The organism is Streptomyces sp. YIM 130001, assembly GCF_003574445.1.
Taxonomy (GTDB): Bacteria; Actinomycetota; Actinomycetes; order Streptomycetales; family Streptomycetaceae; genus Streptomyces.
The window spans coordinates 115,343-229,468 of record NZ_KZ984556.1 but is presented as its reverse complement, the minus strand read 5'-3'; the positions used below and the strand labels follow the sequence as shown (position 1 = coordinate 229,468).

101 protein-coding genes and 2 pseudogenes are annotated in these 114,126 nt (G+C 70.6%); 54 read left to right on the top strand and 49 right to left on the bottom strand.

All coding sequences use genetic code 11. The features are described 5' to 3' along the window. Positions 1-235: 235 nt before the first annotated feature. The 9 genes from atpB (at position 236) to DSC45_RS18235 (ending at position 8,026) form a co-directional block, all read left to right on the top strand. Positions 236-1,006 (top strand): F0F1 ATP synthase subunit A, encoded by a 771-nt coding sequence (gene atpB / locus DSC45_RS18275; protein ID WP_119292359.1) that lies wholly within the window; start codon positions 236-238, stop codon positions 1,004-1,006. Between the two features lie 78 nt (positions 1,007-1,084). Then, the gene (gene atpE, locus DSC45_RS18270) at positions 1,085-1,324 is read left to right on the top strand and encodes an ATP synthase F0 subunit C (protein ID WP_119292236.1); all 240 of its coding nucleotides are present in this window, start codon (positions 1,085-1,087) and stop codon (positions 1,322-1,324) included. Positions 1,325-1,365: 41 nt separating this feature from the next. Continuing rightward, positions 1,366-1,914 (top strand): F0F1 ATP synthase subunit B, encoded by a 549-nt coding sequence (locus tag DSC45_RS18265; RefSeq protein ID WP_119292234.1) that lies wholly within the window; start codon positions 1,366-1,368, stop codon positions 1,912-1,914. Next, the gene (locus tag DSC45_RS18260; RefSeq protein ID WP_119292232.1) at positions 1,911-2,732 is read left to right on the top strand and encodes a F0F1 ATP synthase subunit delta; all 822 of its coding nucleotides are present in this window, start codon (positions 1,911-1,913) and stop codon (positions 2,730-2,732) included. The genes DSC45_RS18265 and DSC45_RS18260 overlap by 4 nt, the downstream gene beginning before the upstream one ends. A gap of 160 nt (positions 2,733-2,892) precedes the next feature. Further along, positions 2,893-4,497 (top strand): F0F1 ATP synthase subunit alpha, encoded by a 1,605-nt coding sequence (gene atpA / locus DSC45_RS18255; RefSeq protein ID WP_119292230.1) that lies wholly within the window; start codon positions 2,893-2,895, stop codon positions 4,495-4,497. A 20-nt stretch (positions 4,498-4,517) separates the two neighbouring features. Further along, a complete protein-coding gene (locus tag DSC45_RS18250; RefSeq protein ID WP_119292229.1) occupies positions 4,518-5,432 on the top strand; it encodes a F0F1 ATP synthase subunit gamma in 915 nt (304 codons plus the stop codon). A gap of 2 nt (positions 5,433-5,434) precedes the next feature. Continuing rightward, the gene (gene atpD, locus DSC45_RS18245; RefSeq protein WP_119292227.1) at positions 5,435-6,877 is read left to right on the top strand and encodes a F0F1 ATP synthase subunit beta; all 1,443 of its coding nucleotides are present in this window, start codon (positions 5,435-5,437) and stop codon (positions 6,875-6,877) included. 197 nt (positions 6,878-7,074) lie between these two features. Further along, positions 7,075-7,449 (top strand): F0F1 ATP synthase subunit epsilon, encoded by a 375-nt coding sequence (locus tag DSC45_RS18240; RefSeq protein ID WP_119292225.1) that lies wholly within the window; start codon positions 7,075-7,077, stop codon positions 7,447-7,449. 130 nt (positions 7,450-7,579) lie between these two features. After that, complete coding sequence (locus tag DSC45_RS18235) at positions 7,580-8,026, top strand: DUF2550 domain-containing protein (RefSeq protein WP_119292224.1); 447 nt, start codon at positions 7,580-7,582, stop codon at positions 8,024-8,026. 52 nt (positions 8,027-8,078) lie between these two features. Here the strand turns inward: DSC45_RS18235 and DSC45_RS18230 are convergent, their stop codons facing one another. Together DSC45_RS18230 and DSC45_RS18225 are read right to left on the bottom strand one after the other, a co-directional pair. Continuing rightward, positions 8,079-8,723: a response regulator gene (locus DSC45_RS18230; protein ID WP_119292222.1), complete on the bottom strand. Its 645-nt coding sequence runs from the start codon at positions 8,721-8,723 to the stop codon at positions 8,079-8,081. After that, on the bottom strand, positions 8,720-9,886 hold the full coding sequence (locus tag DSC45_RS18225; RefSeq protein WP_119292357.1) for a sensor histidine kinase: 1,167 nt from the start codon (positions 9,884-9,886) through the stop codon (positions 8,720-8,722). The genes DSC45_RS18230 and DSC45_RS18225 overlap by 4 nt, the downstream gene beginning before the upstream one ends. 193 nt (positions 9,887-10,079) lie before the next feature. On the opposite strand from DSC45_RS18225, the gene DSC45_RS18220 reads away from it, so the two are divergent. Next, on the top strand, positions 10,080-10,658 hold the full coding sequence (locus DSC45_RS18220) for a hypothetical protein (protein WP_119292220.1): 579 nt from the start codon (positions 10,080-10,082) through the stop codon (positions 10,656-10,658). Positions 10,659-10,760: 102 nt separating this feature from the next. After that, positions 10,761-11,453: an esterase/lipase family protein gene (locus DSC45_RS18215; RefSeq protein WP_240434706.1), complete on the top strand. Its 693-nt coding sequence runs from the start codon at positions 10,761-10,763 to the stop codon at positions 11,451-11,453. Positions 11,454-11,481: 28 nt separating this feature from the next. Here the strand turns inward: DSC45_RS18215 and DSC45_RS18210 are convergent, their stop codons facing one another. From DSC45_RS18210 to DSC45_RS18200, 3 genes are read right to left on the bottom strand one after another with little or no spacing between them, the layout of a single operon-like run. Then, positions 11,482-12,054 carry a cob(I)yrinic acid a,c-diamide adenosyltransferase gene (locus tag DSC45_RS18210; RefSeq protein ID WP_119292218.1) on the bottom strand — a complete coding sequence of 191 codons (573 nt, stop codon included), beginning with the start codon at positions 12,052-12,054 and terminating at the stop codon, positions 11,482-11,484. A gap of 23 nt (positions 12,055-12,077) precedes the next feature. Next, complete coding sequence (locus DSC45_RS18205) at positions 12,078-12,827, bottom strand: ABC transporter permease (RefSeq protein WP_119292216.1); 750 nt, start codon at positions 12,825-12,827, stop codon at positions 12,078-12,080. A gap of 57 nt (positions 12,828-12,884) precedes the next feature. Beyond that, positions 12,885-13,667 carry an ABC transporter ATP-binding protein gene (locus DSC45_RS18200; protein ID WP_119292214.1) on the bottom strand — a complete coding sequence of 261 codons (783 nt, stop codon included), beginning with the start codon at positions 13,665-13,667 and terminating at the stop codon, positions 12,885-12,887. Positions 13,668-13,781: 114 nt separating this feature from the next. On the opposite strand from DSC45_RS18200, the gene DSC45_RS18195 reads away from it, so the two are divergent. The 4 genes from DSC45_RS18195 (at position 13,782) to DSC45_RS18180 (ending at position 18,743) form a co-directional block, all read left to right on the top strand. After that, positions 13,782-14,459 (top strand): TetR/AcrR family transcriptional regulator, encoded by a 678-nt coding sequence (locus DSC45_RS18195; RefSeq protein WP_119292212.1) that lies wholly within the window; start codon positions 13,782-13,784, stop codon positions 14,457-14,459. Positions 14,460-14,680: 221 nt separating this feature from the next. Continuing rightward, the gene (locus DSC45_RS18190; protein ID WP_119292210.1) at positions 14,681-15,529 is read left to right on the top strand and encodes a 3-hydroxyacyl-CoA dehydrogenase family protein; all 849 of its coding nucleotides are present in this window, start codon (positions 14,681-14,683) and stop codon (positions 15,527-15,529) included. Positions 15,530-15,697: 168 nt separating this feature from the next. After that, entirely contained in the window at positions 15,698-16,012 is a 315-nt protein-coding gene (locus tag DSC45_RS18185; protein WP_119292208.1) for an STAS domain-containing protein, read from the top strand. A gap of 229 nt (positions 16,013-16,241) precedes the next feature. Then, on the top strand, positions 16,242-18,743 hold the full coding sequence (locus DSC45_RS18180) for an ATP-binding protein (protein WP_119292206.1): 2,502 nt from the start codon (positions 16,242-16,244) through the stop codon (positions 18,741-18,743). A gap of 87 nt (positions 18,744-18,830) precedes the next feature. Here DSC45_RS18180 and nucS read toward each other — a convergent pair whose 3' ends face one another. Then, positions 18,831-19,493 carry an endonuclease NucS gene (gene nucS, locus DSC45_RS18175; RefSeq protein WP_205571364.1) on the bottom strand — a complete coding sequence of 221 codons (663 nt, stop codon included), beginning with the start codon at positions 19,491-19,493 and terminating at the stop codon, positions 18,831-18,833. Between the two features lie 278 nt (positions 19,494-19,771). Between nucS and DSC45_RS18170 the strand changes: the two genes are divergently transcribed. Continuing rightward, a complete protein-coding gene (locus DSC45_RS18170) occupies positions 19,772-20,164 on the top strand; it encodes an SCO5389 family protein (protein ID WP_119292202.1) in 393 nt (130 codons plus the stop codon). A 116-nt stretch (positions 20,165-20,280) separates the two neighbouring features. Here DSC45_RS18170 and DSC45_RS18165 read toward each other — a convergent pair whose 3' ends face one another. Further along, complete coding sequence (locus tag DSC45_RS18165; protein WP_119292200.1) at positions 20,281-21,309, bottom strand: LLM class flavin-dependent oxidoreductase; 1,029 nt, start codon at positions 21,307-21,309, stop codon at positions 20,281-20,283. 305 nt (positions 21,310-21,614) lie between these two features. On the opposite strand from DSC45_RS18165, the gene DSC45_RS18160 reads away from it, so the two are divergent. Further along, positions 21,615-21,947 (top strand): ATP/GTP-binding protein, encoded by a 333-nt coding sequence (locus DSC45_RS18160; RefSeq protein WP_119292198.1) that lies wholly within the window; start codon positions 21,615-21,617, stop codon positions 21,945-21,947. Positions 21,948-21,958: 11 nt separating this feature from the next. On the opposite strand, the gene DSC45_RS35780 is transcribed toward DSC45_RS18160, so the two are convergent. The 7 genes from DSC45_RS35780 to mce form a co-directional block, all read right to left on the bottom strand. Continuing rightward, on the bottom strand, positions 21,959-22,840 hold the full coding sequence (locus DSC45_RS35780; RefSeq protein ID WP_240434705.1) for an ABC transporter permease: 882 nt from the start codon (positions 22,838-22,840) through the stop codon (positions 21,959-21,961). Continuing rightward, entirely contained in the window at positions 22,837-23,991 is a 1,155-nt protein-coding gene (locus DSC45_RS35775; RefSeq protein ID WP_240434704.1) for an ABC transporter ATP-binding protein, read from the bottom strand. Before DSC45_RS35775 ends, DSC45_RS35780 begins: the two co-directional genes overlap by 4 nt. A gap of 166 nt (positions 23,992-24,157) precedes the next feature. Beyond that, positions 24,158-24,928: an ABC transporter permease gene (locus DSC45_RS18150; protein WP_119292196.1), complete on the bottom strand. Its 771-nt coding sequence runs from the start codon at positions 24,926-24,928 to the stop codon at positions 24,158-24,160. Between the two features lie 3 nt (positions 24,929-24,931). Then, on the bottom strand, positions 24,932-25,969 hold the full coding sequence (locus DSC45_RS18145) for an ATP-binding cassette domain-containing protein (protein ID WP_240434703.1): 1,038 nt from the start codon (positions 25,967-25,969) through the stop codon (positions 24,932-24,934). Positions 25,970-26,128: 159 nt separating this feature from the next. Next, positions 26,129-27,067, bottom strand: a complete 939-nt coding sequence (locus DSC45_RS18140) for a coiled-coil domain-containing protein (RefSeq protein WP_119292194.1) — start codon at positions 27,065-27,067, stop codon at positions 26,129-26,131. A gap of 243 nt (positions 27,068-27,310) precedes the next feature. Then, positions 27,311-31,072, bottom strand: coding sequence for a polarized growth protein Scy (gene scy / locus DSC45_RS18135; RefSeq protein WP_119292192.1), 3,762 nt, complete (start codon positions 31,070-31,072; stop codon positions 27,311-27,313). Between the two features lie 299 nt (positions 31,073-31,371). Further along, complete coding sequence (gene mce / locus DSC45_RS18130) at positions 31,372-31,842, bottom strand: methylmalonyl-CoA epimerase (RefSeq protein ID WP_119292190.1); 471 nt, start codon at positions 31,840-31,842, stop codon at positions 31,372-31,374. A 135-nt stretch (positions 31,843-31,977) separates the two neighbouring features. Between mce and DSC45_RS18125 the strand changes: the two genes are divergently transcribed. After that, on the top strand, positions 31,978-33,180 hold the full coding sequence (locus DSC45_RS18125; RefSeq protein WP_119292188.1) for an acetyl-CoA C-acetyltransferase: 1,203 nt from the start codon (positions 31,978-31,980) through the stop codon (positions 33,178-33,180). A 144-nt stretch (positions 33,181-33,324) separates the two neighbouring features. Further along, the gene (gene meaB / locus DSC45_RS18120) at positions 33,325-34,305 is read left to right on the top strand and encodes a methylmalonyl Co-A mutase-associated GTPase MeaB (RefSeq protein ID WP_119292186.1); all 981 of its coding nucleotides are present in this window, start codon (positions 33,325-33,327) and stop codon (positions 34,303-34,305) included. A 120-nt stretch (positions 34,306-34,425) separates the two neighbouring features. Here meaB and DSC45_RS18115 read toward each other — a convergent pair whose 3' ends face one another. Beyond that, a complete protein-coding gene (locus DSC45_RS18115; protein WP_119292184.1) occupies positions 34,426-34,923 on the bottom strand; it encodes a PepSY domain-containing protein in 498 nt (165 codons plus the stop codon). 117 nt (positions 34,924-35,040) lie between these two features. Between DSC45_RS18115 and DSC45_RS18110 the strand changes: the two genes are divergently transcribed. Next, positions 35,041-35,724, top strand: coding sequence for a response regulator transcription factor (locus tag DSC45_RS18110; protein ID WP_119292182.1), 684 nt, complete (start codon positions 35,041-35,043; stop codon positions 35,722-35,724). Continuing rightward, positions 35,721-37,217, top strand: a complete 1,497-nt coding sequence (locus DSC45_RS18105) for a sensor histidine kinase (protein WP_119292180.1) — start codon at positions 35,721-35,723, stop codon at positions 37,215-37,217. Before DSC45_RS18110 ends, DSC45_RS18105 begins: the two co-directional genes overlap by 4 nt. A 27-nt stretch (positions 37,218-37,244) precedes the next feature. Here DSC45_RS18105 and DSC45_RS18100 read toward each other — a convergent pair whose 3' ends face one another. The 4 genes from DSC45_RS18100 to DSC45_RS18085 form a co-directional block, all read right to left on the bottom strand. Beyond that, positions 37,245-37,721, bottom strand: a complete 477-nt coding sequence (locus DSC45_RS18100) for a MarR family winged helix-turn-helix transcriptional regulator (protein WP_119292178.1) — start codon at positions 37,719-37,721, stop codon at positions 37,245-37,247. 141 nt (positions 37,722-37,862) lie between these two features. Beyond that, the gene (locus DSC45_RS18095; RefSeq protein ID WP_119292176.1) at positions 37,863-38,630 is read right to left on the bottom strand and encodes an AIM24 family protein; all 768 of its coding nucleotides are present in this window, start codon (positions 38,628-38,630) and stop codon (positions 37,863-37,865) included. Continuing rightward, a complete protein-coding gene (locus DSC45_RS18090) occupies positions 38,627-39,277 on the bottom strand; it encodes an AIM24 family protein (protein ID WP_119292174.1) in 651 nt (216 codons plus the stop codon). Before DSC45_RS18090 ends, DSC45_RS18095 begins: the two co-directional genes overlap by 4 nt. A 1-nt stretch (position 39,278) precedes the next feature. Next, the gene (locus tag DSC45_RS18085) at positions 39,279-39,917 is read right to left on the bottom strand and encodes an AIM24 family protein (RefSeq protein ID WP_119292173.1); all 639 of its coding nucleotides are present in this window, start codon (positions 39,915-39,917) and stop codon (positions 39,279-39,281) included. A gap of 98 nt (positions 39,918-40,015) precedes the next feature. On the opposite strand from DSC45_RS18085, the gene DSC45_RS18080 reads away from it, so the two are divergent. The 3 genes from DSC45_RS18080 (at position 40,016) to DSC45_RS18070 (ending at position 43,192) form a co-directional block, all read left to right on the top strand. Continuing rightward, positions 40,016-40,360: a DUF3817 domain-containing protein gene (locus tag DSC45_RS18080; RefSeq protein ID WP_119292171.1), complete on the top strand. Its 345-nt coding sequence runs from the start codon at positions 40,016-40,018 to the stop codon at positions 40,358-40,360. Between the two features lie 441 nt (positions 40,361-40,801). Next, on the top strand, positions 40,802-42,592 hold the full coding sequence (locus DSC45_RS18075; protein WP_119292169.1) for a glycosyltransferase family 2 protein: 1,791 nt from the start codon (positions 40,802-40,804) through the stop codon (positions 42,590-42,592). An 81-nt stretch (positions 42,593-42,673) separates the two neighbouring features. Beyond that, on the top strand, positions 42,674-43,192 hold the full coding sequence (locus DSC45_RS18070) for a DUF1203 domain-containing protein (protein ID WP_119292167.1): 519 nt from the start codon (positions 42,674-42,676) through the stop codon (positions 43,190-43,192). A gap of 27 nt (positions 43,193-43,219) precedes the next feature. On the opposite strand, the gene DSC45_RS18065 is transcribed toward DSC45_RS18070, so the two are convergent. Both DSC45_RS18065 and DSC45_RS18060 read right to left on the bottom strand, forming a co-directional pair. Further along, positions 43,220-44,254: a glycoside hydrolase family 6 protein gene (locus tag DSC45_RS18065; RefSeq protein ID WP_119292166.1), complete on the bottom strand. Its 1,035-nt coding sequence runs from the start codon at positions 44,252-44,254 to the stop codon at positions 43,220-43,222. 76 nt (positions 44,255-44,330) lie between these two features. Then, on the bottom strand, positions 44,331-45,356 hold the full coding sequence (locus tag DSC45_RS18060) for an ArsR/SmtB family transcription factor (RefSeq protein ID WP_119292164.1): 1,026 nt from the start codon (positions 45,354-45,356) through the stop codon (positions 44,331-44,333). A gap of 168 nt (positions 45,357-45,524) precedes the next feature. On the opposite strand from DSC45_RS18060, the gene DSC45_RS18055 reads away from it, so the two are divergent. Both DSC45_RS18055 and DSC45_RS18050 read left to right on the top strand, forming a co-directional pair. Then, entirely contained in the window at positions 45,525-46,781 is a 1,257-nt protein-coding gene (locus tag DSC45_RS18055) for an MFS transporter (protein ID WP_119292352.1), read from the top strand. Positions 46,782-46,791: 10 nt separating this feature from the next. Beyond that, positions 46,792-47,301 (top strand): MarR family winged helix-turn-helix transcriptional regulator, encoded by a 510-nt coding sequence (locus tag DSC45_RS18050; protein ID WP_119292162.1) that lies wholly within the window; start codon positions 46,792-46,794, stop codon positions 47,299-47,301. A gap of 95 nt (positions 47,302-47,396) precedes the next feature. Here DSC45_RS18050 and DSC45_RS18045 read toward each other — a convergent pair whose 3' ends face one another. Continuing rightward, positions 47,397-48,302: a LysR family transcriptional regulator gene (locus DSC45_RS18045; RefSeq protein ID WP_119292160.1), complete on the bottom strand. Its 906-nt coding sequence runs from the start codon at positions 48,300-48,302 to the stop codon at positions 47,397-47,399. Between the two features lie 70 nt (positions 48,303-48,372). Here DSC45_RS18045 and DSC45_RS18040 point away from each other — a divergent pair, with 70 nt between their 5' ends. From DSC45_RS18040 to DSC45_RS18030, 3 genes are all read left to right on the top strand, one after another. After that, positions 48,373-48,969 (top strand): short chain dehydrogenase, encoded by a 597-nt coding sequence (locus tag DSC45_RS18040; protein WP_119292157.1) that lies wholly within the window; start codon positions 48,373-48,375, stop codon positions 48,967-48,969. 131 nt (positions 48,970-49,100) lie between these two features. Continuing rightward, positions 49,101-49,439, top strand: a complete 339-nt coding sequence (locus DSC45_RS18035; protein ID WP_119292155.1) for a DUF3817 domain-containing protein — start codon at positions 49,101-49,103, stop codon at positions 49,437-49,439. A 119-nt stretch (positions 49,440-49,558) separates the two neighbouring features. Beyond that, positions 49,559-51,259 (top strand): coenzyme B12-dependent isobutyryl-CoA mutase large subunit, encoded by a 1,701-nt coding sequence (locus tag DSC45_RS18030; RefSeq protein ID WP_119292153.1) that lies wholly within the window; start codon positions 49,559-49,561, stop codon positions 51,257-51,259. 58 nt (positions 51,260-51,317) lie between these two features. On the opposite strand, the gene DSC45_RS18025 is transcribed toward DSC45_RS18030, so the two are convergent. Next, entirely contained in the window at positions 51,318-51,959 is a 642-nt protein-coding gene (locus tag DSC45_RS18025) for a TetR/AcrR family transcriptional regulator (RefSeq protein WP_119292350.1), read from the bottom strand. Positions 51,960-52,386: 427 nt separating this feature from the next. On the opposite strand from DSC45_RS18025, the gene DSC45_RS18020 reads away from it, so the two are divergent. The 4 genes from DSC45_RS18020 to DSC45_RS18005 all read left to right on the top strand — a co-directional run bounded on the left by DSC45_RS18020 (position 52,387) and on the right by DSC45_RS18005 (position 56,670). After that, positions 52,387-53,361: a tetratricopeptide repeat protein gene (locus DSC45_RS18020; RefSeq protein WP_119292151.1), complete on the top strand. Its 975-nt coding sequence runs from the start codon at positions 52,387-52,389 to the stop codon at positions 53,359-53,361. Between the two features lie 673 nt (positions 53,362-54,034). Further along, positions 54,035-54,661 (top strand): DUF6230 family protein, encoded by a 627-nt coding sequence (locus tag DSC45_RS18015; protein WP_119292149.1) that lies wholly within the window; start codon positions 54,035-54,037, stop codon positions 54,659-54,661. 133 nt (positions 54,662-54,794) lie between these two features. Next, on the top strand, positions 54,795-55,310 hold the full coding sequence (locus tag DSC45_RS18010) for a DUF6114 domain-containing protein (RefSeq protein ID WP_119292147.1): 516 nt from the start codon (positions 54,795-54,797) through the stop codon (positions 55,308-55,310). Beyond that, positions 55,300-56,670 (top strand): midas domain-containing protein, encoded by a 1,371-nt coding sequence (locus DSC45_RS18005; protein ID WP_119292146.1) that lies wholly within the window; start codon positions 55,300-55,302, stop codon positions 56,668-56,670. The genes DSC45_RS18010 and DSC45_RS18005 overlap by 11 nt, the downstream gene beginning before the upstream one ends. A gap of 119 nt (positions 56,671-56,789) precedes the next feature. Here DSC45_RS18005 and pyk read toward each other — a convergent pair whose 3' ends face one another. The 3 genes from pyk to pta all read right to left on the bottom strand — a co-directional run bounded on the left by pyk (position 56,790) and on the right by pta (position 61,670). Next, positions 56,790-58,220 carry a pyruvate kinase gene (pyk, locus tag DSC45_RS18000; protein ID WP_119292144.1) on the bottom strand — a complete coding sequence of 477 codons (1,431 nt, stop codon included), beginning with the start codon at positions 58,218-58,220 and terminating at the stop codon, positions 56,790-56,792. 89 nt (positions 58,221-58,309) lie between these two features. Next, positions 58,310-59,524, bottom strand: coding sequence for an acetate kinase (locus DSC45_RS17995; protein WP_119292142.1), 1,215 nt, complete (start codon positions 59,522-59,524; stop codon positions 58,310-58,312). A 67-nt stretch (positions 59,525-59,591) separates the two neighbouring features. Continuing rightward, entirely contained in the window at positions 59,592-61,670 is a 2,079-nt protein-coding gene (gene pta / locus DSC45_RS17990; protein ID WP_119292141.1) for a phosphate acetyltransferase, read from the bottom strand. A 275-nt stretch (positions 61,671-61,945) separates the two neighbouring features. Between pta and DSC45_RS17985 the strand changes: the two genes are divergently transcribed. Further along, a complete protein-coding gene (locus DSC45_RS17985; protein ID WP_119292139.1) occupies positions 61,946-62,971 on the top strand; it encodes an ATP-dependent 6-phosphofructokinase in 1,026 nt (341 codons plus the stop codon). A gap of 38 nt (positions 62,972-63,009) precedes the next feature. Here the strand turns inward: DSC45_RS17985 and DSC45_RS17980 are convergent, their stop codons facing one another. From DSC45_RS17980 to DSC45_RS17950, 7 genes are all read right to left on the bottom strand, one after another. After that, positions 63,010-63,705, bottom strand: a complete 696-nt coding sequence (locus tag DSC45_RS17980; protein WP_119292137.1) for a helix-turn-helix domain-containing protein — start codon at positions 63,703-63,705, stop codon at positions 63,010-63,012. Between the two features lie 119 nt (positions 63,706-63,824). Further along, the gene (locus tag DSC45_RS17975) at positions 63,825-64,652 is read right to left on the bottom strand and encodes a carbohydrate ABC transporter permease (protein WP_240434702.1); all 828 of its coding nucleotides are present in this window, start codon (positions 64,650-64,652) and stop codon (positions 63,825-63,827) included. 4 nt (positions 64,653-64,656) lie between these two features. Next, on the bottom strand, positions 64,657-65,472 hold the full coding sequence (locus DSC45_RS17970) for a carbohydrate ABC transporter permease (protein ID WP_240434716.1): 816 nt from the start codon (positions 65,470-65,472) through the stop codon (positions 64,657-64,659). A gap of 98 nt (positions 65,473-65,570) precedes the next feature. After that, a complete protein-coding gene (locus DSC45_RS17965; protein ID WP_119292131.1) occupies positions 65,571-66,926 on the bottom strand; it encodes an ABC transporter substrate-binding protein in 1,356 nt (451 codons plus the stop codon). A gap of 181 nt (positions 66,927-67,107) precedes the next feature. Beyond that, a complete protein-coding gene (locus DSC45_RS17960) occupies positions 67,108-67,353 on the bottom strand; it encodes a hypothetical protein (RefSeq protein WP_119292130.1) in 246 nt (81 codons plus the stop codon). Positions 67,354-67,577: 224 nt separating this feature from the next. Continuing rightward, positions 67,578-68,270 carry a response regulator gene (locus tag DSC45_RS17955; RefSeq protein ID WP_119292128.1) on the bottom strand — a complete coding sequence of 231 codons (693 nt, stop codon included), beginning with the start codon at positions 68,268-68,270 and terminating at the stop codon, positions 67,578-67,580. Further along, on the bottom strand, positions 68,267-69,979 hold the full coding sequence (locus tag DSC45_RS17950; RefSeq protein WP_119292126.1) for a sensor histidine kinase: 1,713 nt from the start codon (positions 69,977-69,979) through the stop codon (positions 68,267-68,269). Before DSC45_RS17950 ends, DSC45_RS17955 begins: the two co-directional genes overlap by 4 nt. Before the next feature lie 173 nt (positions 69,980-70,152). On the opposite strand from DSC45_RS17950, the gene DSC45_RS17945 reads away from it, so the two are divergent. After that, positions 70,153-71,523, top strand: a complete 1,371-nt coding sequence (locus DSC45_RS17945; RefSeq protein WP_119292124.1) for a cation:dicarboxylate symporter family transporter — start codon at positions 70,153-70,155, stop codon at positions 71,521-71,523. Positions 71,524-71,606: 83 nt separating this feature from the next. Here the strand turns inward: DSC45_RS17945 and DSC45_RS17940 are convergent. Both DSC45_RS17940 and DSC45_RS17930 read right to left on the bottom strand, forming a co-directional pair. Then, positions 71,607-72,050 (bottom strand): annotated as a pseudogene (locus DSC45_RS17940) (GH36 C-terminal domain-containing protein); the annotation flags it as partial. A 318-nt stretch (positions 72,051-72,368) separates the two neighbouring features. Beyond that, positions 72,369-73,274: pseudogene (locus DSC45_RS17930) on the bottom strand (glycoside hydrolase family 16 protein); the annotation flags it as partial. Between the two features lie 407 nt (positions 73,275-73,681). Between DSC45_RS17930 and DSC45_RS17925 the strand changes: the two are divergent. From DSC45_RS17925 to DSC45_RS17910, 4 genes are all read left to right on the top strand, one after another. After that, the gene (locus DSC45_RS17925; RefSeq protein WP_119292120.1) at positions 73,682-74,101 is read left to right on the top strand and encodes a MerR family transcriptional regulator; all 420 of its coding nucleotides are present in this window, start codon (positions 73,682-73,684) and stop codon (positions 74,099-74,101) included. 1 nt (position 74,102) lies between these two features. Continuing rightward, a complete protein-coding gene (gene trxA / locus DSC45_RS17920) occupies positions 74,103-74,450 on the top strand; it encodes a thioredoxin (RefSeq protein WP_119292115.1) in 348 nt (115 codons plus the stop codon). A 178-nt stretch (positions 74,451-74,628) separates the two neighbouring features. Beyond that, a complete protein-coding gene (locus tag DSC45_RS17915) occupies positions 74,629-76,890 on the top strand; it encodes a HelD family protein (protein WP_240434701.1) in 2,262 nt (753 codons plus the stop codon). Between the two features lie 179 nt (positions 76,891-77,069). Next, complete coding sequence (locus DSC45_RS17910; protein ID WP_119292111.1) at positions 77,070-77,531, top strand: hypothetical protein; 462 nt, start codon at positions 77,070-77,072, stop codon at positions 77,529-77,531. An 89-nt stretch (positions 77,532-77,620) separates the two neighbouring features. Here DSC45_RS17910 and glgB read toward each other — a convergent pair whose 3' ends face one another. The 4 genes from glgB to DSC45_RS17890 all read right to left on the bottom strand — a co-directional run bounded on the left by glgB (position 77,621) and on the right by DSC45_RS17890 (position 85,229). Beyond that, the gene (glgB, locus tag DSC45_RS17905) at positions 77,621-79,918 is read right to left on the bottom strand and encodes a 1,4-alpha-glucan branching enzyme (RefSeq protein WP_119292109.1); all 2,298 of its coding nucleotides are present in this window, start codon (positions 79,916-79,918) and stop codon (positions 77,621-77,623) included. A 91-nt stretch (positions 79,919-80,009) separates the two neighbouring features. Then, positions 80,010-81,416 carry a maltokinase N-terminal cap-like domain-containing protein gene (locus DSC45_RS17900; RefSeq protein ID WP_119292099.1) on the bottom strand — a complete coding sequence of 469 codons (1,407 nt, stop codon included), beginning with the start codon at positions 81,414-81,416 and terminating at the stop codon, positions 80,010-80,012. A gap of 88 nt (positions 81,417-81,504) precedes the next feature. Beyond that, positions 81,505-83,223: a maltose alpha-D-glucosyltransferase gene (gene treS / locus DSC45_RS17895; protein WP_119292097.1), complete on the bottom strand. Its 1,719-nt coding sequence runs from the start codon at positions 83,221-83,223 to the stop codon at positions 81,505-81,507. Next, on the bottom strand, positions 83,220-85,229 hold the full coding sequence (locus tag DSC45_RS17890; RefSeq protein ID WP_240434700.1) for an alpha-1,4-glucan--maltose-1-phosphate maltosyltransferase: 2,010 nt from the start codon (positions 85,227-85,229) through the stop codon (positions 83,220-83,222). Before DSC45_RS17890 ends, treS begins: the two co-directional genes overlap by 4 nt. A 381-nt stretch (positions 85,230-85,610) precedes the next feature. Between DSC45_RS17890 and ggt the strand changes: the two genes are divergently transcribed. Beyond that, positions 85,611-87,446 carry a gamma-glutamyltransferase gene (ggt, locus tag DSC45_RS17885; RefSeq protein WP_119292093.1) on the top strand — a complete coding sequence of 612 codons (1,836 nt, stop codon included), beginning with the start codon at positions 85,611-85,613 and terminating at the stop codon, positions 87,444-87,446. A gap of 84 nt (positions 87,447-87,530) precedes the next feature. Here the strand turns inward: ggt and DSC45_RS17880 are convergent, their stop codons facing one another. The 3 genes from DSC45_RS17880 to DSC45_RS35770 all read right to left on the bottom strand — a co-directional run bounded on the left by DSC45_RS17880 (position 87,531) and on the right by DSC45_RS35770 (position 90,514). Next, positions 87,531-89,090 carry a M4 family metallopeptidase gene (locus tag DSC45_RS17880; protein ID WP_119292091.1) on the bottom strand — a complete coding sequence of 520 codons (1,560 nt, stop codon included), beginning with the start codon at positions 89,088-89,090 and terminating at the stop codon, positions 87,531-87,533. A 338-nt stretch (positions 89,091-89,428) separates the two neighbouring features. After that, positions 89,429-90,040, bottom strand: coding sequence for a hypothetical protein (locus DSC45_RS17875; protein WP_162929265.1), 612 nt, complete (start codon positions 90,038-90,040; stop codon positions 89,429-89,431). Positions 90,041-90,142: 102 nt separating this feature from the next. Then, positions 90,143-90,514 carry a hypothetical protein gene (locus tag DSC45_RS35770; protein WP_162929264.1) on the bottom strand — a complete coding sequence of 124 codons (372 nt, stop codon included), beginning with the start codon at positions 90,512-90,514 and terminating at the stop codon, positions 90,143-90,145. A gap of 356 nt (positions 90,515-90,870) precedes the next feature. On the opposite strand from DSC45_RS35770, the gene DSC45_RS17865 reads away from it, so the two are divergent. Next, positions 90,871-91,443, top strand: coding sequence for a dihydrofolate reductase family protein (locus tag DSC45_RS17865; protein WP_119292085.1), 573 nt, complete (start codon positions 90,871-90,873; stop codon positions 91,441-91,443). A 4-nt stretch (positions 91,444-91,447) separates the two neighbouring features. Here DSC45_RS17865 and DSC45_RS17860 read toward each other — a convergent pair whose 3' ends face one another. After that, positions 91,448-93,352 carry an ABC transporter ATP-binding protein gene (locus DSC45_RS17860; RefSeq protein ID WP_119292083.1) on the bottom strand — a complete coding sequence of 635 codons (1,905 nt, stop codon included), beginning with the start codon at positions 93,350-93,352 and terminating at the stop codon, positions 91,448-91,450. Further along, entirely contained in the window at positions 93,349-95,262 is a 1,914-nt protein-coding gene (locus tag DSC45_RS17855) for an ABC transporter ATP-binding protein (protein ID WP_119292081.1), read from the bottom strand. Before DSC45_RS17855 ends, DSC45_RS17860 begins: the two co-directional genes overlap by 4 nt. 178 nt (positions 95,263-95,440) lie before the next feature. Between DSC45_RS17855 and DSC45_RS17850 the strand changes: the two genes are divergently transcribed. From DSC45_RS17850 to DSC45_RS17835, 4 genes are all read left to right on the top strand, one after another. After that, on the top strand, positions 95,441-96,427 hold the full coding sequence (locus tag DSC45_RS17850; protein WP_240434699.1) for an ABC transporter ATP-binding protein: 987 nt from the start codon (positions 95,441-95,443) through the stop codon (positions 96,425-96,427). A gap of 100 nt (positions 96,428-96,527) precedes the next feature. After that, positions 96,528-97,334 (top strand): ABC transporter permease, encoded by an 807-nt coding sequence (locus DSC45_RS17845; protein WP_119292077.1) that lies wholly within the window; start codon positions 96,528-96,530, stop codon positions 97,332-97,334. 245 nt (positions 97,335-97,579) lie between these two features. Further along, positions 97,580-98,875: a sensor histidine kinase gene (locus DSC45_RS17840; RefSeq protein WP_240434698.1), complete on the top strand. Its 1,296-nt coding sequence runs from the start codon at positions 97,580-97,582 to the stop codon at positions 98,873-98,875. Continuing rightward, complete coding sequence (locus tag DSC45_RS17835) at positions 98,868-99,539, top strand: response regulator (RefSeq protein WP_119292073.1); 672 nt, start codon at positions 98,868-98,870, stop codon at positions 99,537-99,539. Before DSC45_RS17840 ends, DSC45_RS17835 begins: the two co-directional genes overlap by 8 nt. A gap of 21 nt (positions 99,540-99,560) precedes the next feature. Here DSC45_RS17835 and DSC45_RS17830 read toward each other — a convergent pair whose 3' ends face one another. Both DSC45_RS17830 and glgX read right to left on the bottom strand, forming a co-directional pair. Continuing rightward, entirely contained in the window at positions 99,561-99,968 is a 408-nt protein-coding gene (locus tag DSC45_RS17830) for an SRPBCC family protein (protein ID WP_119292071.1), read from the bottom strand. A 38-nt stretch (positions 99,969-100,006) separates the two neighbouring features. After that, the gene (gene glgX / locus DSC45_RS17825; protein WP_205571368.1) at positions 100,007-102,157 is read right to left on the bottom strand and encodes a glycogen debranching protein GlgX; all 2,151 of its coding nucleotides are present in this window, start codon (positions 102,155-102,157) and stop codon (positions 100,007-100,009) included. A 350-nt stretch (positions 102,158-102,507) separates the two neighbouring features. On the opposite strand from glgX, the gene DSC45_RS17820 reads away from it, so the two are divergent. The 4 genes from DSC45_RS17820 (at position 102,508) to DSC45_RS17805 (ending at position 106,813) form a co-directional block, all read left to right on the top strand. After that, a complete protein-coding gene (locus DSC45_RS17820) occupies positions 102,508-103,689 on the top strand; it encodes a L,D-transpeptidase (RefSeq protein WP_240434697.1) in 1,182 nt (393 codons plus the stop codon). 180 nt (positions 103,690-103,869) lie between these two features. After that, entirely contained in the window at positions 103,870-105,123 is a 1,254-nt protein-coding gene (locus tag DSC45_RS17815; protein ID WP_119292066.1) for a L,D-transpeptidase, read from the top strand. Positions 105,124-105,219: 96 nt separating this feature from the next. Beyond that, positions 105,220-105,987, top strand: coding sequence for an enoyl-CoA hydratase/isomerase family protein (locus DSC45_RS17810; protein ID WP_119292064.1), 768 nt, complete (start codon positions 105,220-105,222; stop codon positions 105,985-105,987). 211 nt (positions 105,988-106,198) lie between these two features. Then, positions 106,199-106,813 (top strand): ATP-binding protein, encoded by a 615-nt coding sequence (locus DSC45_RS17805; RefSeq protein ID WP_119292063.1) that lies wholly within the window; start codon positions 106,199-106,201, stop codon positions 106,811-106,813. Positions 106,814-107,192: 379 nt separating this feature from the next. Here DSC45_RS17805 and DSC45_RS17800 read toward each other — a convergent pair whose 3' ends face one another. Continuing rightward, positions 107,193-107,831: a GNAT family N-acetyltransferase gene (locus DSC45_RS17800; protein ID WP_119292061.1), complete on the bottom strand. Its 639-nt coding sequence runs from the start codon at positions 107,829-107,831 to the stop codon at positions 107,193-107,195. A 136-nt stretch (positions 107,832-107,967) separates the two neighbouring features. Between DSC45_RS17800 and DSC45_RS17795 the strand changes: the two genes are divergently transcribed. Further along, a complete protein-coding gene (locus tag DSC45_RS17795; RefSeq protein ID WP_119292059.1) occupies positions 107,968-108,186 on the top strand; it encodes an EF-hand domain-containing protein in 219 nt (72 codons plus the stop codon). 63 nt (positions 108,187-108,249) lie between these two features. Here DSC45_RS17795 and DSC45_RS17790 read toward each other — a convergent pair whose 3' ends face one another. Next, positions 108,250-108,804 (bottom strand): glycoside hydrolase family 25 protein, encoded by a 555-nt coding sequence (locus tag DSC45_RS17790; protein ID WP_119292057.1) that lies wholly within the window; start codon positions 108,802-108,804, stop codon positions 108,250-108,252. A 537-nt stretch (positions 108,805-109,341) separates the two neighbouring features. On the opposite strand from DSC45_RS17790, the gene DSC45_RS17785 reads away from it, so the two are divergent. After that, positions 109,342-110,724 (top strand): hemolysin family protein, encoded by a 1,383-nt coding sequence (locus DSC45_RS17785; protein ID WP_119292055.1) that lies wholly within the window; start codon positions 109,342-109,344, stop codon positions 110,722-110,724. After that, positions 110,721-111,743, top strand: coding sequence for a hemolysin family protein (locus tag DSC45_RS17780; RefSeq protein ID WP_119292053.1), 1,023 nt, complete (start codon positions 110,721-110,723; stop codon positions 111,741-111,743). Before DSC45_RS17785 ends, DSC45_RS17780 begins: the two co-directional genes overlap by 4 nt. Positions 111,744-111,806: 63 nt before the next feature. On the opposite strand, the gene DSC45_RS17775 is transcribed toward DSC45_RS17780, so the two are convergent. Continuing rightward, a complete protein-coding gene (locus tag DSC45_RS17775; protein ID WP_119292051.1) occupies positions 111,807-112,034 on the bottom strand; it encodes a twin-arginine translocase TatA/TatE family subunit in 228 nt (75 codons plus the stop codon). A gap of 389 nt (positions 112,035-112,423) precedes the next feature. On the opposite strand from DSC45_RS17775, the gene DSC45_RS17770 reads away from it, so the two are divergent. Then, positions 112,424-113,668, top strand: a complete 1,245-nt coding sequence (locus DSC45_RS17770) for an acyltransferase family protein (protein WP_240434696.1) — start codon at positions 112,424-112,426, stop codon at positions 113,666-113,668. A 2-nt stretch (positions 113,669-113,670) separates the two neighbouring features. Then, positions 113,671-114,054, top strand: a complete 384-nt coding sequence (locus tag DSC45_RS17765; protein ID WP_119292049.1) for an N-acetyltransferase — start codon at positions 113,671-113,673, stop codon at positions 114,052-114,054. Positions 114,055-114,126 lie beyond the last annotated feature (72 nt).

Sequence of the window (114,126 nt, the reverse complement as noted above, 5' to 3'; positions counted from 1 at the left end):
TATCGTCCGGTGCCAACTGCGGCACTGCGGGCGCGGGCACTTGAGCTGACGCCTGTTCGATCGCGAGGCTCCATGCCTGCTTGCCGCCCCCACATCCGAAACACCAGTCCGGTGCCGACTCGCGGCTGCGCGCCGCGCCGACACAACGAGGTTGCCGTACCTATGCGTCACGCCGAAGGAGCCCGCGGTGAGCACTGATCAGACCCAGCTCGCCTTTGACTGGAGCTGCCGCATCCTGGCCGACAACGGTTGTGGCTTTCCGGCACCTGGCTTGCACTCGTTCCTCTTCAAGCCGATCTTCACGGTCGGTGGGTTCGAGTTCAACAAGGTGATCCTGCTCGCGCTGCTCACCACCCTGGTGATCGTCACCTTCTTCACCCTTGCCTTCGGCAAGGCCAAGGTGATGCCGGGCAAGCTGCAGCTGATCGGCGAGGCAGGTTACGACTTCGTCCGCCGCGGGATCGTCTACGAGACCATGGGCAAGAAGGAGGGCGAGAAGTACGTCCCCCTGATGGTCTCGTTGTTCTTCTTCATCTGGATCATGAACATCTGGTCCGTGATCCCCCTGGCCCAGTTCCCTGTCGCCTCGGTCATCGCCTACCCGTACGTACTCGCCATCCTGGTGTATGTGATCTGGGTGTCGGTCACCTTCAAGCGCCATGGTTTCGCGGGCGGTTGGAAGAACATCACCGGTTACGACAACTCGCTCGGTCCGATCAAGTGGCTCGTCTCGTTCATCGAGCTCTTCTCGAACCTGCTTGTGCGTCCCTTCACGCACGCCGTCCGGCTCTTCGCCAACATGTTCGCCGGTCACCTGATGCTGGTGATGTTCACCGTCGCCTCCTGGTACCTGCTGAACGCCTGGCTCATCCCGGCCGCCGGCGTCTCCTTCGTCATGACGATGGTCATGATCCTCTTCGAGCTCTTCGTGCAGGCGGTCCAGGCGTACGTCTTCGTTCTCCTGGCCTGCTCGTACCTTCAGGGCGCGGTCGCCAAGCACCACTGAGCAGCCGCCTACCGCACCACCCCCAGATCGCCCGGTGGCCAACCCCCACCGGTCCATGAAAGAGAAGGAAGTAACGGCATGTCCGCGTCCATCGAACTCGCCGCTGGCGTCTCCGGCTCCCTCGGTTCCATCGGTTACGGTCTCGCCGCGATCGGCCCCGGCATCGGCGTCGGCATCGTCTTCGGTAACGGCACCCAGGCCCTCGCCCGCCAGCCCGAGGCGGCCGGCCTGATCCGCGCCAACCAGATCCTGGGCTTCGCCTTCTGTGAGGCGCTCGCCCTCATCGGCATTGTTCTCCCGTTCGTCTACGGCACGTGATCTAGACCTTCACTGACCGTATTTCGACGAAAGGCATTGATGTGATCGCCAACCTGGTGCAGCTGGCGGCCGAGGAAGAGCAGAACCCGCTCGTTCCTCCGGGCCCCGAGCTGCTCGTAGGCGCCATTGCCTTCGCCATCGTCTTCTTCGTTTTCTGGAAGAAGCTCGTCCCGAACATCAACAAGGTTCTTGACGAGCGCCGGAACGCGATCGAAGGCGGTATCGAGAAGGCCGAGGCGGCCCAGACCGAGGCCCAGAGCGTGCTCGAGCAGTACAAGGCTCAGCTCGCCGAGGCTCGGCACGAGGCCGCGCGACTGCGCCAGGAGGCGCAGGAGCAGGGCGCACAGCTCATCGCTGAGATGCGCGCCGAGGGTCAGCGGCAGCGTGAGGAGATCATCGCTGCCGGTCACACCCAGATCGCGGCCGACAAGAAGCAGGCCTCGCAGGCCCTGCGTCAGGACGTCGGCAAGCTGGCGACCGACCTGGCCGGCAAGCTCGTCGGCGAGTCCCTCGAGGACCACGCCCGCCAGAGCCGCACGATCGACCGGTTCCTCGACGACCTCGAGGAGAAGGCCGAGGCGACGCGATGACCGCCCACGGTGCGAGCCGCGGGGCTCTGGCCGCGGCCAAGGAGCGTCTCGACGCGCTGACCGACAGCACGTCGGCCGACGCGACGAAGCTCGCGGACGAACTGGCCGCTGTCACCGCGCTTCTCGGCCGTGAGGTCTCGCTGCGTCGGGTCTTCACCGACCCGGCGCAGGACGGCGAGGCCAAGGCCGCGCTCGCGAACCGGGTGCTCGCCGGCCAGATCGGCGGCGAGGCGCTCGACCTCGTATCGGGTCTCGTCCGCTCCCGCTGGTCGCGTTCGCGCGACCTGGTGGATGCGCTGGAGGAGCTGGCGAACATCGCCGACTTCACCGCAGCGCAGAAGCGGGGCAGGCTCGACAACGTGGAGGACGAGCTGTTCCGGTTCGGCCGGATCGTCGCCTCGAACTCCGAGCTGCGCGCCGCACTCACCAGCCGTACGGCCGAGACGTCCGCGAAGGGCGAGCTGCTGAGCAGCCTGCTCGGCGGCCGGGCCGAGAAGACGACCGAGCGGGTCGTCGACCGTCTGGTGACCCAGCCGCGTGGACGTAGCCTGGAAGCGGGACTCGAGTCCCTGTCCAAGCTCGCCGCCGAGCGCCGGGAGCGGATGGTCGCCGTGGTGGCCTCCGCGGTGCCGCTGTCCGACGGGCAGAAGCAGCGTCTGGCCGGTGCACTGGCCAAGCTCTACGGCCGCGAGATGCACCTCAACCTCGACGTGGACCCCGAGGTCCTCGGCGGGATCAGGGTGCAGGTCGGCGACGAGGTCATCAACGGCTCCATCGCGGACCGTCTCGAGGACGCGAGTCGCCGGATGGCCGGCTGACGGCCGAGCGCCGTCACCACCAACTCAACAAGCATTGCTAGCGGCCCGAGTTGGGCCGTGCAGAGGATTCCTGGGGGCCCGCGGCGCAAGCCGCTAAGGGAAACAGCCCCAGACCCCCAAGAAAACTTCGGGCCCAATTCAAGGAGAGCAGGGAACCCAGATGGCGGAGCTCACGATCCGGCCGGAGGAGATCCGGGACGCGCTGGAGAACTTTGTCCAGGCGTACAAGCCGGACGCGGCCTCGCGCGAGGAGGTCGGCACGGTCACCGTCGCCGGCGACGGCGTCGCGAAGGTCGAGGGCCTGCCCTCGGCCATGGCGAACGAGCTGCTGAAGTTCGAGGACGGCACCCTCGGTCTCGCCCTCAACCTTGAGGAGCGCGAGATCGGTGCCATCGTCCTCGGCGAGTTCAGCGGCATCGAAGAGGGCCAGCCGGTGCAGCGCACCGGTGAGGTTCTCTCCGTCCCGGTGGGCGAGGGGTACCTGGGTCGTGTCGTCGACCCGCTCGGCGCCCCGATCGACGGACTCGGCGAGATCGAGACGTCCGGACGCCGCGCCCTCGAGCTGCAGGCCCCGACGGTCATGGACCGCAAGTCGGTGCACGAGCCGATGGAGACGGGCTACAAGGCCGTCGACGCGATGACCCCGGTCGGCCGCGGCCAGCGCCAGCTGATCATCGGCGACCGCCAGACCGGCAAGACCGCCCTGGCCGTCGACACGATCATCAACCAGCGCGACAACTGGCGCTCGGGCGACGTGAACAAGCAGGTGCGCTGCATCTACGTCGCCGTCGGTCAGAAGGGCTCCACCATCGCCTCGGTGCGCGGTGCCCTCGAAGAGGCCGGCGCGCTCGAGTACACGACGATCGTCGCCGCCCCGGCGTCCGACCCCGCGGGCTTCAAGTACCTGGCGCCCTACACCGGTTCGGCCATCGGCCAGCAGTGGATGTACGAGGGCAAGCACGTCCTCATCGTCTTCGACGACCTCTCGAAGCAGGCCGATGCCTACCGCGCCGTGTCCCTGCTGCTCCGTCGTCCGCCGGGCCGTGAGGCCTACCCGGGTGACGTCTTCTACCTGCACTCCCGTCTGCTCGAGCGCTGCGCCAAGCTCTCCGACGCGATGGGTGCCGGCTCGATGACCGGTCTGCCGATCGTCGAGACCAAGGCGAACGACGTCTCGGCGTTCATTCCGACCAACGTCATCTCCATCACCGACGGCCAGTGCTTCCTGGAGTCGGACCTGTTCAACGCCGGTGTGCGCCCCGCGCTCAACGTCGGTATCTCCGTCTCCCGAGTCGGTGGTTCCGCGCAGCACCGCGCGATCCGTCAGGTGTCCGGCCGCCTTCGCGTGGACCTCGCCCAGTTCCGTGAGCTCGAGGCGTTCGCCGCCTTCGGCTCCGACCTGGACGCGGCCTCGAAGCAGCAGCTGGAGCGCGGTCAGCGCATGGTCGAGCTGCTCAAGCAGGAGCAGTACGAGCCGATGCGTACCGAGGACCAGGTCGTTTCCGTCTGGGCCGGCACCACCGGCAAGATGGACGACGTACCGGTCAACGACATCCGCCGCTTCGAGAGCGAGCTTCTGGAGTTCATGCACCGCAAGGAGCAGGGCCTTCTGACCTCCATCAAGGAGGGCGGCAAGATGAACGACGACACCGTCACGGCCATCGGCGACGCGGTCGCGGAGTTCAAGAAGCAGTTCGAGACCTCGGACGGCAAGCTGCTCGGCGAGGACGCTCCGGCTGCCGGCGCTGCTGACGGCTCGAAGTGACGACGGAAGGGACCTGACTCATGGGAGCGCAGCTCCGGGTCTACAAGCGTCGCATCCGGTCCGTCACTGCGACGAAGAAGATCACCAAGGCGATGGAGATGATCGCCGCCTCGCGTGTCGTCAAGGCACAGCGCAAGGTGGCGGCCTCCACGCCGTACGCGACCGAGCTCACTCGCGCCGTGACCGCGGTGGCGACGGGTGCGAACGACAAGCACCCGCTGACCACCGAGGCCGAGAGCCCGGCTCGGGCCGCGGTGCTGCTGCTCACCAGCGACCGTGGTCTGGCCGGTGCGTTCAACGCCAACGCCATCAAGGGCGCCGAGAAGCTCACCGCGAAGTTGCGCAGCGAGGGCAAGGAGGTCGACTCGTACGTCGTCGGCCGCCGTGGCATCGCGCACTACAACTTCCGTGAGCGGAAGATCTCGGGCGAGTGGACCGGCTTCACGGACGCGCCGGAATACTCGGACGCGAAGCGGATCGCGGGACCCCTGATCGAGGCCATCGAGAAGGACACGGCCGAGGGCGGCGTGGACGAACTCCACATCGTCTACACCGAGTTCGTCTCGATGATGACGCAGGAGGCGGTCGAGTCCCGGCTGCTTCCGCTGAGCCTCGACGAGGTCGCCGAAGAGGCGGGTACCAAGGACGAGATCCGCCCGCTGTACGACTTCGAGCCGTCGGCGGAGGACGTCCTCGACGCCCTCCTTCCGCGGTACGTCGAGAGCCGTATCTACAACGCGCTGCTGCAGTCGGCTGCCTCCAAGCACGCCGCCACACGCCGCGCGATGAAGTCGGCGACCGACAACGCGGGTGACCTGATCACTTCACTCACCCGACTTGCCAACGCGGCCCGCCAGGCCGAAATCACCCAGGAAATCAGCGAGATCGTCGGTGGCTCCGCAGCCCTGGCCGACGCCAACGCGGGGAGTGACTAGTAATGACCACCACAGTTGAGACGGCCGTTGCCACGGGCCGCGTCGCCCGGGTGATCGGCCCGGTCGTCGACGTGGAGTTCCCCGTCGACGCCATGCCGGAGATCTACAACGCGCTGACCGCCCAGGTCGCCGACCCGGCGAAGGACGGCGAGCTCAAGACGCTGACCCTCGAGGTCGCCCAGCACCTGGGTGACGGCCTGGTCCGCGCCATCTCCATGCAGCCCACCGACGGTCTGGTCCGCCAGGCCGCGGTGACCGACTCCGGCAAGGGCATCACGGTGCCGGTCGGTGACTTCACCAAGGGCAAGGTGTTCAACACCCTCGGCGAGGTGCTGAACCACCCGGAGGAGAACGGCAAGGAGTCCGAGCGCTGGTCCATCCACCGCAAGGCCCCCGCCTTCGACCAGCTCGAGTCCAAGACCGAGATGTTCGAGACCGGCCTGAAGGTCGTCGACCTGCTGACCCCGTACGTCAAGGGCGGCAAGATCGGCCTGTTCGGCGGCGCCGGCGTCGGCAAGACGGTCCTCATCCAGGAAATGATCATGCGTGTGGCGAAGCTGCACGACGGTGTTTCCGTGTTCGCCGGTGTCGGCGAGCGCACCCGTGAGGGCAACGACCTCATCGACGAGATGGAGGAGTCGGGCGTTCTCGACAAGACCGCCCTCGTCTTCGGTCAGATGGACGAGCCGCCGGGCACGCGTCTGCGCGTCGCGCTCTCCGCGCTGACCATGGCGGAGTACTTCCGTGACGTGCAGAAGCAGGACGTTCTGCTCTTCATCGACAACATCTTCCGCTTCACCCAGGCCGGCTCCGAGGTCTCCACGCTGCTCGGGCGCATGCCCTCCGCGGTGGGTTACCAGCCGACCCTGGCGGACGAGATGGGTGTGCTCCAGGAGCGCATCACCTCGACCCGTGGTCACTCGATCACCTCGATGCAGGCGATCTACGTCCCCGCGGACGACCTGACCGACCCGGCCCCGGCCACGACCTTCGCGCACCTCGACGCGACGACCGTGCTCTCCCGGCCGATCTCGGAGAAGGGCATCTACCCGGCGGTGGACCCGCTGGACTCGACGTCCCGCATCCTGGACCCGCGCTACATCGCGAAGGACCACTACGCCGCGGCCAGCCGCGTCAAGGGGATCCTGCAGAAGTACAAGGACCTGCAGGACATCATCGCGATCCTCGGTATCGACGAGCTGGGCGAAGAGGACAAGCTGGTCGTCCACCGCGCCCGTCGCGTCGAGCGCTTCCTGTCGCAGAACACCCACGCCGCCAAGCAGTTCACCGGCCTGGACGGTTCGGACGTGCCGCTCGACGAGTCGATCGCCGCGTTCAACGCGATCTGCGACGGAGAGTACGACCACTTCCCCGAGCAGGCGTTCTTCATGTGCGGTGGCATCGAGGACCTCAAGGCCAACGCCAAGGAGCTCGGCGTCTCCTGAGTCCCCGGACTCGACGCGGGGGACGGGACCAGTCCCGCCCCCCCGCGCCCACGCCTCCTGCTCGACCCCTCCGGGACCCGTCCCGGAGACGGGTCCGAAGGGCCCGGAAGGGCTCGGTGCTCCGGCACTTTCGGGCCCTACTAGACTTATGACCCAACACCCGGCGAAGCCGCCGGGTGGTGACCCGAGGAGCCACCTTGGCTGCTGAGCTGCATGTCGAGCTGGTCGCCGCCGACCGTAGTGTCTGGTCCGGCGAGGCCACCCTGGTCGTCGCGCGCACCACGTCCGGCGACATCGGCGTCATGCCCGGTCACCAGCCGCTGCTCGGTGTGCTGGAATCGGGCCCGGTGACCATTCGTACCGGCGGGGGCGACACGGTCGTCGCCGCGGTGCACGGAGGGTTCGTCTCGTTCGCGGACGACAAGCTTTCGTTGCTGGCCGAGACCGTGGAGCTGGCCGACGAGATCGACGTCCGTCGCGCGGAGCGTGCCCTCGACCGCGCGAAGTCGGACGCCGACGCGGCCGCCGAGCGGCGCGCCGATGTCCGCCTCCGAGCGGTGGCGGCGCACTGAGCGAGCGCGACGCCGAGAGATCAGGCAATCGACTCAGCCGCGGCCGGTCTGGATATTCCAGACCCGGTCGCGGCTGTGGCGATGCAGGTGAAGGTCAGTTCCGTTACTGGAAGCGAGGAGGTCGGTGCCGATGATCCTCGCTGTGCTTGTCTGTGCGCTCGTTGTCGTCCTGGTACTGGTGGGCCTGTTGGTCTTCGGAGTACGCCGGCGGTTGATCCAGCGCTCCGGGGGGACCTTCGACTGCAGCCTGAGGTGGAACGCCCCCGACAGCGGTGACACCTCGGGCAAGGGCTGGTCCTACGGGATCGCCCGCTACAACGGTGACCGGGTCGAATGGTTCCGGGTCTTCTCCTACGCCCCGCGGCCACGCCGGAATCTCGAGCGGGCCACGATCGAAGTGGTGGACCGGCGGGCTCCCGAGGGGGAGGAGGAGCTCGCGCTGCTCTCCGACGCGATTGTGCTCGGGTGTCTGCAGGACGGCACGAGGATCGAGCTGGCGATGAGTGAGGACGCGCTGACGGGGTTCCTCGCGTGGCTGGAGGCGGCGCCTCCCGGCCAGCGGGTGAATGTCGCCTAGCGCGTCTTTTGCGTCGAGCCCCGCACGGCTTTCCCCGGCCCCGCCCCCCGGCCTAGAGGCCCAACTCCTGCGCCAGCACGGCGGCTTGGACCCGGCTGCGGAGCCCCAGTTTGGCGAGCAGCCGGCTGACGTGAGTCTTGACCGTCGCCTCCGCCATGTCGAGACGCGTGGCGATCTCCGCGTTGGACAGCCCCTGCCCGAGGTGGGCCAGCACCTCTCCCTCCCGCCGCGTGAGCGACTCGAGCGCCGCGGAATCGGCCGCTCCGGCCGTCCGCACCGGTGTCGAGGCGAACTCGGCGATCAGGCGCCGCGTCACGGCGGGCGAGATCAGCCCGTCGCCCCGGGCCACCGTACGGACCGCGTCGAGCAGGTCGCCCGCCTCCGTGTTCTTCAGGAGGAAACCGGACGCACCCGCGCGCAGCGCCCCGAAGACGTATTCGTCCAGGTCGAACGTGGTGAGCACCAGCACGTCCGCGAGCTGTTCGCCGACCACCTGCCGGGTCGCGGAGACGCCGTCGAGCCGGGGCATCTGGACATCCATCAGGACCAGGTCAGGGCGTAGCTCGCGGGTCATCGTCACCGCCTGCTCGCCGTCCGCCGCCTCGCCGACGACCTCGATGTCCGGTGCGCTGCCCAGGATCAGTACGAGCCCTGCGCGTACGGCGGACTGGTCCTCGGCGACCAGGACGCGGATCATGCGGTTCCTCCTTGATGCTCCACGGGAAGCTCTGCGGTGACGCGCCAGAGCTTGACCGCGGGGTCGTCGGTGTCGACGGGCAGTGCCTCGAACGTGCCGTCGAGCAAGGTCGCACGTTCGCCCATGCCGACCAGGCCCGCACCGGATCCGGGTGCCCGCGGCCCGTCCCGGCCGCCGAAGTGGCTCGTCACCACGATGCGCAGGGCCCTGTCCGTACGGGAGAGGCGGATCGTCACCTCGCCCGGTGAGGCGTGCTTGAGGGCGTTCGTCAGGGACTCCTGGACGATGCGGTACGCCGCGAGCTCGACCGGCGCCGGCAGCTTCGTACCCCCGTCGGGGCGTTCGTCGTGGAGGGCGAAGGTGAGGCCGCCGGACGGGCCGCCGCCGGCCCTGGCCTGCTCGACGAGGGACTCGAGGCCGTCCAGGGTGGGCTGGGCGTGGGCCTCGTGGTCGCCGCCCGAGTCCCGGAGCAGTCCGATCAGGCGTCGCATTTCGGCCAGTCCGTCGACGCTGTTCTCGCGGATCACGCCGAGGGCGTTGCGGGCCGTTGCGGGGTCGTCGAGGGAGAGGGCCGCGGTGGAGTGGATGGCGATCGCCGAGAGGTGGTTGGCCACCATGTCGTGGAGCTCGCGGGCCATCCGGGAGCGCTCCGCGTTCACCGCCTGGGCGCGGTCCATGTCGGCGAGCAGCGCGGTCTGTTGGGCCCGTAGCCGCTCGGCCGCCGCCGTCTCCCGGTGATTGCGTACGAGCATGCCGGTGGCCGCGGGGCCGTAGGTCACCAGGCCCGTCAGCACGCCGATCAGGATGGCTTCCGGTTCCCGGATCCAGGCCAGCATGCCCACCAGGACACAGACGGCGGCGGCCCCGGTGATCACCGGCAGCCGGCGCGCGAGGGCGGGTGATCCGTAGAGCACCGCGGCGTAGATCAGGTCCGTGTACATCATGACGCTGGCCAGGCTGCCCTGGGTGAGCTGGTCGAGGACCAGGACCAGGGTGCCGGCAGCGGCGACGAAGGCCGGCCGGGTGCGCCGTAGGAGTTCGAGGCAGGCCATCAGGACGAGCGGGACGAGCAGCCACGATCCGTCGAAGACGCGCCCGGGGTTCATGCCGAGCCCGACGCCCCAGAGCACGAGCCCGCCGGCGAGCCCGGCGACGGCGATCATGACGTCGTCGCGGTGCGGCCGCAGTGTCGGATGGATGCTCACCCCTCCATCCAACACGGCGGTCCGGCCCGGGACCTCCCCGTGACGGCGGAAAGCGCACTACATCGAAGGATGCAGTCGCAGTTCGTCACCGCCGACGACGCCCCGCACGTGAACGGGCGACAGTCTGGTGAGTGTCGAGAGGAGACGGGCCATGATCGTCTGGCTGATCATCATCTGCGAGGTCGGCTTCTGGGTGCTGCTCGCCGCGGGGCTCGTGCTGCGCTACTGGGCCAGGATGCCCCGGGCGAGCGTGGGCGTACTGCTCTGCGAGCCGCTGCTCGAGGTGATCCTCTTCGTGGTCACCGTGATCGATCTGAAGAACGGCGCGGAACCGGACTGGAAGCACGGACTGGCCGCCGTCTACATCGGCTACTCGATCGCGCTCGGCCACTACACGATCAAGTGGGTGGACGTCCGTGTCGCCCACCGCTTCGCCGGCGGGCCACCGCCCGACACCCCGAAGTACGGTGTCCGGCGCGCGATCCACGAGTGGAAACTGGCCGCCCGCTGGACCCTCGCCTCGGCGATCGCCCTGGGCCTGCTGCAGGGGGCCGTCTGGTACGTGGGCCCGGACGGCTCGGTCGATTCGCTGCGGGCGTGGCAGGAGAAGATGCTCTTCCTGATCGCCATCAACGTGGCCATCGGGGTCTGGTACACGGTGTTCCCGAAGCGGGCGCCCGCCTCGGCACCGCAGGAGGAGCGGCCGCTCAGCAAGGCGCAGGGCCGCTGACCAGGGGGCCTGTGGGACGCCGGTGATTCAGCCGATGCCGTGGCCGTCGCACCGCACGACCCTGGACCGGTTCGAGCAACCTGTCCCCATCGGAGGGTCCCTGTGCGTCGTATCCGCAGCAGAGTTCTCGGTGTCCTCGCGGCCTTCGGCCTCGCGTTCGGCCTGATGTCGCCCGCTTCGGCGGCGCCGTCCGAGCCTGCGCCGCTCAGCACCGACACACCCGTGGTCTTCGTCCACGGCTACACCGGCAGCGCTTCCAACTGGACGGCCGCGAAGACGGTGTTCCGGGCGAACGGCTGGTCGAGCGACGACCTGTTCGCCTACGAGTACGACTCCTACGGCAACAACGTGAACAACGCCCAGGGCCTGGCGTCCTTCGTCGACAACGTGAAGTCGGGGACCGGTGCGGACCAGGTGGCGATCGTCAACCACTCGATGGGCGGCCTGGTCAGCCAGTACTACCTGAAGGTGCTCGGCGGCCACCGAGACGTCAGCCACCTCGCATCGATCGCCGGCGCCAACCACGGCACCACGTTCGCGAGCGCCTGCCTGATCTACCCGACCTGTCAGCAGATGTACCCGGGCTCGTCGTTCATCGACGAGATCACCGCGGGGGACGAGACGCCCGGCGCCACCGAGTACGCGACCTGGTACTCGGCCTGCGACGGCATCATCCTGCCGTACACCAGCACGCGCCTGGACGGCGCCGACAACAACAACGTGGCCTGCCAGACGCACCTCGGGTTCCTGGCCGACACCAGTGTCCTGCGCGAGATCGCCCGCTTCGTCGCCTGACGCGGGAGCACGCCGGGCGGTGGCGGCTTCAGCGCTCGCCGCCCGGCACCCACAGCACGTCTCCGACCTCCTTGTTGGCCGCACGGGCCAGGATGAACAGGAGGTCGGAGAGGCGGTTCAGGTACGTGGCGGTGAGCGGGTTCATCGTCTCGCCGTGCGCCTCGAACGCGGCCCAGGTGGAGCGTTCGGCACGGCGGACCACGGTGCAGGCCTGGTGCAGCAGAGCCGCTCCCGGGGTACCGCCCGGCAGGATGAACGACCGCAGTTTCTCCACCCGCTCGAGGAACGTGTCGCAGTCCGCCTCGAGCCGGTCGATGTAGAACTGCTCGACGCGCAGCGGCGGGAACTCGGGGTTCTCCGCCACCGGGGTGGACAGGTCGGCGCCCACGTCGAAGAGGTCGTTCTGGACCCGTACCAGGACCGTGGTCAGTTCCTCGTCCAGGCCGCCGAGGGCGAGTGCGGTACCGATGGCGGCGTTGGCCTCGTTGGCGTCGGCGTAGGCCGCGATCCGCAGGTCCGTCTTGGCGGTGCGGCTCATGTCGCCCAGTGCCGTGGTGCCCTTGTCGCCGGTACGGGTGTAGATGCGCGTCAGATTGACCATGCTCCGAGATTACGCGCCCGCCGTCACGCTCCGGCCTTGCGGAAGCGACGTGTGCCCACTGTCACGGACACCGCGGCGAGTGCGAGTGCCATCAGGGTGCCGTAGAGCATGTGGGAGTTCCCGTAGTCCCCGACGTAGCCCGCGCGGACCGCGTCGACGAGATACCGGAACGGCATGAAGTGCGAGAGCAGGTCGAGCCAGTCCGGCGCGAGTGCCATCGGCAGCATGAGACCGGACAGCAGCATCGCGGGCATCGTCACGCTGTTGATCACCGGTCCGAACTCCTGCGGCGTACGCACCGACATGGCGAGCCCGTAACTGAGGGACGCGAGCGACAGCGAGAGCACCGCGACGAAGGCGAAGCCGATGAGGATCCCGCCGAGCGGCGCGCGCAGTCCCATCACGACGGCGGCGAGCACCAGGAGTACGGCCTGGAAGACGAAGAGCAGCGCGTCCCGCAACACCCGGCCGAGCAGCAGGGCGAGGCGGCTGACCGGAGTGACGCGCATCCGCTCGACCACCCCGGTGTTCTTCTCGATGATCACTGAGAAGCCGGCGAACGAGGCTCCGAACAAGCCGAGTTGGAGCAGCAGCCCCGGTACCAGGATCTGCCAGGAGTCGCCCCGGGAGCCGAGTGGCAGATCGGTGAGCAGGGGACCGAAGAAGACCAGGTAGAGCAGGGGCATCAGGATGCCGAAGAGGATCTGGAACTTGGACCGGAGGGTTTGGCGGGCGTACCGGCCGAAGACGATCGAGGTGTCGTGCAGGAGCATGAGCGGTCCTAGGGCTGAGGTGGGGGACGGCGGGGCGGGTTCGTCCGCGCGGCGGCGTCAGGTGGCGACCGGGATCCGGTTCTCCGGTGCGGGACCGCGTCCGGTGATCGCGAGGAACGCGTCCTGCAGCGAGGCCTGCGGCGAGCCCGCGTGGCGCAGTTTGAGGGCGGCCGGGGTGTCGTCGGCGACGATCCTGCCGTCGTCGACCACGACGATGCGGTCGGCAAGCGCGTCGGCCTCGTCCAGATAGTGCGTGGTCAGGAACACCGTCGTGCCGTGTTCCGTGCGCAACTTCCGTACCAGGTCCCACAGTTCGGTGCGGCCGGCCGGGTCGAGGCCGGTGGTGGGCTCGTCGAGGAAGATCAGATCGGGGCGGTGGGTGAGACCCATCGCGATGTCGAGCCGCCGTCGCTGGCCGCCCGACAGGGCGCGGGTGGGGCGGTCGAGGAGGTCGTCGAGGCCGAGTTCCCGGGCCAGTTGGGTGGCGCGGGCGATGGCGTCGGGCCGCTTGAGCCGGTAGAGGCGGCCCTGGGTGACGAGCTCTTCGCGCACCGAGATGTTCGGGTCGGTGCCGCCGGACTGGGCGACGTACCCCGTGCGGGTCCGTACGCCCGCGGGGTCGGTGAGCAGGTCGTGGCCGGCCACCGTGGCGGCGCCGCTGGTGGGCGCGAGCAGTGTGGTGAGCATGCGGAGCGTGGTGGTCTTGCCGGCGCCGTTCGGCCCGAGGAGGCCGAGGATCTCGCCGGGTTCGACGGTGAGGTCGATGCTCCGTACGGCCTCGACCGGGCCCTGCTTGGTCTGGAAGGTCCGCGAGAGTCCCGCGGTGCTGAGGATCGCCATGGCTCCAGAAAAACAGAGTCGATGAAATTTTGCAATGAACTCAAAATTATGGACGACCCAGGTTTGTGTTCCGCTCAAGGTTTCAGTCACTGCACGCGCACGTACGATGGGCCGATGGCAGCGGAAACAGCGGCGGACGAGCCCGTGGAGCCGAAGAACGAAGGGCTCAGGGAGCGCAAGAAGCGCCGGACCCGGCAGCACATCTCGGACGTGGCGACCGGTCTCTTCCTCGCGCGCGGCTTCGACGCGGTGACGATCGCGGAGATCGCCGACGTCGCCGAGGTCTCGGTCAACACCGTGTACAACTACTTCCCGGCGAAGGAGGACCTGTTCCTCGACCGCAGCGCGGGGATCGTCGAACGCCTCTCCCGCTACGTGCGTGCCCGCGACGTGGGTGAGTCCGCGGCGGCGGCGGTCCTGCGCGAACTGCGCGCCGAGGTGGAGGTGGTGTCGCCGCGGGTCGGTCTCTTCGACGGATACGCCGATTTCATGCGCGTCCTGCACGATGCGCCCACGCTGCGCGCCCGCCTCTGGTACGTCCAGCAGGAGGCGCTCCAGAACGTGGTGAACACGCTCCGCGAGGAGACCGGCGCCCAGGCCGGTGATCCGCTCCCGCTTCTCATGGGGGGTCAGATCGCCTGGCTGCAGAGCACTCTGATGGCATTCATCGGCGGGCGGATGGTGAACGGCGAGAAGGCGAACGAGGTCTCGCGCGCGGCCCTCGTGCTGCTCGACGAGATCGAGGGCGTATGGGGCGATTCGGTCCTCGGCTACGCGGTGCGTGAGGGCTGATCCTGTCGGTGTGACGTCTGCCATGAGGTGTGCCGGCGGGCGCGTCGGCGAGGTGGTCATCTGGCGTGCGCCGGGGGCGCGTTGGGGGAGCGGTGATCGGGCGGCGAGTGGGCGTGACGCGCGTCTCGAAGGGCCCCACAGCAGCCTCTCGGCCGCTAGGGTCCGCTGAAGACCATTGATAAACAGCGAGTAAGTGCACCAGCGTGTAAGGGGATCGCACAGTGGCCAGGAAGCTTGCCGTCATCGGAGCCGGACTCATGGGCTCCGGAATCGCCCAGGTCTCCGCACAGGCGGGATGGGACGTCGTGCTGCGCGACGTCACCGACGCCGCGCTGACCCGCGGCACCGACGGCATCAAGGCTTCCTACGACAAGTTCGTCGCCAAGGGGAAGCTGGACGCGGCCGACGCCGAGTCCGCCCTCGGCCGGATCACCGCGACCACCGATCTGGACGCCGCCGCGGACGCCGACATCGTCGTCGAGGCCGTGTTCGAGAAGCTGGAGATCAAGCACGAGATCTTCGCCGCCCTCGACAAGCTCGTGAAGGACGACACCGTCCTCGCCTCCAACACCTCGGCCATCCCGATCACCAAGATCGCGGCGGGTACGGAGCGTCCCGAGCGCGTCGTCGGCGCGCACTTCTTCTCGCCGGTCCCGATGATGCAGCTGTGCGAACTGGTCCGCGGACACAAGACCAGCGACGAAACCCTCGCCATCACACGGGAGTTCGCCGAGTCCGTGGGCAAGACCTGCATCGTCGTCAACCGGGACGTGGCCGGCTTCGTCACCACCCGGCTGATCTCGGCGCTCGTCGTCGAGGCCGCCAAGCTCCACGAGTCGGGCGTGGCCACCGCCGAGGACATCGACACCGCCTGCAGGCTGGGCTTCGGCCACGCCATGGGGCCGCTGGCGACCGCCGACCTCACCGGCGTCGACATCCTGCTGCACGCGGCCGACAACATCTACACGGAATCCCAGGACGAGAAGTTCGCTCCGCCCGAGCTGATGCGCCGGATGGTCGACGCCGGTGACATCGGCCGCAAGAGCGGACAGGGGTTCTACAAGCACTGAATTCGCGCCGCGACTCACGCGACGTCCCCCTGGCGAGTGAATTCGGGTATCGGTTCGCTCACGGACGGCAACTTCTGCGCCCGTTCGCCAGTCAGTTCAGTGAGACCACAGTTCAGTGTGAACGAAGTGACCACAGTGACGTGAAGAAGCAGTACCCGGGGAGCGCATATGCACATCAGGGGCGACCACGCCGAGCTGACCGTCGGGGGCAGCCTCGACGTACGAAGCGCGGCGGACGCCCGGACGGTCCTGCACTCTGCCCTCGACGAGGGTGCGGGCGATCTCGTACTCGACCTCTCGGATCTCGCCGCCCTCGACGCCACCGGACTCGGCGTCATCATGGGTGCGCACCGGCAGGCCGGCCGCTGCGGACGGCGTCTGGTCCTGCGGAACGTCCCGCCGCAGATGCAGCGGCTCCTGGTCGCCACGCGATTGCACCGCATCCTGGCCATCGAGGGCGGTATCAGGGCAACTCCCCTGTAATGCCGCGTACGAGGTGGAGCGCGATGTCGGCCCACAATCCTCACGAGAATGTGACGTCCGGGGCAGGGCGGCACCCCGCCCGTTCCGTGATACTGGCCGAAGGTCTAGGGTTCGGTCGCTCGCCCTTGACGATGCCGTCGGGCAGCGGACACCGGACCAGAAGCGACAGTGGCATGTGCGAGAGGTCGGGGAGGCCATCGGCACATGACGCTTTTGGGGGGCTTTGACCATGGACCCGATAAACCGGGGACCTGAAGAGAACGGCCGTGACATCGGTGGGGCTGGTGGGCCAGGAGCGGCCGCCCCCGGTGGGGGAGCGGCGCCCGGCGGAAGTGCGCCGCGCCCGCCGCGTGATGCGCTCACGCCCGAGTTCGCAAGTTCCCTGCCCGCGCGCACGGTTCAGCTCGTCACCGGCGACTTCCTGCTCACCGTGAACCCCGTGGACGGCAGCGAGATCGAACCCTGCCCGCCCGGTGAACAGCCACCTCGCCCGCAGAAGTACTCCGCGGCCGAGCGGGCCGAGGTGCGCAGCGCCGCCCGCCCACCGGCCCCGGCGGGTCCCGCGCTGCCCCGGCTGCCGCTCCTCGAGCGCCAGGAGGAGCGCGAGCGTCTGGTGCGGCTGCTCGCCCGGGGGCGTTCCGTACGCCTCACCGGGCCCGCGGGATCCGGTCGCACCGCGCTGCTCGACGCCGTCGCGGACGACTGCGCGGAGTTCGCGCCGGACGGCGTGATCAGACTCAACGGCCACCGCAGGGGCCCCGCCGACCTGCTGCACGAGCTCTACGCGGCCGCCTTCCGCAGCCCGCAGCACCGGCCGGACCACACGGAACTGCTCGCCCTGGTCAACGGCATCGGCGCGATCGTCGTCCTCGACGACCTCGAGTTCGGCGGCGCTGCCCTCGACGAGTTGCTCGACGCGACCCCGGAGTGCGCCGTCCTGGTCGCCGCCACCCCGGACGTCGCCGCGCCGTCCGCCGACTCGCACCTCGAGGAGGTGTTCCTCGGCGGGCTCGGCCGCAGCGGCGGACTCGAACTCCTCGAGCGCGCCGTCGGCCGCCCGCTCACCGACGACGAGGCCGGCTGGGCCGCCGACCTCTGGTTCGAGTCGGAGGGCCTGCCGCTCCGCTTCGTGCAGGCGGGCGCGCTGCTGCGACAGCGCGATCTGCTGCGCGCCGACCCCACCGCCTTCGACGAGTACGGCTACTACGCCGAGGCGCCCTTCGACGCACCCTTCGACGCCGACGACATGCACGACGTACCGCTGCCGACCCTGGCCGAAGGGGCCGCGCCCGCCGCGCTGCTCGCCTCCCGGCTCAGCGCATCGGCGCGGGCCACCCTGCGCTTCGCCGTCGCGCTCGGCGGCGAGGTGCCGCACCAGGCGCATCTGCCGGCCCTGGTGGGGGACACCCACGCGGACGCCGCGCTCGGTGAACTCGCGGCCGCGGCGCTCGTCACGCCCGTCGGCGCGCGCTACCGGCTGGCGGCCGGTGTGCGGACCCAGCTGGAGACCTGCGGGTACGCGGACGACGCGGGGGAGCGTGCGCTCGCGGCGGCTCAGCACTACGCCTGGTGGGCCGGTCACCCGTCGGTGACGCCGGAGCGGGCCGCCGCCGAGGCCGACGCGGCGCTCGCCGCACTGGCCGTCCTGGTGCCCGCGCCGGCGCCCGGATACGCCAGCGCCGCGGTGCTGCTCGCGCGGACCGCCGCGCCGGCGTACGCGGCCGCCTTCGCCCTCGGAGCCTGGGAGCGGGCCCTGCGGGCCGGTCAGGAGGCCGCGCGCGGCGCCGGCGAGGTGGGCGAAGAGGCCTATTTCCACCACGAGTTGGGGATTCTCGCGCTGATCGGTGGGCAGCTCGACCGGGCCCGCGCCGAGCTCGAGGCGTCCATCGGCATGCGTGGCGCGCTCGCCGACAAGCGCGGCACGGTCGCCGGCCGGCGGGCACTCGCGCTGGTCGCGGACCGCACCGGCGGTGTCGTGCACGGTGGCGGTACGGCGGGCGAGGAAGTGCCCGGCGCGCGCCACGAGGGGCCGGCCTCGCCGCCCGTCGGGGTCCCGGCGTTCGGGGTGCCGGCCGGGGGCGCGGGTGCGGTGCAGCAGCCGGTCGAGGAACCGTCGACCGTGGTCACACGGTCCGCGTCGGACGCACCCGCGGGCGGCGCCGCGACGGGCGCCTCCGGCGGCCGCAAGCGCGTGGTTCTCGGTGCGCGGCGCAACCTCGCGGCCGCGGGGGCCGGAGTGCTGCTGGCCGCCGTCCTGGGCACGGTGGTGACGCTAGGGGCCGCCTCCGACGACGAGCCGCCGTCCAACAAGGTCAGACCCGGCCCGTCCGCCGTCGAGGACGACATGCCGCCCGCGGACCAGCCGACCGAGGACGAGACGAGCGAGGAGGCGGTCGAGCCGTCCGCGCCGCCCACCTCCGCCGGGTCCCCGACGCCGTCCGAGTCGCCCACGGACGAGGAGTCGTCTCCGGAACCCGATCCGACGTCCCCGGACCCGGACCCCTCGACACCCGACCCGGACCCGTCGTCCCCGGACCCGGACCCCTCGTCGCCCGACCCGGACCCGTCTTCTCCGGACCCGGACCCGTCATCGCCGGATCCGGACCCGTCGTCCCCGGATCCCGATCCGACCACGGAGAAGCCGCCGCCGTCGGCGCCGGAGACCTCGGAGGGCGAGTCCGAGTCGGCCTCGCGCAGCGAGCCGGCCCAGTCGTCCTCGAGCGCCGGATAGAGCCAGAACCGCAGCGGCCCCGGCGGGCACCGTCCTCGATCGGACGGGGCCCGCCGGGGCCGCTGGTCGGTCAGTCGCAGGCTGCGGTCAGAACAGTCGCAGCTTGTCGTCCTCGATGCCGCGCAGCGCGTCGTAGTCCAGGACCGCGCAGCCGATGCCGCGGTCCGTCGCGAGTACCCGTGCTTGCGGCTTGATCTCCTGCGCCGCGAACACGCCCCGTACGGGCGCCAGATGAGGGTCGCGGTTGAGGAGTTCCAGGTAGCGCGTGAGCTGCTCGACGCCGTCGATCTCGCCGCGCCGCTTGATCTCCACCGCCACCGTCGCGCCCTCCGCGTCCCGGCAGAGGATGTCGACCGGGCCGATGGCGGTCTGGTACTCGCGGCGGATCAGCGTGTAGCCCTCGCCGAGCGTGTCGATCCGGTCGGCGAGCAGCTCCTGCAGGTGCGCCTCCACGCCGTCCTTGATCAGGCCGGGGTCCACGCCGAGTTCGTGGGAGGAGTCGTGCAGGACTTCCTCCATCGTGATGATGAGTTTCTCGCCCGCCTTGTTGACCACGGTCCAGACGTTGTCGTCGCCCTCCTTGAGGGTGCAGGGCGGCGACATCCAGTTGAGGGGCTTGTACGCCCGGTCGTCCGCATGGATCGAGACACTGCCGTCAGCCTTCACCAGGATGAGGCGGGGCGCGAGGGGGAGGTGGGCCGTGAGCCTGCCCGCGTAGTCCACGGAGCAGCGGGCGATGACGAGACGCATGGTCGGCAACGCTACTCGACCGCGGGCGGTCCGCGCGATTCGCCCCGGAGCACCACTCGCCGGCGACCGCCGACTTCCGGTCGTAACGGCCCAACACCCCACGGAAGCACGCGTTTTGACGTCCCAGGTTATTGGCCGGTTGTGCGCGCATTCTCCTGGTGCGGGCCGGACACGATGTTTACCGTGGAAGCAGGAGGTCGCGGTGCGTGCACGCTGCGTAGGCGGACTCCTGCCCTGTCCGTCTGCCCCCGCCCCTCGGGGGTGCGAGAGGAGAACCCATGTCGCTCGACGTCTCACCGGCGCTGTTGGAGCAGGCCGAGCGAGGCGAGGTCGATGAAGCCGCCTTCGTCGACTGCGTCCGGAGCTCCCTGCCCTATGCGTGGGAGATGATCAGCTCACTGGTGGCCCAGTTGAAGGTCGACGGCGGAGAGTTCGCCGACAACCAGACGCCGCCGCCGGACGAGCAGGCGCGCGGGCAGCTGCTGCGCGCGCTCGCGAGTGACGCGATACGCGGCTCGCTCGAACGGCACTTCGGAGTGCGACTCGCATTCCAGAACTGCCATCGGGTCGCCGTCTTCCCACTCGGTGACGAGGCCGATGATCGGCTGACCCGGTTCACCTCGATCCGTGGCCAGCTGCTCAACCAGTCGCCGGAACTCCGGGACTGCTGAGGCCTGTTGCTGCCGCCCCGTACGCGGGAGGTGTGTTGTCCGGGGCGGCAGCCCTCCGGCCGTCGATCAGGCCGTGCATCCGAGTACGAGCCCCCGTGCCCGGTGCCCGTGCGCCGTCACTCGAGCTGCGGCAGTACGTCCGCACCGATGCGCCGTACGTTCTCCTCGGTGGCCGCCAGGTCGCCCGAGCCCTCCATGAGCAGCGCGAAGCGGGAGATGCCCGTGCGTTCCGAAGTGGCCGCGAGCCGGTCGGCGCACTGCTGCGGCGTGCCCACGGGGTGCAGCCCGCAGAGCAGTTCGGTGTACGCCGCGGGGTCGCGCATGCGGCGCAGCCGGCCGTCCACCGTCACATGGGCGTCCAGCCCCTGCTTCAGCCAGCCCGGCATCGCCTTGAGCAGGACCTCCGCCGCATCGCTGCCGCGGTCCGTGACCTGTGCCACCCCCGCCGACACATGCCCCGCAGCCGCGACGTCCTCGGGCGCGTGCCCGGCGGCCCGTGCGCAGCGCCGCCACAGGCCGACCATGTCCGCCTTCTCCTCGTCCCCGACATGCATGCCGAGCAGCATCGGTACGCCGCGCTCCGCGGCCGTCCTGACACTGGCCGGTGAGGTGCAGGCGACCAGGACCTCAGGGGTCTCCGGACCGCTCAGGAGCTCGTCGGGACGGGGCACCACCGAGACCTCGCGGAACGCGAACCGCTCGCCGTCCGCCGACACCCGCGGCTCCCCGAGCCAGCGGAGCAGCAGATCGAGCGATTCGGTGAACCCGCCCTCGTACGCCTCGAGTCCGCTGCCGAAGACCTCCAGGTCGACCCACGGACCGCCGCGGCCGACACCCAGCGTGAACCGGCCGCCACTGGTGACATGGAGCAGCGCCGCCTGCTCGCCCACCGTGACCGGATGCTGGGTGGTCAGCACGCTGACGGCGGTGCCGACCCGGATACGGCGGGTGCGGCCGAGCAGCAGCGCAGCCAGTGTCGTGGCGGACGGACACACGCCGTACGGCACGAAGTGGTGCTCGGCCAGCCAGACTCCGTCCAGCCCGGCCTCCTCCGCGACTTCCGCGGTGCGCACGGCGCGATGCAGCGCCTCACCCTGCCCCTGGCCCGGGAACTGTGCGGCCAGTACGAAACTTCCAACGCGCATCGAGACTCCTGATTCCTCGGCGCCGACGCGGCCTCCCCTGTGGGCAATAACGCGTGACACGTGCCAAAGGCACGGCCTGGCAAGCAGGTTGGCCCATTTTCCGATGAGTGGCGCCCCCTCGGCACTCGTCGGAGTGCTTCGGAGCCCGCGGGCGCGAAGGCCTTGGGGCGCGCCGACCAGCGCGTGACACGGGGCACGGCTGGGGTGGGCGCTCCCTGAGGGGCGCCCGGTAGGACGTGTACCCGCAGGCGCGCCGCGTAGGCTGGACAATCCACTCGTCCCCCGGACAGCCCGAGAGGTGTGCTGTGTCTCCGCGCCGAAACCGACCGAAGGTCGCCGGTTCAGCCGGCCGAGCGGGGGAGGAGGAGCGCGGCCGCTACGGCGGCCATCAGCACACGGAGAGCTGGCAGGGCGAGGAGTTCAGCGTCCGGCACGTGGCGGGGGCGAGCAGCGCGGGCAAGACGTACCGCTGCCCCGGATGCGATCAGGAGATTTCCTCGGGGGTGGCCCATGTGGTGGCCTGGCCCGAGTTCGGCGGCGGCGTCGAGGACCGTCGGCACTGGCACAAGTCCTGCTGGAACGCGAGGGACCGCCGCACCACGCGGGTGCAGCGGTCCCGTAACGCGCCGAGGTTCTGAGCTCCGGCGGGTCAGACGTCGCGCGACTCGAGCCGGATAAAGGCGCCGACGATCGCGGCGACCGTGATGCCGGCGAGCAGCCACAGCTGCGGGGTGCCGCCGCCGCTGCCGGACTCCAGCTGGAAGACCTTGGCCAGTGAGTTCGGCGCGTTGTACTCGAGCATCTTCTCGCCGATGTCGCGGGTCGACTCGGAGATCATCAGGAACGCGGGAAGGATCGCCGGCACCAGGACCAGGCCCAGCATCGCGGTGATCGCCCCTGCCGAGTGCCGCAGCAACGCGCCCACGGCGAGGGCGAGTACGCCGAGCAGCGAGACGTAGAGCGAGCCCTTGAGGAGGGTGCCGCCCATCGGCACCGACTCGACCGAGCCGTCGTCGTGCATCCCCGAGGTGAACAGGCCGACCAGGCCGATGGCCAGCGCGGAGACCGTGAAGGCGACCACGAAGAAGACCAGGAACTTCGCGGCGAGCACCCGGGAGCGCTGCGGCGACGCGGTCATCGTCGTGCGGATCATGCCGGTGCCGTACTCCGAGGAGACGACCAGGACGCCGAGCGTGATCAGGCAGATCTGGCCGAGGATCAGCCCGAAGAACGCCGGCAGGGTGTACGGCACCTCGGCGTAGTCCTGCGCCTTGGTGTTGGCCGCGATGATCAGGCCGGTGCCGACCACCAGGAGCAGGAAGATGGTGATCGTCCACACCGTCGAGCGGACGGAACGGATCTTCGTCCACTCCGAGACGATCGCGTTCCCGAGGTGGGTGCGCTTGATCGGGATCGGTGAGGTGTAGGCGGCGCCCGGCAGGCCCTGCCCGTGGTCGTACGGAGCGCCCTGCTGCGGTGCGCCCTGCGGGGGCACGGGCGACGGTGCCTGCTGCGGGTGCGGCGTGCTCATCGGGAGTCCTCGTTGTCCGTGTGCGGGGTCGGGGCGGGGGCCTGTGCGGCGTACGGGCCGGGGCCCGCGGGAGCGCCGTACGGCTGGCCGGGTGCGCCCTGCGGCATCGTGAACGGCTGACCACCCTGCTGCGGCGGCGGGGGCGCGTACCAGCCGGGCTGGTCATGTCCCGGCACGGGCGGGGCGTACGGTTCCTGCGGTCCGGCCGGCTGCTGCAGCCCGGCACGCTGGTCGGTGGTCGAGCGGTAGTCGACGGCGCCCTGCGTCATGCGCATGTACGCCTCCTCGAGCGAGGCCTGGTGCGGGGACAGCTCCCACAGGCGGACGCCGGCCGCGTGCGCGACGTCGCTGATGCGGGGGAGCGGCAGACCGGTGACGCGGAGCGCGCCGTCCTGCTCGGGCAGCACCTGACCGCCGGACTCGGTGAGCGCGGCGGTCAGTTTCTCGCGCGCCTGCGGGTCGGGGTCCGGTGTGCGGACCCGGGCGAAGTCGGCGGAGTTGGCCGAGATGAACGCCTTGACGCTCATGTCGGCGAGCAGCTGCCCGCGGCCGATCACGATCAAGTGCTCGGCGGTGAGCGCCATTTCGCTCATCAGGTGCGAGGAGACGAAGACCGTACGGCCCTCGGCGGCCAGCTGCTTCATCAGGTTGCGGACCCAGAGGATGCCCTCCGGGTCGAGGCCGTTGACCGGCTCGTCGAAGAGGAGTACCTGCGGGTCGCCGAGCAGTGCGGCGGCGATGCCGAGCCGCTGGCCCATGCCGAGCGAGAAGCCCTTGGATCGCTTTTTGGCCACGTCCTGGAGGCCGACCACGCCGAGTACCTCGTCGACCCGGCGGGCCGGGATGCCGGACAGCTGGGCCAGGCTGAGCAGGTGGTTGCGTGCGTGTCGGCCGCCGTGCACGGCCTTGGCGTCGAGCAGGGCTCCGACGTGCCGCGGTGCGTTCGGCAGCTTGCGGTAGGGGTGGCCGGCGATGGTCACGTGGCCGGCGGAGGGGTTGTCGAGACCGAGGATCATGCGCATCGTCGTCGACTTGCCCGAGCCGTTCGGCCCGAGGAATCCGGTGACGGTGCCGGGCCGCACCTGGAAGGAAAGGTTGTACACGGCCGTCTTGGCGCCGTAACGCTTGGTCAGGCCGATTGCCTCGATCATGCTGCGCACCCATCGACAGGTCGTAGACGTCGGGGCACTGCAGGCTAGCCCCCGTGAGGGCTAAGAGGATATCCACGCCTTGACGGTTCCAGGCAAACGCAAGGGTTCGTGCGGCCTCGCGGTCACGAACGGAATTAAGCGGTCCGGTCCTGGGTGTCCGTCGCGCTCAGGCGTCCCGCTTCTTCAGCAGCACGTATCCGCCGATCAGCGCCGCGATCGCCCACAACGCCATGATCCCGAAGCCGCCCCACGGCCCGTACGGGGCGTCGTCGTCGACGGGGCTGACCACCTGCATGATCTTCAGGCCCGCCTGGTCGGGGAGGAACTGTCCGATCTTCTCGGTGGCCGAGACGTTCCCGAGAATGTTGGAGATCAGGAAGAAGAACGGCATCAGGATGCCGAGCGACAGCATCGGACTGCGCAGCATCGCCGCGACGCCCATGGAGAACACCGCGATCAGCGTCATGTAGAGCCCCGCGCCGATCACCGCCCGGAGCACCCCCGGGTCACCGATCGACACCTTGTGCTCGCCCATAACGGCCTGCCCGACGAAGAAGGCGATGAAGGCGGTGATCAGGCTGACGACCAGGGCGAGCGCGGTGGCCACAACGATCTTGCAGAACAGGAAGGTGCCGCGCTGCGGCACGGCGGAGAGCGAGGTCCGGATCATCCCCGTGCTGTACTCGTTCGCCACCACCAGCACGCCGAAGACGATCATCGCGAGCTGGCCGAGCCCCATGCCCGCGAAACTGATGGCCGTGGCGTCGAACGCGACCCGGTCCTTCGCACCGAGATTGTCGAAGTCGTTCGAGGCGAGCAGGCTGATCAGGAAACCGAGGCCGATCGAGACCAGCGCGGCGAGGCCGAGCGTCCATACCGTGGACGAGACCGACCGGATCTTCGTCCACTCCGACCGGAGAACCTGTGTGGCTGCCATCCGTCAGGCCCCCTCGTTCTTCCGCGACCGCTGCTGATTCCACTGCTCGCCCCAGCCCGGCGCGGGCCCCGCGCCTCCCGGCGGCGGGGGTGCGTCGGTCCAGGTCGCGCCCGCGCCGGACTGCGACGAGGCCGGGTCCGAGTGCGCGTGGTACTCGACCGACTCCGCGGTGAGCTGCATGAAGGCCTCCTCGAGCGAGGCCTGCTGCGGGCTGAGCTCGTGCAGGACGAGCTGAGCGCCTGCGGCGAGTTCGCCGAGCCGGTCGGCGCCGACGCCGTCCACCTCGAGCGTGCCGTTGCCGGCCTCGATCACGGTGATCCCCTCGGCGTGCAGTACGTCCCGCAGCCGCTCCTGCTGCGGCGAGCGCAGCCGTACGTAACTGCGGGAGTTGGCGCGGATGAAGTCGGCCATCGAGGTGTCCGCGAGCAGCTTGCCCTGGCCGATGACCACCAGATGGTCGGCCGTCAGGGCCATCTCGCTCATCAGGTGCGAGGAGACGAAGACGGTACGGCCCTGGGAGGCGAGCCCCTTCATCAGATTGCGGATCCAGTGGATGCCCTCGGGGTCGAGGCCGTTGACCGGCTCGTCGAACATCAGGATCTGCGGATCGCCGAGCAGCGCGCCGGCGATGCCGAGCCGCTGGCCCATGCCGAGCGAGAAGCCCTTGGCCTTCTTCCTGGCGACCGCCGTCAGACCGACCGTGTCGAGCACCTCGTGCACGCGTGCGCGCGGGATTCCGTTGGACTGCGCGAGGCACAGGAGGTGGTTGAAGGCGTTGCGGCCGCCGTGCATGGCCTTGGCGTCGAGGAGGGCGCCGATGTACGTCATCGGGTCCTTGAGCTGGTCGTAGTGCAGACCGTCGATCCGTACGTCGCCCGCGCTCGGGTGGTCGAGTCCGAGCATCATCCGCATCGTGGTCGACTTGCCCGCGCCGTTGGGACCGAGGAAGCCGGTGACGATGCCGGGATGGACCGTGAAGGTCAGCTGGTCGACGGCGAGTTTCTCGCCGTAACGCTTGGTCAGGCCCGCGAGCTCGATCATGCGCACCACGCTAGAACGGGACGAACTGCCCCGCCACCGGGCTGGATCCCCGCACACACCCGTCCCACCCGACGTCCGCGGCGCCCGTACCCCCACAACCCCGCACGCACGAACGCCCCGCACCGCCGAAGCGGTACGGGGCGCGGTGGCCCGAAGGTGTCAGCGCGTCTGCTGCGCCGGAACCCCGTGCGAAGCCGACTGCTCGTCCTCGGCGGGCTGGCCCGCGGCGGCGACCGCGGCACCCGTCAGGGTGGCCAGCATCTCGCGGACGTTGGTCAGCTGGGCGTTGATCGAGTCCCGGCGGTTGGTCAGCGCCGCGAGCTCGCGCTCCGACTCGCTGCGGATCCGGTCGGCCTTGGCGTTCGCGTCGGCCACGATGTCCTCGGCCTGGCGCTGCGCGGTCTCCACCGTCTGGCGGGCGCGGCGCTCGGCGTCGGTACGCAGCTTCTCCGCCTCGAGGCGCAGCTGCTCCGCACGGTGCTCGATCTCCGCGAGCCGCTTCTCCGCCTTCGCCTGACGGGAGGCCAGGTCGCGCTCGGACTGCTCGCGGCGCTTGGCCAGGTTCGTCTCGAAGTCCGCGGCGGCCTGGGCGGCCTTGGCGCGGGTCTCCTCGAAGAGGGCGTCCGCCTCCTCGCGCTTGGACGTCGCGTCCTTCTGGGCCTCGGCGCGCAGCGCGGACGCCTCGCCCTTGGCCGTCTCGACGATCCGGGCGCCCTCGTCCTCGGCCTTGGCCTTGCGCTCGGACGCGAACGACTCGGCGTCGTTGCGCACTTGCTGGGCGGCGGACTCGGCCAGCTCGCGGTGCTGCTCGGAGGCCCGACGGGCCTCCTCACGCAGATCCTTGGCCTCTTCCTCGGCGAGCCGGAGGATCTTCTCCACCCTGGCCCCGAGACCGGCGTACGACGGCTCTGCGTCGTTCACCTGCGCCTGCGCGTTCTGTGTCTCGAGGTGGAGCTCCTCGATGCGCTTTTCCAGAGCGGTGATACGGGACAGTGCGCTGTCACGGTCGGAGACGAGCTTGGCAATGCGTTCGTCCACCTGAGCGCGGTCGTACCCACGCCGCACAAGCTCGAAGCCGTAGGGGGAAGTGTCGCTCATGGGGTTCCTGTCGAATGAGACCGGTGAGGTGAGGGGGGTGTTCTGAAAGCCCCGGGCGCCGCGGGTGCCGTACGGGACTTTCAAAGCACCCCCCGAGGGGAATCCTAGGGGGCATTGCGGCGTGTCACCGAGCAGTTGCTCTTTTGATCTGGAGAATGACACCCCTTTTGAGTGGCTGACCCGAAGACCGCTTGCACGTGCCCGGGTCAACCCCCTTCAGTAGTCGATCATTTGAGCCCGCGGTCACGTTTCCGAGGACTTGCCACTCGAACGAGTTGCTCCGGCCGACGCCCCCGCCTTGACCCCAGCGTCCTTGCCGCCGTTGCCTCCGGCGCCCGGTGTCTCGAAGGACTCCAGCGCCTCCAACACGTCCTGGACGCGGGAGATCTCGGCATTGATGTCCTCGCGCCGGCGCACCAGGACGTCGAGTTCGCGCTTGCCGTCCTCGACCAGACGTTTCGCCTCGGCCTCGGCCTCGGAGGTCAGCCGCTCCGCCTCGCGCTGCGCCTCGGACTTCTTCTGCTCGGCCTCCTTGAGCAGCGCCTCCGCCTTGCGCACCGCGGCGATACGGACCTTGCCGGCCTCCGTGTTCGCGTCGGCCAGACGCTCCTTGGCCGTCGCCTCCGCCTCGGCCCGCTGCTCCTCGGCCGCTTTCACCAAGGCGTCGCAGCGTTCGCCCGCCGACTTCATCGTCTCCGCCGACTCGCGGCGGGCCCGCTCGTGCAACTCCTCGATCTCGCCGGTGATCCGGTCGCGCAGCTCCTCGGCCCGCTCCCTGATCGCCGTCGCGTCCCGGCGCGTCCCCACCAGCAGATCGTCCGCGTCCGTACGGGCCTGCTCCACCAGGGAGTTGCCCTCCACGGTGGCCTCGGAGACGAGGCGCTCGGCCTCGCGGCGGGCCACCCCGACCATGGTGTCCGCCTGCTGCTCGGCCTCCGTGGTGGTCTCGAGCGCCTGCTCCTGGGCCTTGTGGTTCAGCTTCTCCGCCTCGGCGGTGGCCTCCGCGACAAGCCGGTCGACCTGCTCAGCGGCCTCCGTGCGGCGCTTGCCCGCTTCCTGCCGCGCCTCGTCGAGGAGCCGGTCGGCCTCGGCCTGCGCCTCGCTGCGCAGCCGCTCCGCCTCCGTCGCCGCGTCCGCCTTGACCTGCTCGGCCGTCGACCGGGTGCGCTCGGCGTGCTGCTGCGCGGAGCCGACCGTGTCCGCGGCCTCGGCCCGCAGCCGCTCCGCCTCGCCGGTCGCCTCGGAGATCAACTGGTCGGCCTGGGCGGCCGCGTCGGTCCTGATGCGGTTCGCGTCCTCGCGGGCGTCGGCCCGGGTGCGCGTCGCGTCCTGCTCGGCCGCGGAGACCCGCTCCGAAGCCTCCGTACGGGCCCGCTGCGACTGCTCGGTGGCCTCCGTACGCAGCCGCTCCGACTCGGTGATCGCCTCCGAAAGGGTGCGCTCCGCAAGGGTCTTGGCGGCCTCGGTCTCCTCCTGTGCCTCGCTCCTGAGCCGGCCCGCGTCCTCGGACGCGCGCTCCCGCTCCGCGTAGGCGTCGGACCTGACCCGGTCCGCCTCGTCCTGAGCCTCCTTGCGGGTGCGCTCGGCCGCGTGCTCCGCAGCCGACCGCAGTCCGGTGATCTCCTCCTGCGCCTGCTCCTGCAGACCGGACACCGAATCCCGCACCTGCTGGGCCGTCAGCTCGGCGGCCGCCACCAGATCGCCCGCCCGCTGGTCCGCCTCCTCGACCAGCCGCTGCGCCTCGGCCTGCGCCTCGTCCACCCGCTTACGGGCCGCGGCGAGCAGCTCCTCGCTCTGCTCGCGGGCCCGCTCGCGCTCCTGCTCGGCCTCGCCGCGGGCCGACTCCAGGATCTCGTCGGCCTTGGCCCGCTGTCCCGCCGCGTGCTCCTGGGCCTCGGCCAGCGCCTCGGCCGCCTCCGTACCGACCCGCTCGGCCGCCGCAGCGGCCTCCGCGCGCACCCGGTCCGCGCTCTCCTGCGCCTCCGTCTTGAGCCGCTCCGCCTCCGCCGCGGCCTCGCTGCGCAGCCTTACGGCGGTCGTCTCGCCCTCCGCGCGGGCTTCGGACGCCTCCGCGGCGGCCTCCGTGCGCAGCCGCTCGGCCTCTTCCTCGGCCTGAGTCTTGAGCGTGCGGACCCGCTCGGCGGCCTCCGTGCGCTGCCGCTCCGCCTCGTCCGCCGCCTCGCGGCGCAGCCGCTCCGCCTCGCTGCGCGCGTCGTTCAACGCGGTCTCGGCCGCGGTCAGGCGCTCCTCGGCCTCGGTGTGCAGCCGGGCCAGCTCCTCGGCCGCCTCGGCCTGACGCTGCGCTATCGCCTGCTCGGCGTCGGTACGGGTCTGCTCCGCGGCCTCCTCGGCCTGCGTCCGTACGGCCTCGGCCTGCTCGGTGATCTCGTCGCGGTGCCGCTCGGCCTCGGTACGGGTGCGCTCGAGTGTCTCCTCGGCCTGCCGGCGCAGCGTCGTGGCGCGCTCGATCGCCTCGGTGCGCACCCGCTCGGCCTCGGTGCCCGCCGTGGTGCGCAACTCGTCGGCGTCCGCCCGGGCCTTGGAGAGGATCTCCTCGGCGCTGCTCGCCGCGCCCTCGATCTCCTTGACGACCTCGCGCCGCGCCTCGCTGCGGATCCGCTCGCCCTCGGCGACCGCCTCGGCCCTCAACTGCTCGGCCTCACCGCGCAGTCGGCGGGCCTCCTCCTGCAGCTCGACGGTCTTGGCGCGGTAGTCCTTGGTGTCGTCCTTCGCCGCGCCCTTGAGCTGCTCCGCCAGATCGTGCGCCTCGGCGCGCAGCCGGTCGGCCTCCGTCTCGGCCTCGGTGCGCAGCCGCTCCGCTTCCTCGTTCGCCGCGCGCGTGGTCGCCTTGGCGTCCGCCTGGGCCTTGTCGAGTACGTCCTCGGCGGTACGGGCGGCCGTCGACAGCTGGGAGGCGGTCTCCTCCGCGGTGACCGTACGGGCCTTCTCGGTGGCCTCGGCCAGTACCTGCTCGGCCTCGGTCCTGGCGTCGGCGAGGGCCTGCTTGGCCTCCTCCTTGGTGGCCTCGGCCTCCTTCGTCGACTCCTGGACCAGGCGGGCGACCTGCTCCTTGGCCGTACGTGCCCGCTGCTCGTTCTCGCTCTCCGCGCTCGCCAGGCGCTTGGAGGCGGCCTCCTTGGCCTCGGCGACGACCTTCTCCGCCTCGGCGCGCGCTTCGCGCAGCGCGGTCTCCGCGTCGGACATCCGCTGCTCGGCGGCCCGGCTCAGCTCCGAGGACTGGCGGCGGGCCGCATCGGACTCGCTCGCCGTCGACGAACGCAGCTGCTCCGCGTGGTCGGTGGCCTCCTGGGCCTGCGTCGACGCGGCGGTGAGCAGCCGCTCGGCGTCCGCACGCGCCCGGCGCAGGATCGCCTCGGCCTCGGACCGCGCGGACTCGGCCTCGCCGCCGAGCCTGCGGCGGGCCTCCTCGGTGAGCCGCTCGGCCTCGGCTCGGGCCGCGGCGAGCGCCTGGTCGGCCTCCGAGCGGGATTCGTCGAGGAGCCGGCGGGCCTGCTGCTCGGTGCGGTTCCTGAGCTGCTCGGCCCAGGCGACGTTCTCGTTGACGTGCGATTCGACGGTCTGCCGGCGCTCGGCCAGCTCCTGGTCGAGCTGCTGGCGCCGGGAGACGGCCTCGGAGTGCAGTTCGGCCTGCATCCTGGCCTGTTGCTCCGCGTGCTCCTGCAGGATCCGCTGAGTCTGGGCGCGGGCCTCGCGCATCTCGCGTTCGGCATCCGAGCGGAGCTGGTCGGCCTGGATCTGCGCGTTCCGCAGGAGCTGTTCGGCCTGGTAACCGATGTCGGCCGTGTCGTAGGCAGGACGGGACGCGAGGCTGCGGCGCGCCTCATGGAGCTTGGCGCGCAACACCTCGACCTGGTAGCCGAGATCCTCGGCGTGCTGGACGGCCTTCTCCCGGTCGGTCTTCAGCCGGTCCATCTCGGCCTCGAACTTCGAGAGATGGTCGGTCTCAGCCTGCCGTTGGCCCTCCTGGCGTTCGTAGCCCCGCACTGCGCGGTCCCATCCTTCCCCAAGCTCTCAACGTTGTTCGAGCAGGGGGTGCCCCGCTCCGGTCGAAAGTCTCGAAACGAGCTCCGCCCATCCGCCGAACGGGGCCCACCGGGGAATGGTGTCAGATCAACGGCGGGGTGTGGGCCGCTGCCCAGACGCCGACCCCCGTACGCCCCCGAAAAATCCGGACCCCGGAAACGGCCGCAGCCAGGGGGCATCGCCCCGGCGCACGGCCGCCCCCAACCCTACCGGGCCGGGTATGCGGAGGTCAGTGGTGCGTCCGGGGCCGATGCGAAGGGCTAGTCCTGTGCGGGGGCCTGCGGGGTGCCCGGCGAGGGGGCCTGGTGCTCGCCGGCCGAAGTGACGAGTTCCGTCAGTACTCCATGGCAGTCCTTGGGGTGCAGGAAGGTGATCCGGGATCCCATCGAGCCGGTCCGCGGTTCCTCGTAGAGAACGCGGACGCCCTTGTCCTTGACGTCCGCGGCGTCCGCGTCGACGTCCGCGGTGCCGAAGGCGATGTGGTGCACGCCCTCGCCGTTCTTGGCGAGCCACTTGGCCACCGTGGAGTCCTCGCGCACCGGCTCGAGGAGCTGAAGGTAGCTTGCGCCGCCGTCCGATGTGCCGTTGATCCTGAGCATGGCCTCGCGTACGCCCTGCTCCTCGTTGACCTCGGTGTGGTGGACCTCGAAGCCGTACGTGGAGCGGTAGAACTCCACCGTCGCGTCCAGGTCGAAGCAGGCGATCCCGATGTGGTCGATACGCGTCAGCATCTCCCCAGTGCAGCGCCGGCACCCCGATTACGCAACGTGCGCGCGATCACACTCATGCCCCGGTGACCGGGCACGTACTGCTCAGTACATTGAGGTAAACCCTCGTTCACTCCTCATCCAAGGGGCCGTGCCTCAATGTCCGGAACGAACAGCACGACTTCAGTGATCGTCGCCGGGGCCCGTACGCCCATGGGACGGCTGCTCGGGTCCCTCAAGTCCTTCTCCGGAGCCGACCTCGGCGGCTTCGCGATCAAGGCGGCCCTGGACCGCGCCGGCATCGGCGGCGACCAGGTGCAGTACGTGATCATGGGCCAGGTTCTGCAGGCCGGGGCGGGGCAGATCCCGGCCAGGCAGGCCGCGGTCAAGGCGGGCATCCCCATGGGTGTCCCGGCGCTCACCATCAACAAGGTCTGTCTCTCCGGGCTCGATGCCGTCGCGCTCGCCGACCAGCTCATCCGTGCAGGTGAGTTCGACGTCGTGGTGGCCGGCGGCCAGGAGTCCATGACCAACGCCCCGCACCTGCTGCCGGACTCCCGGTCGGGCCACAAGTACGGCGCGATCGAGATGATCGACTCGATGGCCCACGACGGACTCACCGACTCCTTCGACGGCGTCGCCATGGGCGAGTCCACCGAGCGGCACAACACCCGCCTCGGCATCAAGCGCCCCGAGCAGGACGAGATCGCCGCGCTCTCCCACCAGCGCGCCGCGGCCGCCCAGCGGAACGGGACCTTCGAGGCCGAGATCACCCCGGTGGAGATCCCGCAGCGCAAGGGCGACCCGGTGCTCTTCTCGAAGGACGAGGGCATCCGGGCGGAGACCACCGCGGAGTCCCTCGGCAAGCTGCGCCCGGCCTTCGCCAAGGACGGCACGATCACCGCCGGTACGGCCTCGCAGATCTCCGACGGCGCCGCGGCCGTGGTCGTCATGAGCAAGGCCAAGGCGATCGAGCTCGGCCTCGACTGGATCGCCGAGATCGGCGCCCACGGCAATGTCGCGGGTCCCGACAGCTCGCTGCAGTCGCAGCCCTCCAACGCGATTCAGCACGCGCTGAAGAAGGAGGGCATCGGCGTCCCCGACCTCGACCTGATCGAGATCAACGAGGCGTTCGCCGCGGTCTCCGTACAGTCCATGAAGGACCTCGGTGTCACCTCGGAGAAGGTGAACGTGAACGGCGGCGCGATCGCGCTCGGCCACCCGATCGGGATGTCCGGCGCCCGCCTCGTCCTCCACCTCGCGCTCGAGCTGAAGCGGCGCGGTGGCGGGGTCGGAGCGGCGGCTCTGTGCGGCGGAGGCGGCCAGGGCGACGCACTGATCGTGCGGGTGCCCAAGGCCTGAGGCTCTACGGTGCGGTGCCGGCCTCCTTCGGGCCGGCACCGGCCGCGTCCCGGTGCCGGTCGGGCCGTGGCGGGTATGCGCCTGGTGACGGAGGCGGCCGGGTGCGCGGCGCGGCCGGCGAGTGACGATCGAAGTGGAGCAGTCATGCAGGACGTCCCCTCTCTCGTGGCGCAGGCGCGCGAGGGCAGACCGCGGGCGGTGGCCCGGCTGATCTCCCTGGTCGAGGGGGCGTCCCCGCAGCTCCGCGAGGTGATGGCCGCACTCGCGCCGCTCACCGGGAACGCCTACGTCGTCGGGCTCACCGGATCGCCCGGTGTCGGCAAGTCGACATCCACGTCCGCGCTGGTCTCCGCGTACCGCCGGACCGGGAAACGGGTCGGAGTGCTCGCGGTCGACCCCTCGTCGCCGTTCTCCGGCGGTGCACTGCTCGGGGACCGGGTCCGGATGTCCGACCACGCCTCGGACCCCGGCGTCTACATCCGTTCGATGGCCACCCGCGGGCACCTCGGCGGGCTCGCCTGGGCGGCGCCGCAGGCCATCCGCGTGCTGGACGCGGCCGGCTGCGACGTGGTCCTCGTCGAGACGGTCGGTGTCGGCCAGTCCGAGGTGGAGATCGCCTCGCAGGCGGACACGTCCGTGGTGCTGCTCGCTCCCGGTATGGGCGACGGGATCCAGGCCGCCAAGGCGGGCATCCTCGAGATCGGTGACGTCTACGTCGTGAACAAGGCGGACCGTGACGGGGCGGATGCGACGGCCCGCGAGCTCAACCACATGCTGGGCCTCGGCGAGGCCCGCGGTCCCGGTGACTGGCGGCCGCCGATCGTCAAGACGGTCGCCGCGCGGGGCGAGGGCACGGACGAGGTCGTCGAGGCGCTGGAGAAGCACCGGGCCTGGATGGACGAGCACGGGGTGCTGACCGAGCGGCGGCAGGTACGGGCGGCGCGTGAGGTGGAGACGATCGCGGTGACGGCGCTGCGGGAGCGGATCGGGGATCTGCACGGGGACCGTCGGCTGTCCGCTCTTGCCGCGCGGATCGTCTCCGGGTCGCTCGATCCGTACGCCGCGGCGGATTCGTTGGTGGAGAGCCTTGTCCGCGGGGAAGGGGCATCGGACCCGACGGGGTGAGTGTGTCCGGCGAGCCAGCTGTCGGCGCCGGCCCCTGCGTCCTCGAACCCCGCAGTCCGCGGGCGCAGTTCGGGCCCGACCTGTGGTCGGGCCCGAGACGGCGAGCAGGTGCGGTTGGGGTCAGAGGATGCGGCCGGTGGACGGGTCCACGTGGACGTCGCGGGTCGTGTCGTTCTTCGTGAGGACCTCGACCTCCCAGACGAGCTTGCGGGTGTCGTCGTCCTCGTCGTCGAGGTCGACGGAGATCGCGGCGCCCGGCGTGTGCTTGAGCGCCGCCGAGATCGCGTCCGCCGCGGTCACCTTGGGCAGATCGGCGTGCCGCACGTCGTCGTCGCGGTCGTCCCGGTCGTCGCCGTCGTCGCGGTCGTCGCCACGGTCCCGGTCGTCCCCGTCGTCGTCCCGGTCGTCCGCGTCGTTCCGGTCGTCCGCGTCGTCGCGGTCGTTCCGGTCGTCCCGGTCGTTGCGGTCGTCCCGGTCGTCGTCATCGCGGGACGCCGAGGCGGAGGCCGATGTCGTCGAAGTGCTGTCGCTCGCGTCGTCGTCCGCGGCGGCGAAGGCGGTGCCTCCACCGACCAGTGCGGCGACGGCGACCGTAGCGATGACAAGGTTGCGCTTCATGGTGGGGTCCTCCCCGAGTCGCAGGCTGTTGACGGGTTCCAATCTGCCGGGCCCTTGCTGAACGCAGCCTGAAGTCACCTGAAGGCCTCTTCAGGTTGGTTCTGCGACCCTGGCCGCATGCGTTTGCTGATCGTGGAGGACGAGAGACGGCTCGCTCTGTCGCTGGCCAAGGGCCTGACGGCCGAGGGGTACGCCGTCGACGTCGTGCACGACGGGCTCGAGGGCCTGCATCAGGCCGCCCAGGCCCCGTACGACCTGATCGTCCTGGACATCATGCTGCCGGGCATGAACGGCTACCGCGTCTGCGCGGCGCTGCGTGCCGCCGGCGACGACGTACCGATCCTGATGCTGACCGCCAAGGACGGCGAGTACGACGAGGCCGAGGGTCTGGACACCGGCGCGGACGACTACCTGACCAAGCCGTTCTCGTACGTCGTCCTGGTGGCCCGGGTGAAGGCCCTGCTGCGCCGCCGCGGCTCCGCGGGCGCCTCACCGGTCCTGCACCTGCCCGGACTGCGCCTCGACACCGCCGCACGGCGCGCCTTCCGTATCGAGGCCGAGGGCGGCCCGGAGGACGAAGTGACCCTCACCGCCAAGGAGTTCGCCGTACTGGAGCAACTGGCGGTACGGGCAGGGCAGTTGGTGTCCAAGACGCAGATCCTGGAATCCGTGTGGGACTTCGCCTACGACGGTGATCCGAACATCGTCGAGGTCTACATCAGCGCCCTGCGCCGCAAGCTGGGCGCCGACCTGATCAGGACCGTGCGCGGCGCCGGCTACCGCCTTCAGGCCGCCCCATGAGCCGGCGCCCCCTCTTCGCCTCGGTACGCGCACGCGCGGCCGTGGCGGCAACTGCCGTGGTGGCCTTGGCACTTGTCGTGGCCGGTGCCGCCCTGCTCCTCTCGCTGCGCACCAGCCTGACGAACCAGGCGGACTCCGACGCCGAGACGGCGGCCCGCCGCGTCGCCGCCCAGCTCGCCTCGGGCGTCTCGTACGCGAAACTCGAACTGCCGGACGGCGAGGACGCTCCCGTGCAGGTCGTGGACGGACAGGGCCGGCTGCGGTCGGCGAGCGAGGACCTCGAGGCGATCACCGGCACCGGCGTCACCGCCGTGCGCCCCGGCGCGGACGCCGCACCCGACGGCGACAGCGACAGCGACGGCGACAGCGACAACGACGGTGACGATGACGACGACCCCGAGCCCGGCCGGATGGCCGCCGAGGCCGGATTCGGCGAGGGCTCGGCCACCGTCGACGGCGACACCGCCGAATACCGTTTCGCCAGAGTCGAGTTGACCACCCGTAGCGACGAGTCCGCGACGGTCTACGCCGGCGCCCCACTCGCGGCCGAGCGCGGCGCCGTGGACACCGCGACCACCGCCATGCTCGTCGGCGTGCCCGTACTCCTCGTGGTGGTGGCCACGGTCACCTGGCTGGTCACCCGCAGGGCGCTGCGCCCGGTGGAGGGGATCCGCCGCGAGATGGCGACGATCACCGCCTCCGAGGACCTGTCGCGGCGGGTGCCGCAGCCGGACACCTACGACGAGGTGGCGGCGCTCGCCCGCACCACGAACGAGACTCTCGGCGCTCTGGAGGCCTCGGTCGAGCGGCAGCGCAGGTTCGTCGCCGACGCCTCGCACGAGCTGCGCAGCCCCATCGCCTCGCTCCGTACCCAGCTCGAAGTGGGCGCCGCACACCCGGAGTTGCTGGACGTCGACGGCGCGGTCGTGGACACCGTACGGCTGCAGCAGTTGGCCGCCGACCTGCTGCTGCTCGCCCGTCTGGACGCGGGGGAGCGGCCGGGGGAAGCACGGATCGCGCTGCCGGCCCTGGTCCGCGAGGAGCTCTCGCAGCGCACCGCGGACCGGATCGACGTACGCGGCGAGCCGGCCGGTGAGTCCGACGGACGGCTCGAAGTGACCGGTTCCCGTGGGCAGTTGGCCCGGGTACTCGGCAATCTCCTCGACAACGCCCAGCGGCACGCCCGCAGCCGCGTCACCGTGACGACCCGAGTGGACGGCGGCTTCGCCGTGATCGGGGTCGCGGACGACGGCACGGGCGTGCCGGAGGACGAGCGGGAGCGGATCTTCGAGCGGTTCGTGCGCCTGGACGACGCCCGCAGCCGGGACGACGGGGGTGCCGGCCTGGGCCTGGCCATCGCCCGCGATGTCGCGGAGCGCCACGGCGGCCGCCTGACGGTCGGCGGGTCGGCGGACGGCGGTGCACTCTTCGAACTGTGGCTGCCGCGGAGCCTCGACGGCGCTGACGGTGCTCCGGCCGGCGCTCGGAGCTGAGCCGGCGGGGAGCCCGCCGGAACCGCGTCAGGGTTTGCCGCGGCGCCCGCGCAGTTTCTCTGCGATCGGCTCGAGGGTCGCCTGCAGGGCATCGAGGTCGGCAGGGGCGATGAGGTCGATGAAGTGGCTGCGCACCGAGGTCACATGGTGCGGCGCCACTTTGTGCATCGTCTCGAGGCCGTCCTCGGTCAGTACGGCGTACAGGCCGCGGCGGTCCGATTCACAGTGCTCGCGGCGTACCAGGCCGGCGTTCTCCATCCGGGTGATCTGGTGCGAGAGGCGGCTCTTGGACTGCAGAGTGGCAGTCGCGAGGTCGCTCATGCGCAGACGGTGTTCGTCCGACTCCGAGAGATTCACCAGGATCTCGTAGTCGTTCATGGTCAGGCCGAACGGCTGGAGGTCTTTCTCCAGCTGGTGCATGAGAAGCCTGTTCACGTCCAGGTGGGTGCGCCAGGCGCGTTGTTCGGCGTCGGTCAGCCAAGGGGTGGCCGTCTCGGTCTCCATAGATTCGATTCTACCTAAAATGTTGAAAGGTGAACGAGTGATTGCGGGTGTGACGCCTCCCACGCGGGCCCTCGCCGGGTCGGTCGAGCGGCTGCCGCGGAGGCGGATGCGCGTTCGACGTCACACTCCGCAGACTACCGCTCACAGCCCGAAGCGACGCTGGAGGTCGCCCACCTGGCCGGGAACCCTCGGTGTCCCCGAGCGCCCCGCGCCCTGGCCGCCGGGCACACCCGCCTGCCCCGGGACCGCTCCCGTCGCCTGGTCCGGCAGCAGCGCCTCGGTGGACTGCAGCAGCACCGTCCCGGCCCCCACGAACTCGAACTGGTGCTCCTCGCCCGACGTCCCGCCGATCCCCGTGAAGGCCCGCACGCCGCCGAGTACGCCGCGCAGATAGCCGTGGTCGTAGTGGTGGCACGGCGAGGGGCAGTCGGCCCAGCCGACCAGGGCCTGTGGATCCACCCGCAGCGGCGGTTCCATGAACACCACCGGGCCGTTGGAGGCGGCCACGAACTTGCCCGTCCCGATGAGCGTCAGGAAGCCCGGGACGATCGACTGCTTCAGCGACAGACTTGGCTGAAAAGCGAGCAGATTGCCCGAGCGAACGGTCAGATTGCCGTCCTCGAGGTCGAACGAGTTCACATCGAACGCCCGGTCCGCGAGGAGCATCTTGCCGCTGCCCTGGGCCACCACCCAGTCGCTCGCGTGAAGGGGCGAATGGAAGCTCGTACGCACCAGGCGGTCGAGCGGACCGTGTCCGATGCCGTGGAAGTCGACCGCCCCGTAGTAGGCGATCATCTTCCCCTTCTGGAGGAACCACTCGCTGCCCTTGAGCTCCACGCAGAACGTGTAGTCGTTGACGTTGTCGTCGACGGGCAGGGTCGACGGGTCGTGGATCACCGGGCCGTTCACAGCTTCTCCTCCGAGGCCTGGACGTACACCGCGCCGCTGCCCGACAGCTCCAGCTGGAAGGCCTCGCCGGAGCCGCGGCCCACCATGTCGCGCCAGCCGAGCGCCGTCGAGAGCTTGTTGCGCACGTCCCCGTGGTGGGCGACGTACGCCTGCGGGTCGACGTGGACCGGGCGCTGCGGGGTGATCGGGACCTCCAGGACACCGCCGTGCGCCATCACCGCGACCGCGCCGTGTCCCTTGAGGGTCGTGGTGAACAGGCCCTGGCCGCTGACCTGTCCGCGGACCATGCCCATCACACCGCCCTGCGATCCGAGGAAGACGGTGCCCTGTTCCAGTGTGCCGTCGAAGGCGAGCAGCCGATCGGCCTCGACGTAGAGGGTGTCCCCGGACAGATTGATCACCTGGATGTGGTGGCCGCCGTGCCCGAACATCACGGTGCCACTGCCCTCCACGGTCATCAGCGGCGTCGCCTCGTTCGCCACCCGGCGGCCGATCATGGACATCACGCCGCCCTGACCGCCCTGCACATTGGGTGTGAACGACACGTCGCCCCGATAGGCCAGCATCGCGCCGCGCTGCGAGAACATCCGCTGCCCGGGCACGACCGTGGCCTCGACCATCTTCGAGTTGACCTCGCGGAAGGGCATCTCAGATCTCCCCGCCGATCGTGTTGCGCTCGCTGGGCTGTACGTAGACGAGTCCGTCGCCCTCGAAGCGGATCTGGAAGGACTCACCGGAGCCCTCGCCGACGAACGTGCGGAAGCTCACGCCGGACTGGAACGTCTGCTGGACGTTCCCCTGATGCGCGATGTACGCCCCGGGGTCGACGATCAGCGGGTACTGCGGAGTGACCCGCAGCACCACCGCCGTGCCGTCGGACATCAGGGCCACCTGACCGGTGCCCTCGACGGTGGTGGTGAACAGGCCGTTGCCCTGTGAGGCGCCGCGCAGGCCGGTGAAGGTGGTGCCGGTGCGCAGCGCGCTGTCGGTGCACAGGAGATTGCTGGACTCGACGTAGAGCTTGTCGCCGGTCAGTGACACCAGGTTGATCTCGGCGGCGCGGTCCGCGAACCAGCAGGTCCCGTGGCCCTTCACTTCCATGACCGTCATCTGCTCGCCGGTGAGCCTGCGGGTCACCATGCCGCGCAGGCCCTCGCCGCCGCCGGTCATCTTCTTGAACGCCATGGTGCCGTCGTACGCGACCATCGCGCCGTTCTTCGCCTTCACGGCGTCGCCGGCGATGTCGACGGCGAGCACCTTGCTGCCTTGGAGTCGGAACTGAGCCACGCCTCGACGGTAGCCCGGCGGGGATCCCGCTGACAGGGGACCTGAGGACGATCCGTACCCTGAAGGGACCCCGATCCCTCTTCACCCGAAGGTGACCCGTGGACATCAAGACCGCATCCGCTCTTCGCCGGCTCCGCCTGGTCTCGGCCCCGGAGGCCGTTTCCTTCCTGCTGCTGCTCGTCTGCTCGGTGCTCAAGCGCACCACGGACTTCAACGGAGTCCCGGTGATGGGCGCCATCCACGGCATCCTCTTCGTGCTGTACGTGGTCTTCTGGCTGGACGCCTGGAACAAGACGAAGTGGGACATCAAGCGGGCCGCGCTGTACTTCGTGCTCTCCGTGCTGCCCACCGGCGGCTTCTTCGCCGAGCGGAAGCTGAAGGCGGAGGCGGAGTCGGCGGTCATCGCGTCGCGGGCTCGACGCGAGGGGGTCGTCGGGGCGTAGTCGCCTCCCGGCTGGGGTGGGGGTCTCCGGGGCTCGGGGGCTCGGGGGCTCGGGGGCTCGGGGCTCCCTTTCCCCTGTGCTCGATTGTTCCTGCCCCGGCGCAGGGCGCCTTGTCCTCAATCGCCGGACGGGCTTGATTTGCTGGGCGCCTTGTCCTCAATCGCCGGACGGGCTTGGTTGGCTGGGCGTCTTGTCCTCAATCGCCGGACGGGCTTGATTTGCTGGGCGCCTTGTCCTTGTTCGCCGTGTCTTGTTCTCGTTCGCCGGGCGGGCCGCGATCCGGCTTGATCGCGGTGGCTCGTCGGGCTGATGTGCAACTTGCGTGGGCCGTACGGGAAGACGTGAGGGAAAAGCCGCTCGCTCGGCCGACCTCAGGTCGACACGCCGATATATGTCCCTTTGTGTGGGGATATCGGTTTGTCGATGAGGTTGGAGGGCGCTGTGCGGCCCGAGGGCTACGACTACGAAACCCACAGCACGCTCGCCGGTCCCTTCCAGGACCCCGGCGCCGGCACCTACCGCGTGCAGTACCGAAAGCTGCTCGCCGGTGAGCCGCACCGAATACGTGCCGTACTGCTGATGCTGCTCGCGCCGCTGCTGACCGCGGCGCTCATGCTCTACCTGGTCTGGCCTTCGCACTGGACCCGGCGCGAAGGTGCCGACAGCTGGCTGGTCGCCCTCGACGTGACGATGCTGATATCCATCGGCTTCATCGAGCTGTTCATGGTCGTCAACGTGGTCTCGATCGCGCACGCCACCCTCGTCGCCCGAGATCCGATACCCGTGCCGCCCGAGCCTGGTACGCGCGTCGCCTTCATCACCACGTACGTGCCGGGGAAGGAACCGATATCCATGGTCCGCGCCACGCTCGAGGGCGCGATGCGGATGCGGCACGACGGACCCTTCGACGTCTGGCTCCTGGACGAGGGCAACGACGCCACCGCCAAGGCCCTCTGCGCCGAGCTCGGCGTCCGCCACTTCACCCGCTTCGGAGTCCCCGAGTGGAACCGCCCCACGGGCGTCCACAAGGCCAGGACGAAGCACGGCAACTACAACGCCTGGATAGCGATGCACGGCGGCAGCTACGAGTTCTTCGCCTCCGTCGACACCGACCACGTGCCGTTGCCCAACTTCCTTGAGCGGATGCTCGGTTACTTCCGCGACCCGGACATCGCCTTCGTCGTCGGCCCGCAGGTCTACGGCAACTACGAAGGGGCCGTCACCAAGGCCGCCGAATCGCAGCAGTTCCTCTTCCACGCGCTGATCCAGCGCGCCGGCAACCGCTATCGCGCCCCCATGTTCGTCGGCACCAACAACGCCGTGCGCATCTCCGCGATCAAGCAGGTCGGCGGCCTCTACGACTCGATCACCGAGGACATGGCCACCGGCTTCGAGCTGCACCGCACGCGCAATCCCGGGACCCGCAAACACTGGCGGTCCGTGTACACACCGGACGTGCTGGCCGTCGGCGAGGGCCCCGCGTCCTGGACCGACTTCTTCACCCAGCAGCTGCGCTGGTCGCGCGGGACGTACGAGACGCTCTTCAAGCAGTACGCCAAGGCGTTCTTCCGGATGCCGCCCGGGCGCTTCTTCAATTACTCGCTGATGCTCGTCTACTACCCGATGACCGCGGTCAACTGGATGCTGGGCGTGCTCAGTTGCGGTCTCTTCCTGTGGTTCGGCGCCTCCGGCACCCAGGTCGCCGCCTCGATCTGGCTGATGCTCTACGCCGACGCCGCGGCCCTGCAGGTCGGCCTCTACCTCTGGAACCGCCGGCACAACGTCTCGCCGCACGAGCCGGAGGGTTCCGGTGGCCTCGCCGGTATGGCGATGTCCGCACTGTCGGCGCCCATCTACCTGAAGTCGCTCGGCGAGGCGGTACTGCGCAGGCCGAGCCGCTTCGTGGTCACGCCCAAGGGCAACGACGCCAGCCCCGACCGACTGCAGACCTTCCGTATCCACCTGGGCTGGGCGGGAGTGATCGCCACCTCGCTCGCCGCGTCCATGGCGCTCGACCACAGCCATGTCGCGATGCGCACCTGGGCGACGCTGGCGCTGGTCATCTCCTTGGCCCCGGTGACGATCTGGGGCTACGGCGAACTCAAGGAACGCCGTGCCCGCCGGGCCCGTGGCACCGAACACGTACTGGCCGCTCTGAAGGCTCCGGAGCCCGAGCGCGCCACGGTCGCCGCCGGGACGACGGTCGGCAGCAGCCCGTCCGGGGGCCGGTGACCGCACCGGCTGGTCCGCCGATGAGAGTTCCGCGTCCGAATTCCGCCGGTCCGGCGGGGTCCGGGCGCGGATGCTCGTCGTATGAGCACCTACCGAGCACGCCCCGTCCCGGCCGCAGCACTCGACGAACTGCGGATACGTGACGACTCCGGTCGACCCCCGCGCCCCTTCACCGCCACCGAGGACGGCGTGCCGATCCACTCCGTGGGCAGCCCGCTGCGCTGCTGTCTGCGGCCGGTGGCGCCCGGCGAGCGGATCGCCCTCGTCAGCTATGCGCCGCTGCGCCGCTGGGCGCAGGAGCGCGGCGCCGACCCGGGCGCGTACGACGAGGCGGGCCCCGTCTTCGTCCATGCCGAGCACTGCGAAGGGCCGCGCGGGGAAACGGAGTTTCCCTTCGCGCGGCCCGGGGCCCTGCGCACCGTCCGCCGCTACGACACGGCCGGACACATCACCGGAGGCAGCCTCCTGGAGATACCCGAGGACGCGGCGGCGGGGTTCACGAAGGCCTTCGACGAGGCCTTCGCCGACCCGGCCGTGGCCCTGGTCCATGTACGGGCCCTGGAGTACGGCTGCTTCCACTTCGAGGTACGGCGACCCTGACGTGGGCCGTGTCCCGCGGCGGGCTGCTCAGGTTTTGCTGTTGCGTGCCAGGTCGAGGGCGTACTCCGGCCACCAGCGCCCCGCCTGCGGCCCGCCGCGGCAGGCGCCGTCGGACTCGCCGGGCCGCTTGATCCACAGGTACGCGTCGACCAGCGGGTCGCCGGTGTCCGTGGTCGGCCGGGTGCCGAGCGCCCGGCCCGGCGGGTTGCACCAGGCCTCACCCGGGGCGCCGGAGAGCGGTCCGTTGCCGTTGCGGCTGGTGTCGATCACGAAGTGCTTGTCACCGACCAGCTTCGAGAGCCGGCGGCCGTACTCCTTGTTGGCCTCGTCCTGCTGGAAGTTGGAGACGTTCAGGGCGAAGCCGTCCGCCTTGGCGAGGCCCGACTGCCACAGCGGCTGGGCCAGCTTGCCGGGGTCGTTGATCCAGGCCGGGTTTCCGGCGTCCAGATAGACCTTGACGCCTGGCTGCTTCTTGAGCCGTTCCACGGCCTCCGCCATCAGCCGGAAGCGCTGGTCGTGGTCCTCGGCCGGCGTGCAGCCGTCCGCCACGTGCGGCAGGGCGTCCGGCTCCAGGATCACCATGGCCTTGGCGTCCTCGATGTTGTCGGCGAAGGCGCCGATCCACTGCCGGTAGAACTCCTCGCTCGTCGCGCCGCCGGCCGAGTGCTGGCCGCAGTCGCGGTGCGGGATGTTGTACGCGACGAGCACCGCGGTGCGGCCGTTCTTCGCGGCGCCCTCGCGGGCCGCCTTGATGGCGGGGCCGGGGTCGTCACCGGCCGGCCACACCGCGGTCGGCTGGTCGGCGATCCGGCGGATCAACTCCGCGTCCTCGGTGCGACCGTCCGCCTTCCACTGCTTCACCTGCTGGGCGGCCGGGCTGTCCGGGTCGACCCAGAAGGGGGACTGCGGGGGTCCTGATGCCTCGCCGACGGCCGCGGCCTGCTCGGCGTCCGGCGGGTTCGTCTGCTCCTCGGCCGAGCAGCCGAGAGCGAGGGTGAGAAGGGCGCACGCGGAGACCACAACGGCCTGCCTGCGGTGCGATCGGAAGAAGCGGGCGGTCATGCGGCCCCCTTGGGCGACGGCGCACGGCTAGAACCGGACAAGCGTTACATGTCGGTCACATTCCGCGCGCGTCGGGTTACTGCTGGTCAGCAGCGTCCCCTGCGTCGATCACCGCCGAACTCCCGCCGGTGGCAAGGGCGATGCCGAGCGCGGTGCGCGCGTACAGCACCTCGTGCCCGTACCTCCGTGAGGTGAGCAGACCCGCCGACCGGAGGACCTTCAGATGGCCCGAGACCGAGGACAGGGCGAGCCCGAGACGCCGGGCCAGGGTGCTGGTGCCGACCGGCCCGTCGAGTGCGCAGAGCACGTCCGCCCTGGTCCGGCCGAGCAGCCGGGCGAGCGCGGCCGGCGCGGCATCGGGCGCCGCCGTCCACAGGCTCCCGATGCCGCGCGCCGGATAGACCACAGCCGGCTGCCAGGGCGGCTCGTACCCGCTGACCACGTTCGGCCAGGCGAAGACGCTCGGCATCAGGACGAGACCCTGGCCGCCGAGGACCCGCTCGTGGTGCGCCACCGGACCCTCGATCGTCAACGTCGAGTCCGTCCACCTCAGCCGCGGGCTCAGTTCCCCCACCACCCGCTCGAAGCCGACCTGCGCTAGGCGCCGCGAGTGGTACGCCACGTCCGCGTCGAGGAGCGCCCGCAGCCGTGGCCACTCCGGTTCGACCAGCAGCCGCCAGGTCCGCTCGAGCAGATCCGCCAGGTCCCGCACTGCCCGCTCCGGGTCCGCGAGCATGGCCCGTCCGATCGCCGACTCGAGCGCACCAGGGGTGTCGGCGAGCGCCAGGGCGATGTCCGTGTGCGCCGCCTCGGCGGACGTCTCCCGTACGCGGGCGATCTCGGCGTCGAAGGACGGCCCGGGCCCGAGCGGCGCACGGCAGAAGAAGTCCGGGGCGTACCCGCGCCGCGGCATCAGCAGCCACATCGGCCGCAGATCGAGCCCCGCCGCTGCCTGCCGGATCCGGCGCAGCCACGGCTGGTGGTAGCCGTACCGTTCGGGGCGGGCGAGCGTGCGGACCGCCTCCTGCGTCTCCCACAGCGGTGACACCGCGAACCGACAGCGCATCAGGTCCTCCGGGCCGAAGTGCAGCTGGTTCGCCACCGGTGGGTCCCTTCTCCTCGGGCACGGCGATCGTACGAACCCCGTGTGCGCGGGTGTGCCCGGGGGTACGCGCCGCAAGCCTGCCTGCTCGCCCGCCTCCCGTTCGGCAAGTTTCGGCCCAGGACGAAAGCCTTCGGACCGAGGGCCGGCCCCGCCACTGTGGTCCTCATGCCGACCGCACCCCACCCCCGGGGCTACCGCCCCGTGTTCGCCGTGCGCGAGTTCCGCGCCGTGTTCGCCGCGCACCTGCTGTCGCTGCTCGGCGTCGTCGTCAGCGAGCTCGCACTGACCGTGCTCGTCTACGACCTCACCGGATCGCCGCTGCTCAGCGCCCTCACCTTCGCGCTCGGCTTCCTGCCGTACGTCGTCGCCGGCACGCTCCTCGCCGGCGTCGCCGACCGCTACCCCGCCCGCCGGGTGCTCGTCGTCTGCGACCTGCTCTGCGCCGGCTGCGTCGCCGTGATGGTGCTGCCCGGCACCCCGGTCGGCGGCCTGCTCGCCCTGCGCTGCGTGATCGCGGGCATCTCCCCGGTCTTCACCGGTACGCGGATGGCGGCGCTCACCGACATCCTCGGCGAGGGCGAACTCTTCGTGCTGGGCCGCTCCTTGCTGCGCATCGTCTCGCAGAGCGCCCTGCTCGCCGGCTTCGGCCTCGGCGGGCTGCTGCTCGCCGCGGTGTCACCGCGCGGCGCCATCGGCATCACCCTCGTCACCTTCCTGTGCTCGGCCGCCCTGCTGCGCTTCGGCACCCGGCGCCGGCCCGCCCGCGCCCGCGCCGCCGAGGACGGGGCGCTGCTCCGTGCCTCGCTGTCCGGCGCCCGGCAGCTGTTCGCCGACCGGCGGGTGCGCGTCCTGATGCTGCTGTTCTGGGTGCAGCCGCTGTTCGTGGTCGCGCCGGAGGCGCTGGCCGCCCCGTACGCCGAGGCGATCGGCGCCGGGCCCGCTGCGCTCGGCCTGCTGATGTGCGCGATGCCGGTGGGGCACATCGCCGCCGAACTGTTCACCGGCTCCCGGCTGAGCCCGCGTACCCGCTCGCGCATCGTGCTGCCGCTCGCGGGCGCCGGGCTGCTGCCGTTCCTGCTCTACGCCGCCCGCCCGGGCCTGGCGTTCGCCCTGGTCCTGCTCACCCTCGCCGGTGCGGCGGCGTACGAGATCGGGCTCGACCGGTGGTTCGTGGCGGCCGTGCCCGAGGAGCTCAAGGGGCGGGCGATGACTCTGATGACCGCCGGCCTGATGACGGTGCAGGGCCTCGGTATGGCACTGGCCGGACTCGCCGCCGAGTTCCTCCCGGTGCACCTGACGGTCGCCGGCGCGGGCGCCCTCGGCACGGTCTGCGCCCTGGCTCTGGTGCTCGAGGCCCGCCGTGCCGGAGCCGTGCCGACCGAACTGCGAGACAGGGCAGACCGACATATGACCGACCGGTAGGGTCTGCCCCGTGCCGAAGCCGCTCAGCCTCCCCTTCGACCCCATCGCCCGAGCCGACGAACTGTGGCAGCGGCGGTGGGGAGCCGTGCCCTCGATGGCCGCGATCACCTCCATCATGCGCGCCCATCAGATCCTGCTCGCCGAGGTCGACGCGGTGGTCAAGCCGTACGGCCTGACGTTCGCCCGCTACGAGGCGCTGGTTCTGCTCACCTTCTCCCAGGCCGGCGAACTGCCGATGTCCAAGATCGGCGAGCGCCTGATGGTGCACCCGACCTCGGTGACGAACACGGTGGACCGCCTGGTGAAGTCCGGCCTGGTCGACAAGCGCCCGAACCCCAACGACGGCCGCGGCACCCTCGCCACCATCACCGACAAGGGCCGCGAGGTGGTCGACGCGGCGACCGCCGACCTGATGGAGATGGACTTCGGGCTCGGGGCGTACGACGCCGAGGAGTGCGGGGAGATCTTCGCCATGCTGCGCCCGCTGCGCGTCGCCGCCCACGACTTCGACGAGGCCTGAGCGTCCGTCGGCTGCCTGCCCGGACACCTCCACCCCGCATCGGGCCGTCCCCGTGACCAAGCCCGACGACCGTCGGCCGTCGACAACGCTCGCGATCAATACACCTGGGGCTCGTCGTCGCTCCGCTGGTGAAGGCGGTGAAGGGGACCCGCGGCGCTCGTCATGTGCTGCAAGTGGGCCAGGAACGCGGCCGTCGCCGGATGCGTCGGCGTGCGCGGCCGGACGAAGTCGACCGTGACGGGCGGGACGCCGGAGAGCGGGAGGTACCGGACGCCGGGGTGCGGGTGGCTGTGCTCGGTGGCCTCGGCGGTGACACCGACGGCCTCGCCGGTGGCGATGACCGTGAGCCATTCGTCGACGTTGGCCACTTCGAACGCGGACGGCCGCTGCCCCGCCGGCCACAGGCCTGCCGTCGTCGCGGCGGTGGCGCAGAGCACCACCTCCCGGTCCGCCAGGTCGGCCAGCCGCACGGAAGGCTTACGCGCCAGCGGATCTTCCTCCGACACGGCGGCCAGCCGCCGCTCCCGGTACAGCGTCCGTACCTCGAGGCCCCCGCCCGAGGACGGCGTCGTGCGCATGAGGGCCGCATCGGTCTCGCCCCTGCGCAGGGCCGCCTCCGGATCGTCGTCGCGGTGCACCCGCACCGGTGTGTCCGGGTGTTCGTCCCGCCACGCGCGCAGCAGCGGCACCGTACGGTCCCCGAGCGCCGCCCAGGCGAAGCCGATACGCAGCGGACGCGCCCCGGCCGCGGCCTCCGTCAGCGCGTCCTCGGTCTGACGCAGGATCGCGTGCGCCCGCTCATGAAGCCGTCGCCCCACCTCGGTGAGCGCCAGGCTGCGCGTGGTGCGGTCCACGAGCCGGACGCCGACCCGGGTCTCGAGCTGCTCCAGGGTCCGGGAGAGTGCCGGCTGGGTGATGTGGAGCGCCGCCGCGGCGCCGGTGATCGTGCCGTCGTCGCCGATCGCGGCCAGGGCCCGCAGGTGCCGCAGTTCCACATTCATAACCTCCGAGCATAAGTCCACCCCAGGAGGCATTTCCCTCCGGTCGTGCGCCGGTCATAGCGTCACGGCCATGAACATTCTCCTCATCGGGGCCACCGGCACGCTCGGCACCGCGCTCCACAAGACCCTGACCGGCCGCGGCCACGACGTGCTCACCGTGGGCCGCCGCGGCGGCGATCTGCGGTACGACATCAGCGATCCGGCGCAGGTCACCGAGATGTACGACCGGGCGGGGCGGTTGGACGCGGTCGTCAGCGCCGCCGGTGACGTGCCCTACAAGCCCGTCACCGAGATGGCGCCCGCCGACTACCTGGCCGCGTTCCACGGCAAGGTGTCGAGCCAGATCGACGTGGTGCGGCAGGGAGTCGTCCGCATCGCGGAGCGCGGCTCCTTCACCCTGATCACCGGGGTGCTGTCCCGCGAGCCGATCCTCACCGGCAGCGCCGCCTCGATGGCCAACGGTGCACTGGAGTCGTTCGTGCGGGCCGCCGCCATCGAGATCTCCCCGCAGCGCGTCAACGCGGTCAGCCCCACGGTCTTCACCGAGAGCCTGGGCGACTACGGCGCCTTCTTCCCCGGCATGGCGCCGGTCGACCTCGCCGACGTCGCCCAGGCCTACGTCCGGTCCGTGGAGGGCGCCCAGACCGGCCAGGTGTACGCCCCCTGACAGCGATGCGTCGGCTCGGGGCGTCCTCGCCGGGGGAGGTGCGAGGCACGTCCGAGGCGTGCCGGCGGCACGCGGGCCGGCTCCGCGACCCGGCGGAAGATCGCCCGATCCGCCCGGTTACGCTCGACCGCATGAAGAAAAGCGTGCTGACCCGCTACCGCGTGATGGCCTACGTGACCGGTGTCGTGCTGGTCCTGCTCACCCTCGGCATGATCGCCAAGTACCTCCTGGACATGGACGGTGCGGCCGACTTCACCCGGGTCGTCAGCATCGCGCACGGCTGGCTGTACGTCGTGTACCTCGTCTTCGCCTTCGACCTCGGCTCCAAGGCCAGGTGGCCGGTCGCCCGTCAGCTGTGGGTGCTGATCGCCGGCACGATTCCGACCGCCGCCTTCTTCGTCGAGCGCAAGGTCTCGCGCGAGCTGGAGCCGCTGGTCGCCGACACTTCCACGGCGCCGGCGAAGGCCTAGCGACCGGCCCCGCCGCCCGTCCGGGCGCGGGGCTCCCGCACCCGCCTCCGGGCTCCCGCGGACAACCCGTCGCCGTCTGCCATCGACATTTACTAGGACGTCCAAGTAAATTCGAAGGTATGGACGCTCACGCCATCGAAGAAGGCCGCCGCCGCTGGCAGGACCGGTTCGACGCCGCACGCAAGCGCGACGCCGACTTCTCCACGCTCTCCGGCGATCCCGTCGAGCCGGTCTACGGGCCGCGGGAAGGGGACAGCTACGAGGGCTTCGAGCGGATCGGCTGGCCCGGCGAGTACCCGTTCACCCGGGGTCTGCACCCGACCGGCTACCGCGGACGCACCTGGACGATCCGCCAGTTCGCCGGCTTCGGCAACGCCGAGCAGACGAACGAGCGCTACCGCACCATCCTGGCGAACGGCGGCGGCGGGCTCTCCGTCGCCTTCGACATGCCGACCCTGATGGGACGCGACTCGGACGACCCGCGTTCGCTCGGCGAGGTCGGCCACTGCGGTGTCGCCATCGACTCGGCGGCCGACATGGAGGTCCTGTTCAAGGACATCCCGCTGGCCGACGTCACCACCTCCATGACGATCTCCGGCCCCGCCGTGCCGGTCTTCTGCATGTACCTGGTCGCCGCCGAGCGGCAGGGCGTCGACCCCGGCGTGCTCAACGGCACGCTGCAGACCGACATCTTCAAGGAGTACATCGCGCAGAAGGAGTGGCTCTTCGGGCCCGAGCCCCATCTCCGCCTGATCGGCGACCTGATGGAGTACTGCGCGCGGGACATCCCGGCGTACAAGCCCCTCTCGGTCTCCGGGTACCACATCCGCGAGGCCGGCTCGACGGCCGCGCAGGAGCTGGCGTACACCCTCGCGGACGGCTTCGGGTACGTGGAGCTGGGACTGTCCCGCGGGCTCGACGTCGACGTCTTCGCACCGGGCCTGAGCTTCTTCTTCGACGCGCATCTGGACTTCTTCGAGGAGATCGCCAAGTTCCGTGCCGCGCGCCGCATCTGGGCGCGCTGGCTGCGGGACGTCTACGGCGCGAAGACGGACAAGGCGCAGTGGCTGCGCTTCCACACCCAGACGGCCGGTGTCTCGCTGACCGCCCAGCAGCCGTACAACAACGTCGTACGGACCGCCGTGGAGGCCCTGGCCGCAGTGCTCGGCGGCACCAACTCGCTGCACACCAACGCCCTGGACGAGACCCTCGCCCTGCCCAGCGAGCAGGCCGCGGAGATCGCACTGCGCACCCAGCAGGTCCTGATGGAGGAGACCGGGGTCGCCAACGTGGCCGACCCGCTGGGCGGTTCCTGGTTCATCGAGCAGCTCACCGACCGTATCGAGGCGGACGCGGAGAACATCTTCGAGCAGATCAGGGAGCGCGGTCAGCGAGCCAGGCCGGACGGCAAGCACCCCATCGGACCGATCACCTCGGGCATCCTGCGCGGGATCGAGGACGGCTGGTTCACCGGCGAGATCGCCGAGGCGGCCTTCCAGTACCAGCAGGCCCTGGAGAAGGGCGACAAGCGGGTCGTGGGGGTCAATGTGCACCACGGCTCGGTCACCGGGGACCTGGAGATCCTGCGGGTCAGCCACGAGGTCGAGCGAGACCAGGTGCGAGCGCTCGGCGACCGCAAGGCCGGTCGCGACGACGCACGCGTCAGGTCCTGCCTCCAGGCGATGCTGGCCGCCGCCCGCGACGGCGCGAACATGATCGGCCCGATGCTGGACGCGGTCCGCGCCGAGGCCACGCTCGGCGAGATCTGCGACGTACTGCGCGACGAGTGGGGCGTGTACACGGAGCCCGCCGGCTTCTGAGGTACGGCGACGGTCCGCGGGGTCCGGGGCGAGTGCCTCGGGCCCCGTTCCCGTGCTCTCAACCCGCGGTGGCCCCAGGGCCGTTGACGTTCCCCAGGCCGCCGAGCAGCAGCAGGGTGAAGCTGCGCGACCACTCCTTGTCGACCGGCTCCGCGCTCACCAGGGAGCGGTGCACGACCGCGCCCGCCACCACGTCGAAGATGAGGTCCGCGGTACGCGCGGCGGTGGACGCGTCGTCCTCCACGGGGAGTTCGCCGCGGTCCTGGGCGCGCTGCCTGCCGAGCAGCACGAGGTGCTTCTGGCGGTCGACGATGGAGTGCCTGATCCGGGCCCTGAGCGCCGCGTCGCGGGTGGACTCGGCGACCACGGCCATCAGTGCCGTACGGGTCTCCGGGCGGTCGAGCAGCTCCGCGAACTGCCGTACCACGCCCTCGACATCGGCCGCGAGGCTGCCGCGGTCGGTGAGTTCGAGCTCGTCGAAGAGGACGGCGACGGCGTCCACGACGAGCTCGCTCTTGTTGCCCCAGCGCCGGTAGAGGGTCGTCTTGGCGACGCCCGCGCGCAGGGCGACGTCGCTCATCGTCAGCTTCGACCAGCCGAGGTCGACGAGCGCGGTCCGGGTCGCCTCCAGGATCGCGGCATCGGCCTCGGCGCTCCGGGGGCGTCCCGTCCGCCCGGAGCGCGGAGTTGTGCGGCACATGCGGGTGACCATACCGGCCAGTAAGTACGTTCGCCCGCCGGTGAATCCGTGAGCCAGATCACCGGGGAACCGTGTGCGGCCGAGGCGCTCGGGATATACGCTACGAGGCGTAGCGAAAGATTGCCGGGAGGCTGAGGCCTGCTCGGTGAGCGACAACCACAGGCGCGGGGTGGGGACTCCGTGCCGACCTCCGGTGCGGGATGGGGATCCCGCAGCGGTCACCGGGTCCTCCTCGGGACCATACGGCCTGCTTCCGCCCGGAACCAGGGTGTCTGCACGGCCATCCGGCCACGACCTGTCCGTACGCCTCGCAATCCGGCGGGGGGCTGCGGACGGGCCGCGGTCGGCGGAGCGCCGGGAGCGCCCGAGTCCGGACCGGTTTCCGGGTGCTTTTCACAGTCACGCGTGGAAGGGGGAGGATGTACTCATGCAGCCACGGAACATGTCCATGAGCGGAGTCGTCGACCTCGGCGCGGTGAAGGCGGCCCAGGAGGCCAAGACGAAGGCGGAGCAGACGCGCGCCGACAACGCACGGCGGGGCGGCGGCGGTGCCGTGTCGCCCGCGAGCCTGGTGATCGATGTCGACGAGGCCGGCTTCGAGAACGACGTACTGCAGCGTTCCACCGAGGTGCCCGTCGTCATCGACTTCTGGGCCGAGTGGTGCGAACCCTGCAAGCAGCTCAGCCCCCTGCTGGAGCGCCTCGCCGTCGAGTACAACGGCCGGTTCGTCCTGGCCAAGATCGATGTCGACGCCAACCAGATGCTGATGCAGCAGTTCGGTGTCCAGGGGATCCCCGCGGTCTTCGCGGTGGTCGCCGGTCAGGCGCTGCCGCTCTTCCAGGGAGCCTCGCCCGAGGCGGAGATCCGGCAGGTGCTCGACCAGCTGATCCAGGTCGGCGAGCAGCGCTTCGGCCTCACCGGTCTGACGGTGGACGCCGAGGCCGAGACCCCGGGGGAGGCCGAAGAGGCGGAGGAGCCCGCGGGCCCCTACGACGCGCTTCTCGAGGCGGCGGTCCAGGCCCTCGACGCCGGTGACCTCGGCGGCGCGGTCCAGGCGTACCGCAAGGTCCTCACCGACGACCCCGGCAACACCGAGGCCACCCTGGGTCTCGCACAGGCCGAACTCCTGCAGCGCGTGCAGGGTCTTGACCCGCAGCAGGTGCGAACCGACGCCGCCGAGAAGCCGGCCGACGTGGCCGCGCAGATCGCCGCCGCCGACCTGGATCTGGTCGGCGGCCATGTCGAGGACGCTTTCGGGCGCCTCGTGGAGACGGTGAAGCGGACCGCGGGCGAGGACAGGAACGCGGCGCGGGTGCGCCTTCTGGAACTGTTCGAGGTCGTGGGCGCCGACGACCCGCGGGTCTCCGCGGCACGGTCGGCGCTGGCACGGGCTCTGTTCTGACCGTCCGGTATCCGGCTCCCGGCGGGAACCGGAATCGGCCCCGACGGGTCGGATGCTGACCAGTCGTTAAACCAGTGGTTCTCCTGGGACCTGTGAAAATTTGGCGACGACGACGAGCGGCGGCCGTGCTTTACCAAAACTTGGTAATCGCGGCCGCTGTTACTTGGAGTAAGCCAGCGGCGTGATTCTGTCCGGTTCCGCTCCGGATTTCAACGATTCGTGACCACCCTTCGGCGCACTCTGTGTTGCTGTTCGATGTCATGTGGTCGTGTCGTGGTTATGCAGCCGTTACCAGCGAGTAACGAACCCCCTTGTGCGGGGCCCGCGAATGGACCACGATCGGCCACGCTCGGTCCATTGCAGTACTCCGGCATCCAGTCCGGGGTGGGCACACGTGGGTCCCCACCGAGTGGGCTCGAGGCGTCAGTCGAGGGTCCTTGGACAGGGGGGTCTCTGCCGTCGGCAGGGCCTGTCCGCAGGTTGTGCGTGATCAATCAGGCGCGACCAGTGGTTGTCGCTCGGGGGTGATCGCCGGCGAACCGGACGCATCCGCGCCCGGGGAGCATCGAGGCGCTCTCCTTCCCGAGGACGTAGCACTTCTCCCATCCCTGCCCTGCTGAGCCGCCGAGGAGCAGCCGCGGCCGGAGATGTACGTCCGAGAAGGAGGAAAGTCATGGAGTCCGTGGCTCGTGGCGGAACCCGTTGGAAGCGGTTCGCCGTGGTCATGGTGCCGAGCGTCGCGGCGACTGCCGCGATAGGCGTCGCTCTCTCGCAGGGTGCGCTCGCGGCATCGTTCAGTGTGTCCGGTCAGTCGTTCAAGGTGACGACCGACAAGCTCGTGGGTAACGGGTTCGTCCAGTACGGCGGAGTCGACGTCGGTGTCGACTCGAAGGGGAAGAAGGCGGCCCACCCGGTCGCCATCTCCGGCTTCAAGAACGCCACCATCACCAACATGTGCCAGTCCGTCGTCACGCCGGACGTGCCGTTGGTGGGCACCATCACCCTCCAGCTGAACGCTGGTGGCGGTGATACGCCGGTCAAGGCCGACAACCTGGTGCTCGACGTCGCTCAGCTCGAGACCGACGCCGAGTTCAAGAACATCAACATCGGTGTGGCAGCCGGGTCGCAGAGCAAGGGTCCGCAGGACCTGAAGCCGCAGGACCCGTCCGCGTTCGCGCAGGAGGCCGACCAGGCGATCCTGAAGGACGTCAAGCAGACCGCTTGGGCGACCACCGCCGGCACCTTCAAGCTGAGCGGTCTCAGCATGAAGCTGCACAAGGGCAAGAAGGAGTGCTTCTAAGCACTCCGCCCGGCGGGCGGGGAACACCGACGCACCGCACGCTCCCGCGGGTTCACCTCCGCGGGAGCACCCTTCCCCGTCCGCCGATCCCCACCATCTCCAACGCATTGCCGGTTCCAGGGAGCTGTTTTTCATGAGCGCCGAGTCCCCAGGGCTGAGCCAACGATTCCGACGTGGTCGGCTGCGCTTCAAGGTCTGGCGGGGTGCCCGCCCGTTCTGGGCAGGTCTGCTGACGATGCTGGGTGGCGTACCGATCGCCTGGCTGCCTTACGCCAACCTCAAGCTCGGCAATCTGACCCTGGCCATGGCCACCACGGCGGGTGCGGGTTCGCTGATCATAGGTGTCCTGCTGATCACTCTTGGCCTGACCATGTGGTTCCACCACCTGGTGCGGGTCTTCGCCGGTGTCGCGGCGATCCTGCTCGCCCTGATCTCGATCCCCGTGTCCAACCTGGGCGGGTTCCTGATCGGTTTCCTGCTCTCCATGACCGGTGGCGCGCTGTCCATCTCCTGGGTGCCGGCGAAGGGCGATCCCGCTCCCGCCGCCGCCGAGCAGCCCGGCAAGGGCGCGGAGCCTGCGGGTGACGACACCGCCGTGCAGGACGACACGACACTCGAAACGAACGGCGGGAGGCACCGTGCGGGGTGACGAGGCACAACTGGCCGCCACGGCCGGGGGTGACGACTCGCTCGGCAGCAACGGACCGCGCCACGCGGCCCCGAGAAAGTCGCTGCTGACCAAGCTTCAGATACCCACGAGCAAGGCGCTCGCCCTCGCCGCGATGCCCACCGCGGTGTTCGTCGGGATGGGCCTGACGCCCAAGCTCGCGATAGCCGACGACAACGACGCTCCGCGCGCCGCCAAGCCGTGCTTGACGCGTGAGGACGAGGAGCCGAAGGACGAGAAGGACGCTGCCGGCGACAAGGACGCGGCGGAGTCGGACAAGACCGAGGACGAGCCCTCGCCCTCGGCGTCGGAGACCGAGAAGCCGTCGGCGGGCGACAAGGACGAGGCGACGCCCGAGCCGGACGCGACCGGTGACGCGGGCGACAAGGAGTCCGAGCCGGCCGCGGGCGACGAGAAGCCCGCCGAGCCCGAGGCGACCCCGTCGCCGTCCAAGTCGAAGAACCCGCTCGACCCGCTGGGCGTCGGCGACGCCATCAAGGACTTCTTCACGCCGGGCGACAAGAAGACCGAGGAGCCGGCGCCCGAGGAGTCCACCGCCGAGGACGAGACGGCCGGCGAGAAGCCCTCCGGCGACAAGGCGGCCGGCGACGAGACGGCCGGTGACGACGCGACGGCGGACGACGACACGGCCGGTGGCAAGCTCGCCGAGGGCACCGCCGAGGCGAAGGCCAAGGCGAAGAAGGCCGCCGAGAAGCTGGCGAAGGAGAAGGCGGCGAAGGAGAAGGCCGCCGCCGAGAAGAAGGCGAAGGACGCCGAGGACGACGAACTCTCGGCCGAGGACAAGCTCAAGGCCAAGATCGAGGAAGCCGCCGCAGGGGCGGGCACCAAGGTCGAGGAGCTGGACGGCGAGACCGCCGACGGCGCGGACTGCATCAAGCCCGGCGACCTCGAGCAGGGCATCCCGCTGCTGCCGGACAAGCCGTTCATCATGGAGACCGACAAGCTCACGCTGCGCGGTCTCGACTACCACGGTCCGGTCGACGTCCAGACGCAGAGCGGCAAGGTCAAGCAGGTCCTGAAGTTCACCGCCAACGAGATCGACATCAAGTCGATGCACCAGAAGACGGTCGGCCCGAACGGTAAGACGGGCAACGTCAAGGCGGCCGAGGGCAGCACCACGACCTTCCGCAACGGCGAAGTCACCATGTACACCGAGGAGTTGAAGGGCAACCTGTTCGGTCTGATCCCGGTGACCTTCACTCCCGAGACCCCTCCGCCGCTCAACGTGCCGTTCGCCTTCTTCACCGATGCCACGGTGACGCAGGCCGGCCAGTTCGGCGGGACGATCACGGTGCCGGGTCTGCAGAACTACTTCGACTGATCGCCGCCTCCGGCCGTTCGCACGGCCGCCGGCACGCACACAGCACGCACAAGGGGCGCCCTCGTCGAGAGGGCGCCCCTTGTGCGTGGCTGGACTCCGGCCGCGTACGGCCGCAGGTGTCAGTCGCGTTCGCCGCCGCCCAGGTGGTGCACCCGGACCATGTTGGTGCTGCCGGGAACGCCGGGGGGCGAGCCGGCGGTGATGATCATCGTGTCGCCGTTCGAGAACCGCTGGAGCTTGAGCAGCTCCGCGTCCACCAGCTCGACCATCGCGTCCGTGTTGTCCGCGTGCGGCACCAGACGGGACTCCACGCCCCAGCTCAGCGAGAGCTGGTTGCGGGTCGCCTCGTCGGTGGTGAAGGCGAGGATCGGCTGGGCCGCGCGGTAGCGGGACAGCCGGCGCGCGGTGTCACCGGACTTGGTGAAGGCGACCAGGGACTTGGCGTCCAGGAAGTCCGCGATCTCGCAGGCCGCCCTGGCCACCGAACCACCCTGCGTACGGGGCTTCTTGCCCGGCACCAGCGGCTGCAGGCCCTTGGAGAGCAGCTCCTCCTCGGCGGCCCGGACGATCTTCGACATGGTCTTGACCGTCTCGATCGGGTACGCGCCGACGCTGGACTCGGCGGACAGCATCACCGCGTCCGCACCGTCCAGGATGGCGTTCGCGACGTCGGAGGCCTCGGCGCGGGTGGGCCGGGAGTTGGTGATCATCGACTCCATCATCTGTGTCGCGACGATCACCGGCTTGGCGTTCCGCCGGCACATCTCCACCAGGCGCTTCTGCACCATCGGGACCTTCTCGAGCGGGTACTCGACGGCCAGGTCACCGCGGGCGACCATCACGGCGTCGAAGGCGGCGACGACGCTCTCCATGTTCGCGACGGCCTGCGGCTTCTCGACCTTCGCGATGACGGGGACCCGGCGGCCCTCCTCGTCCATGATCTTGTGGACGTCGTTCACGTCGTCGGCATTGCGGACGAAGGACAGGGCGACCATGTCGCAGCCCATGCGGAGCGCGAAGCGGAGGTCCTCGACGTCCTTCTCGGACAGGGCCGGGACGTTCACCGCGGCGCCGGGCAGGTTGATGCCCTTGTGGTCCGAGATGACACCGCCCTCGATGACGACCGTGCGGACCTCGGAGCCCGACACCTCGGTGACCTTGAGCTCGACGTTGCCGTCGTTGATCAGGACCTGGTCGCCCTTGGAGACGTCGCCGGGCAGACCCTTGTAGGTCGTGCCGCAGATCGACTTGTCGCCGGCCACGTCCTCGGTGGTGATGGTGAACTCGTCACCGCGCACCAGCTCGACGGGGCCCTCGGCGAAGGTCTCCAGGCGGATCTTGGGGCCCTGCAGGTCGGCCAGCACGCCGACGGCCTGGCCGGTGTCCTCGGCGGCCCGTCGGACGCGGTCGTACCGCTCCCGGTGCTCGTCGTGGGATCCGTGGCTCATGTTGAAGCGGGCCACGTTCATACCGGCCTCGATGAGCGCTTTCAGCTGCTCGTACGAGTCGACGGCGGGGCCAAGGGTGCAGACGATTTTGGAACGGCGCATGAGGCTGATCCTATCGGTTTGTTTCGTAGCGGAATATTCCGTCTGGTGGAAGGTCCAAATGTGCGAACCGCCGCTCAGGTGTGGCCCGTTCAGGCCGCAGTCACGAGGGCGTACGCCGACGTCGCGATCTCCAGTTCCTCATCGGTGGGCACCACCGCCACCGCGACACGCGCCGCGGGCGGGGAGATCAGCCGCGCGCCGTCCGCGCGGGCCTCGTTCAGGGCCGGGTCGACCGCGAGGCCGAAGCCCTCGAGCCCGGACACCGCGGCGTCGCGCACCGCCGTCGAGTTCTCGCCGACCCCCGCGGTGAATGTCAGGGCGTCCACGTGGCCGAGCACGGCCGAGTAGGCGCCGATGTACTTCTTCAGGCGGTGCACATAGATCTCGAAGGCGAGCCGGGCGCTGTCGTCGCCCTCGTACATCCGCCGGGTGATCTCCCGCATGTCGTTGTCGCCGCAGAGGCCGACCATGCCGCTGCGCTTGTTGAGCAGCTCGTCGATCGTGTCGATGTCCATGCCCGCGACCCGTGCGAGATGGAAGATCACGGCCGGATCGATGTCCCCGGAACGCGTACCCATCACCAGGCCCTCCAACGGCGTCAGGCCCATCGAGGTGTCCACGCAGCGCCCGCCGAGCACCGCGGAAGCCGATGCGCCGTTGCCCAGGTGCAGGACGATCACGTTGACCTCCTCGGGCGACTTGCCGAGGAGCTTCGCGGTCTCCCGCGACACGTACGCGTGCGAGGTGCCGTGGAAGCCGTAGCGGTGGATGCGGTGCTCGTCGGCGGTGCCCACGTCGATCGCGTAGCGCGAGGCCGACTCCGGCATCGTGGTGTGGAACGAGGTGTCGAAGACCGCGATCTGCGGCAGGTCGGGCCGCATCCGGGTGGCCACCTCGATGCCCGTGACGTTGGCCGGGTTGTGCAGCGGCGCCACCGGGATGAGCCGCTTGATCTCCTTGAGTACCGCGTCGTCGATGACGGTCGGCACGGTGAAGTACTTGCCGCCGTGCACCACCCGGTGCCCCACCGCGGCCAGTTCGGGGGAGTCGAGGCCGAGTCCGTCCTCGGCCAGCTCGCGCGCGACGGCGGCGAGCGCCTGCGCGTGATCGGCGATCGGGCCCTCGAACACCCTGGCCCCGGCGCCCTCACCGGTCAGCGGCGTGTGCTTGAGCCGGGAGGTCTCCTCGCCGATGCGCTCGACCAGGCCCACTGCGAGCCGCGAGGTGTCCCGCATGTCGAGCAGTTGGTACTTCACCGACGACGAGCCGGAGTTGAGAACGAGGACGCGGGTCGGGGTGGTCACGAGAGCGGTGCCTCCGGATCGGCGGTACAGGTTGTGCCCTGGCGGGGGAGTACGCGGGTGCGGCCGGTCATGCGCCCGGCCCCTGCGCCTGGATCGCGGTGATGGCCACGGTGTTCACGATGTCCTGCACGAGGGCGCCCCGCGACAGGTCGTTGACCGGCTTGTTGAGGCCCTGCAGAACCGGGCCGACGGCGATCGCGCCGGCCGAACGCTGCACCGCCTTGTAGGTGTTGTTGCCCGTGTTGAGGTCCGGGAAGATCAGGACGCTCGCCCGTCCCGCGACCTCGGAGTCCGGCAGCTTGGTCGCCGCCACCGACGGCTCGACGGCGGCGTCGTACTGGATCGGGCCCTCGATGAGCAGCTCCGCCTGCCGGGAGCGGACGAGCTCGGTGGCCTGGCGCACCTTGTCGACGTCCGCGCCCGCGCCCGATGTACCCGTCGAGTACGACAGCATCGCGATCCGCGGCTGCACCCCGAAGCGTTCCGCCGTCGCGGCCGACTGGACCGCGATGTCCGCGAGCTGTTCGGCGTCCGGGTCCGGATTGACCGCGCAGTCGCCGTAGACGAGCACCTTGTCGGCAAGGCACATGAAGAACACCGAGGAGACGATCTCCGCGTCCGGCCGGGTCTTGATGATCTCGAAGGCCGGCCGGATGGTGGCCGCGGTCGAGTGCACCGCACCGGAGACCATGCCGTCCGCGAGGCCCTCCTGCACCATCAGGGTGCCGAAGTAGTTCGCGTCGGCGACCACGTCGTGCGCCAGCTCCACCGTCACGCCCTTGTGAGCGCGCAGGCGGGCGTACTCCTCGGCGAACTTCTGCCGCATCTCGGAGGTGGCCGGGTCGACGATCTGCGCCCCCGACAGGTCGATGCCGAGGTCCGCGCCCTTCTTGCGGATCGTCTCCACCGGCCCGAGCAGGGTCAGTTCGCACACTCCGCGACGCAGCAGGACGTCCGCCGCGCGCAGCACTCGCTCCTCGGTGCCCTCCGGCAGGACGACCCGGCGCAGGTCGGCGCGGGCCCGCTCGATCAGCTTGTGCTCGAACATCATCGGCGTGACCCGCTCGCCGCGCGCCACCTCGATACGGGAGAGCAGCTCCTGGCCGTCCACGTACCGCTCGAAGAGGCCGAGTGCGGTCTCCGCCTTGCGGGGCGTCGCCGCGTTCAACTTCCCTTCCAGGGAAAAGAGTTCGGCCGCAGTCGGGAAGCTGTTCGCCGCCACCGAGATGACCGGGGTGCCGGGAGCGAGCCGGTTCGCGAGCCGCAGCACCTCCTCGCTCGGACGTTCGCCGAGCGTGAGCAGGACACCGGCGATCGGCGGGGTGCCGGCGCTGTGCGAGGCGAGTGCGCCGACCACCAGGTCGGAACGGTCGCCGGGCGCCACCACCAGACAGCCGGGGGTCAGCGCGGGCAGGAAGTTCGGCAGCATCGCGCCGCCGAACACGAAGTCCACCGCGTCGCGCGCGAGACCCGCGTCGTCACCGAGCAGCACCGTGCCGCCCAGCGTCTGGGTCACCTGGGCCACCGTCGGTGCGGCGAGCGCCGGGTCGTCGGGCAGGACGTAGCACGGGACGTTGAGGAAGGCGGCCAGGCGTTCCTGGATCTCCTCGCGGTCGGTACGGGCCACCCGGTTGACCACCAGGGCCAGGATGTCGCAGCCGAAACTCTCGTACGCCCGGTGGGCGTTGCGGGCCTCGGCGCGCACCGATTCGGCGCTCTGGTCACGGCCGCCGACGACGGGCAGCACATGGGCGCCGAACTCGTTCGCCAGGCGGGCGTTGAGGGAGAGTTCGTCGGGGAGCTGGGTGCCGGCGTAGTCCGTGCCGAGGACCAGGACCACCTCGTAGTCCTGGGCCACCTCGTGGAAGCGGCCCACGATGCGTGAGACCAGCTCGTCGGTGCCCTGCTCGGCCTGCAGCGTCGCGGCCTGCTCGTACGCCATGCCGTAGGCCGACGTGGCGTCCTGGCCGAGCCGGTAGCGGGCCCGCAGCAGCTCGAACAGGCGGTCGGGGCCGTCGTCGTGCACAAGGGGGCGGAAGACGCCCACCCGGTCGACCTGGCGGGTCAGGAGCTCCATGACTCCCAGCTCGACGACCTGGCGGCCGTCGCCACGGTCGATCCCGGTCACGTACACGCTGCGCGTCACGCGTGCTCTCCGATCCTTCGCTCACTCGTATCCGGTCACCCGCCACGTTCGAGACGGGAGCGGACAAAAGTACCCGTTATGGTGGTCACGCCCCCTTGACAATACCCTCGGGCCTGGCTAGAACGCCCGCCGGACAAGGCCTCCGGAGGACCCCGGCCCGTCGGCGGGCGAGGGCTCGCGCCCGGCGGAGCAGGTGGACGCGGCAGCCCCCGCGAGCCCGTGAAACAATCGGACGCGGTCCACGCGTCACTCCACCGAGCAGGAGACACAGCACGATGCGCATCGGCATTCTCACCGCAGGCGGCGACTGCCCCGGCCTGAACGCAGTGATCCGGTCCATCGTGCATCGCGCGGTCGCAGGCCACGGGGACCAGGTCATCGGCTTCGAGGACGGCTACAAGGGACTGCTCGACGGTCACTACCGGCCGCTCGACCTCACCACCGTCAGCGGCATCCTCGCCCGCGGCGGCACCATCCTCGGCTCCGCCCGCCTGGAGCGCGGCCGCCTCCAGGAAGCCGTACGAGACGTACCGCAGCTGACCCAGCGCCTCGGCATCGACGCCCTCATCCCGATCGGCGGCGAGGGCACCCTGACCGCCGCCCGGATGCTCTCCGAGGCGGGCATGCCCGTCGTCGGAGTCCCGAAGACCATCGACAACGACATCTCCGCAACCGACCGCACCTTCGGCTTCGACACCGCCGTCGGCGTCGCCACCGAGGCGATGGACCGGCTCAAGACCACCGCCGAATCGCACCAGCGCGTCATGGTCGTCGAGGTGATGGGGCGTCACGCCGGCTGGATCGCCCTGGAGTCCGGGATGGCGGGCGGCGCCCACGGAATCTGCCTCCCCGAGCGCGCCTTCGACCCGGCCGACCTGGTGAAGATGGTCGAGGAACGCTTCGCGCGCGGCAAGAAGTTCGCGGTCATCGCCGTCGCCGAGGGCGCGCACCCGGCCGACGGCAGCATGGACTACGGCAAGGGCGACGTCGACCAGTACGGCCACGAGCGCTTCCTCGGTATCGGCACCGCACTCGCCATCGAGCTGGAGCACCGGCTCGGCAAGGAGGCCAAGCCGGTCATCCTCGGCCATGTGCAGCGCGGCGGCACTCCGACCGCGTACGACCGGGTGCTCGCCACCCGCTTCGGCTGGCACGCCGTCGAGGCCGCGCACCGGGGCGAGTTCGGACACATGACCGCACTGCACGGCACCGACATCGATATGGTGCCGCTCGCCGAGGCCGTCACCGAACTGAAGCGGGTGCCCGAGGCGCGGATGGCCGAGGCGGAGTCGGTCTTCTAGTTCCTGCCCGGGCCGGGGGCTCAAGGCGACGTCGCAGGTCAGCCCCCGCCCGCCCGGTCCCAGAAGTGGTCCAGGATCCCGTCCAGGAAGTCCCGCCCCGCGGCGCCCCGGTCCTCGTCACCGCCGCCCCAGCTCAGGGTCGCCACCATCGAGGCCTGGTACTCGCCGTGCAACTCCCCGAGCACGTCCGCGATCCGGTCCCGCTCGAGCGGCAGCAGCTTCGCCAACGGGCGTACGTAGGACTGCCAGCGTTCGGCCACCGCGCCCCGCAGCAGCTCCGTGAGCCGCTCGTCCAGGCCGGTGGCCGTCGCGAACTCCCGTACGCCGAGATCGAGTACGCGCGCCAGGGCCGCGGACTGGCGCTCCGTGCCGCGCCAGTTCCCCGACGCCTCGGCCTGCAGATACTCCGCGTGCTCCACGCCGGCCTCGCGCGCCACGTCCTCGGTGGCCAGACCGCGGGCCAGCCGGTGCTCGCGCAACGTGACCGGCGCGCCGAGGAGTTCGGACGGGGCGCACCACAACGCCCCTGCCAGCGCGGTGAGTTCGACCGGCGAGGGAGCGGCGAGGCCGCGCTCCCAGGCGGTGACCGTGTCGGGCGTGACGTGGTGCAGGCCGTACCCCGCCTGTACGCCGTAGGCGACATGGCCCGGCGCCATGCCGAGCGCCTGGCGCAGACGGCGGGCGGCCGCCGCGTCGAACGGCGGGCCGGTCTCGGTGGCTGGGGTCTCGGACACGGGCACACGCTAGGTGCGCCCGGGGCGCCGGACCACGGTGTATTCGCCCAGGATTCCCGGTTGTGGCAAGGTCCTACGCCGGGTGCCCGCGCGAGCCGTAGGACCCTTCAAACGACCGCTCAGCCCTTGATGGCCCCGCCCAGTGCGAAGCCACCGCCGAGCCGGCGCGAGATCAGTACGTACAGCAGGATCACCGGCGTCGAGTAGATCATCGAGAACGCGGCCAGCTGCCCGTACACCACCGTGCCCCGGTTGCCGAAGAAGTCGTTGATGCTGACCGAGGCGGGCATCTGGTCGGGCGAGATGAGCAGCATGAAGGGCACGAAGAAGTTGCCCCACATCATCACGAACGAGAACACCGTCACCACCGCGACCCCCGGCCCCATCAGCGGCAGCACGATCCGCAGCAGCGACTGGAACGCGGACGCGCCGTCCGTCCACGCGGCCTCCTCCAGCGACTTCGGCACCCCGTCCATGAAGTTCTTCATCAGCCAGATGGCGAAAGGGAGTTGGGAGGCGGCGAAGAAGTAGATCGTGCCGTACATCGTGTCGATGAGCTCGACCTGGACGAAGAGCGCGTACACCGGCACCATGATCGCCGTGATCGGCAGGCTGGTCGCGAACAGGATCGTCAGCAGGAACGGCCGGTTGAACCGTGACCTGAACCGGGACAGCGGGTACGCGGCGAGCGCCGCGCACACCACCGTCAGCAGGGTCGCCCCACCGCACAGGATCAGGCTGTTCAGCATCGGTGTGAACGTGATCTCAGGTTCGAGGACCGCGTCGTAGTTGCCGAACGTGAACTGGTCCGGGATCTTCACCTGGAGGTCGGCCTGCGCGTCGAGCGACGACAGGACCACCCACGCGAGCGGCAGGACGAAGGCGGCGGCCACCACGAGCAGCCCCGCGTCCGCCGCGAGCTTGCGCAGGCCACGCCGTGAGAACACCACGTCAGACCTCCGAGCGCAGCAGGCGCATGTAGACGAGCGAGAAGAGCGAGCCCACGAGGAGGAGCAGCAGTGCCACCGCGGTGCCGTATCCGATCGCGTGCTTCTGGAACGCCTGCTCGTACATGAACAGGGGCAGGGTCTGGCTGCGGTTGCCGGGACCGCCTCTGGTCATCACCCAGATCAGGCCGAACACCGAGAGCGTCTGCAGGGTGTTGAGCATCAGATTGGTGCCGATGGAGCGGCGGATCATCGGCAGCGTGATGTGCCACATGCGCCGCCATCCGCCGGCGCCGTCCACCTCGGCGGACTCGGTGATCTCCTTGGGGATCTCGTTGAGCGCGGCCGAGTAGACGAGCATCGAGAAGGCCGTGCCGCGCCACATGTTCGCGAACGACACCGCCAGGATCGGCAGGGTGAACAGCCAGTTCTGGCCCGGGAGATGGAGCCAGTCGAGGATCGCGTTGAGGGTGCCCTCCTTGCGGAAGAAGGCGTAGAGCAGGAAGCCCGCCACCACCTCGGGCAGCACCCAGGCGGTGACCACGATCCCGCCGGTGACGGTGCGCACCGGCTTGGACGCCCGCCGCATCAGGGAGGCGAGGGCGAAGCCCAGGGTGTTCTGGCCGATGATGGAGGACAGCACGGTGAACACCAGGGTCAGCCATACGGCGTTGCGGAAGTCCTCGTCCCCGAACGCCTTGCGGAAGTTCTCCAGGCCGACGAAGCTCGACGAGGCCTGGCCGGTCAACTGCAGGTCGGTGAAGGCGATATAGGCGCAGTAGCCGATCGGCCCCGCCAGGAAGAGCACCAGCAGGATCATCGCGGGCGACAGCGGCAGGATGCGTATGAGCCGGTGCCCCCGGCCGGGCCCGGTGGTGCGCGGTGGCGCATCGGCCGGGCCCTTGGTGACCTGCGCGGTCACTTCTTGACCACTTCGCCCTCCGTGACGGATTCCAGTTCCTCGTCGTAGGCCTTGGCGGCCTCGTCGACCGAACTGTCACCCGTCGTCACCGACTCCATCGCCTCCTGGATGGCCGTGGAGACCTTCGGATACGCGGGATACGCCGGCCGGTAGTGGGTGGACTCCACGAGGTCCGTGAAGAACTTGATGCCGGGCTGCGCCTTCACGTACTCCGGGTCCTCGGCGACGTCCTTGCGGACCGCGATGCCGGAGTTCGCGATGTACCACTTCTGCGCGTTCTCCTTCGTCTGCATCGTCTCGATGAAGTCGAAGGCGAGGTCCGGGTTGGCCGACTTCTCCGGGATGGCCCAGGTCCAGCCGCCGGACATGCTGACCTTGCCCGGGGCGTCGCCGGTCTGGGTGGGCATCGCGGCCAGACCCAGCTCCTTCGACCACTCGGGCCACTCGTGGCCGCTGCCCTTCAGCCAGTCCTGCGGCAGCCAGGAGCCGTCCAGGTTGATCGCCAGCTTGCCCTTCGGCAGGAGCGAACCACGCACGGTGGTACCGATGTTGGGGTCGAGGGCGTCGGAGACCTCGGGGCCGAGCTTCTCCTTGTAGACGGTCTCCACGAACTTCAGGGAGTCCTTGAAGCCCTTGCCGCCGGCGACCCACTTCTTCTGCTTCGGGTCGTAGAGCGGGTCCGCGCCGGTGCCGTACAGGAGCATCTCGAAGCCCTGCATCGCGGACTGTTCACCGCCGGGCTTGCCCGTGTAGACGTTCAGCGGGATGGTGCCCGGCACCTTCTTCTTGACCGTGCGGGCCGCGTCCAGGACGTCGTCCCAGGTCTTCGGCTGCCAGTCGGCGGGCAGGCCGGCCTTCTTGAAGATGTCCTTGCTGAACCAGAGGCCGCGGGTGTCGGTGCCGTCCGGTACGCCGTAGGTCTTGCCGTCCTCGGCCTTGGCCGCGTCCCTCGCGGTGTCGATGAACTGCGGCCAGTCCTTCCACTTCTCCAGATACGGGTCGAGCGGCTTCAAGTACCCGCTGGTGATATCGGAGTTGATGAGGAAGGTGTCCTCGTAGACGAGGTCCGGGGCGGTCTTCGGGGAGCGCAGCATCTGCTGCAGCTTCGTGTAGTACTCGGCGTCCGGGGCCTTGATCGGCACCAGCTCGACCTTCTTGCCCGGGTGGTCCTTCTCGAACTGCTTCTTCATGTCGGCCAGGTAGTTGTCCATCACCCGGACCGAATTGTCCGTGGACTGCTTGTACGAGACCTTGACCGTGTCAGCATCGCTTCCGGAGCCCCCGCCACAGGCGGTGAGAGCGGAGGCGGCCAGCAGGCCGGCGAGGATCAGTGGGACGGTGGGGCGACGCACGACACGACCTCCTACGAGCCACCATTGGCTGCCCGGTGAACGTAAGGCGGCGGGTGTGCCAGGTCAATGGGTGTGCAGGGGCGGGACGTCGGACCGTGACAACGTTGTTAGCCCGCGGCTGGTGTCCCGGCCGCGGGCTGACGTCTGAACTACTTCTGGATCACGTGCGACTGACGGTGGATCAGTCGTCCGTGAGCGCCTTGTTGCCGACGTTGATCTCGGTGTCGCCGTTCAGCATCGGGCCGAACACGATCGAGCGGCTGATGTCCAGGCTCTTGTCGGTCCAGTCGATGACCCAGCTGGTCTCGGTCGTGGTGGTGGTGGACTTCGACGGGCCGTGACCGCCGGCCTGAGCGGTGCTGGCACCGGCTGCCGCGAGACCGAGCACGGCGAGGCCGATGACGAGGGGACGAAGCGCAGCGCGCATGTGAACGAACCTCCATGAAGGGGATGGAACCCGATGATTGTGCGTCCATAACGTGGAGAATGTGTGAAGGACGCGCTCTGTCCGTGATGTGAAGCATGAGAAGTAGCCCAATGGCCGTCATCGCACGCCGGTGACCTGCGGGTTCCATGAGCAGTCCAGGCGCGCTGCGCGCCGCGCACCGGCCGCCAGGTGTGAAGACCGGCGGACGTGCGGAAGTGAAGGCCTCAGTCCGTGGTCAGCCAGCGGTAGTGCAGTTCCGGCCGCCCGACCTGGCCGTACTGCGGGGTGCGGGCGGCGCGGCCCGTGGTGACCAGGTGTTCCAGATAGCGGCGGGCGGTGATGCGGGACAGGCCCGCGGCCTCCGCGGCGGCGCCCGCGCTGAGGCCCCCCTCGTCCGCGGTGCGCAGAGTGGCGATCACCCGGTCCAGGGTCGGTGCCGTCAATCCCTTCGGCAGCGCGGCCGGTTCGGGTGCGCGCAGGGTGGCGAGCGCGCGGTCCACCTCGTCCTGGCCGCTCGCCTCGCCGACCGCCGTACGGAAGTCGGCGTAGCGGACGAGCCGGTCGCGCAGGGTGCCGAATGTGAACGGCTTCAGCACGTACTGGACCACTCCGAGCGAGACGCCCTCGCGCACCACGGTGAGGTCGCGGGCCGAGGTCACCGCGATCACGTCGGCGTGGTGGCCCGCCGCGCGCAGCGTGCGGGCGAGCCGCAGCCCGTGCCCGTCGGGCAGATACAGGTCGAGCAGCAGCAGGTCGACGGTGGTGCGGTCCAGGATCCGGCGGGCCTCGGCGCCGGAGTGCGCCTTGCCCACGGCAGTGAAGCCGGGCACCCGGTTCACGTACGTCACATGGGCGTCGGCGGCCACCGGGTCGTCCTCGACGACCAGGACCCGGATCCCTTCGGGAGCGGTCGTCACCGGTGGCCTCCTGTCGGGTCGGCGCCCTCCTGGGCACGTACGGTACGGCTGCCGGCCTGGGAGGGGAGAGGGGGGTGCGCGGATTCGTCGCCACCGGACGCGGCGCCGTGGCCGCCCGCGGACAGCGGCAGCCGTACGGCGAACTCCGCGCCGCCGTCCGCCGAGGCCCCCGTCTCCACCGTGCCGCCGTGCCGGCTCACGGTCTGGCGGACCAGGGCGAGGCCGAGGCCGCGGCCGGGGCCCTTGCCGGACCAGCCGCGGCGGAAGATGTCCGTGTCGGCGGGCACCCCGGGGCCGGAGTCCGCCACCCGGAGCAGCAGCTCCTCGCCGTGTCCGCCCTCGCCGGGGACGGTGATCCGGGCGGTGACCTCGATGTGGGCTGCGGGGGAGCCGGTGACGGCGTCCAGGGCGTTGTCGATCAGGTTGCCGAGGATGGTGACCAGGTCGCGCGGTGGCAGCGAGTCCGGCAGCAGTCCGTCGTCCAGGTGGCTGTCGTCGGAGACCTCGAACTCCACGCCGTGCTCGTTCGCCTGCGCCGCCTTGCCGAGCAGCAGGGCCGCGAGCACCGGTTCGGTCACCGCGGAGATCACCTGGTCGGTCAGGACCTGGGCGAGTTCGAGTTCGGCGGTCGCGAACTCGACGGCCTGGTCGGAGCGGCCGAGCTCGATCAGGGACACCACGGTGTGCAGCCGGTTCGCGGCCTCGTGCGCCTGCGAGCGCAGCGCCTGCGAGAAGCCTCGCTCGTGGTTCAACTCGCCGGTGAGCGCCTGGAGTTCGGTGTGGTCACGGATGGTGACCACGGTGCCGCGGTGCTCGCCGCTGGAGACCGGCGAGGTGTTCACCACGACCACCCCGTCGTCGGTCAGATGCACCTCGTCGACGCGCGGCTCGGTGGCGAGCAGCGCCCCGGTCAGGGCGGTGGGCAGGCCGAGGGCGGAGACCTGGCGGCCGACCGCGTCCCCGCCGATGCCGAGCAGGTCGCGGCCCGCGTCGTTCACCAGAGCCACGCGCCGACCGCCGTCCAGCATCAGCAGGCCTTCGCGCACGGCGTGCAGCGCCGCCTGGTGGTAGTCGTGCAGCCGGCTCAGCTCGGTCGCGTTCATCCCGTGGGTGTGCCGGCGGAGCCGTGCGTTGACGAAGTACGTACCGGCGCCGCCGAGCGCGAGCGCGCCGAGCGCGACCCCGAGCAGCCCGGTGAGCTGACTGCGCACCTGGCTGTTGATCGCCTCGACCTTGATGCCCGCGCTGACCAGGCCGGTGATCCGTTCGCCGTCCCGGATGGGCGTCACCACCCGCACCGAGGGGCCCAGCGTGCCGGTGTACGTCTCGTCGAAGGTGCGGCCCTCCAGGGCGGCCTGGGTGTTGCCGATGAAGGTCTCGCCGATCTGCTTCCGGTCCGGGTGGGTCCACCGGGTGCCGTCGATGTCCATGATGGTGACGAAGTCGACCCCCGAGTCCCGCTGCACTTCCTTGGCGTACGGCTGCAGGACTCGGGTGGGGTGCTCGGTGCGTGCCGCGGCGCGCACCGACGGTGAGTCCGCGAGGGAGCGGGCCGTCGCGCCGGCCTGGCGCCGGGCGGACTCCTCGGCCTGCCGGTGGGTGGTGACGTACGTGAAGAGGGCGCAGCCCGCCACCACCGCTGCCACCAGGACGACCTGCATCGCGAAGAGCTGGCCTGCCAGGCTGCGGGGACGGGGGAGACGGGGCATGCGGCCAGTCTGCCTCGCAGTGTGTGTGAACTAAATGAACGGAAGGGTGACCCGGCTCACCTGCTGGTGGATATTCACCGGGACCTCGCCAGGACGTGAGCCGCACGCATGGCGCGTATCCCCGGACACCGGCCGCACCCCCGCGACCCGGTGCCGACAAGCAAGGAGGCACTGTGGCCGCCAAGCGGGACAGAACCCACTACCTGTACATCTTCGTGATCGTGGCGGTCGCGCTCGGCATCCTCGTCGGGTTCGCCGCCCCCGGAGTCGCAGTCGAGCTCAAGCCGGTCGGCGAGGGCTTCGTCAACCTGATCAAGATGATGATCTCGCCGATCATCTTCTGCACGATCGTGCTCGGCGTCGGATCCGTCCGCAAGGCCGCCAAGGTCGGCGCGGTGGGCGGCATCGCACTCGGCTACTTCATGGTCATGTCCACCGTCGCCCTGGTCATCGGCCTGGTCGTCGGCAACATCCTGGAGCCGGGTCACGGACTCGCGCTCACCGACTCGGTACGCGAGACCGGCGCGGCCCAGGCCGAGGGCGCGAGCGAGTCCACCGCCGACTTCCTGCTCGGCATCATCCCGACCACCCTGGTCTCCGCCTTCACCGGTGAGTCGGTGCTGCCGACGCTGCTCGTCGCGCTGCTCTCCGGCTTCGCGCTGCAGTCGATGGGCTCCGCCGGTGAGCCGATCATCCAGGGCATCCGGCACATCCAGCGCCTGGTCTTCCGCATCCTCGCCATGATCATGTGGGCCGCGCCGGTCGGCGCGTTCGGTGCGATCGCGGCGGTGGTCGGCGAGACCGGCGTGGACGCGTTGAAGTCGCTCGCCATCATCATGATCGGCTTCTACATCACCTGTGTGCTGTTCGTCTTCGGGGTGCTCGGCATCATCCTGAAGCTGTTCACCGGCATCAACATCTTCTCGCTCCTGAAGTACCTGGGCCGTGAGTTCCTGCTCATCGTCTCCACCTCGTCATCGGAGTCCGCGCTGCCGCGGCTCATCGCGAAGATGGAGCACCTGGGCGTCTCGAAGCCCGTGGTGGGCATCACCGTGCCGACCGGTTACTCGTTCAACCTGGACGGCACGGCGATCTACCTGACGATGGCCTCGCTGTTCGTCGCCGAGGCGATGGGCTCCCCGCTGGCCCTGAGCGAGCAGATCTCACTGCTGCTCTTCATGATCATCGCCGCGAAGGGTGCGGCGGGCGTCACCGGCGCCGGTCTCGCGACCCTCGCGGGCGGTCTGCAGTCGCACCGGCCCGAACTGGTCGACGGCGTCGGCCTGATCGTCGGCATCGACCGCTTCATGAGCGAGGCCCGCGCGCTGACCAACTTCGCGGGCAACGCGGTGGCCACCGTCCTCGTCGGCACCTGGACCAAGGAGATCGACCGGGAGCGGGTCGGCGAGGTGCTCGCCGGGAAGCTGCCGTTCGATGAGCAGACCCTGGTCGTCGAGGACCACGAACCCGCCAAGGAGGCCGCGGAGTCCGAGGACGACGTGCCGCCGCAGCGCGAAGGCGGGCTGGAGAAGACGGACGCCTGAGTCCACGCGGCGATCCGAACGCTGCCTGCCGGACGGCCGACTCTGAGTCGGCCGTCCGGCAGTGTGCGTCGCGGGGCACACGGTCACGGAGTGTCGGCGTCGCGCATCACGGCGCCACCCGCCCAAAGACGGAACATCGCGGCGTCCAGATCTCCGCGCAGCCCCGGGTGCGGCCCGTGGTGCAGCAGTACGAGCCCGTGGTGCACCTCGTCCGTCTCCGTGCACCGGTAGCGCGCCGACGGATCGAGCCCGCGCAGCCTGAGCGGCGGCGGCCACGGGCCGTAGCGCTGCGCCTGGAGCCAGGCCGGCACCGCCACCTCGTCGCCCAGGCCGTACCGCCCCGCGCTCAGCCCGTCACCCGGCGGCCGCAGCCGGTCGAGCCCGGTCCTGCCGCACCGCGGTCCGGATCTCCCTTCTCAGCGCGACCCACTCGCGCGTCTCCGGCGCCTCCGCCGCACCCCAGCGGGCCGGGTCGCCGCCGATGCCGGGAACCCCTGCCATCGCGCCGACGATCGCAACCGCAGCGAACAAGTCCGGCCGGCGCGCGGCGACTCGCCTGCGCCACCGCCGCGTCAACCGGCGTGCCGCAGCGCTGCGATTCAGCAGCCGGACCTCCGAGGGGCGCGAACTGGCGGGATACGGCGGCCTGTTCCGGCGCGGCCCGCGATCCTTCCGGGACGGGACGGGACGGGACGGGACGGGACGGGACGGGACGGTGCTCACCGCGGACACCGGCGGTCCGCAGGCGATGGCCGTGCGGTCGCCTTCCTGGTGAACCGCACCGGGCCGGGTGCCTCGTGCGCGACGAGGTACCCGGCCCGGATGTCTCTACGGACGTGTCAGGACTTGGTCCACACCCCCACGTAGTCCACCTTCATCGGGTGCCCGGGCTCGGTCGACTCGACCGGGGTCGCGTGGCCCGCGACGCCGTCCGGGAAGGCCCCGCCCATGGCGACGTTGAGCAGGACGAAGTAGCCCTCGTGCTCGGTCATGTTGGTCCAGGTCTCGGCCGAGAACTGATCCTGCGAGAGCGAGTGGTACTCCTCGCCGTCCACGTACCAGCGCAGCTGTTCGGTGTCCCCTGAGCGGTCCCACTCGAAGCGGTACGTGTGGAAGCCGGACTGGCAGGTGGAGCCGGGGCAGGCACGGCTGTTGCCGAGGCCCTCGGACTCGTTGCAGTCGCCGCCCGGGCTCACGCCGCAGTGCAGTACGCCCCACACCGAGTCCAGGCCGTTGACGTTCTCCATGATGTCGAACTCGCCGATGCCGGGCCAGTTCTGGTAGTTGCCGCGGTACGGGGAGCCGAGCGCCCAGAAGGCCGGCCAGTAGCCGATGGCCTTGTCGCCGCCGACGTCGGGCATCTGCACGCGGCTCTCGATGGCGAGGGTGCCGCCGTCGGGGGCCTTGAAGTCGCTGCGCTGGGACTCGATACGGGCCGAGGTCCAGTTGCCGGAGTCGTCGCGGAGCGGGGTGATCTGCAGATTGCCGTCGCCGTCGAGGCTGAGGTTGTCGGTGGAGTCGGTGTACTCCTGGATCTCGCCGGTGCCCCAGTTGTCGGGGCCGCCCGGGTAGCCGTGCCCCTTGTCGATCTGCCAGTTCTCACCGGACGGCAGAGTGTTCGCGCCGCCTTCGAAGTCGTCGCTCCACTGCTCGGTCCAGCCCTCGCCGGGCGGCGGGACGTCACCGGCTGCGGAACCGGGGTAGCTCAGAGCGGCGAGCAGCGCGGCGCTCGCGGCGCCTGCGACGGCCATCGCCCGCCAGCTGCCGCGGCGGCGGCGGTTTTCCGGCGGGGGGAGTGCCTGGGTGATGCGGCTCGGGGACATCGAGCACCTCCGTGGGGGGAGTTGGGGGTCCGGGGGGCCGGTTGAGAGCGCTCTCAGAGTTTTGTACTTGCAGCCATGCGGGCCGTCAATGTCCATGACACGTCAAGTTCTTGAAGGCGGGCGGGAGTTGTCCGCGGAGTGGTGGTTTCTCCCCGCGGCGCTGCACGCACCCACGCCCTCACACCTCCGCACCCACACCCTCACGCGTCCGGTGCCAGGGCCCGCCCGATCGCCCGCATCCCGCGCCCGCACCCTCGCGTATGCACTACCGCCGCCGCCCCCGCCCGACCGGCCTGCTGGCCTTGACCCCGGCGTCAAGGATTACCGTCGACGACATGCGAATCGGCGAGCTGGCCGACCGGGCCGGGACGACCACGCGGACTCTGCGTTACTACGAGTCCCGTGGCCTCCTGCCCGCACGGCGTACGGGCAACGGCTACCGCACCTACGGCGAGGACGACCTGCGGCTGCTCCGGCAGATCAGGGTGCTGCAGGACTTCGGGTTCGGTCTCGAGGAGACCCGTCCGTTCGTGGAGTGCCTGCGTGCGGGGCACCCGCACGGCGACTCCTGCCCGGCCTCGCTCGACGTCTACCGCCGCAAGATCTCCGAACTCGACGCGCTGATCGGCGAGTTGATCGCAGTTCGGGAGCAGGTGGGATCGCAGCTACGGCGTGCCGAGCAGGAGCGCGACGCGCTCGCCGGGCAGGCCACGGCACCGGAAGGTCCGGAGCCGAAGTGTGAATGGGGAGGTTGACATGTCGGTGAAGGCAGCAGGCGTGCCCGAGGTGACGGACGCCGATTTCGAGGCCGAGGTGCTGCGGGCCGACCGGCCGGTCCTGGTCGAGTTCACCGCCGACTGGTGCGGTCCTTGCCGGCAGCTCGCGCCCGTACTCAGCGAGATCGCACGGGAGCAGGCGGACGGACTCAAGGTCGTCCAGCTCGACGTCGACCACAATCCGGGCACGACGACCACGTACGGCGTCCTGTCGATGCCGACCCTGATGGTCTTCCAGGGCGGCGAGCCGGTGAAGTCGATGGTCGGCGCCCGTCCCAAGCGCAAGCTCCTCGCCGAGCTGGACGGGGTGGTCGACGGGGTCCTCTGAGGCCGCGGGCGGTGAGGGCGTCCGGGGTCCGGCCCACGCGAGCCGACCCACGCAGAGAAATACCCCGGCGGATTGACGGCCGGGGTATTTCTCTGCGTATATTGGTTGTTTCTCTGGTCAAAGAAAAAGGCCCCTCAATGGGGGCCAACAGAAACACCATACCCCGCGAGGAGCCGAATTGTCAACCGAGGAATTGCAGAATGAGCAGCAATTCATCGACCGTCTCTACGACCGTCTCGGAGTGCTGCGCGCCGAGGCCCAGTCCCTGGCGAAGGCCTCGCTCGCCCAGGTCGGGCGCGGTCAGCAGGCCCGGCTCGAGCGGGACGTGACCGTCGCGGAGCACGGCAGGACCGCCGCCGAACTGGCCGGTGTGGAATCCGGCCTGTGTTTCGGCCGTATTGATCTCGCCGAAACCGGAACGGGGCCCGGTCACCATCACATCGGCCGTATCGGGATCCGCGACGACGACACGGAACGCACGCCTTTGCTGATCGACTGGCGCGCCCCGGTGGCCCGCCCGTTCTATCTCGCCACCGGACACACACCGATGGGTCTGGTCCGCCGCCGGCACCTCACCACCGAGGGCCGGGTGGTGACCGCTCTGCACGACGAGATCCTGGACCTCGGGGACGCGACCCGCACCGGACACGAGGACCCCAACGGCGACGCCGTGCTGCTCGCCGCCCTGAACGCCGCCCGCACCGGCCGTATGGGCGACATCGTGCAGACCATCCAGGCCGAGCAGGACCGGATCATCCGCGCCCCGCACCAGGGCGTGATGGTGGTCGAGGGCGGTCCGGGCACCGGCAAGACCGCCGTGGCGCTGCACCGGGCCGCGTACCTGCTGTACGCGCAGCGCGAGGTGCTCGCCAAGCGGGCCGTGCTGATCGTCGGGCCGAACCCGGCGTTCCTCGGCTACATCGGCGAGGTGCTGCCCTCGCTCGGTGAGACCGGCGTGCTCCTGTCGACGGTCGGGGAGCTCTACCCGGGCGTGACGGCCACCGGCACGGACACCGCCGAGGCCGCCGAGGTCAAGGGCCGAGCGGAGCTGGCCGGGGTCCTCGAGAGCTACGTCCGCGCCCGCCAGTCGGTGCCGGACGATGCCATCGAGGTCGACCACGACGACTACGGCTCGCTGTTCCTGGAGCGCGCCATGGCCGAGGACGCCAGGGCCCGCGCCCGCGAGACCCGGCTGCCGCACAACCTGGGCCGCCCGTACTTCGCCTTCCACATCATCGACGCGCTCACCGACCAGTTGGTGGAGCGCCTCGGCGCCGATCCGCACGGCGGCCCGAACCTGCTCGGCCCCGACGACATCGCCCAGCTCGGCAAGGAGATCGCCACCAGCGCCGAGGTGCACGCCGCGATCGAGTCGCTCTGGCCGACGCTCACTCCCGAGCGACTGATCACCGACTTCCTCGCCGACCCGGAGGGTCTCGACGAGCGGGACGCGAAGGCGGTCCGCCGCACCGGAGGACCCTTCACCCCCGCCGACGTACCACTGCTCGACGAGGCTGCCGAGCTCCTCGGTGTCGACGACTCCGCGGAGCGCGCCGCCGAGGAGGCCGAGCGCCAGGAGCGGATCGCCTACGCCCAGGGCGTGCTCGACGTGTCCTACGCCTCGCGGACCTACGAGTTCGAGGACAAGGAGGACGCGCAGGACGGCGACACCGAGGCGTCCGAAGTGCTCGGTGCGCACGACGTCATCGACGCCGAGCGGATGGCCGAGCGGCACGAGGAGGCCGACCACCGCAGCGCCGCGGAGCGCGCCGCCGCGGACCGTACCTGGGCGTTCGGGCACATCATCGTGGACGAGGCGCAGGAGCTGTCCGCGATGGCGTGGCGGCTGCTGATGCGCAGGGTGCCGACCCGCTCGATGACGCTGGTCGGCGACCCCGCCCAGACCGGCGACGAGGCCGGCTGCGGGGCCTGGGAGGCGATCCTCGAGCCGTATGTGCAGGACCGCTGGGAGCTGGTCCGTCTCGGGGTCAACTACCGTACGCCCGCCGAGATCATGGACCTGGCGGCCGGAGTGCTGCAGGCCGGGACGCCGGAGTTCGAGCCGCCCCGGTCGGTGCGCTCGACCGGAGTGCCGCCCTGGACGAGGCGGACCGACGACCTGCCGGACGCCGTGGCCGACGCGGTAGCGCGCGACCTCCCGGACGAAGGACGGCTCGCGGTGATCGCGCCGCGCGCCCTGCACGAGGCGCTCGCGCCACGTCTCGAAGGGGTGCAGGCCGGCGGGGAGCCGGACCTGACCCACCGCGTGGTCCTCCTCGACGCCCGCCAGTCCAAGGGCCTCGAGTTCGACGCGGTCGTGGTCGTCGAACCCGCGGCGATGCGCACCAGCGACCTCTACGTCGCCCTCACCCGCGCCACCCGCACCCTCGGCATCCTGCACACCGGCACCCTGCCGAAGGGACTGCGCCAGGGCGACTGAAGCACCGGATCTGTCGGCCCCCCGCCCCACAAGTGCCCGGTCCGTACGGAATGTTGTGATCCGGCAAGCGTGCCGTCGCGGACCGGGTACCACCGGCGTCCCGGGGGTGGCGCCGCACCCCGGGGCGCCCACACGGTCGATGGACAGGACACGACACGTTCACGACCGACGGGGGAGTCATGAACAAGCGGATCCGTAGGTACGGCGGGAAGCGGCTCGTGGTCACGGCGACGACGGGCGCGCTGCTGCTCGCCCTCACGGCCGCCGGCTGCGACGAGCCGTCGGAGCAGGACGGCAAGGCGGCAGGCGCACAGCAGCAGAGGAAGAGCGGCGAGCGCATCGTCAACCAGGCGGCGACCGGCGGTGGCGGGGGTGGCGCCGGCGGCGGCATCGGTCGCGGCCACACGGTGAAGACCTGGAAGAAGGTGTCCGTCAGGACGCACCCGGACCAGGGCACCAAGCGGCTCAGGAGCATCGGCAAGGGCAAGAAGGTCTCCGCCGAGTGCTGGACCATCGGCCGGATGGTCCGGGCCGAAGGCACCGCCAACGAGATCTGGGTGCACGTCAAGAACGGCTGGTCGAGCGCGATCTACTTCAAGGGCGACAAGTTCGCAGGACTGCCGAAGGACGCCCGCTGCTGACTGCGCCGCCAACGGCCCGTGGGGCCCGCCGGACATCTTCGGCGGGCCCCACGTCATGTTCTGCCAACTCCCATGGAAGCAAGGCTGGTTCAGGCCGGTCGCAGCCACACCGTGGCCAGCGGCGGCAGCGTCAGCCGCAGGCTCGCCGGCCGGCCGTGTGCGGCCACCGGCTCCGCCTGGACCGGGACGCCCGGATCGCCCACGCCCCCGCCTCCGTACCGCTGTGCATCGGTGTTCAGTACGACCCGCCAGGCCGCCACGTCCCCCGGTACGCCGAGGCGGAAGTCCTCGCGCACCACCGGCGCGAAGTGCGAGACCGCGAGCAGCGGGCTGCCGTCGGCCGCGAACCGCAGGAACGCGAACACGTTGTCCTCGGCCGCGTCACCCGCCACCCAGGCGAACCCGGACGGATCGAAGTCCCGCTGCCACAGGGCCGCACTGTCCTGATAGGCCGAGTTGAGGTCACGGACCAGATCGCGCACGCCCCGGTGGTCCGCCTCGGCCCCGTACGAGGGATCGAGCAGCCACCAGTCCGGTCCGTGCGCCTCCGACCACTCCGCGCCCTGCGCGAACTCCTGGCCCATGAACAGGAGTTGCTTGCCCGGGTGGGCCCACATGAAGGCGAGATACGCGCGCAGTCCGGCCCGCTGCTGCCACCAGTCGCCGGGCATCTTGGAGACCAGGGACCTCTTGCCGTGCACCACCTCGTCGTGCGAGATCGGCAGACAGTAGTTCTCGCTGTACGCGTACACCATCGAGAACGTCATCTCGTGGTGGTGGTGCCGGCGATGCACCGGGTCACGTGCCACGTAGCCCAGTGAGTCGTGCATCCAGCCCATGTTCCACTTCAGGCTGAAGCCCAGGCCGCCGAGGCCGTCGGCGCCCGTGTGATGGGTGGCGCGGGTGACACCGTCCCAGGCGGTGGACTCCTCGGCGACCGTGACCACGCCCGGCACCCGGCGATGCACGGTGGCGTTCATCTCCTGCAGGAACGCCACCGCGTCCAGGTTCTCCCGGCCGCCGTGCTCGTTCGGCGTCCACTCGCCGTCCTCGCGCGAGTAGTCGAGGTAGAGCATCGAGGCGACCGCGTCCACCCGCAGGCCGTCGATATGGAACTGCTCGCACCAGTAGACCGCGTTGGCCACCAGGAAGTTGCGGACCTCCGTGCGGCCGTAGTCGAACTCGAGGGTTCCCCAGTCGGGGTGCGCGGCCCGCGCAGGGTCCCCGTGCTCGTACAGCGCCTTGCCGTCGAACTCGGCCAACGCCCAGTCGTCGCGCGGGAAATGAGCCGGCACCCAGTCCATCAGGACCCCGATGCCGGCCCGGTGCAGCGCGTCGACGAGGAACCTGAAGTCGTCCGGAGTGCCGAGCCTCGCCGTGGGAGCGTAGAAGCCGGTCACCTGATAACCCCAGGAGCCGCCGAAGGGGTGCTCGGACACCGGCATCAGCTCCACATGCGTGAAGCCCAAGTCCTTGACGTATGCGGGGAGTTGCTCAGCCAGCTGGCGGTACGTCAACCCGGGCCGCCAGGACGCCAGATGCATCTCGTACACCGAGAACGGCTCCTCGTGCACGGCCCGCTGAGCACGCTCGCGCATCCAGACGTCGTCCTGCCAGACGTGGTGCGAGGCCGTGACGATCGAGGAGTTGGCCGGCGGAACCTCGGTCCTGCGTGCCATCGGGTCGGCCCGCAGCGAGCGGCTGCCGTCCGGCCGGGCGATCTCGAACTTGTACAGCTCGCCCTCGCCGACGCCCGGCACGAACAGCTCCCACACGCCGGTCGAGCCCAGCGAGCGCAGCGGAAACCCGGTCCCGTCCCAGTAGTTGAAGCCTCCGACGACCCGTACCCCCCGAGCGTTCGGCGCCCACACCGTGAACCGGGTGCCGGTCACGCCGTGGTGGGTCATCGGCTCCGCGCCGAGCGCCCGCCACAGCTCCTCGTGCCGTCCCTCACCGATCAGATGCAGGTCCAACTCGCCTACCGCGGGCAGGAATCCGTACGCGTCGGGGATCTCGAGCTCGGTGTCCCGGTACGTCACGACGAGCCGGTAGCCGGGCACGGATGCCTGCGGCAGTGCGGCCGAGAAGAATCCGTCGCCGTCGTCGTGCAGTTCCACCCGCTGTCCGTCGTCGGTGACCACCGTCACGGCGAGGGCGTACGGACGCAGGGCGCGGAACGCGACGCCGGCGGGGGCCGGCAGCGGGTGGGCGCCGAGTACCTCGTGGGGGGCGTGGTGCGTGCCGGCCAGCAGCCTTGCCCTGTCCTCGGGGCCGAGTGCGGGGGACGGGGGGTCCTGCGGGGCCGCCTTCTGCCGGGGCGGCTTCTTGGAGGCCGTCCTCGCGGGCGGGGCCTCGGGTGTCTTGCGGGGAGCGGGGCGGGAAGTCACGGGGGCTCCTGGGTAGGGGGAACGTCTCTCAGCCGGGGGGCTGGCAAGTGCCGGGCCTGGTCGTCGATCGCCGGACGGGCTTGCTGCGTGGTCAGCCGGACATCGCCAGTCGCCGTACCGCCGCCAGCGGGACGGGCAGCCAGTCCGGGCGGTGACGGGCCTCGTACAGGACCTCGTAGACCGCCTTGTCCGTCTCGTAGGCACGCAGCAGCACCGCGCCGGCGCGCGGGTCCTGGCCGGACGCGGACGCGTACCCGTCGCAGTACGCGGCCCGGCAGTCGCGGGCCCAGTCGGGCGAGGTGTCGCCGTGCGACCGGGCCGCGTAGTCGAACGAGCGCAGCATGCCCGCGACATCACGTACCGGCGGATGGGCGCGACGGCGTTCCGCCAGCGGACGGGCCGGCTCGCCCTCGAAGTCGACCACCGACCAGTGGCCCGTACCCGGTGCGCGCAGGCACTGGCCCAGATGCAGATCCCCGTGCACGCGCTGGGCCGGCCCGAGCCCCTCCCGCAGCTCCGCCAGGTCACGGAACACTGCGCCGAGGCCGTCCGCGTACGGCTGCAGCGCCGGCACCGCGGCGGCCGCCGCGGCCAGGCGCCCCAGCATCCCGTCCGCGATCGCCGCGGTCTGCGCCCGGCCGAGCGTCACCGATGGCAGCGCGTCGGCCAGCGACAGATGCACCTCGGCGGTGGCCCGGCCGAGGGCCCGCGCCTCGGGTACGAAGTCCCGGCCCGCGGCGAGGGCCGCGAGCGCGAGCTCCCAGCCGTCCTCCGCGCCGGCCAGGAACGGCTGCAGCACCCCGAGGACGTACGGTTCGCCCTCGGTGGACCCGCCGCCACCGAACCAGGCGACCGGCCGCTGCACCCGGGTGGAGCCGGCCGCCGCGAGCGCGAGCGGCAGTTCCACGTCCGGTTGCACCCCGGGCAGGACCCGCCGGAACACCTTGAGGATGAACTCCTCGCCGTACACCAGCGAGGAGTTGGACTGCTCGACGCCGAGCGCGCGGGCCGTCAGACCCTCCGGGATGTCCGTACCGGGATCGCGCTCGAAGTGCAGATCGCCGAGGGAGCCACGGGTGCGCAGCCGTTCCAGAAGTACCTGAGCCAGGCGCGGATCACCCAGCGCGTCGTACACGGCGAGGCCCGCGAGCGGCCCGCTCCGCGGCCGGCCCACCAGCGCCGGAGCGAGCCGTGGCGGCAGCACCTGCCGTACGCCCAGCAGGAGTTGGTAGCAGTCGCCGCCCGGTGGGCCGGAAGCCTCCTGGCCGCCGGCGGGCGATTGACGGGCGCGCACCAGGAGATGCAGGAGCCCCGGTGCCGAGCCGGGCGGCAGCATCTCGGTCACCGAGACCAGGCCGAATCCGGTGACCGGGCTGCCCTTCCCGGCGAACCACCGCTGCCGCGGCAGCCACTGGGCGAGCAGCGGCCCGAGAGAGTCGAGGAGTTCCTCGCCGGACGCGCCGGCCGTGCTGCCGGGTCTCGTGGCTGCTTCCGACATGGCGTCACTTCCCTTGCCCGCATGGGGTGTTGGAGTGCCGGTGTGCGTACTCGGCGACGGTCCGCCGTGGCTGCCCACCCCTGCCACGCTACGCCGGGTCACGGCGCAGCCGGAACCAGTAGAACCCGTGCCCCGCAAGGGTGAGCAGATACGGCAGCTCGCCGATGGCCGGGAAACGCACCCCGCCGATCAGCTCCACGGGATGCCGCCCGGCGTACGCGCGCAGGTCCAGCTCGGTGGGCTGCGCGAACCGCGAGAAGTTGTGCACGCACAGGACCACGTCGTCCTCACCGTGCCGCCGCTTCGGCGCCTCGCGCAGGAAGGCGAGCACCGCCGGGTTGGACGACGGCAGTTCGGTGTAACTGCCCAGCCCGAAGGCCTCGTTCTGCTTGCGGATCTCGATCATCCGGCGGGTCCAGTGCAGCAGCGAGGACGGCGTCGACATCGCCGCCTCCACGTTGGTCACCTGGTAGCCGTAGACCGGATCCATGATTGTCGGCAGGGTCAGGCGGCCGGGGTCGCAGGAGGAGAAGCCGGCGTTGCGGTCCGGTGTCCACTGCATGGGCGTGCGCACCGCGTCGCGGTCGCCGAGCCAGATGTTGTCGCCCATCCCGATCTCGTCGCCGTAGTACAGGATCGGCGAGCCCGGCAGGGACAGGAGCAGGGCCGTGAACAGCTCGATCTGGTTGCGGTCGTTGTCCAGGAGCGGGGCCAGCCTGCGCCGGATGCCGATGTTGGCGCGCATCCGCGGATCCTTGGCGTACTCCGCGTACATGTAGTCGCGCTCCTCGTCGGTGACCATCTCCAGGGTCAACTCGTCGTGATTGCGCAGGAAGATGCCCCACTGGCAGCCGGACGGGATCTGCGGGGTCTTCGCCAGGATCTCCGAGACCGGGTGCCGGGACTCGCGCCGCACCGCCATGAAGATCCGCGGCATCACCGGGAAGTGGAACGCCATGTGGCACTCGTCGCCGCCCTTGGCGTAGTCGCCGAAGTAGTCGACGACGTCCTCCGGCCACTGGTTGGCCTCGGCGAGGAGCACCGTGTCCGGATAGTGCGCGTCGATCTCCGCGCGGAGCCGCTTGAGGAAGGCGTGCGAGCGCGGCAGGTTCTCGCAGTTGGTGCCCTCTTCGGCGTACAGGTACGGCACGGCGTCCAGGCGGAAGCCGTCGATGCCGAGGTCGAGCCAGAACCGCAGCGCGGAGATGATCTCGTCCTGGACGGCCGGGTTCTCGTAGTTGAGGTCCGGCTGGTGGGAGAAGAAGCGGTGCCAGTAGTACTGGCCGCGGACCGGGTCGAAGGTCCAGTTCGACGACTCGGTGTCGACGAAGATGATCCGGGCGTCCTGGTACTGCTTGTCGTCGTCCGCCCAGACGTAGTAGTCCCCGTACGGGCCGTCCGGGTTGCGCCGGGACTCCTGGAACCACTCGTGCTGGTCGCTGGTGTGGTTCACCACGAAGTCGATGATCACCCGCATGCCGCGCTGGTGCGCCGCGTCCACGAACTCCACGAAGTCCGCGAGATCACCGAACTCCGGCAGTACGGCCGTGTAGTCCGCGACGTCGTACCCGCCGTCGCGGAGCGGGGAGGCGAAGAACGGCGGCAGCCACAGGCAGTCCACGCCGAGCCACTGCAGATAGTCCAGCTTCGCGGTGATGCCCTTGAGGTCACCGACCCCGTCGCCGTTGCTGTCCTGGAAGGAGCGGACGAGCACCTCGTAGAAGACCGCCCGTTTGAACCAGTCGGGGTCGCGGTCCTTGGCCGGGGTGTCCTCGAAGGTGTCCTGCACGGGCTCGTTGACGATCATGATGTGGGTGACCCCTCGTAGTTCACGGTCGGTGAGGACGGTCGCAGGACGGTCAGGAGATGCGCGGGTGTGCGGCTCGGGTCGAGCCGTACGTAGTTGGTCCTGCCCCAGTGGTAGGTCTCGCCGGAGAGCTCGTCGTGCACGGTCAGCCGCGCGTCGGGTGACATGCCGAGTTCCGCGAAGTCCAACGAGACGGTGGCTTCCCGGGTGTGGTGTGGATCAAGGTTCACCACGACCAGGACGACACTGTCCCCCTGCCGCTTGGAGTACGCGAGGACCCCGTCGTTGTCCGCGTGGTGGAAGTGCAGACCGCGCAGCCGGCGCAGCGCCGGGCTGAGCCGCCTGACCCGGTTGAGGGTGGTGATCAGCGGGGCGAGGGTACGGTCCTCGCGCTCGGCCGCCGCCCAGTCGCGGGGCCGCAGTTCGTACTTCTCGGAGTCGAGGTACTCCTCGCTGCCCGGCTTGAGCGCAGCGTTCTCGTACAGCTCGTAGCCGCTGTAGACCCCCCAGGTGGGCGAGAGTGTCGCGGCGAGGACCGCGCGTACGGCGAAGGCGGGACGGCCGCCGTCCTGAAGGTAGCCGTGCAGGATGTCCGGGGTGTTCACGAAGAGATTCGGGCGCATCACGTGCGCGGTTTCGAAGGCGAGTTCCGTCGCGTACTCGGTCAGCTCCTGCTTCGAGGTGCGCCAGGTGAAGTACGTGTACGACTGCTGGAAGCCGACGGCCGCGAGCGTGCGCATCATGGCCGGCCGGGTGAACGCCTCGGCCAGGAAGATCACGTCGGGGTCGGTGCGCCGGATGTCGCCGAGCACCCGCTCCCAGAAGACCACCGGCTTGGTGTGCGGGTTGTCCACCCGGAAGATCCGCACCCCGTGCGCCATCCAGAACCGCAGCAGCCGGCAGGTCTCGGCGACCAGGCCGTCCATGTCCTGGTCGAAGGCGATCGGGTAGATGTCCTGGTACTTCTTCGGCGGGTTCTCCGCGTAGGCGATGGTGCCGTCCGCCCGGTGGTGGAACCACTCGGGGTGCTTGTCCACCCACGGGTGGTCGGGGGAGCACTGCAGGGCGAAGTCGAGGGCGATCTCCAGGCCGAGTCCGGACGCGGTCCGCACGAACGCGTCGAAGTCGTCGAGCGTGCCGAGGTCGGGATGGACCGCGTCGTGGCCGCCGTCCGGTGAGCCGATCGCCCAGGGCACGCCCACGTCGTACGGGCCGGGGTCGAGGGAGTTGTTGCGGCCCTTGCGGAAGGTGGTGCCGATGGGGTGGACCGGCGGCAGGTACACCACGTCGAAGCCCATCGCCGCGATCGCGGGCAGCCGCTCGGCGGAGGTGGCGAAGGTGCCGCTGACCGGAGGCTCGCCTTCGCGGACCACGGCGCCCTCCGAGCGCGGGAAGAACTCGTACCAGGAGCCGAACAGGGCACGCGGGCGCTCCACCATCAGCGGCAACGGACGGGAGGCGGTGACCAGTTCACGCAGCGGACTGTTCTCCAGGGCCCGCTCGGCGTCCGGGGTGCGGGCCGCCGCGAGCCGTGCGGCGGGCGGCAGCGAGGTGTCGCGCAGGGCGTCCGCCGCGGCGAGCAGGGCGCTGCGGTCGGGTCCCGGCGGCAGGCCGGCGGCGGCGCGGCGGTGGAGTTCGGTGCCCTCCTGCAGGACCAGGTCGGTGTCGATCCCGGCCGGGATCTTGATACCCGCGTGATGCTGCCAGGTGGCCAGCGGGTCGCTCCATGCCTCGACGGTGTACGTCCAGTCGCCCTCGGCGTCCGGGGTGACCTCGGCGCCCCAGCGGTCGGTGCCGGGAGCCAGCTCCCGCATCAGGACGAGCGGCCGCGGCCGGCCGTCCGGCGTGTGCAGGACGACTCCGGCCGCGACGGCGTCGTGGCCCTCGCGGAAGACGGTGGCGCGGATCGGGATCGTCTCGCCGGTGACGCACTTCGCGGGACGGCGCCCGCAGTCGACGAGCGGGGAGACGTCCAGTACGGGAATGCGTCCGACAGTTGGGTTCACGACGTCACCTTCGAGGGAGAGTCCGCCGGGTGTACCGGAGGAGGCTTCCCCCGTGCCTTGGGTGGGCAATCCGGCGCTTTGATGCCTACTAGGCCGTAACGGTGCAGACAAGACGCCGGGACGAGTGTCGCCGTATACGACCGGCGGGAGGGGGTGACGCGCGAGGGCACCGGGGCTGAACGGGTGAGCGGGGGTGGAGAGCCTGAAGGGGGTGCCGGGCGCGCGCCGGTACCTTCGGTCCGTGCCGGCGGTACCGGTGGTCCGCTGTCCGCCGAATCGCCTGCGGGCTCCGCCCTCCTGGGCCCAGGCTGTCCGCCGGGGCACGCGCCCGGCTGTCCCACGACCGAACCGTCGCATCCCTCCACCCGCCCGGGAGTTACCTTGTCGCTCACCCGCAGGCGCGCCCGAGCCGCGGTCGCCACCGCGAGCTGCGCCGTCGCTCTGACCCTCGTACCCGCGTACGGCAACGCGGCCTCGCCGGCCGGCTCCGACACCTCGCCGACGGATCGGCCGGACAAGCAGCCGGTCGCGGTCGGCACCGGCGGCGCCGTCGCCTCGCTCGACGCCTACGCCACCGAGGCCGGGCTGAAGATCCTGCGCGAGGGCGGCAACGCCGTCGACGCCGCGGTGGCGGTGTCTGCCGCGCTCGGCGTGGTGCGCCCGTACGACGGCAGCATCGGCGGTGGCGGCGTGATGATGCTGCAGGACGGCCGTACGGGCAAGGTCAGCAGCATCAACTCCCGGGAGACCGCGGGCTCCCAGGTCACTCCGGAGCACTTCGTGGACCCGGAGACGGGTGAGCCGCTGCCGTTCGAGGAGGCGCGGCGCTCCGGCCTCTCCGTCGGCGTGCCCGGCACCGTCGCCGGCTGGGAGATGGCCCTGAAGCGGTACGGCACGATGGGCCTCGGCCAGGTGCTGAAGCCGGCCACCTCGATCGCCGAGAAGGGCTTCGTCGTCGACGCGGAGTACGAGTCCCGCACCGAGTCCAACGCCGAGTACCTGAACGCCTTCCCGAGCAGCCGCGACACCTGGCTGGTCGACGGCGAGTCGCCGAAGGAAGGCAGCGTCTTCCGCAATCCCGATATCGCGAAGACCTACCGGCTGCTCGCCAGGGACGGCGCCGACGCCTTCTACGAGGGCAAGCTCGCCAAGGCCATCGCACGGACCGTCACCGACCCCGAGGACTCCGGCGACTCACCCACCGAGGTCAGGCCCGGGAAGATGACGACGGCCGACATCGCCTCGTACCGCGCCCAGGAGCTGGCCCCGACCCACTCCGACTACAAGGGCTACGACCTCTACGGGATGGCGGGTCCGACCAGTGGCGGCACGACGGTCGGCGAGATCCTCAACATCCTTGAGCGGAAGGACCTTTCGGGTCTCTCCGAGGACGAGGTCCTGCACGAGGTGATCGAGGCCTCGGCCCTCTCGTACGCGGACCGCGAGGCCTATCTGGGCGACCCGGACCACGTCGACGTGCCGGTGCGCGGGCTGCTCTCCGACGGTTTCGCCGCCGAGCGTGCGGCGCTCGTCACCGACGAGGCGTCCGAGAAGCCGGTGGCCTCCGGCGACCCGTGGCCGTACGACGACGGCGAGGGCGTGGCACTCGACATGGCCGCCAACTCGCCGGCCGGCGGGCAGACCACCCACCTCACCGTCGCCGACGACGACGGCAACATCGTCAGCTTCACCTTCACCATCGAGGGCATCTCCGGCAGCGGCATGACCGTGCCCGGCTACGGCTTCCTGCTCAACAACGAGCTGACCGACTTCAGCTTCGACCCGCAGCACCCGGCGAACGCGCCCGACGGCGGCAAGCGTCCGCGCTCCAGCATGAGCCCGACCCTGGTGTTCAAGGACGGCAAGCCGCACACCGCGCTCGGCACGCCCGGCGGTTCGCGGATCATCACCACGGTGATGCAAGTCCTGCTCAACCACCTGGAGTTGGGCAAGACACTGCCCGAGGCCATCGCCGCCCCGCGGATCTCGCAGCGCAACGAGAGCGCCACCGAGCTGGAGGCCGGGCTCTACGACTCGCCCACCGCGGACGCCCTGCGGGCGCGCGGCCATAAGCTGGTCGAGGGCGATCCGATGAACAACGTGACGGGTGTGTCGTTCCTGCCCGACGGCGGCTTCCTCGCGGCCGCGGAACCCGAGCGGTACGGGGGCGGCGCCGCGGCCGTGGTCGATCCCGCCGAGGGCGCCGCGAGCCGGTAGAAGCACGCGGGCAAGAAGACGGGGCGGGGGCGGCCGATGGACGGCCGCGCCCGCCCCTTCTTCTTGCCGGGCGGCGGTGGAGTGCTACTTGACGTCGACTCCGGCCCAGGCGCTGTCCGTCGCCTTGACCTCTTCGGAGTCGGCGCCGTACAGGTCCTTGGCCGCGTCGAGCGTGGCCTGGCGGGCGGCCGCGTAGTCCGTGTTCGAGGTCATGTACGTGGTGAGGGCCTTGAACCAGATCTGCTCGGCCTTGTCGCGGCCGATGCCGGTGACGGCCTCGCCGTTCTTGGTCGGCGAGTCGTAACTGACGCCGTTGATCTCCTTCGCGCCGCTGCCCTCGGAGAGCAGGTAGAAGAAGTGGTTCGCGACGCCGGACGAGTAGTGGACGTCGACGTCGCCGATGCCGTCGTACCAGTAGTCCTCGGACGAACCGTCCTTGCTCGGCTGGTCCATGTGACGCAGCGGGCTGCCGTCGCCGTTGATGTCGATCATCTCGCCGATGAGGTAGTCGCCGACGTCCTTCTCGTTGGCCGCGTTGAACTCGACCGCGGTGCCGAAGATGTCCGAGGTCGCCTCGTTCAGGCCGCCGGACTCGCCGCTGTAGACCAGGCCCGCGGTGTTCGAGGTGACGCCGTGGGTCATCTCGTGGGCGGAGACGTCGATCGAGGTGAGCGGCTTGGCGTTGCCCTCGCCGTCGCCGTACGTCATGCAGAAGCAGCTGTCCTGCCAGAAGGCGTTGACGTAGTTGTCGCCGTAGTGGACGTTCGAGGTGGCGGCCTTGCCGTCGCCCTTGATGCCCTCGCGGCCGTGCACGTTCTTGTAGTAGTCCCAGGTCAGGGCGGCGCCGTAGTGGGCGTCCGCGCCGGCCGTCTCGGCGTTGTCCGGAGTGCCGTCGCCCCACTCGTCGTCGTCGCCGGAGAACAGGGTGCCGCCGGACGAACCGCCGTCCAGGTTGAACGTCTTGTGGCCACCGCGGTCGTTGTCGGTCAGCGTGAACGCGCCGCCTTCCTCGGCGGTGCTGAGCTCGACGTCACCGGTGTAGGTGGTGTGGCCGGCGCCGTTGTGCACCGCGTCCCACTGGAAGAGCTTGTCGCCGGTACGGGCATCGGTGACGATGTGCAGCTCGCTCGGGGTGCCGTCCTTCTTGGTGCTCTTCTTCACCTGCTCGTAGGCGAGTTTCGGGGTGCCCTGGGCGGCCCAGATCACCTTGCGGGCGTCCTTCGGAGCCTTGGCCGCGCCGGTGGTGTTCACCTTGAGCTTCTTGGACACGGCGCGGGTGGCGCTCTCGTACTTGCCGGCCTTGGAGGCGTGCACGACGAGGTCGCCGCCGAGGACGGGCAGCGAGGCGTAGGTGCGCTCGTAGCGGGTGTGGGTGGAGCCGTCGCGGTCCTTGATGACGTCGCGGACGACGAGCTTCTCCTGGGATCCGAGGCCGAGCTTCTCGGCGGTCTCGGCGCGCGACGACGCGGCGTCACGCAGGAGTTCGGCGCGCTGTGAGGCGGAGAGGGCGGACGGGGCGGAGCTCGGCGTGGGCTCGGCGGAGGGCTGCGCGGTGGCTCCGGTGCTCAGCCCTGCGGCGAGCAGGGCCGCGGCGGCGACGGCGGTGGACAGGGTCGCGACGGGGCGCGAGATGTGGGGCGACACGCAAGACTCCCTGGGCTGTTGTGGGGGGTCCGGCCACGCGAGGTGGCGGCCGGGCCGGGAAGCGTCGGTGCGGGTGTGCGGTGGTGCCGTCATGCGGTGGTGCGATGTACGCCCGTGGTGGGCGTGCCGTGCTGGTGGGGCGCACGGCTGTGCGGGCGGGCGTACGTGTGTTCCGTGCGGGGGAAGAGTGTCACTAAGGGCGCGTACATGTCATGGGGGCGAACGCAGGTTGACCGGAATTTGACCGTTGACCGATGTGCCGCGTCCGTTATACGGAGATCCGTACCGGCATAAGGACGCGTCCCTGTGTCGCCGACCGGCCCCGTGCGCCGGGGAGTTCAGGCCGACGGTGCGTCCGGCTCGCCGCCGTCCTTGTCCATGCGGATCTCCCCGCCGGGGGTGCCGCCAGGGCCTGCACCGTCCCTCTCGTCCCGGCGCTCGTCCCGGCTCTTGCCGAGGCGGGCGCCGCCGATCCGCATCGGCACCCGCGACAGCGACCCCACGAAGAAGAACCCGAGGACACCCACGACCAGCGCGGCCACGCCCCAGCCGACGTAGGGGCCGTCGAGTGCCGCGCCGCCGGCCGTCAGCAGGATGCCCGCGAAGAGCACGACGCCGGGAATCCAGCCGAAGCGGTGGATCGCGAGCCCGCCCATGACGCAGCCGAGCAACAGCGGCCCGAGGATCGCGAGTCCGCCCACCACGGCGCCGGCGATCATCGGGATCCAGGCCAGCATCCAGCGCCCGTCCTCCTCCGGCACGTCACCGTCGAGGGAGCCGCCGACGATCAGGCCCACGACCACGAGGAGTGCGGCCACCCCGAGCCCGATGAAGATCACCTTCGTCAGCAGGCTCTCCATCCGATCGATGAAGTCCGGGCTGAAACGGTACGAGTTCGACTCACCGGACCCCGAGGGCCGGCCCGCATCGCGGTGAGGGCGTCGCGTCATGGACGGAGCGTATGCCTCCGCAATTCCGCGGACGAAGCCGCACCGGACATCGTTGTACGGCTGGTACGAGAGCGGGAACGGCGGGTGGCGGACGCCGATGTGTCAGCGGCCGAGCACCGCGTCGGTGCAGCCCTCGACCCACTTCGGCGCCTCGGCGGCCTCGCCGTCCTCCGCACCGTGCTCCACGCACTCCTGCTCGGCGCGATCGGCGTACGAGGACGTGTCGCCCCGGGGGCGTTCGCCGTCGAAGACGTGTGTCCCGATGAGGGTGTTCCGTTCCCCGTACGCGCGGCCGCCCGCGTACTGGTGCTGCTCGTACCCGATGAAGGCCCCGGCCACCAGACACAGGGCGCCACCACCGACGGCGCACCGACGGAGCGTGGTGGGGATCCGCCGCAGCCGCGCGCGGACCCCGTCGGGAGCGCTGCTTGCGTCCGTGCCAGGTCCGCAGGTCTCGCGTGCCGCTGCTGTCATGTGCCGTACCTCCGTTCCTCCGGTGCTCCGGGCCGGCCGGTGGCGTCATGGGCGTAACCGCCACGCTCCACGCGCCGTTGCTGCTCGCCCCGCCGACCGTACGGGCAGCAGGGATGCCGGGGTCCGGCCGGGTGCGCGTCGCCCGGCGCAGGAACGGGTCCGCCGGTCCGGCCGACCGGTCGTGGCTCACTTGTCCGTCGATCACCGGCGCGGCCACGCTGCACCCTGATCGGAACCGGCGGGCCTCGGTGTCGATATCGGGCGGACTCCGGGGCCGTTGGGCCCGCACGCGGCACTATGGGGTGCCACCACACAGGCGCCACCACACAAGGGCCACCACACCGGGGGAGAGACGCATGCGCACACTGACCTACTTCGTAGGCTGCAGCATCGACGGGAAGATCGCGGCCGAGGACGGTTCGCTCGATGCCTTCTTCCCGCTGCCGGAAGGCCTGGTCGAGCATGTGGTCGCGCACTACCCGCAGACCCTGCCGACCCACGTGCACGAAGCGCTCGGCGTCACCGGTGCCGGTCAAGGACCCTTCGACACGGTCCTGATGGGCCGCGGCACCTACGAACCGGGCCTGAAGGACGGTATCTCGAGCCCGTACTCCCACCTGCGGCAGTACGTCGTCTCCAGCAGCCTGGCCGGTCCCGACCCCGATGTCACCGTCCTGGCCGGCGACCCGGTCGAGGCGGTGCGGGCACTCAAGGCGGAGACCGGCGGCGGGATCTGGCTCGCGGGAGGCGGCAGGCTCGCCGCGGCCCTGCTGCCGGAGATCGACCGACTCGTCGTGAAGATCTACCCGTTCGTGCACGGCCCGGGCATCGACCTCTTCGACGGGCCCGCCACCCCGACCCACCTCACCCTCACCGGTACCGAGGTGCTCGAGGGCGGCGCGGCGGTGCACACGTACGACCGGACCTGACGCGCTACCCCACCAGGCTGTCCCGCCACGCCTGGTGCAGGTCGGCGAAGTGGCCGGTGGCGGCGATGAGTTCGGACGGCGAGCCGTCCTCGACGACACGGCCGTCCGCCATCACCAGGACCCGGTCGGCGATCTCGACGGTGGACAGGCGGTGCGCGATCACCACGGCCGTACGCCCGCGGAGCACCGTGTGCATCGCCTGCTGCACCGCCCGCTCGCCCGGGATGTCGAGGGAACTGGTCGCCTCGTCCAGGATCAGCACCGCCGGATCCGCCAGCAGCGCACGCGCGAAGGCGACCAACTGCCGCTGCCCGGCGGAGATCCGGCCGCCACGCTTGCGTACGTCCGTGTCGTACCCGTCCGGCAGGGCGCTGATGAACGCGTGCGCACCGATCGCCTTCGCCGCACGCTCGATCTCCTCGCGGTCCGCCTCGGGCCGTCCGATCGCGATGTTGTCGGCGACCGTGCCGGAGAACAGGAACGCCTCCTGGGTCACCATCACCACCCCGCGCCGCAGTTCGGGCACCGGCAGGTCCCGCAGGTCGGTGCCGTCGAGCAGCACGCGGCCCTCGCTGGGGTCGTAGAAACGGGCGAGCAGCTTGGCCAGCGTCGACTTGCCGGCGCCGGTGGATCCCACCACCGCGACCGTCTGCCCCGCCGGGATCGTCAGATCGAAGCGCGGCAGAATCTCCCCGCCCGTGCGGTACGCGAACGACACGTCCGCGAACTCGACCGTACGGCCCGGGTGTTCGGAGGCGAGCTGCGGCAGCGACAGCGGTACTTCGGGCTCCGGCACGGTCGGCGTCTGGGCGAGCAGACCGGCGATCTTCTCCAGCGAGGCTGCCGCCGACTGGTAGGAGTTCAGGAACATGCCGAGCCGGTCGATCGGGTCGTAGAGCCGCCGCAGATACAGCACGGCGGCCGCGAGCACGCCGAGCGCCAAGGTTCCGCCCGCCACCCGGTACGCGCCCCACAGCACGATCGCGGCCACCGCGGTGTTCGCCACCAGGCGCGAGCCGATCACGTAGCGGGCCATCTCGAGGAGGGCGTCGCCGTTGGTGCGCTCGTGGTGGTGGTTCAGGACCTCGAACTCCGCCGCGTTCGCCCGCTCACGGCGGAAGGCCTGGACCGGCCGGATCCCGTTCATGGTCTCCGCGAACTTCACGATCACCGCCGCGATCGCGGTCGACCGCCGCCGGAAGACGCGCCCGGCCCGCCGCCGGTAGAGCCGTACGAGCAGATACAGCGGGACGAACGAGGCCACCGCGACCGACCCGAGGCCGAGGTCGAGCCAGAGCAGCATCGCCGAGATGTACAGGAACGACAGGAGCACCGTGATCAGCTCCTGCAGCCCTTCGGCGAGCAGTTCGCGCAGCGACTCGACGTCCGTGGTGGCGCGGGAGATCAGCCGGCCCGAGGTGTAGCGCTCGTGGAAGTCCACGGACAGCGCCTGGGCCTGGCGGAAGATACGGCCCCGCAGGTCGAGCAGGACGTCCTGGTTCACCCGCGCCGAGACGCGGATGAACACGTACTGCAGGGCGCTGGCCGCCAGCGAGATCACCGCGAAGGCGACACCCACCGCGATCAGTGGGCCGTGGTCCCCGTCGCGGACGGCCGGCACCGCACGGTCGATGGCGTACGCCACGAGCAGTGGGCCCGCCTGGACCGCGGCCTGCTGCAGCAGGAGCAGCAGCCCGGCGAACGCCACGCGGCCGCGCATCGGGGCGAGCAGCGACCGCAGCAGGCTGCCGGTGGCGCCCGGGGGTGCGGGCAGCGCGTCCTTGTCGAACGGGTCGTCGGCAGCGGGGAGTTGCGGCGGGGCGGTGTCCTCGGCGGATCCGGATGTGTGCGCGGGGCCGGTGCCGTCGCCCGGGGACGAGGCGGGTGGGCCGGAGAGCTGGGTGGTCATCGGATGTGCGCCTCCTGGCCGGTGGTCGTCGGGCCGTCCTGGTGCGGCGGCGGGGTGTCTCGGGCCGGCTCGGTGCCGGTGTCCTCGCCGGACATCAGCCAGGCGTACTCCGTGCTGGTGCGCAGCAGTTCCTGATGGGTGCCGACGGCGGTGACGCGGCCGCCGGAGAGCAGGGCGACGCGGTCGGCGAGCAGCACGGTGGAGGGCCGGTGCGCGACGACCAGGGCGGTGGTGTCCGTGAGGACCCGCCGAAGTGCCGCCTCCACCAGGGCCTCGGTGTGCACGTCGAGCGCGGAGAGCGGATCGTCCAGTACGAGGAACGGCGGCCGGCCCACGACGGCGCGGGCCAGGGCGAGACGCTGGCGCTGGCCGCCGGACAGGCTCAGGCCCTGCTCGCCGACCTGGGTGCCGGTGCCGTGCGGCAGTTCGTGGACGAAGTCGGCCTGGGCGACGGAGAGTGCGCGGTCGAGGTCCTCGGAGCCGGCGTCCGGGCTCGTGCCCATCAGGACGTTCTCGCCGACCGTGGCGGAGAACAGGGTGGGCTCCTCGAAGGCCACGGACACCATCGCGCGCAGGCGCGCGCGGTCCATCGCGGTGATGTCCTCGCCGTCCAGGGTGATCCGGCCCGCGGTCACCTCGTGCAGCCGGGGCACAAGCGCGGTCAGGGTGGTCTTGCCGGAGCCGGTGGCGCCGACCAGGGCCAGGGTCTCGCCCGGTTGGACGTGCAGGTCGACGCCGTCGAGGGCGGGAGCGCTGCCGGCGGGGGAGTCCGGGTAGCGAAAGACGACGTTCTCGAAACGGAGACCAGAGGTGGGCGGGGCCCCGGGTGCGGGGCCCCGTGCCGACCCGGTCGCCGCTTCGAGCTCCGACTCCGGCTCCGCGTCCAGGACTTCGAAGTACCGCTCGGTCGCCTTCGCCGCGTCCTGGCTGATCGCCAGCAGAAAGCCGATCGACTCCACCGGCCACCGCAGCGCCAGCGCCGTGGACAGGAACGCGACGAGCGTCCCGGCCGACAGATCGCCGTCCGCGACCTGCACGGTGCCGAGCAACAGGGCCGCACCGATGGCCAGTTCGGGCAGCACCACGATCGCGGCCCAGATGGCGGCGAGCAGCCGGGCCTTGTGCAGTTCGGTGCCGCGCAGCGTACGGGCGTGCCTGCGGAAGTCGCGGGCCTGCGCGCGGTGCCGGCCGAACCCCTTGATGATCCGGATGCCGAGCACGCTCTCCTCGACGACCGTCGTCAGATCCCCGACCTGGTCCTGCGCCCGGCGCGCCACGCTCGAGTACCGCCGCTCGAACAGCGAGCAGATCGCGATCATCGGCGCCGCGGGCGCCAGGATCACCAGGCCGAGCGTCCACTCCTGGGCGAGCAGGATGATCACGCCGATCAGGATCGTCACGCCGTTGACCAGGAGGAACGTCAGAGGGAAGGCGAGGAAGAGACGCAGCAGCATCAGATCCGTGGTGGCCCGCGACAGCAACTGCCCCGAGGCCCAACGGTCGTGGAACGCCACCGGCAGCCGCTGCAGATGTCCGTACAGCCGTCTGCGCATCGAGGCCTCGACCCCGGCCAACGGCCGCGCCACCAGCCACCGCCGGAACCCGAACAGCAGCGCCTCCGCCACCCCGATGAGCAGCAGCACGAGCGCCCCGAACCACACTCCTCCCGGGTCCCGTTCGGCCACCGGTCCGTCCACGATCCACTTCAGTACGAGCGGGATGACGAGCCCGGTGCTCGACGCCAGGACGGCCACGAACGCCGCACTGAACAGCCGCACCCGCACGGGCTTGACGAACGGCCAGAGCCGCAACAGCGTGCGCACGGCGGACCGTTCGGCGGGCGGGCCGTCCGGAGGGCCGGTGAGTGGCTCGGGAGCGGGATCGGTGGCGGTTGCAGTCTCTGTGGGCATCAGGAGCGAGCCTACGATTCACCACTGACAGGTCCCACCGGATTTCCGCCGTACGCAACCGACTCGACCCGCGGACACGGCGACCCGCGGTCCGCCCCGGCCATCAACCGATCGGCTGATGCGCCGTCGAGCGTGATGGGCGATGTGCCGGGCGGGCGCGCTCCGCCAGGATCGGGGTATGCCAAGCCACGCGCCCATCATCGAAGTCAGCGGACTGGTCAAGGCCTACGGGGAACGGACCGTCGTGGACGGGGTGTCGTTCGAGGTGGGCGAGGGAGAGATCTTCGGGATCCTCGGTCCGAACGGAGCGGGCAAGACGACGACCGTCGAATGCGTCGAGGGGCTGCGGGTGCCCGACGCGGGCCGGGTGCGCATCGCCGGGCTCGATCCCGTCGCCGACCACGACCGGGTCACCGAACTGCTCGGCTCGCAGCTCCAGGAGAGCGAGCTGCAGGCCAAGATCACCGTCCGGGAGGCCCTGGAGCTGTACAGCTCCTTCTACCGGAACCCCGCCGACTGGCGCCCGCTCGCCGAACGGCTCGGTATCACCGACCGCCTCGGCGCCCGCTTCGCGAAGCTCAGCGGCGGCCAGAAGCAGCGCCTCTTCATCGCCCTCGCCCTCATCGGCAACCCCCGCGTCGTGGTGCTCGACGAGCTCACCACCGGCCTCGACCCGCGTGCCCGCCGCGACACCTGGGAGCTGATCGAGGAGGTACGGGCCGGCGGGGTCACCGTGCTGCTCGTCACCCACTTCATGGAGGAGGCGCAGCGGCTCTGCGACCGGATCGCGGTGATCGACAAGGGCCGGATCGCCGCGCTCGACACCCCCGAGGGCCTGATCGGGCGCGCCACCAGCCCCAGCGTCATGTCGTTCGTACCGTCCGCGCCGCTGGATCCGGCGGAGCTCGCCGCGCTGCCCGGCGCCGGTTCGGTGGGCGACAAGCGCGGGCGGGTCGAGATCACCGGTACCGACGAGACCGTGAACGCGGTCATCACCCTCCTGGTACGCCGGGGCATCACCGCGGGCCAGCTGCACGTCGTGGACGCCACGCTCGACGACGCGTTCCTGGACCTCACGCAGGAGCGGGAGCCGGAGGCCGGCACCGGTGAGTCCGGCACCGGTGGCCGGGAGCGCGCGCGGACGGCCACCACGACCGACGCCTGAACCAGCGCGCCCGGCACCACCCGACGCCCGACGCGCCCGGCGCCGCCACCGCCCGGACGCCGCACCCCACCGGCGCCCCACCGACGACTACGGAGTCCTCATGTCCGCCCAACCCACCTCCGCGCCCGCCCCGGCGCCCGGCCTCGTGCAGGACCCGAGGCGCCGCCGTGCCGCGTTCCGCGCCGTTCTGCGGACCGAGGCGGTCTTGTTCCGCAGGGAGCCCGCGGCGCTGTTCTGGGTCATGGTGTTCCCGACCCTCCTGATGGTCATCCTCGGCCTGATCCCCGCCTTCCGGGAGGTCGACGACTCGCTCGGCGGGCGCCGGGTCATCGACCTCTACGTCCCCATCGCCGTACTTCTCGGCATGATCACCGCCGGCGTGCAGGTGATGCCCGGCGTGCTCACCACCTATCGGGAACGCGGCATTCTGCGGCGCCTCTCGGCGACACCGGCCCGCCCGTCGATGCTGATCACCGCGCAGGTGGTGCTGCATGCCGTCGCGATCGCCGTCGCCGCGCTGCTGGCGCTCGCCGTCGGACGGCTCGCCTTCGACGTGGCGCTGCCCCGGCAGCTCGCGGGATACGGCCTGGCCGCGCTGCTCGCCGCGCTCGCGGCCCTCGCCGTCGGCGCGGTGATCGCGGCGATCTCGCGCACGATCAAGGCCGCGCAGGCGGTGGGCACGGTGATCTTCTTCCCGATGATGTTCACCGCCGGTGTGTGGGCGCCGGTCGAGACCATGCCCGACGCCCTGCGCAACATCGTGGAGCTGACGCCGCTCGGCGCCTCCTCGGGGGCCCTCAACGAAGCGGCCACCGGTGCCTTCCCCGACCTCGTACACCTCGGTGTGACCGCACTGTGGGTGGTCGTCCTGCTCGCGGCCGCGGCCCGCTGGTTCCGCTGGGAGTGACGGCCCACACCATGAGCCACCACGAGAGCTCGACGGGAACGACGGACCGGTCCACCGCCGAAGCCGCCGCACCAGCCGGAGCTGCCGCACCAGCCGCACCAGCCGGAGCTGCCGCAGTGACGGCAGCAACCCGAGCGGCGGGAGGCGGACCGGAGAGGACGACGACGGCCCCCGCCGACCCGCGCCCCCGCCATCGCCTCGGCCCCGGCCCCGCATCCGCGGGCTGCCGGGGCATCCTGGGCCCTATGTCCGATCGAGAACGGGACGACGCCCGGCACGCGCTGACCATGGCCCTCGCGCAGCGCTGGGCCTGGTTCTTCCGCTGGGCCCCCTTCGCCATGCTCGCGGTGTCCGCCTTCCTCGCCATGGCCACCACCGGCGTCATCCACCCCGCGTCCCGCTGGGTGATGCTGGCACCGACGATCCTCGCGGCCGTACTGCTGCAGGTGTGGTGGAACAACCGGACGCGCGCCCCGCAGCCGCTGGTCGCCCCGCCGGGCGCGGTCGCCGGCCAGGTGTACTTCTGGGCGCGCGCCGTTCTCGCCATGGCCCTCACCTCGATGAACGGCTTCTTCGGCGTCTTCGCGGTGATCGGCTACTTCGACTCCGGACGCCTGCTGCCGGGCATCACGCGCACCCGAGCGGGTCTCCTGACCACTGCCGCGATCATGGCGTGGTCGAACCTGGGAGGAAAGCCGCCCGACGACGAGATGGGCTGGGTCGCCCTCGGCGGACTGCTCACCCTGCACGCCGGACTCAGCCTGTTCTTCGGCCACATCGGGGCCAAGGAGATCGAGGAGGCCGAGGCCCAGGCCGCGACCATCACCGAACTCGAGCACACCAACGCCCGCCTGGAGACCGCCCTCGCCGAGAACGCCGGTCTCCACGCCCAACTCCTCGTCCAGGCCCGCGAGGCCGGCGTCGCCGACGAACGCCGCCGGCTCGCCGCCGAGATCCACGACACTCTCGCCCAGGGCCTGACCGGCATCATCGCCCAGCTCCAGGTGGTGGCCGCCACCGAGGACCGCGACCTGGCGCGCGAACACGTGGACCGGGCGGCGAACCTCGCCCGGCACAGCCTCGGCGAGGCCCGCCGATCGGTGCAGAACCTCTCCCCGGTCGCCCTCGCCGCCGACACGCTGCCCGACGCACTGCACAAGACCGTCGCGGACTGGGGCGAACGCACCGGCGTACAGGCCCGGTTCACGGTGACCGGACGGCCCGCGCCGCTGCACGAGGAGGTCGAGGCGACCCTGCTGCGCATCGCGCAGGAGGCGCTGTCCAACACCGGACGGCACGCCGGAGCCGGACGGGCCGGCGTCACCCTCTCGTACATGGACGACGAGGTGGCTCTCGACATCAGGGACGACGGACGCGGCTTCGACCTCACCACCCCGGCCCGACGCACCCGCACGGGCGGCTTCGGTCTCGACGGCATGCGCGCGCGGGCCGAACGCGTCGCCGGCAGTGTCGCGATCGAGTCCGAGCCCGGCGCGGGGACCGCGATCTCCGCTCGCGTACCGTGGGTGCCCCATGACTGACGTTCCCAGCCGGGCCACGAGCGGCGCCGCGATCACCCTGCTCATCGTCGACGACCATCCCGTGGTGCGCGACGGACTGCGGGGCATGTTCGAGGCGGAGCCCGGTTTCACCGTGCTCGGCGAGGCCGGCGACGGCGTCGAGGGCGTGGCCCTGACCGGCCGTCTCGACCCCGATGTCGTACTGATGGACCTGCGCATGCCGGGCGGCGACGGAGTCGACGCCATCCGCGCACTGACTCGCGGCGGCGCCCGTTCCAAGGTCCTCGTCCTCACCACGTACGACACCGACTCCGACACATTGCCCGCGATCGAGGCCGGTGCCACCGGCTATCTCCTGAAAGACGCACCGCGCGACGAACTGTTCGCCGCGGTCCGCGCCGCCGCGGGGGGCCGCACCGTCCTGTCACCCGCCGTCGCGTCCCGCCTGGTCACCGCCGTACGCACCCCCCAGCCGCCGGCCGACGCGGCGCTCTCCACCCGCGAACGCGAGGTCCTCGCGCTGGTCGCCAAGGGCACGTCGAACCGCGAGATCGCCCGCCTGCTCTTCATCAGCGAGGCGACGGTGAAGACCCATCTGACGCATATCTACGGCAAGTTGGACGCCAACGACCGCGCATCGGCCGTCGCCGTCGCCTACGACCGGGGCATCCTCGGAAGCAGCTGACCGGCCCCCGCCCGCAGGCGTTCAGGGGCGGCGAGGACCGGCGAGCAGCACATCCACCTGCCGCCCGAACACCCGCCGCCCCACCCACGCGACCAGCGGATCGGCCACACCCGGCACCCCGAGCACCCGCAGACTCTCCCGCCACACCACCACGGCACCCCCGCCCGCAGCGGAGGCGACCTCGATCTCCGCCCAGCCCCGCACCACCCGGCCCCGCTTCTCCAGACGGCACCGGTGCGGCGGCGACCACGCGACGACGTCCATCGGATCGTCGAACCCCACCGGGCCGATCCGGGTACGGGCCACCACCCTGTTCCGGTCCCCGCTGACCCGGGTGAACGGCGCCCGGTGCCGCGGCCAGTCGGTCACCCGCCGCCACGCCTCCTCGGGTGACAGCTGCGTACGACGCGAGATCCGGAAGACGGCCACACTCGGGAGCGTAGGACATCGCCGCCGCCCGTGAACGGTCAGACACCACTGGCCCGATCGCCCTCCCCGACCACCCGGAACAACAGCACCGAGTGCTCCGGAACGGTGATCTCGGTGTCCGCCGTACGGCGAGTGCCCGGCTCCGAGGACTGCCGCTCGAGCGAGGTGTCGAGGACGAGTTCGTACGCGGTGGCCCACGGCGGGCCCGGCAGCGTCACCTGCACCGGGCGCGCTCCTGCGTGCAGGACGGCCAGGAAGCTGTCGTCGGTGACCCGGCGGCCCAGCTCGTCCCGTCCCGGGATGTCCCGCCCGGAGAGATACATGCCGAGCGTCGCGGCCGGCGCGTACCAGTCTCCGTCCGTCATCTCCGTACCCGACGCCGAGAACCAGGCCAGATCGCGCAGCCCGTCCGGGAACTGGGCGGCGCCGTCGAAGAACTCCCGCCGCCGCAGCACCGGATGGGCCCGGCGCAGCCCGATCAGCCGCGCGGTGAGAGCGCACAACTCCCGCCAGTGCGGATCGTCGAGCAGTGACCAGTCGACCCAACCGACCGGATTGTCCTGGCAGTAGGCGTTGTTGTTGCCGCCCTGGGTACGGCCGAACTCGTCGCCCGCGACCAGCATCGGCACCCCGGCGGACAGCAGCAGCGTGCCGAGCAGATTGCGCAGCTGGCGCCGGCGCAGCCCGAGGACCGCGGGGTCGTCGGTGGGTCCCTCGGTCCCGTGATGGGCGGAACGGTTGTCGTCGGTGCCGTCCCGGTTGCCCTCGCCGTTGGCCCCGTTGTGCTTGCGTTCGTGGCTCACCAGGTCGTGCAGCGTGAAGCCGTCGTGCGCGGTGACGAAATTGACCGAGGCGTACGGGCGGCGGCCACCCCAGTCGTAGAGGTCGCTGGAGCCCGAGAGGCGGTAGCCGAGCGCGCGTACGTCCGGCAGCGCACCGCGCCAGAAGTCCCGTACCGCATCCCGGTAGTGGTCGTTCCACTCGGCCCACAGCGGCGGGAACCCGCCGGTCCGGTAGCCGCCCGCGCCCACGTCCCAGGGCTCCGCGATCAGCTTCACCCCGCGCAGTACGGGATCCTGGGCGATCACCGCGAGGAACGGTGCGAGCATGTCGACCTCGTGACGGGCACGGGCCAGCGCCGCGGCCAGATCGAAGCGGAAGCCGTCCACGCCCATCTCCGTCACCCAGTAGCGCAGCGAGTCGGTGATCAGGCGCAGCGCCTGGGGCTGCACCACGTGCACGGTGTTGCCGCAGCCCGTGACGTCGGCGTACCGGCGCGCGTCGGGCGAGAGCCGGTAGTAGCCGCGGTTGTCGATCCCGCGCAGCGACAGCGTGGGGCCGAGCTCGCCCGCTTCCGCGGTGTGGTTGTAGACCACGTCGAGGATCACCTCGATCCCGGCCGCGTGCAGCGAGCGGACCATGTCCCGGAATTCGGCGACCTGTTGGCCCGCGGTGCCGTCGGCCGCGTAGCCGGCGTGCGGGGCGAAGTAGCCGATCGAGTTGTAGCCCCAGTAGTTGCGCAGCCCGCGGCGCAGCAGATGGTCCTCGTGCGCGAACTGGTGCACCGGCAGCAGCTCCACCGCCGTCACTCCGAGCCGGGTCAGATGCTCGACGGCCGCCGGATGGCCGAGACCCGCGTATGTGCCGCGCAGCCGCTCGGGGACTCCGGGGTGCAGCCGCGTGAAGCCCTTGACGTGCAGTTCGTAGATCACCGTGTCCGGCCACGGCGTCCCCGGCCGCCGATCGCCCCGCCAGGCATCGGGCCCCGCGTCCGACACGACCACACCCTTGGGGACGTACGGGGCGGAGTCGCGGTCGTCCCGCACGGTGTCCGCGACATGCTGCTCGGGCCAGTCGCGCACGTGCCCGTACACCTCGGGCGGCAGCGCGAACTCGCCGTCCACGGCCCGCGCGTACGGGTCGAGCAGCAGTTTCGCCGGATTGCGGCGCTCACCCGTCCACGGGTCCCAGCGCCCGTGCACCCGGTAGCCGTACCGCTGCCCGGGACGCACTCCCGGCACGAAACCGTGCCGGATCCCGTCCGTCAGCTCGGTCAGCGCGCAGCGCGTCTCGTGCCCGTCCGCATCGAACAGGCAGAGCTCCACGGCCTCGGCGTCACCTGCCCAAAGCGCGAACGCGGTGCCCGCGACCCCGTCCGCGCCGACCCCGTACCGGGCCCCGAGCGGCATCGGCGACCCCGGCCGTACGACCGGCCCACGGACGGGGCCGTCGTCGGGAGCGGTGCGGGGCGGGCCCACCCCCCGCGCGGGCGCGGCGGGCCGCCCGTTCGCCGTACGCCCGGACGGGCCATGGCCGGCCGCCTCCTGCTCGGGTGCGCTGGTCACCTGCGGGCCTCCTGCGGCTCGATGAGACCTGCTGGACGGAGGGTTCGCGGCGTCCCGGCCGCGGCTCTCCTCGCCGGTCCTCCCCAGGGTTCTGCCCCGGTCGGGGCGCAAGCTCACGTTTCCCAGGACGGGTGGTGGTCGTTGGGGAGCACGTGAACCAGGTTTCGAGGCGCGCACGGCGCGCAGGGGCCGCCTTGGCCGCCGTACTGACATGGGCAGCGCTGGTCGCCGGGTGCACCGGCGGCGGCTTCGACGGGATGCTCGGCAAGCCGCGCTCGCCCGAGGACGCGATCCAGGTGACCCCCGACGACGGCAAACGCGGCGTACGGGCCGACCAGCACCTCGAGGTGAAGGTCCCGGACGGACGCATCGAGTCGGTGAGCGTCGTCCGCCACCAGGACGCCAGGGACCGCGTCGTCCGCGGCCACGTCGCCCCGGACGGGCTGAGCTGGCACCCGGCCGAACGCCTCAAGCTCGCCGCGAAGTACACCGTGGACGTGGTCGCCCTCGACGGACACGGACGCCGACTGGCCCGGCACACCACCTTCACCACCTTCGTGCCGGAGGAACGCTTCGTCGCCTACGTGACGCCCGAGAACCGCTCCACCGTGGGCACCGGCATGATCGTCTCGCTCGAGTTCAACCGCGACATCACCGACCGCCGAGCGGTCGAGCGTGCCATCAAGATCAAGGCCGACCCCGAAGTCGAGGTCGTGGGCCACTGGTTCGGCAGGAACCGCATCGACTTCCGCCCCGAGAAGTACTGGGAACCCGGCACGAACGTCACCGTGGATCTCGGGCTGCGCGACGTGCAGGCCGCCCCGGGCGTCTACGGACTGCAGGACAAGAGTTTCGGCTTCACCGTCGGCCGCAGCCAGACCTCCAAGGTCGACGCGGCCGCCCACACCATGGAGGTACGCCGCGACGGCGAGCTCCTCTCCACGGTCCCCATCACCGCCGGCGCCCCCAAGAGCACCACGTACAACGGCAAGATGGTGGTCACCGAGATGCTCGACGTGACCCGGATGAACGGCGCGACGGTCGGCTTCACCGACAGCGACGGCAAGGGCGAGTACGACATCCCGGACGTACCGCACGCCATCCGCCTGACCACCTCGGGCACGTTCCTGCACGGCAACTACTGGGCGCCCCCGTCCACGTTCGGTGCGGACAACGTCAGCCACGGCTGTGTGGGCCTGCGGGACGTGAAGGGCGGCAGCTCCGAGGCGCCGGGCGGCTGGTTCTTCGACCGCACCCTGATCGGTGACGTGGTCGAGGTGACCGGCTCGAAGGACAAGACCGTCGCGGCGGACAACGGCCTCGGCGGCTGGAACCTCGACTGGAAGAAGTGGCGCGCGGGCTCCGCCGAGCGCTGAACGGACGGCCCTGGCACGGCCCTTCACCCGGTGCGACCGGAAGGCGCCCGCCGTGCGCACAGTTGGGACTGAACGGTGACACGGCGGGGGATTCCTTGAAGCAGGAGCTGTGGTTATCTATCGCAGTGTGCGCGATCGCGCTGGGGCGGGCCTGACCAGGCCGTGCGAGGGGAGAAATACGTGAACGGGCGACCGATCTCGGGGGCATCGGTTGATGCGAAGCAGCGCCGGCGCGGGCGGCGCGGTGGTCCGCTCGGACTCCTCCTCACCACGGTGCTGTTCGCCGTGACCGCCTGCGGGGGCGGCGGAGGCTCGGACTCCGACGACGACAAGTCCGGAGCGGGCGCGGGCCGGCAGAAGAACAACGAGCCCTCGGCAGCGGTCGTCGCCATCGCGCCGAAGGACAAGGCCAAGTCCGTCGCCACCAGCGGCGCGCTGCGGATCACCGCGGAGAAGGGCAAGCTGACCGAGGTCGAGGTCAGCGACGCCGAGGGCAACACCATAGACGGCAAGATCACCAAGAGTGGTGCGGCCTGGAAGCCGGCCCACCACCTCGCCGCCTCCACCAAGTACAAGGTGCACGCGACCGCGAAGGACTCCGAGGGGCGCGAGTCCGCGAAGGACACCACCTTCACGACCCTGACCCCGCAGAACACCTTCGTCGGCCACTTCACGCCCGAGGACGGCACGAAGGTCGGTGTCGGGATGCCGTTCTCCGTCAACTTCACCCGGGGCATCACCAAGCCCGAGGACGTCGAGAACGCCATCGAGATCACCTCGACGCCCAAGGTCGAGATCCGCCACAAGTGGTACGGCAACGACCGCATCGACTTCCGCCCCGAGGAGTACTGGAAGCCCGGCACCGAGGTGAAGGTCCGGCTCAACCTGGACGGCGTCGAGGGCCGCCCCGGCGTCTACGGCAAGCAGTCCAAGTCGGTGTCGTTCACCATCGGCCGCAGCCAGGTCTCCACCGTCGACGCCAAGTCCAAGAAGATGAAGATCGAGCGGGACGGCAAGGTCATCAAGACCATCCCGATCACCGCGGGCGCCCCGGGCACCACGACGTACAACGGCCAGATGGTCATCACCGAGAAGCTCAAGGTGACCCGCATGAACGGCGAGACCGTCGGCTTCGGCGGCGAGTACGACATCAAGGACGTCCCGCACGCGATGCGCCTGTCCACCTCGGGCACCTTCATACACGGCAACTACTGGGCGGCTCCGTCGACGTTCGGCGCGGACAACGTCAGCCACGGATGCGTCGGCCTGCGCGACGCCCGCGGGGGCGGCGACAAGAAGACCCCGTCCGCCTGGTTCTACGGCAATTCCATGATCGGCGACGTGGTCGTGGTCAAGAACTCCAAGGACAAGCAGGTCCAGTGGCACAACGGCCTGAACGCCTGGAACCTGGACTGGGACAAGTGGGAGAAGTGACGGCCTGAAGGTCGTTGCCCAGCTACTCGGGGGCCCGGTGCGGTGTGACTCACCGCACCGGGCCCCGATCTGTGAACGGGCATTAACCTGCCCCCCATGACCGTGACTCTCGAAGTATCCGAAGGCGTCGGCACGATCCGTCTCGACCGGCCGCCGATGAACGCGCTCGACGTCGCCATTCAGGACCGCCTCAAGGAGCTGGCCGAGGAGGCCGCACGCCGGGACGACGTGCGCGCCGTGATCGTCCACGGCGGCGAGAAGGTGTTCGCGGCCGGCGCGGACATCAAGGAGATGCAGGAGATGGACCACGCGGCGATGGTCGTGCGGTCCCGCGCCCTGCAGGAGTCGTTCACCGCGGTGGCCCGTATCCCCAAGCCCGTGGTCGCCGCGGTCAGCGGGTACGCGCTCGGCGGCGGCTGCGAGTTGGCGCTCTGCGCGGACTACCGGATCGCCGGGGACAACGCCAGGTTCGGCCAGCCGGAGATCCTGCTCGGCCTGATCCCCGGTGCCGGCGGCACCCAGCGTCTGTCCCGGCTCATCGGGCCGTCCCGCGCCAAGGACCTGATCTTCACCGGCCGGCAGGTCAAGGCGGACGAGGCGCTCTCGCTCGGCCTGGTGGACCGCGTGGTCCCCGCGGCCGAGGTCTACGAGGCCGCGCACGCCTGGGCCGCGAAGCTGGCGAAGGGGCCCGCGCTCGCGTTGCGGGCCGCCAAGGAGTCCGTCGATGCCGGACTGGAGACGGACATCGAGACGGGCCTGACCGTCGAACGCAACTGGTTCGCCGGGCTGTTCGCCACCGAGGACCGTGAGCGCGGGATGCGGAGCTTCGTCGAGGAGGGCCCGGGCAAGGCGAAGTTCCTCTGACGCTTGATCAACTGCGTTCGGCGCGCATCGGATTGAGGATCCGGACGGGTGCTGCGGCCCGTCCGGACCATCCCGAACAGGCCGCGCAGGCCGCCTTGTTGACGTTATGTCAACCTTAAGGGAGCCTTAACCCTTACGGTGGACCCACGTTCTGTGATCACCTTCGAACTCCCTGTTATCGCAGGTCGGATGGGCTCTGGGAGGGGTCTAAGTGCCGTGGGCATATGCCGATCGGGACCACCGGAACGGTTGCTTCCGGGGGGCGTATTCCCCAGGAACGGCCACAGAAGGCCCGCTGGGCGGCCATGATGGATCCATGGCGGGGCTGGAGGGTGGCGAGCAGACGCGGCGGCACGAAGGTGCCACCGTCGCGCGCTGGACCCCCGCGGTCGAGGACGAACGGGCCGTGAAAGCACTGGAGTTGTTCGGCAACCCGACCGAGGCCGAGGTGCCGCTGCCCTCGCGCCCCGAGTCCGCGGGCACCGCCCGCCGCCTCACCCAGATCGTCGTGCTGCGCCAGTGGGCGCTCTCGCCCGGTACCGCCGAGGTCGCCGTACTGCTCGTCTCGGAACTCGTCGGCAATGCCGTACGGCACACCGGCGCACGCGTCTTCGGACTCCGGATGCTCCGCCGTCGGGGCTGGCTCCGCGTCGAGGTGCGCGACCCCTCGCGCGGGCTGCCGTGCCTGATGCCGGTGCACGAGATGGACGTCAGTGGCCGAGGGCTGTTCCTGGTGGACAAACTCTCCGACCGCTGGGGCGTGGATCTGTTGCCGCGCGGCAAGACCACCTGGTTCGAGATGCGCGTCGCCGACCGCGACCGCTGACGGTCGCCGAGCGGCCCCTGGCGCACAGAAGCCCCCTCGCGCCTTGGTGGGGCGCCACGGGGGCTTCTGTGTGATGCGCCGAGGATCTTCGGGGGTGGGATCCACGGCCGCTGTCGACCTGGCCCGGGTCAAGGGGGTCGCCGGCACGACTATGGCAGACGGGGGTCATCGCACCCAAATTCACTTACGCGTCAATACGGGCATATGGGTACCACTCGACGGTGAATCCTTGGTGATCTGCGGCACCCACCTTGTAAATGCCGGTTAAGAATGCCCTGTGATGTATGAACGCTCGGAGTCGGGGGTGCGTCGCGGCGGGCGGCTCCCCGGTGTACCGCACCACTGGACCGCTGTGGTGCGAGTGCGGGCCGATCGCCGCTCAGCGGGCGAAGAGTACGGCCTCCGAGCCGACCGGCCGGAACCCGGCAGCCTGGAAGACCCGCACGCTGCGCGCATTGCCCGGCGACTGCTGGGCCCACACCACGCCGCCGTCGGGCACCAGGTGTCGGGCCGCCGTCGCGAGGGCGCGCCCGGTGCCGCGGTGCCGGGCTCCCTCGGCCACCTCGATCGAGGCCTCCCAGCGTCCTGCGACACCCCGGCCGAGTGTGAGCAGCCCGTCGTCGCAGGTCCACATGCGTACGCCGTCGCGGTGCTTGTGGGCGCGTACCACCCGTGGGTGAGCGGCCTCGTCGGTCTCCACGAGGGGGATCGGGGGCGGACCCGGCAGGGCGTCCGAGACGGTCAGCAGGTCGACGGTGTCCATGGCACGGCCGGTGCGGTCCATCAACGCGGCCAGGAAGCGCGGGTTCATGGTGGCGGCCAGGGTGTCGCAGTCCAGGCCCGCGAGAGTCTCGCGCACCCACTGCGGATCCTCGTCGGTGAACACCACCGAGTGCGCGGTGAACGCGATCACCCCCGCGTCCCTGCGGTCCGGCTGCGGGACGACGGTGACCGAACCGTCCGCCGCGGGGAAGCGGCCGTGCGCCGCCGCATCGAGGATCGCAGGCAGTCCGGTCATCGGAACTCCTCTGTCGATGCGGGGTGTTGACTCGCGCGGCCCTTGCTTTGCCGCGTTGGCCACGGCCCGGGCATTCTGCCGCAGGGCGGGCCGATAATCTGGTCGTTCCAGTTGGGCGACAATCGGGGAGGATCCTGTGGCGGACATCGACGAGGCGCGTAAGACGTTCGAGCGGTTCGATGCCAATGCGGACGGTTTCATCACCGCGGACGAGTTCTCGAGCGCCATGGTGGAGCTCGGCGACTACCAGGTCTCCGGCTCCGTGGCGCAGGCAGTGATCGGGTCGATGGACACCAACAAGGACGGCCTGCTCTCCTTCGACGAGTTCTGGGCGCACGTCAGCAAGTCGGCCTGAACAACGGTGCGGGGCCCGTCCGTTGGGCGGGCCCCGTCGCCGTGTCCGATGCCGTGCCGGATGTCAGTCGATCACGGCCCACTTGCTCAGGGCGTCCTTCGAGGCGAAGTCCGCGACGTTCTTGTCCAGGGGAGTGTCGGTGTACTGGTGGAAGCGCCAGTCGGCCTCGATGCGGGGCTTGCCCGCCGTGACGTAGTCGGCGATCCAGAGGCCGTCGCCCGCGTAGGACGTCGTGTCGACGTTCAGCCAGAAGTCGCGGTTCGTGTAGAGGACGACCCGGTGACTCGGCCTGAGGCGCTTCACCTCCTTGATGAACTGGTCCTTCTGGGCGTTGCTCGCGTGGCTGCCCTCGCCGTTGCGTTCCCAGTCGCAGGCGAGCAGGTCGCCCTTCTTCTCGCCCGCCTTGCCGACGAAATACTCCGCCTGGGCCTTGATGTTGTCCGGCCACAGGAAGTGGTAGAAGCCGACCACGCAGCCCGCGTCGCGGGCCCGCGACACCTGCGCGGCCATGCGCGGGTTGATGTACGAGCGACCCTCCGTCGCCTTGACGATCACGAAGTCCACACCGTCCGTGTCGAACGACGACTGGTACGCACTCACATCGATGCCGTGCAGCATGGGCGCCTCCTTGCTCAGTACGGCCTCACCCCCGCCGAACTGGTGCGATCGGGCGGGTACTTCACTCGGGGCGATGCCCGGCACCGGCGGCGGGAAACCACGGGCCAGGGTGAACGGCGGAACTCGGACACCGGGCGGGCCGGGCGGGCGCAAGGCCGCCGAGAGCGCGGCGGTCGGGCGGGCGGTCGATCGGGCGGTCGATCGGGCGGCCGGTGGTGGCCGGGAACAATCGGTCCGCCCGGCCCGTTCATCACTGTCACACAGCAGTTCCCGCACCATATGCACCCCAGCAGTGCCAGCAGAGCGGTCCTGGAGCGGCCCGGTCCGGAAATTCGGCGCCCGGCGTCTCTGGCAGCGATCTTTGCTGGTCTTTTACAATCACCAAAGGGACCCAGCCGTCCCGCCAGCACATGGTCCACCCGACCGAGAACCCCGAAGGAGCCACGGACCCGCAATGGGTGAGCCTCCCAGTACCAGCCGTGACCATCCCTGCCCACAGGCCACAGCGGCCTTCAGCGCGCCGGCGGGGGTGGCACGGTGAGCGAAGTGGTCCTCCTGCTCCTGGCCCTGCTCCTCACACTTGCCTGCGCAGTGTTCGTCGCAGCCGAGTTCTCGCTGACCACGGTCGAGCGCACCGACCTCGAGAAGGCCGCCGCGGCGGGTGAGCGGGGTGCCGACGGCGCCCTGAAGGCCGCCCGCTCCCTGACCCTGCAGCTCTCCGGCGCCCAGCTGGGCATCACCGTCACCTCGCTGGTGATCGGCATGCTCGCCGAGCCCTCGCTCGCGACACTGATCCGCGGACCCCTCGAGGCGCTGGGTCTCGGCTCGGCCGCGTCCACCACCGCCACACTGCTCGGCGTCGCCATCTCCACCGTCGTCCTGATGGTGGTCGGCGAGCTGGTCCCGAAGAACTGGGCGATCTCCCGGCCGGTAGCCGTCGCCAAGGTGGTGGCGGGCCCGCAGCGCGGCTTCACCACCGCCTTCGGCCCGTTCATCCGGCACCTCAACAACACGGCGAACCGCTTCCTGCGCCGTGTCGGCCTGGAGCCGGCCGAGGAGCTGGCATCCGTCCGCACCCCCGACGAACTGATCGCCCTGGCCCGGCACTCCGCGGCCGAGGGCGCGATCGAGGCCGACTCGGCGGAGCTGTTCGTACGGACGCTGCATCTGCACGAGCTGAGTGCGCAGAACGTCATGACGCCCCGGGTCGACGTCTGCGCCCTGGACGCACGGGCCACCGCGGCGGACGCGGCGACCCTCACGCATGCCACCGGCCTGTCCCGTTTCCCGGTCTACCGGGACTCGCTCGACGAGGTCGTCGGCACCGTGCACATCCGTGACGTACTGGCTCTCGAGCCCGCCGACCGGCAGCGCACCTCCGTCACGGAGCTGGCCACCGCGCCGCTTCTGGTGCCGGACAGCCTGCCCGCGGACCGGCTGCTCGAGCGGCTGCGGGAGACCCGCACGATGGCCGTGATCATCGACGAGTACGGCGGCACCGCCGGTGTCGCCACGGTCGAGGACATCGTCGAGGAGGTGGTCGGCGAGGTGCGGGACGAGCACGACCCGGTGGAGCTTCCCGACCTGGTGCCCTCCGGCGCGGCGGAGGACGGCCGGACCGTGTGGGCGGCCGACGGCGGCGTCCGGATCGACCAGCTCGCCGCGATCGGGATGCACGCCCCGGACGGCCCGTACGAGACGGTGGCCGGACTGATCGCCACCCAGCTCGCCCGTATCCCCGCGAAGGGGGACGCCCTCGAGCTCGACGGCTGGCGTCTGGAGGTCCAGGAGGTCGAGCACCACCGGGCCGACCGGGTCCATCTCACGGAACCGACGCCCCACGCCGGGCCCGAGGCCACCGCGGCCGGGCCGACACCGGTCCTGGTGCCGAGCCAGGAGAAGCAGGGGGCCGCGCGATGACCACGCTGCAGCTCTTCATCGGTGCGCTCACCCTGGTGACCAACGCCTTCTTCGTGGGCGCCGAGTTCGCCCTGATCTCGGTGCGCCGCAGCCAGATCGAGCCGCAGGCGCGCGAGGGCCACCGGTCCGCGCGCATCACGCTCTGGGGTCTCGAGCATCTGTCGGCCGTGATGGCCACGGCTCAGCTCGGCATCACGGTGTCCTCGCTGGTCCTCGGTGCCGTGGCTGAACCCGCCATCGCGCATCTCCTCGAGCCGGGTTTCGAGGCGGCGCATGTGCCGGGCGGTCTGGTGCACCCGATCTCGTTCGTGATCGCGCTCGCCATCGCGACGTATCTGCACATGCTCATCGGCGAGATGGTGCCGAAGAACATCGCCCTGTCCGAGCCGGCGAAGACCGCGCTGGTGCTCGGTCCGCCGCTGGTCGGGCTGACCAGGGCGCTGCGTCCGGTGGTGTTCGGTATCAACGCCTTCGCCAACGCCCTGCTGCGGCTGCTGCGGGTCGAGCCCAAGGACGAGGTGGAGTCGGTCTTCACCGACGACCAACTCGCCCGGATGGTCGCCGACTCCAGCGAGGCGGGGCTGCTGTCCTCGGCGGACAGTGAGCGGCTGCGGGACGCCCTGGAGCTGGGCACCCGGCCGGTCGGCGAGATCCTGGTGCCGGCCGGGACGTTCGTGACGGTGACGGAGGAGGCGACACCGGCCAGGCTGGAGCGGCTGGCGGCGGGGGCGGGATTCTCCCGCTTCCCGGTCACGGGACGCAACGGCGCGCTGCTCGGCTACCTGCACATCAAGGACACGCTCGGAGTCGCCGACCGCGACCAGGCATTTCCGGCCACCGCGCTGCACCCGGTCACCCGGGTACGGATCGACACCCCGCTCGACGACACGCTCACCGCGCTGCGGGCCGACGGCAGCCATCTGGCGGCCGTGACCGGTGGTGAGGGCGTCGTGCTCGGGTTCGTGACGATGGAGGACGTGCTGTCGGAACTGGTGGGGCCGACCCGGGCGGGAGTCTGAGGCTCCGGCCCCGGTGCGCGCGTCGACGCGAAGTGCGCTCGCCCGGTCGTCCGTCGGACGTTTTCAGTCGTCCGACGGACGGTCGGCGGGCGGCTGAACGACCCGTCCCTCGATGACTCGGCCGGCGCCGGGCGCTGCCCGGCCCTCGTCGGCGTCCTTCATCGCGCGCTTCTCGCTCTTGAGGATGCGGGTGGCCTTGCCGGCGGAGCGGGTGAGGCCGGGCAGTTTCTTCACCCCGACCACCACGATGACGACGAGCAGAAGCAGAGCGATCTCGCTGAGCCCGAACATCGATCAGGCTTCCTCTCGCTGACGCGGATGACCGCGCGCGGACGGTCGCGGGCGGCGCCGCACGGGAACGTCGGCAGGAGGAATCTACAGCACTGTAGAGAGGTCGGACCAGGGTGCATCGGTGCGGCGGGATCGGCCCGTGCGGGCCGCCGCGGACCAGCCGCGGGCGGCTGGCGCCGGACGGTGGGAATGCGTCGTTCCGGGTCGGTGCAGGTCGGCGGGGAGTGCCCGCCGCGGGCGTGGGAAGCGCCACAGCTGCGCGGCTGACAGCCCCCTTTTGCCTCTGGGGCGGGCAGAGTTAGGGTGCCGACAATGTTTGCCGTCGCACGCCTGAGCGCGTTTCACCTAAGACGCAGAAGCCTCACCCAGCGTTCCCCGCAGGAGGCGATGTGACGGACGTCTCTTCCCGGACGGGCATCAGAGGAGCCGAACTCCCCGACGCCCAGCCCGTACCGGCCGCCCGGAAGTCCGACGAGGACGGGCACAGCTCTGCCGCGACCCGGTCGAAGGCCTCCGGCGGCGAGGGCGCGGCGAAGCCCGCGAAGCAGCGCGACGCGTTCTTCGACAACGCCAAGTACCTGGCGATCGTCCTGGTCGCCATGGGGCATGCCTGGGAGCCGCTGCGCGACGGCAGCAGGGCCGCTTCGGCCCTGTACATCGCCGTGTACACCTTCCACATGCCGGCGTTCATCATCATCTCCGGCTATTTCTCGCGCAGTTTCGACATGCGCCGGGACCGGCTGATGCGGCTCGTCACGGGCGTGGCCGTGCCGTACGTGATCTTCGAGGTCGCCTACTCGCTCTTCAAGCGCTGGGCGGACGACGATCCGGGGCACCCGATCAGCCTGCTCGATCCCTGGTACCTGACCTGGTTCCTGATCGCGCTCTTCATCTGGCGGATCACCACGCCGCTGTGGAAGCTCGTCCGCTGGCCCGTCCCGCTGTCGCTGGCCATCGCGGTACTCGCCTCGGTGTCGCCGGACATCGGTGACGACCTCGACCTCCAACGGGTCCTGCAGTTCCTGCCGTTCTTCGTGGTCGGCCTGTGCCTCAAGCCCGAGCACTTCCAGTTGGTACGGCGCAAGGAGGCGCGGCTGCTCGCCGTGCCGGTCTTCGCGGCGGCTCTGGTGTTCGCGTACTGGGCGGCTCCGCGGATGAACGCCGCCTGGTTCTACCGGCGTGACAGTGCGCAGGAACTCGGGGCGCCGGCCTGGAGCGGCGGTGTCATGACACTCGCCATGTTCGGCTGCTCGATCGTGCTCGCCGCCTGCTTCTTCGCCTGGGTGCCGCGACGGCACATGTGGTTCACGGTGCTCGGTGCGGGCACGTTGTACGGCTACCTGCTGCACGGCTTCCTCGCCAAGGGGTCCCGCTTCTGGGACTGGTACGACGCGGACTGGATGCAGCAGCCGCTCGGCGCGATCGCGCTCACCCTGATCGCGGCGGCCATCATCACCACGCTCTGCACCCCGCCCGTACAGCGCATGTTCCGCTTCGCCATGGAGCCCAAGATGGAGTGGGCCTTCAAGCGGGACGCCGCCGCCCTCGCGAAGGCGGAGGCGCGCGCCAAGCGGGAACCCACGGACCAGCCCACCTCGGGCCGCGACGCGACCTCGCCCGCGAGACGGCACTAGGCATGACCGGCCCCGACGGGCTGTCCTTCAGACGCAGGCCGTGTCCGGTCGGCGCGGTGCGCTTTCTGCGCGCCGCGTCACCGGGCACGGCCGACCGCTTTCTGATCACCGCGCTCGACCTGGACGGCCGAGTCGTGGGGCGCCTCGACTACCGCCTGTGCCATGTCTGCCGCACGGGATACGTCGACGCCATCACCATCACCGGCCCCTGGCAGGGGTACGGGCTCGGCCGTGAGGCGCTGACCCTGATGCTCGGGCACGCCGTGGCCTACCGCTGGTTCACCTCGCGCCGCTCGCTGCCGGGCCGCCGCTTCTTCGCCACGATGAGCGAGGAGACCGGTGTCACCTTCGAACGCCGGGGCCTGCGATGTGCGCATCTGCGCTGACGCGGCTCCTGCGCGGGGCGGGTCGACTGCCGTCTTCTGCCGGGCGGTTGGTCTCTTCGTGCGGTCAACGGC

What these genes read in the sequence shown, in the direction of transcription:
- atpE (WP_119292236.1), top strand. Translation starts at nt 1,085, where the DNA reads ATGTCCGCGTCCATCGAACTCGCCGCTGGCGTCTCCGGCTCCCTCGGT.
- DSC45_RS18260 (WP_119292232.1), top strand. Translation starts at nt 1,911, where the DNA reads ATGACCGCCCACGGTGCGAGCCGCGGGGCTCTGGCCGCGGCCAAGGAG.
- atpA (WP_119292230.1), top strand. Translation starts at nt 2,893, where the DNA reads ATGGCGGAGCTCACGATCCGGCCGGAGGAGATCCGGGACGCGCTGGAG.
- DSC45_RS18250 (WP_119292229.1), top strand. Translation starts at nt 4,518, where the DNA reads ATGGGAGCGCAGCTCCGGGTCTACAAGCGTCGCATCCGGTCCGTCACT.
- atpD (WP_119292227.1), top strand. Translation starts at nt 5,435, where the DNA reads ATGACCACCACAGTTGAGACGGCCGTTGCCACGGGCCGCGTCGCCCGG.
- DSC45_RS18235 (WP_119292224.1), top strand. Translation starts at nt 7,580, where the DNA reads ATGATCCTCGCTGTGCTTGTCTGTGCGCTCGTTGTCGTCCTGGTACTG.
- DSC45_RS18230 (WP_119292222.1), bottom strand. Translation starts at nt 8,723, where the DNA reads ATGATCCGCGTCCTGGTCGCCGAGGACCAGTCCGCCGTACGCGCAGGG.
- DSC45_RS18225 (WP_119292357.1), bottom strand. Translation starts at nt 9,886, where the DNA reads ATGATCGCCGTCGCCGGGCTCGCCGGCGGGCTCGTGCTCTGGGGCGTC.
- DSC45_RS18220 (WP_119292220.1), top strand. Translation starts at nt 10,080, where the DNA reads ATGATCGTCTGGCTGATCATCATCTGCGAGGTCGGCTTCTGGGTGCTG.
- DSC45_RS18210 (WP_119292218.1), bottom strand. Translation starts at nt 12,054, where the DNA reads ATGGTCAATCTGACGCGCATCTACACCCGTACCGGCGACAAGGGCACC.
- DSC45_RS18205 (WP_119292216.1), bottom strand. Translation starts at nt 12,827, where the DNA reads ATGCTCCTGCACGACACCTCGATCGTCTTCGGCCGGTACGCCCGCCAA.
- DSC45_RS18200 (WP_119292214.1), bottom strand. Translation starts at nt 13,667, where the DNA reads ATGGCGATCCTCAGCACCGCGGGACTCTCGCGGACCTTCCAGACCAAG.
- DSC45_RS18195 (WP_119292212.1), top strand. Translation starts at nt 13,782, where the DNA reads ATGGCAGCGGAAACAGCGGCGGACGAGCCCGTGGAGCCGAAGAACGAA.
- DSC45_RS18185 (WP_119292208.1), top strand. Translation starts at nt 15,698, where the DNA reads ATGCACATCAGGGGCGACCACGCCGAGCTGACCGTCGGGGGCAGCCTC.
- DSC45_RS18180 (WP_119292206.1), top strand. Translation starts at nt 16,242, where the DNA reads ATGGACCCGATAAACCGGGGACCTGAAGAGAACGGCCGTGACATCGGT.
- nucS (WP_205571364.1), bottom strand. Translation starts at nt 19,493, where the DNA reads ATGCGTCTCGTCATCGCCCGCTGCTCCGTGGACTACGCGGGCAGGCTC.
- DSC45_RS18170 (WP_119292202.1), top strand. Translation starts at nt 19,772, where the DNA reads ATGTCGCTCGACGTCTCACCGGCGCTGTTGGAGCAGGCCGAGCGAGGC.
- DSC45_RS18165 (WP_119292200.1), bottom strand. Translation starts at nt 21,309, where the DNA reads ATGCGCGTTGGAAGTTTCGTACTGGCCGCACAGTTCCCGGGCCAGGGG.
- DSC45_RS35780 (WP_240434705.1), bottom strand. Translation starts at nt 22,840, where the DNA reads ATGAGCACGCCGCACCCGCAGCAGGCACCGTCGCCCGTGCCCCCGCAG.
- DSC45_RS35775 (WP_240434704.1), bottom strand. Translation starts at nt 23,991, where the DNA reads ATGATCGAGGCAATCGGCCTGACCAAGCGTTACGGCGCCAAGACGGCC.
- DSC45_RS18150 (WP_119292196.1), bottom strand. Translation starts at nt 24,928, where the DNA reads ATGGCAGCCACACAGGTTCTCCGGTCGGAGTGGACGAAGATCCGGTCG.
- DSC45_RS18145 (WP_240434703.1), bottom strand. Translation starts at nt 25,969, where the DNA reads ATGATCGAGCTCGCGGGCCTGACCAAGCGTTACGGCGAGAAACTCGCC.
- DSC45_RS18140 (WP_119292194.1), bottom strand. Translation starts at nt 27,067, where the DNA reads ATGAGCGACACTTCCCCCTACGGCTTCGAGCTTGTGCGGCGTGGGTAC.
- mce (WP_119292190.1), bottom strand. Translation starts at nt 31,842, where the DNA reads ATGCTGACGCGTATCGACCACATCGGGATCGCCTGCTTCGACCTGGAC.
- DSC45_RS18125 (WP_119292188.1), top strand. Translation starts at nt 31,978, where the DNA reads ATGTCCGGAACGAACAGCACGACTTCAGTGATCGTCGCCGGGGCCCGT.
- meaB (WP_119292186.1), top strand. Translation starts at nt 33,325, where the DNA reads ATGCAGGACGTCCCCTCTCTCGTGGCGCAGGCGCGCGAGGGCAGACCG.
- DSC45_RS18115 (WP_119292184.1), bottom strand. Translation starts at nt 34,923, where the DNA reads ATGAAGCGCAACCTTGTCATCGCTACGGTCGCCGTCGCCGCACTGGTC.
- DSC45_RS18110 (WP_119292182.1), top strand. Translation starts at nt 35,041, where the DNA reads ATGCGTTTGCTGATCGTGGAGGACGAGAGACGGCTCGCTCTGTCGCTG.
- DSC45_RS18105 (WP_119292180.1), top strand. Translation starts at nt 35,721, where the DNA reads ATGAGCCGGCGCCCCCTCTTCGCCTCGGTACGCGCACGCGCGGCCGTG.
- DSC45_RS18100 (WP_119292178.1), bottom strand. Translation starts at nt 37,721, where the DNA reads ATGGAGACCGAGACGGCCACCCCTTGGCTGACCGACGCCGAACAACGC.
- DSC45_RS18090 (WP_119292174.1), bottom strand. Translation starts at nt 39,277, where the DNA reads ATGCCCTTCCGCGAGGTCAACTCGAAGATGGTCGAGGCCACGGTCGTG.
- DSC45_RS18070 (WP_119292167.1), top strand. Translation starts at nt 42,674, where the DNA reads ATGAGCACCTACCGAGCACGCCCCGTCCCGGCCGCAGCACTCGACGAA.
- DSC45_RS18065 (WP_119292166.1), bottom strand. Translation starts at nt 44,254, where the DNA reads ATGACCGCCCGCTTCTTCCGATCGCACCGCAGGCAGGCCGTTGTGGTC.
- DSC45_RS18055 (WP_119292352.1), top strand. Translation starts at nt 45,525, where the DNA reads ATGCCGACCGCACCCCACCCCCGGGGCTACCGCCCCGTGTTCGCCGTG.
- DSC45_RS18045 (WP_119292160.1), bottom strand. Translation starts at nt 48,302, where the DNA reads ATGAATGTGGAACTGCGGCACCTGCGGGCCCTGGCCGCGATCGGCGAC.
- DSC45_RS18040 (WP_119292157.1), top strand. Translation starts at nt 48,373, where the DNA reads ATGAACATTCTCCTCATCGGGGCCACCGGCACGCTCGGCACCGCGCTC.
- DSC45_RS18035 (WP_119292155.1), top strand. Translation starts at nt 49,101, where the DNA reads ATGAAGAAAAGCGTGCTGACCCGCTACCGCGTGATGGCCTACGTGACC.
- DSC45_RS18030 (WP_119292153.1), top strand. Translation starts at nt 49,559, where the DNA reads ATGGACGCTCACGCCATCGAAGAAGGCCGCCGCCGCTGGCAGGACCGG.
- DSC45_RS18025 (WP_119292350.1), bottom strand. Translation starts at nt 51,959, where the DNA reads ATGTGCCGCACAACTCCGCGCTCCGGGCGGACGGGACGCCCCCGGAGC.
- DSC45_RS18020 (WP_119292151.1), top strand. Translation starts at nt 52,387, where the DNA reads ATGCAGCCACGGAACATGTCCATGAGCGGAGTCGTCGACCTCGGCGCG.
- DSC45_RS18015 (WP_119292149.1), top strand. Translation starts at nt 54,035, where the DNA reads ATGGAGTCCGTGGCTCGTGGCGGAACCCGTTGGAAGCGGTTCGCCGTG.
- DSC45_RS18010 (WP_119292147.1), top strand. Translation starts at nt 54,795, where the DNA reads ATGAGCGCCGAGTCCCCAGGGCTGAGCCAACGATTCCGACGTGGTCGG.
- pyk (WP_119292144.1), bottom strand. Translation starts at nt 58,220, where the DNA reads ATGCGCCGTTCCAAAATCGTCTGCACCCTTGGCCCCGCCGTCGACTCG.
- DSC45_RS17985 (WP_119292139.1), top strand. Translation starts at nt 61,946, where the DNA reads ATGCGCATCGGCATTCTCACCGCAGGCGGCGACTGCCCCGGCCTGAAC.
- DSC45_RS17970 (WP_240434716.1), bottom strand. Translation starts at nt 65,472, where the DNA reads ATGATCCTGCTGGTGCTCTTCCTGGCGGGGCCGATCGGCTACTGCGCC.
- DSC45_RS17960 (WP_119292130.1), bottom strand. Translation starts at nt 67,353, where the DNA reads ATGCGCGCTGCGCTTCGTCCCCTCGTCATCGGCCTCGCCGTGCTCGGT.
- DSC45_RS17950 (WP_119292126.1), bottom strand. Translation starts at nt 69,979, where the DNA reads ATGCCCCGTCTCCCCCGTCCCCGCAGCCTGGCAGGCCAGCTCTTCGCG.
- DSC45_RS17925 (WP_119292120.1), top strand. Translation starts at nt 73,682, where the DNA reads ATGCGAATCGGCGAGCTGGCCGACCGGGCCGGGACGACCACGCGGACT.
- trxA (WP_119292115.1), top strand. Translation starts at nt 74,103, where the DNA reads ATGTCGGTGAAGGCAGCAGGCGTGCCCGAGGTGACGGACGCCGATTTC.
- DSC45_RS17910 (WP_119292111.1), top strand. Translation starts at nt 77,070, where the DNA reads ATGAACAAGCGGATCCGTAGGTACGGCGGGAAGCGGCTCGTGGTCACG.
- DSC45_RS17900 (WP_119292099.1), bottom strand. Translation starts at nt 81,416, where the DNA reads ATGTCGGAAGCAGCCACGAGACCCGGCAGCACGGCCGGCGCGTCCGGC.
- treS (WP_119292097.1), bottom strand. Translation starts at nt 83,223, where the DNA reads ATGATCGTCAACGAGCCCGTGCAGGACACCTTCGAGGACACCCCGGCC.
- DSC45_RS17875 (WP_162929265.1), bottom strand. Translation starts at nt 90,040, where the DNA reads ATGACGCGACGCCCTCACCGCGATGCGGGCCGGCCCTCGGGGTCCGGT.
- DSC45_RS35770 (WP_162929264.1), bottom strand. Translation starts at nt 90,514, where the DNA reads ATGACAGCAGCGGCACGCGAGACCTGCGGACCTGGCACGGACGCAAGC.
- DSC45_RS17865 (WP_119292085.1), top strand. Translation starts at nt 90,871, where the DNA reads ATGCGCACACTGACCTACTTCGTAGGCTGCAGCATCGACGGGAAGATC.
- DSC45_RS17860 (WP_119292083.1), bottom strand. Translation starts at nt 93,352, where the DNA reads ATGACCACCCAGCTCTCCGGCCCACCCGCCTCGTCCCCGGGCGACGGC.
- DSC45_RS17855 (WP_119292081.1), bottom strand. Translation starts at nt 95,262, where the DNA reads ATGCCCACAGAGACTGCAACCGCCACCGATCCCGCTCCCGAGCCACTC.
- DSC45_RS17850 (WP_240434699.1), top strand. Translation starts at nt 95,441, where the DNA reads ATGCCAAGCCACGCGCCCATCATCGAAGTCAGCGGACTGGTCAAGGCC.
- DSC45_RS17845 (WP_119292077.1), top strand. Translation starts at nt 96,528, where the DNA reads ATGTCCGCCCAACCCACCTCCGCGCCCGCCCCGGCGCCCGGCCTCGTG.
- DSC45_RS17840 (WP_240434698.1), top strand. Translation starts at nt 97,580, where the DNA reads ATGTCCGATCGAGAACGGGACGACGCCCGGCACGCGCTGACCATGGCC.
- DSC45_RS17835 (WP_119292073.1), top strand. Translation starts at nt 98,868, where the DNA reads ATGACTGACGTTCCCAGCCGGGCCACGAGCGGCGCCGCGATCACCCTG.
- glgX (WP_205571368.1), bottom strand. Translation starts at nt 102,157, where the DNA reads ATGCCGCTCGGGGCCCGGTACGGGGTCGGCGCGGACGGGGTCGCGGGC.
- DSC45_RS17810 (WP_119292064.1), top strand. Translation starts at nt 105,220, where the DNA reads ATGACCGTGACTCTCGAAGTATCCGAAGGCGTCGGCACGATCCGTCTC.
- DSC45_RS17800 (WP_119292061.1), bottom strand. Translation starts at nt 107,831, where the DNA reads ATGACCGGACTGCCTGCGATCCTCGATGCGGCGGCGCACGGCCGCTTC.
- DSC45_RS17790 (WP_119292057.1), bottom strand. Translation starts at nt 108,804, where the DNA reads ATGCTGCACGGCATCGATGTGAGTGCGTACCAGTCGTCGTTCGACACG.
- DSC45_RS17780 (WP_119292053.1), top strand. Translation starts at nt 110,721, where the DNA reads ATGACCACGCTGCAGCTCTTCATCGGTGCGCTCACCCTGGTGACCAAC.
- DSC45_RS17775 (WP_119292051.1), bottom strand. Translation starts at nt 112,034, where the DNA reads ATGTTCGGGCTCAGCGAGATCGCTCTGCTTCTGCTCGTCGTCATCGTG.
- DSC45_RS17765 (WP_119292049.1), top strand. Translation starts at nt 113,671, where the DNA reads ATGACCGGCCCCGACGGGCTGTCCTTCAGACGCAGGCCGTGTCCGGTC.